Source organism: Nitratireductor aquimarinus (assembly GCF_017255295.1).
Lineage (GTDB): Bacteria > Pseudomonadota > Alphaproteobacteria > Rhizobiales > Rhizobiaceae > Nitratireductor > Nitratireductor aquimarinus.
Map to the genome: position 1 here is coordinate 224,192 of NZ_JAFKDE010000007.1, position 114,142 is coordinate 338,333.

The window sequence follows — 114,142 nt, forward strand, 5'->3', positions numbered from 1 at the left end:
AGATGGTGCCCACGGACACGGGCAGCTTCATGCCGTCGTCGAACCCGGTCACGGTCGATTCGGTGACGCGCGGCAACCGTCTTGCACGGCTTGCACGCCAGCAGCATCCCCGCATTCTGCAGACCTATGGCGGCGAATACTCCGATCCGAAGCTGGAGCGCATGGTCGCCAAGGTGGTGGGATCTCTGACGCTGGATGAGCAGAACACCGGCGCGGCCTACACGGTCACCATTCTGAATTCGCCCAACGTCAACGCATTCGCGCTGCCGGGCGGCTATCTCTATGTCACGCGCGGTCTTCTGGCGCTCGCCAATGATTCGGCTGAGCTTGCAGCGGTCATCGCGCATGAAATGGCGCACGTCACAGCCAATCACGGCATCGAGCGGCAGAAGCTCGAAGCGCAGGAAAAGTTCGCCTCGAAAGTGGTGAGCGAGGTGATCGACGGGCGCGATCAGGCGGCGCAGGCAGCGCTGGTACGCGGCAAGCTGCGGCTCGCGCAGTTCTCGCGCAATCAGGAGCTGGAAGCGGACCGTCTGGGCATCCGCACCACAACCCATGCGGGCTATGATGCATTCGCGGCTGCGCGCTTCCTGCAGGCCATGGACGCCTATCAGGGCTTCCGCAGTGTGAGCGGCGCGACGGACGCCAGCCTCGACTTCCTGGCCAGTCACCCCAACGCACCACGGCGCATCGAACTCGCGCAGCGCCATGCGCGCGAGATGCAGCAGCCGGACGCCGCTGGCAAGCGCGACCGCGATTCCTTCCTCGCCGGCATTGACGGCATGATCTACGGGGATTCGCCGGAAGAGGGCTATGTGCGCGGGCGCGACTTCCTGCATCCGGGTCTGGGCGTCGCCTTCCAGGTGCCCGAAGGCTTCATCATCGACAATTCCACCAAGGCGGTGACGGCTGTCGGGCCGGACGACATCGCGGTGCGCTTCGACGGAGCGACGGTGCCCCAGCGCACTTCGCTGACGGATTATCTGACGAGCGGCTGGGTTGCGGGTCTGGAGCCCGAAACCATCCGCACGTTCACGATCAATGGATATCCGGCAGCCAAGGGACGCGCGAGTGCCGATGGCTGGCAGTTCGACGTGACGGTGATCCGCTCCGGCGGGCAGGTTTACCGCCTGCTGACGGCAGCGCCTGCGACGAGCAACGATCTGGAACGGGTTGCCAATTCCGTCGGGCAGAGCTTCCGCATTCTCAATCAGGCGGAGCGCGCTGCGCTCAAGCCGCTGCGCGTGCGTGTCGTGACGGTTCAGCCGGGAGAAACGCTCGGTTCGCTGGCATCGCAGATGCGCGGTGTGGACCGCAAGGTGGAGCTTTTCCGGCTCCTCAACGCACTTGGCCCCGGCGCAACGCCCTCGGCCGGCAGCAAGGTCAAGATCGTCACTGATCGCTAAATTACGGCTGGCGCAAGGCCAGCCGTTCAGGCCGTGCTGCCGGACAGCGCGGGATGCTCGCGCGTGAGCACCGTGCGCAGTTTTTCCATGGCCCGCGTCTCGATCTGCCGCACACGCTCCTTGGAGATGCCCAGCGCCGAACCGAGCGCTTCAAGCGTTGCGCCATCTTCTGCCAGACGCCGCTCGCGGATGATCTTCAGCTCGCGCCTGTCCAGGACATCCAGCGCGTCGGTCAGCCAGAGCGCCCGCCGTTCCTCATCGATCATGTGTTCGACTGTCTCGTCGACCGGTGCCTCATCGGAGGGCAGGAAATCCATGCGCTCGGCTGAAGCCTCGCCTTCATCCCGCACCGGCGCGTTAAGCGACAGATCCGGGCCGGAAAGCCGCGCGTCCATCATCGCCACATCCGCAGGCGAAACGCCGAGAAGCTTGGCCGCTTCCTGATGAATTTCGCTGGGTGAGCCCATGCTTTTCTGCAATTTGGCCCTCAGCCGGCGGTATTTGAAAAACAGCGACTTCTGCGCCGAACTCGTGCCGCCACGCACGATGGACCAGTTGCGCAGGACATAATCCTGCATCGAGGCGCGTATCCACCAGGTCGCATAGGTGGAGAAGCGCACGCCCCGCTCCGGGTCGAACCGGGCCGCCGCTTCCAGAAGGCCGATATGCCCCTCCTGAATAAGGTCGGCAGCGGGCAATCCGAAATTCCTGAAGCGCGACGCCATGGCAATGACAAGCCGCATGTGCGCCACTGTTAAATGATGAAGCGCCTGCTGGTCCTGCTTCTTGTGCCAGCGCTGTGCGAGGTCCTGCTCTTCCTCCAGCGCCAGATAAGGCGCCTTCATGGCCTTTTCGATGAGTTTGCGTTCCGCCCGGTCTTGCATGATGCTCTCCCGCGTTTCTGGATCGCCATGCGTCCGTCCGGACGCATAAAGGACGATCCAAACCATTGATGGAGCATCGGATGATCCGAAAACCGGTTCCCACTTTTCGGTCCGATGCTCTGGCTTGGCCCCTTTCTTAAGGAGAGGATTCCAAGCCGGTCAGCCCATACGCACAGGCCCAATTGCCGATGCGCGGTTACACGTGTCAGAGCGCCCTGACGCGGCATCTGCTGGTGCAGAAACACGCCAATGACGGACATCCCGGGACCCCGACCAGGCTTTGCAAAAAGCGGTGATCTCGACCGAAGAAACGAGACATCACCTAGAGTAACGAGTCGCAGACGAAAAAAGTTCCAGCCGATTACAGTTTAGTAGCCGGCAATAAAAAACCCGGCTGAAACAGCCGGGTTTTTCAAAACAGATGAGGTGGGAAGCTTATGCAGCTTCTTCCTTCTCTTCGGCTTCCTCATTGTCGGCCTTCGCACCGCGGCGCGGGCCCTTGTTGAGGTTGGTCTCGATCAGGCGGACAGCCTCCGTCTCCGACATGCGGTTGACGGCTGCGATCTCGCGAGCCATGCGGTCGAGCGCGGCTTCATAAAGCTGACGCTCCGAATAGGACTGCTCCGGCTGGTTGTCGGCGCGGTAAAGGTCACGCACGACTTCCGAGATGGAGATCAGGTCGCCCGAGTTGATCTTCGCATCGTATTCCTGCGCGCGGCGCGACCACATGGTGCGCTTCACGCGGGCACGGCCCTGAACGACCTTGAGTGCGCGATCAACATAATCGGTTTCGGAAAGCTTGCGCATGCCGATGGACGTCGCCTTGGCGACCGGCACTTTGAGGCGCATCTTGTCTTTCTCGAAATCGATGACGAACAATTCCAGCTTGTGACCGGCGACTTCCTGCTCTTCGATCGTAACGATCTGGCCGACGCCATGCGCCGGGTAAACGATGTATTCGCCAGTCTTGAAACCCTGGCGCTGCGCCGATTTTTTCTGCTGGGTGGTCATCCGCCTAACACTCCTGTTCTAAAGGGGTATGTGAGCAACGCCTCGCCTCGGCGATGCCCCGTACCCAAAAACGCCTGCCGGCTTGTCGTGTGCATGAAAGAGTTCAAGCTCCGGGAGATGGTGACTGCGCCTGCACCGAAGGCCCGCCACGCAAACCAAAACATCCTGACCCAGATTGCCCTGGCCTGGATTTGGAGCCCCACCTTTCAGTGATTAGTGTGTGTGCGCCATAATTAGACGTGTTGTCACCGGCATGATTTTGTGAAGCTACCACAAAAAGCCGAAAGAATCAAGATTTTGCCGCATGTGCGAATATGTCGCCGCAGTTTCCTGCGCGACCGCCCCATCTATTCGCATTATGTCCCACGTCAATTTGTGGGCTCAGAGCACCGGACCGAAAAGTGGAATTCGGGTTTCGGGCTAATCCGATGCTCCGTCAATCATCAAGATCGTCGTTTGTGCGCCCCGATGGGCGCGCGGCGATCTAGTCTCCCTCACCGGGTTCCGGCGAGAAGTACTGCTCCAGCTTGTTTTCGACGCCGTCGAATTCCTTGGCGTCTGCCGGAGGCTCTTTCTTAGCGGTGATATTGGGCCATTTTTCGGCATACTCGGAATTGAGCTGAAGCCAGTTGTCCAGACCCGGCTCGGTGTCGGGCTTGATGGCTTCGGCCGGGCATTCCGGTTCGCAGACACCGCAATCGATGCACTCATCCGGATGGATGACGAGCATGTTTTCGCCTTCGTAGAAACAGTCCACCGGGCAGACTTCTATACAGTCCATGTACTTGCACTTGATGCAATTGTCGGTGACGATATAGGTCATGGGTGTTCTCGGCTGACAGCTTCTTAAAATGTCGAGTGGTGAGGTAGCCCCTTTAAACGGCGGTTGCAAGGCCCGTTGTTGCGCGGCAATCGTCGCAGGCGGAATCCCATTCCAATCTCAAACGGCGCAAACATCGCCATCACGGGTCGTCACGCCAGCGATCAAGCGCGCGGCGTTCCTTCTTGGTGGGACGCCCTGCCCCGGCGTCGCGCCGCGGCGCCGACGCCTTGACGACGGCATCCCTGGGCGGCGCCGGCGGTGTCAGATCCTCGTAGAGCGTGCGGGCTTCCTCTGCCGGGCCGCGCCGCGCCCCCGGAGCCAGAACCCGATAGACGAGCACCTGCCGCTCCAGAGAAATGGTGAGCACGTCGCCCACCTTGATCTGGTAGGCGGCCTGCTCGATCTTGTTGCGATTGACCCGCACACGGCCCGCCTGAGCGAGCTTTGCGGCAAGCGAGCGGGATTTCACCACCCGTGCGAAGAACAGCCACTTGTCGATACGCTGGCGTTCCAGGACCGTGCCGCTCATCGCATGTCGCTACTTCTTCAGCTGATCCTTGAGGGCAGCGAGCTTGGCGAAGGGCGAATCGGGATCGATGCGCGCCGGACGCTCTTCGCGCGGACGGCCTGCGCCACCCTTGCGCTTGAAGCCCTGCTTGTCGCCATCCTTGCTGCGGTTAGGCTTGCCGCGATGCGGTGCGCCTTCGCGCTCCTGACGGCCACCACGCCCCTGCTGACGCTGATTGTTGCCCTTGCCGCCGCCCTGACGCTTGCGACCGTCGAAACGGGCCTGACGCCAGATCATGACGGGCTTGGGCTCTTCCTCTTCGTCAGCGGCCTTTTCAGCCGGTGCCTCAGCGGCAGCCGGCGTCTCAACTTCCGGCTTGGCATCGGCTTCCGGCTTCGCCTCGGCTTCGGGCTTCGCTTCCTCGGCTGGCGCTTCAGCTTCAGCAGGCTTCTCTGCATCGGCGGGCGCGTCGTCCGTCTTCGAGGCGGCTTCGGCCTCGGCGGGAGCGGCAGCATCGGCAGCCTGGGCCGGTGCAGCAGCCTTCTCGGCAGCAGCGTCGTCCAGCGACTTCAGATGCGTTGCAACCTCTTCGGCCGGCTTCGCCTCGCCGCGGTAGCCCAGCCCCTTGAGGATGGCTTCCATATCATCGGCGGTCGCGCCGAGAATGGACATCATGGCCGGCGTGACCACAAAGGCCGCGCCATCATAACCGCCCTCGGGACGTGCGCCGGAACCCGGCTTCCACGAAAGTGCGGGACGGATCAGGTCGGCAAGGCGCTCGAGAATATCGACACGCACGGCGCGGCGACCCAGATTGCGATAGCCGGCAAGGCCATAGAATGCTTTTTCAAAAGCCGGATCGGACACGATGGAGGTGCGGCCGGCGGCAAGCGCATTGACCACATCGCCATAGCCCGGCTTGTCCTTGGCGTCGTTCTTGAGCGCCCAGAGCAGGGTGAGAAGGCCGGCAGGCGCAGGCTTGATCAGCGCCGGCACGAAAATGTGGTACGCGCCAAAGCGCACGCCGAGGCGGCGCAGCGAAGCGCGGGCGTCCTGATCGAGCGCACGCACATCCTCTGCCACGGTGCGCCGGTTCAGAAGGCCGAAGCTCTCGACAACCTGAAACGCGATCCCGCGCGCCATGCCCGAAAGGCTCTCGGCATCGCGCAGATCGACCAGCGGCTTCAGAAGCGATTCAATCTGATAGTTCACGAAACGCTCGGCGCGGGCGGCGACCTTGTCGCGCGCCGGGCCGGTCAGCTGCTCGTCGGCCAGAAGCACGACGCGCGGGCGCAGCGCTTCCTCACCGGAAACCAGCGTCGCCACCGGTTGGCCGAGCCAGCGCAGAAGGCCCTCGGAATCCAGCGCCAGATCGCCATTGCCGGAAGCGGCAAAGCGGTCTGCCCGCGTTTCGAATTCGGCAGCGAGTGCTTTCTGGGCGGCAGCCTTGACGGCGCGCGCGTCCTCACCTTCCGCAGAGCGGTCGGCGGTGAAACGGAACCCTAGCATCTCACCAACGTGATGCCCCTCGACAAGGACTTCGCCAACGGGGCTGATTTCTGCTTCCGGCATTGCATTCTCTCTCAGGCGCTTCATGAGCACGGATGTCCTGCGGTCCACAAAGCGTTTCGTCAATCGCTCATGCAACGCATCGGACAAACTGTCCTCTATCTCTCGTGTTTTTTCTTGCCAGTGTGTCGCATCGGCCAGCCATCCGGGCCGGTGCGAGACAAATGTCCATGTTCTGATCTGCGCAATACGCTGCGACAGTGTGTCGATGTCCCCCTCGGTGGACGAGGCGCGCTGAACCTGCTCAGCCATGTAGTCTTCATCGACATGGCCCGTTCGCGCCAGATCAGAAAAGACTGCACCAACAATTTCTGCGTGGTGGGCCGGTGCGATGCGCCGGTAATCCGGCAGCGCACAGGCGTCCCACAGGAGGGCCACACGCTCGCGGGCGTCGGCCAGCGCACGCACATCCCCGTCACGCGACAGGAATTCGAGCACCTTGGCGTCGGCAGCGGGCAGAGCGCGGGTAAGGCCTTCCACGGGGGGCGTAACGTCGAGCGAGGCTTTGAGCGCATCGACGCTGGAGAAATCAAACGCGGCGGAGCGCCATTGCAGCACTTTCACCGGGTCGAAATCATGCGCCTCGATGCGGTGAACGAGTTCATCGGAAAGGGGATCGACCTGGCCGGTGACGCCAAACGTGCCGTCACGCAGGTGACGGCCGGCGCGGCCGGCGATCTGCCCGAGCTCCGCAGGGTTGAGGTCGCGATACTGGAAACCGTCGAATTTGCGGTTCTGCGCGAAGGCGACATGATCGACATCGAGGTTCAGGCCCATGCCGATGGCGTCGGTCGCCACGAGATAGTCCACATCACCCGACTGGTAGAGGGCTACCTGCGCGTTGCGCGTGCGCGGGCTGAGCGCGCCAAGCACGACAGCCACCCCGCCGCGCTGGCGGCGGATCAGCTCGCCAATGGCGTAAACCTCGTCCGACGAGAAGGCCACGATGGCCGAGCGGCGCGGCAGGCGCGTGATCTTGCGCGAACCGGCATAGCTGAGCACCGACATGCGCGGACGGGTGATGACGGAGAGGCCCGGCAGCAGCTTTTCAAGAATGCCGCGCATGGTGCCCGCGCCCAGAAGCAGCGTTTCCTGACGGCCGCGCAGATGCAGAATGCGGTCGGTGAAGATGTGGCCGCGCTCCAGATCGGCGGCGAGCTGCACCTCATCGATCGCCACGAAGGCGGCGTCGGTCTCGCGCGGCATGGCCTCGACCGTGCACACCGAATAGCGCGCGCCGGGCGGCGATATCTTTTCTTCGCCGGTGACAAGCGCAACATTTTGCTCGCCGACCTTGGCGACGACGCGGGAATAGACTTCGCGCGCAAGCAGCCGCAGCGGCAGGCCAATCACGCCCGTGCCATGCGCAACCATGCGCTCGATGGCCAGGTGCGTCTTGCCGGTATTGGTCGGCCCGAGGATGGCCGTTACGTCACGACCCGACAACACTCTCGGCTTGGCATTCTGTTTTTGGAAATTCATAGGGCCTGAAAAGCCGTCTACCTCAGCGAAAAAAGGCGAGCACACGGGTTAGCATGCTTTGCATGCGCATTCCAAGGCAAGACTGCCAAAAATGACCCAAACCGTTTCCGGCCATTAAGATTTGGAACGAGTCTGGAACGAATCGGCTACGAATCACTGACCTGCGTTGTTTCCCGTTTTGTTCACCACAAGATAGAGTATGACGCAACGTAAAGACACCCAAATGCTGAATCGGGCATGTTCCGCAAAGCCGGAAAACGCGTGGCGCGCGTTAAGGATTTGCGCGGGAAGCGCGACGGGCCTGCCAGGCAACGGTGCAAGCATAAGATTTTGTTAGGATTTTTTGCGAAGCCGTTAACGGGTTACGGCCCCGCCATGCCGCATGGCGTTAACACTTCGACCAAACCCGGAACGAATCGGCTACGAATCACTGATATCCAGATGTTCCCGCTACGTTCACCGCAATATCTGGTGGTTTCCACCGGTTCCGGGCAGACAGCGCACAGTTTATCCACAAACGCGCCCGCACAGCCTGAATGCCGCGTTAACGAAGCTGTCTCAAATTGATACGCATTTTAACGAAACAGGGCGCTGCGGTTTACCCACAGCGCCCCGAAAAATGAATGCACAGGACGTGCCTTTTCGTCAGATGAAGTACTGACCGCCATTGACAGTGAGCGTGGAGCCCGTGACGAAGCCCGCATCGTCGGAGGCCAGGAACAGCACGGACCGCGCGATTTCAGACGCCTCGCCGAGACGCCCCACCGGGATCTGCGAAATGATCTTCTCGCGCACCACTTCCGGCACCGCCATCACCATGTCGGTGGCGATGTAGCCGGGGCAGACCGCATTGACCGTCACGTTGAAGCGCGCGCCTTCCTGCGCCAGCGCCTTGGTGAAGCCAATCTCTCCCGCCTTGGCGGCGGAATAGTTGGTCTGGCCCATCTGGCCCTTCTGACCATTGATGGACGAAATGCTGATGATGCGGCCGAACTTGCGCGAGCGCATGCCGGCGAAGACCTGATGGGTCATGTTGAAGACGCCATTCAGGTTCACATCCACCACGGCACGCCAGTCTTCTGGCGTCATCTTGTGAAACATCACGTCCCGCGTGATGCCGGCATTGTTGACCAGAACATCGACCGGCCCGAGATCGGCCTCGACCCGGCCCACGCCGTCCGCACAGGCGTCGTAATCGGCAATCGACCATTTGTAGGAGGCTATGCCCGTTTCTTCGGTAAAGCGCGCGGCAGCCTCATCGTTGCCCGCATAATTGGCCGCGACCTGATAGCCCGCCTCTTTCAGAGCCATCGCTATCGCCGCGCCGATGCCGCGTGTTCCACCCGTAACAAGTGCCGTTTTCATGCAGTTCGTCTCCCTCAGGTGAGTGTTCCCCGCCGCCTTCGCCCTGTTGAGACCGGGCGATAATCCGGCTGGCGCACGGCACAAACGCCGCGCGCCAGCTCAAAGCCTACAACGCTTCCACGCACATGGCGACGCCCATGCCGCCACCGATGCAAAGCGTGGCCAGTCCCTTCTTCGCGCCACGGCGGCGCATCTCGAAGGCCAGCGTGTTGAAAATGCGGGTACCCGAAGCGCCAATCGGATGGCCGATCGCGATGGCGCCGCCATTCACGTTCACGATATCCGGGTTCCAGCCCATGTCCCTGTTGACCGCACAGGCCTGTGCGGCGAAGGCTTCGTTGGCCTCGACCAGATCGAGATCCTCGGCCTTCCAGCCGGCTTTCTCCAGCGCGCGGCGCGATGCCGGGATCGGCCCCGTGCCCATGATTGCCGGATCGACGCCAGCCGTCGCCCAGGAAGCGATCCGCACCAGCGGCGTCAGACCACGGCGCTGCGCCTCGCTCTCGCGCATCAGCACCACGGCGGCCGCACCGTCATTGATGCCCGACGCATTGGCGGCCGTGACCGTGCCCTCCTTGTCGAAGGCCGGGCGCAGCTTCTGCATGCCCTCGATGGTCGCGCCATGGCGGATGTACTCATCGTCCGAGACCACGGTTTCGCCCTTGCGGCTCTTCACGGTGACCGGGACGATTTCATCCTTGAAGCGCCCGGCCTTCTGGGCGGCCTCGGCCTTGTTCTGCGAAGCGAGCGCAAAAGCGTCCTGCTCGTCACGGGTGATCTGGAACTTGCGGGCAACGTTTTCTGCGGTGATGCCCATGTGGTAGCCGTTAAAGGCATCCCACAGACCATCGCGGATCATCGTGTCGATCATGGCATAATCGCCCATCTTCACGCCGGCGCGCAGATAGGCGCAATGGGTGGAGAGCGTCATGGATTCCTGACCGCCGGCAACAATGATGTCGGCATCGCCGCAGGCGATCTGCTGCATGCCGATGGCGATGGTGCGCAGGCCCGAACCGCAGACCTGGTTGAGCCCCCAGGCGGTGGCTTCTTCCGGCAGACCGGCGGCGACGGCCGCCTGGCGCGCGGGGTTCTGCCCCTGGCCGGCCGTGAGCACCTGACCGAGAATCACCTCGTTCACCTCTTCCGGCGCGACGCCGGCGCGCGAAAGCGCCTCGCGAATGGCGGTTGCACCAAGCTCATGCGCTGGCACGGTGGCGAAGGAACCGTTGAACGAGCCGACCGGGGTGCGGGCGGCGCTGGCAACGACAATGGCTTCGGCTGACGACATGAAAGGCTCTCCCTTGGAAAATTGCATACACGTGCAAATGTGCAGCCCTTGTGACGGACTGCTCTCATTCACATTTGTTGCGGCTAATCAGGGGCGAGTCAAACGGTTGTGTGCAGCGCAACAAAGCTTGCGCACCGCCGAACAGGAGCGCCGCGCTCTTCGCCACTGCGAAAAGCGCTTTCATTCAATGGGATTTTGCGCATATCCTGACACCGGCAAATGCAGGGGGTGCGCGCCGACGGCCCCGGCAACGGGGCGGTGGAACGGCGCAGTGGCGTCTTGCAAAGCCCTCAGTCCTTGAATCCAAGGCATCGAAAACCGGACGACGCAGGAGACGTCCGGGCGCGATGCCACAGACAACCGTGCTACGGGGAGGTCAGTAATGCCAGCCAAGGACGACCCGATCGTCATCAAGAAATACGCCAATCGCCGCCTCTACAACACGGGCACCAGCACCTATGTGACCCTGGAAGACCTGGCCGAGATGGTAAAGCGCGACGAGAATTTCGTCGTGCAGGACGCCAAATCCGGCGAAGACATCACCCATGCGGTCCTGACCCAGATCATTTTCGAGCTGGAGAACGACCGCAACGGGCAGAACATGCTGCCGATCTCGTTTCTGCGTCAGCTCATCGCCTTTTACGGCGACCAGATGCAGATGGTCGTGCCGAGCTTCCTCGAACAATCCATGATGGCCTTCTCCAAGGAGCAGGAACGCATGCGCGAGCAGATGGACAAAGCGTTCGGCGGATCATCCATGGACATGATGGGCATGTCGGCCCCGATGAAGATGGTCGAGGAGCAGACCCGCCGCAACATCGAGATGTTCCAGAACGCCATGCGCATGTTCGCGCCCACGCCCCCTGCCCCAAATCAGGGCGCAGCGCGCGAAGACAATGCCGGCGAAGAGGCACCGCGCTCCGATGATCTGAAGGAGTTACGTGAGCAGATCGCCGACATGCAGCGCAAGATCAACTCCCTGGGCGGTTCCTGACCGCCCTTCCCCGGAGCGAACACAGACTGAAGCGCCAGAGACATGCCCCGGACCGTTCGTGATACGCAGGCCATGCTGGCAGGAATGACGCCCGTTCTTACGACGGGCGTTTTCGTTTTCTGCTGCGTGGAGCGGGACCGCGCCGCAACGCTTTATGCGGAAGCGGAAGGTGTTTTTCAGGAAGAGGAAGGCACGACGCTCGTGCTGCCGCTGGCGCGCGCAGAAACGCTTGGTTTCGACACGCAGATGCCGATGCGCCGAATCGTTCTTGAAGTCTATTCCGCGCTCGACGGCGTGGGCCTGACCGCCGGTGTGGCGACGGCGCTGGCGGATGAAGCCATCCCCTGCAACGTGGTCGCCGCCTACCATCACGATCACGTCTTCGTGCCGGAAGAGATGGCCGAGAAGGCGCTTTCGATCCTGCAGGCGCTGCAGCGACGGGCAAAAGCCGGAAAAGACATCTGAAACAAAAAAAGACCGGTCAGTGACCGGTCTTTTTTGCATCCAGAGGAGGAAAGGCGCTTATGCGTCCTTCGGCTCCAGAACCTGGCGACCGCGGTACATGCCGGTCTTCAGGTCGATGTGATGGGGACGACGCAGTTCGCCCGAATTCTTGTCTTCGACATAGGTCGGCGCCTTGATGGCGTCGGCCGAGCGGCGCATGCCGCGCTTCGAAGGCGTCGTTTTCCTTTTTGGTACAGCCATGGTCCTGCTCCGCTAATCGGTCAAAGGCCGTTGCGGCCCCTTCAATCCAGAGGCCCAGCATTTCGGCCGGGAATTGGAAGTCGGCGTGCCTATACACGTCCAAAGAGGTTTTGGCCAGTGGGGCGCATCGCTTTTTTCAACGAAAGCGCATGATCAGGGCTTCAAACACCCCACATAACCGCCGGCCTTGCGCGCACGCTGTTCAATCTTCGCGGCAAGCCGGTTCAACCCGCTTGAGGGTTTGGCCGGATTGCGCTCCAGCGGATTGGGCAGCGTGACCGCCAGAAGCGCCGCCTGCCGGCGCGAAAGCTGCGATGCCGGGCGACCGAAATAATGCTGCGCAGCGGCTTCAGCGCCGTAGATGTTCGGCCCCCATTCAACGATGTTGAGATAGATCTCCATGATCCGCCGTTTCGGCAGAACCAGATCCAGATAGATCGCCAGCGGCAGTTCCAGCCCCTTGCGCACGAAGGAGCGGCCCTGCCAGAGATAGAGGTTCTTCACCGTCTGCATGGGGATGGTGGATGCGCCCCGCGTCTTCTCGCCCGAAAGCGCATCGTTGATGACGAGGTTGAGCGCAGCCCAGTCGATGCCATCATGGGCGCAGAACTGACCGTCTTCCGACATCATCACCGAATGCGGGACCAGATCCCCCATTTCTTCGAGAGACTTCCAGTCGCGGTCATAGCCGGTGAAGGTGACCAGATCGCGCATCATCAATGTCGATATGGGGTGTACCACCGGCACACGATAGAGAAGCGTCAGAAGCGCGGGAATGAGCGCCAGCACCACAAGAACGAGCAGAACACGCCGGGCAAACCAACCAAGCCACGCCCGACCGCCTGCGCGCCGCCCGGCCGCCTTGCGACCGCGACGCCCGCCACGCCTGTTCGTCGTCCTTTTCTCCGGGTCGACTGTGGGGCCGCTCAAACCTGTTTTTCCCTCAGTGTGACGTTACGCCTCAAAACCAGCCTTTCGCATAGCCGCCAGGGGCTTTCGGCGCAATGGCGCAAACAAACGGACTTGACCCGGACGCCCTTTGACGGCATCGCTCCCGGCATGGACGAGACGATGACACTGCCGTTTGAAGTGAAACTTGCCGCTGGCGCGGATATGGTGGAAGGCGAACTGCGCCGACTGCTCGACACGCGACCGCTGGAAGGCGAACTTTACCGCCCCGACCGCCTTTTGAAAGCCATGCGCCATGGCGTTCTGAATGGCGGCAAACGGCTGCGGCCGTTCCTCGTGCTCGAGACGGCAGCGCTGTTTGAGGCGACGGACGACACGGCTGCGCTGCGCGTTGCGGCAGCGCTCGAGTGCATCCACTGCTATTCTCTGGTCCATGACGATTTGCCGGCAATGGACGATGACGACCTGCGCCGCGGCAAGCCGACCGTTCACCGCGCGTTTGACGAGGCAGCAGCCATTCTCGCCGGCGACAGTCTCCTGACCTATGCGTTCGACATTGTGAGCGCGCCTGAAACGGCGCTGCCCGCTGAAGCCAAGATCACGCTGGTCAACAGGCTCGCCCGCGCTTCGGGCATGGGCGGCATGGCCGGTGGTCAGGCGCTGGATCTGGCCGCAGAGGGCAGCAGCCTCAGCGAAGACGAAATTCTGCGGCTTCAGGCGATGAAGACGGGCGCGCTGATCCGCTTTGCCTGCGAGGCGGGCGCCGTGATCGGCAGCGCACAGGACGCGGACATCGAACGCCTCGGCGAATTCGGCGCGGCCATCGGGCTCGCCTTCCAGCTTGCCGACGATCTGCTCGACCTGACGGCCAGCAGCGAAGCGATGGGCAAGGCAACCGGCAAGGACGCCGCCGCCGGCAAGGCGACGCTTGCGAGCCTTCACGGGATCGACTGGACACGCCAGCAGCTCAGGGGGCTTGTTGCCCAGGCCGAGGATATTCTGGAGCCTTTCGGCGAACGCGCAGACACGCTGAAACAGGCCGCGCGTTTCGTCGCCGAACGCCAGAGCTAAACCAGGTTCAACCCGTTTTTTCTTTTTTACGCCCGCGCGCTCCGCGCCGGGTTGTGCTCTTTTGCGCGCATTTCTTGGCTCAGGCACATCTTAACCGGAGACAAGAGACCACGCATTGCCGGGCCTGAACTGCATCTTTTCTTTCTAAACACGCTTCTCTTTGCTTGTGTTGAGCATCAGCAGAATGAAAAACACATCTTTTTAGCGTTAATCGGGCATTAATCCAGATGCTCAATTCTTACGGGAATTGGGGGGCGTCTTGGGAAGAGTAATGCCTACAGTAGCTACACAGCAGTATATGCGTGCGCGCCTCATTGTCGTGCTGGTGGGGTTTGTGATGGCAGTCATGGCCGGAACGGGGATCCTGCTATGGCAAACGCAGGCCACGAAGAACCAGGTGCGTTTCAGTGCATTCATCAGCCACATGGCCGATGTGACCAATGACGTGATCCACAATGCGCTGCGCCTCGAACAGGCAGAGCTTCGCCCGCAGAACAGCGCCCAGGCGGACCTCACCCATGACGAACTGGAATACGCGCTCGATCAGCTCAGCGACGCCTATGAGGCGCTGGACTTCGCCATCAGCGGCGAAGTGACTACGATGGAGAGCCAGCGCCTGACCTATCGGCAGGTCGGCGGAACAACAGTGGCGCCGGTGCTGCAGACCGGATCGCTCGCCACCGACATTACCGGCCACGCGGTGCCGGAAACCGTCAGGCGCATCTGGCTTGGCGAAGATGGCGACAAGGCGCTGCGCACACAGATCCGCGATGTCATCTCGCAGGCAAACCGGCTGGAAGTCTTCAACGACTATCAGAACGCCACCGCCCAGCGCGTGTTCAGGGAGCTGCAGGCGCTCGCCAACACACAGGTGCGCCCGGAGCTGAAACGCATCTCCGACATGCTCAACGCGCAGATGATCGAAAGCCACGGGACGCTGCAGCTGGGCCTGATCGGCGTCGCCATCGCGATGATCGCAGCGAGCCTTCTTCTGGCGATGCGCATCTTCGTGCCGATGATGTATCGCATTTCGCGTGCGCATCAGGAGCTGCACAGCGCCAATATCTCGCTGGCGGCGGAGAAGATCAAAGCGCAGTCCGCAGACCGCACCAAGTCTGAATTCCTGGCCAATATGAGCCATGAAATCCGCACGCCGATGAATGGCGTTATGGGCATGGCCGAACTGCTCGCGCGCACCGAACTGGACAAGCGGCAGAGCATGTTCGTCGACGTGATCGTCAAGTCGGGCACGGCGCTGCTGACCATCATCAATGACATTCTCGACTTCTCCAAGATCGACGCCGGCCAGCTCCAGCTCGATGAGTCGTCCTTCCGGTTGGGCGAAGCCATTGAGGACGTGGCGGCGCTCGTGTCCTCGCAGGTATCGGAGAAGGATCTGGAACTGATCGTGCGCGTGGACCCGGAGCTGCCGAGCTCCTTCATGGGCGATGCGGGGCGTTTCCGGCAGGTCGTGACCAATCTCGTCGGCAATGCGGTGAAGTTCACCGAGCGCGGCCATGTTCTGATCGACGTTTCCGGGCGCATCGAGGGCGACATCACGAAAGTGTCCGTGCGCGTCGAGGACACCGGCATCGGCATTCCGCAGGACAAGCTCGATGCGGTTTTTGAGAAATTCGCGCAGGTGGACACCTCCTCCACCCGCCGCCATGAGGGAACAGGCCTCGGACTGGCCATCGCCACGCGCCTTGTCGAACTGATGGGCGGCGCAATGACGGCCACCAGCGAAGTGGGCAAGGGCTCGGTGTTCTCCTTCGTCGTGCCACTGACCGTCGACCGCACGGAAGCCCCGCAGGCGACCGCGCCGGTGGACGTTTCGGGTGCGCGCGTCTTTGTCATCGACGACAACCCGATCAACCGCGAGATCCTGCAGGAACAGCTGAAGAGCTGGGACTTTGAGTGCGCCGCAGCCGAGAGCGGCGCGGTGGGCTTGGCCTTCCTGCAGCATTCCGCCAAGCTCGACGCCCGCGTCGACTGCGTGATCCTCGATTACCAGATGCCCGACATGAACGGCGCGGATGTCGCCAAGATGATCAAGGCGGACCCGGCGCTTGCGGACATTCCGCTGGTGCTTCTGACGTCGGTCGACCAGAACGATACGGCGCGGCTGGTGAATGAGTGCGGGATCGCCGCGCATCTGAACAAACCCACCCGCTCCTCCATGCTGCTGGAAACGCTCGTCTCGGTGATGCAACGCAGCCGTGCGGCAAAGGCGAGCCCGGCGGAACCGGCTGCACCCGAACCGGAAGTCAGGGTTCCGGCCAAGCCGATCCAGATCCACGCCTCCTCGCCCATCGAACGCGGGCTCTCAAGCTCACGCAGCGCGAATGGCGCGCTGGATGTGCTGGTGGCGGAGGACAATGAGGTCAACCAGCTGGTGTTCAGCCAGGTTCTGGACGGGCTCGGCCTAAAGTACCGGATTGCCGGCAATGGCAAGACGGCCGCCGAGATGCACCGCGCGCTGAAGCCTTCCATCATTCTGATGGATGTCTCCATGCCCGAGATGAACGGCTACGAAGCCACGGCCGCGATCCGCGAGCTGGAAGCCATCACCGGCGACCGTACGCCGATCATCGGCATCACGGCACATGCGCTCAAGGGCGACCGGGAGAAGTGCCTCGAAGCCGGCATGGACGATTATCTGCCCAAACCGATCTCCCCGCAGAAACTGGCGGACAAGATCACCCACTGGCGCAGTTGCGAGCAGAAGCTGGCTGCAACGGCCTGAGGGCAGGCCGAAAAGCAAAGGGCGCACCCGGTACGGCGTGCGCCCTCAAGATGTTCTTTGATGGGGTTATTCGGCGTCGTTGCGCGCGCCGAAACGCTGCTCGATATAGGCCCCGACCATCTGCTCGAATTCCTCGGCGATGGCTTCGCCGCGCAGCGTTGCAGCCTTCTTGCCGTCGATGAAGACGGGGGCAGCCGGCGTTTCACCGGTTCCCGGCAGCGAAATGCCGATATCGGCATGTTTGGATTCGCCCGGCCCGTTGACGATGCAGCCCATGACCGCAACCTTGAGCGCTTCCACGCCCGGATATTTCTTGCGCCAGACCGGCATGTTCTTGCGCAGATCGCCCTCGATCTTCTGGGCGAGCTCCTGGAACACGGTCGACGTGGTGCGGCCGCAGCCGGGACATGCGGCAACCACCGGCAGAAACTGGCGGAAGCCCATGGTCTGCAGAAGCTCCTGCGCCACCTGCACCTCGCGGGTGCGGTCGCCGCCGGGCTCCGGCGTGAGCGAAATGCGGATCGTGTCGCCAATGCCCTGCTGAAGCAGAATGCCCATGGCGGCAGACGAGGCGACGATGCCCTTGGTGCCCATGCCCGCCTCGGTGAGGCCGAGATGCAGCGCATGGTTGGAACGGCGGGCCAGCTCCGTGTAGACGGCGATCAGGTCCTGCACCTGGCTGACCTTTGCCGACAGGATGATGCGGTCGCGGCCAAGCCCGATCTCTTCCGCCAGCTCGGCGGAAAGCAGCGCCGACTGCACGATGGCCTCGCGCGTCACCTCCTGCGCCGTCATCGGCGCACCGCGCTCCTGGTTCTCATCCATCAGGCGCGTGAGCAGCTCCTGATCGAGCGAACCCCAGTTGACGCCAATGCGCACCGGTTTGTCGTATTTGATCGCCATTTCGATGATGGCGGCGAACTGCCGGTCCTTCTTGTCCTTGAAGCCGACATTGCCCGGATTGATGCGATATTTCGCAAGCGCTTCCGCGCAGGACGGGTGATCGGCAAGAAGCTTGTGGCCGATGTAATGGAAATCACCGACGATCGGCACGAAAATGCCGACGCGCTCAAGCCGCTCGCGGATGCGCGGAACGGCGGCGGCCGCCTCGTCGCGGTCAACCGTTATGCGCACCATTTCGGAGCCCGCGCGATGAAGCGCGGCCACCTGCGCGACCGTGCGATCCACGTCGGCAGTGTCCGTGTTGGTCATGGACTGCACGACCACCGGCGCATCACCACCGACGATCACATTGCCCACAGCAACGCCAACCGCATCACGCCGCGGAAAGGGCGAAGAAAAATAGCCGCTCATAGATTTGCTGGCCGTGAATGTTCCGGTCATGGGGGAACTGTCCCGTTTTCAGCCGTGTCGCGCTTGAGGTGGCCGACAGCGGCCGGAATGTCAATGGCGCGAACGCCCATTTGCAGCGATCAGCCTGCTTGACAGCACCGGCGCCCATCGCTTTGCTGCGTCGCAACATAACGTCTTGCGATACAAAGGGCCACCTCCATGAACAGCGCATCGAACCAAAAGAACCGGACAGCCGTCATTACGGGCTCCACTTCCGGTATCGGGCTGGGCGTGGCCGAGGCTCTTGCCGCAGACGGCTGCAACATCGTGCTCAACTCTTTTTCCGACACGCCGGAAGACCATGCGGCTGCCGGGAAACTGGCCGCCAAACACGGTGTCGAGGCCGTCTATATCAGCGCCGACATGTCGAAGCCTGAGGCCTGCCGCGCGCTCGTGGAACAGGCGGTAGAGCGTTTCGGCCGCATTGATGTGCTGGTCAACAATGCCGGCATTCAGCACGTGGCGCCGGTCGAGGATTTCCCGATTGAGAAGTGGAACGCCATTCTGGCGATCAATCTTTCGTCATCCTTTCACACCATCGCCGCCGCAACGCCACACATGAAAGCCGCCGGCAAGGGCCGCATCGTCAACATCGCCTCGGCGCACGGCCTGCGCGCCTCACCGTTCAAGTCGGCCTATGTGGCCGCCAAGCACGGCGTTGTCGGCCTGACCAAGACGGTTGCGCTGGAACTGGCCGAGACGGGCATCACCTGTAACGCCATCTGTCCGGGCTATGTGCTGACACCGCTCGTCGAGGCGCAGATCCCCGATCAGATGAAGGTGCACGGCATGGACCGCGATACGGTGGTGCGCGAAGTGATGCTCGCCAAACAGCCGACACGTGAGTTCGTCACCGTTGAGGAGCTGGGCGCGTTCGTGGTGTTTCTTGCGTCCGATAATGCAAGCCAGATGACCGGCTCCGCCCTGCCCATGGATGGCGGCTGGACGGCGCAGTAACCCGAGCTCTTTCGTCAGATGCGCGCTTCCGGGCGCGCTGCCAGAAGGGAAATCTCCATCACCCGTACAAGCCGGCGCGCACCGTCAATCGCCGGCTTGCCGCAGATGCCGCGCACCCGCATGCCGTCAAGGCCATCGAGCAGGATATCGGCCAGCCCGCGCGCAGAAAGGCCAAGCGCCTCCAGATCCGCTTTGGAGCGCTCCGCCTCCTCGGCCACCGCAGCCTCGACAATGCCACTCAGCCTTTCACGCCATTCGGCGATGATGTCTGCGGCAAGCTTGTTCTCGATATCCAGAATTTCCTGACCGTGCGCCGACTGGTCGACCATCTCGATCAGGCCGAAAAGGGCGCGCTCGAGCGACGCCATGATCCGCTCGCCGAAAGTGCCCTCTTCCTTCAGCCCGGCACGCGCGCCCTCAAGCGACTGCTCGAGAATGCAGACGCCGATGGCCCGGAAGATATCCGCCTTGTTGCGGAAGAGAAGATAAAGCGCCGGGCGCGAAACCTCTGCCGAACGGGCGATGTCATCCATGGTCGTCCGCGCAAAACCATAGGCGAGAAAGACCTTCATGGCGCCATTGAGGATGCGCTCTCGCTTGGGGTCTTCCGTGCATCCGGCGATCAGATTCATTGCCTGCGCTCTCTCATTTTTCTTTCACTGTTGACATAATTACGAATTTTGTCAACATGTCCCAATTGGTGCGCACCCAGCTCGCCAGAGCTGTCGTGCGCGCGTGCTTTTCGGCTCCAGACCGACGTTCGTTGATGTCAGGAGCAATAGCCGTTTGGCTTTTGTAAAGCCCGTGCGTGCGATATAGGAGCGTGCTTTTGCCGCAAGGAACTGCCTTTGTGAATTGACCTCTGCGCGGATCGTCTCACTATCGCGCCAGTCCTTCATCGACGGGCCGGCTTACCGCATCGGAAAACAACATGCCGAAGTTCAGGTTGCATAAGATTGCCGCGATTGCCGTTCTGGTCGCGACGACAGCATGGGTCGCCACAGGCAAATTCTCGTCGGTCGGCAGCGCAAGCGAAGAAGCACAGACGGTTGCCGAGAGGCCCGAAAACAAACCGGCGGAAGCCCAGGTTGTTATCGTTGCGTCCGCACCGCAGGTCGATCATTCGCGCACCATCCGCATTTCGGGACGGACTGCGGCGGACAAGCGTTCCGAGCTTGCCCTGAGGGCGAGCGGCATTGTTGCCGAACTGCCGGTTTCCAAGGGTGACCTGCTTTCCACCGGCGACCTGATCCTGCGGCTTGAGAGCGAGGGCAAGGAATCGGCGGTTGAGTCAGCGCGCCAGGTTCTGGCGCAGCGCGAGGCTGAAGCCGAAGCCGCAGACCGGCTCGCCAAATCCGGCAATCTGGCCCGCCTTCAGCTTGATGGCGCACGCTCTGCTCTGGCCACGGCGCGCTCACAGCTTGAAGCGGCAGAAGCCGACCTTGCCCGCATCACCGTAAGCGCCCCCTTTGCCGGCATCATCGACAGGGTCGATGTGGAGCTCGGCGCATCGGTTCAGCAGGGGCAGGAGATTGCAACGCTGATCAAGCTCGATCCGGTGATCGCGGTCGGCGAGGTGAGCGAAAACAATCTGGGTTCGGTGGACGTGGGCGATGCAGCCGATGTGCGGCTGGTCAACGGCTCCACGGTCAAGGGAACGGTTCGTTTTGTCAGCCGCGAGGCATCGCAGCAGACCCGCACCTTCCGCGTGGAAGTGGCGATCCCGAACCCCGACAGGAAAATTCCCGCCGGCATGACGGCCGAGATCAGCATTCACGCCGAGCCGGTGCAGGCTGTTGCGCTGCCGCGTTCGGTGGTGACACTGAACCGGCACGGGGAGCTGGGCGTGCGCGCCGTCGATGGGGACAGCAAGGTCATCTTCTATCCCATCGACCTGCTGGACGACACGCCGCGCGCGCTCTTCCTCGCCGGCATTCCCGCCGACGCCAACATCATCGTGTCCGGACAGGATCTGGTGACGGAAGGCGATATCGTGAAGCCCGAGCCGGCGGACAAGAAGCTTATCGAGCAATGGGCGGACGTCCTCGCTTCCGAGATGACCGGCCGTTAGGGCAGCCCCGATGGCGGAGGCAATCTCCGCCCGAGACTGCAGGAACAACAAGACCGGGGGCACCCACGCCGCAGATTGATGGCTGCGCTCCGACGGGACAAGACAGGACTGCCCGATGGACATCGTCCGCATTGCAATACAAAACGCCAGGCTGACCTTATCGATCCTGCTTTTCTTCGTGATCGCCGGCGCGCTTGCCTATGTCAGCATCCCGAAGGAAGCGGAGCCTGACGTTCCGATCCCGATCATCTATGTCAGCCTCGGCTATCAGGGCATTTCGCCGGAGGATTCCGAGCGCCTGCTGCTGCGCCCCATCGAAACGCGGCTGAAAAGCCTTGAAGGCGTGAAGGAGATGCGCTCCTCCGCCTTCCAGAGCGGCGGCTTCGTGCTGGTCGAGTTTCAGGCGGGCTACGACTTCTCCAACGCCATCGAGGACGTGCGGGCCAAGGTTGCCGATGCGCGGCGCGAGCTGCCGCAGGGCGCTGACGAACCATCCGTCCACGAGGTCAACATTTCGGAATTCCCGATCCTCGTCGTGACGCTGGCCGGCAATGTGCCGGAGCGCGTTCTCTCTACGGCCGCCCGCGAACTGCGTGACCAGATCGAGGAAATTCCAGGCGTTCTGGAAGGCACGCTGCAGGGCTCGCGCGACGAGCTGGTGGAGGTGCTCATCGATCCAATGAAGCTCTCTTCCTACAATCTTCAGCTCGACCAGATGATCGCCGGTGTCGGCGCGTCCAACAGCCTTGTTGCCGCCGGCTCGCTGGAAGGTCAGGCCGGGCGCTACGCCGTGAAAGTGCCTTCGCTGATCGAAACAGTGGAAGACGTGGCCAATCTGCCCATCGTCTCGAGCCCTGACGCGGTGGTGCGCGCCCGTGATCTGGCGGACATTCGCTCCACCTTCAAGGATGCGAGCACCATCACCCGTCTCAATGGCCAGAACGCCATCGCCATCGAGGTCAAGAAGCGCGTCGGCGCAAATCTGGTGGAGACCGTGGACGCGGTGAAGGCCATCGCCACGACGTTCCAGGAAGGCAGCGACGCCAACATCACCGTGTCTTACAGCCAGGACAAATCGGTGATGATCCGCGACATGCTGAAAGACCTGCAGAACCACGTGCTGATCGCCGTGATCCTGGTCTTCATCGTCGTTCTCTACACGCTGTCGGGGCGGGCCTCGCTGCTGATTGGCCTCGCCGTTCCCGCGTCCTTCCTGATGGGCATCTACGCGCTTTCTCTTGGCGGTTTCACCGTCAACATGGTGGTGCTGTTCAGCCTCATTCTGGCCGTGGGCATGCTGGTGGACGACGCTATTATCGTGACCGAATTCGCAGAGCGGCGCATGTCGGAAGGCATGGACAAGGCGCAGGCCTTCGAGCTGGCCGCCAAGCGCATGGCCGGCCCGGTGATCGCCGCCACCATGACCCGCATCGCCGCCTTCTCGCCGCTTCTGTTCTGGCCGGGCATTGTCGGCGAGTTCATGAAATATCTGCCGATCACGCTGATCGTGACGCTGAGCGCTTCGATGATCTATGCGCTGATCTTCACGCCCACGCTCGGCGCGCTCTTCGCCAAGGCGCATGTCGAGGAAGAGGAGAAGCCGGACGGCTGGTATATGGGTCTCGTCAAGCAGGCGGTGCGCTTTCCCAAAACCGTTCTGCTTCTCACCATCGCGCTGCTTGGCGGCATCATTCACTTCTATGGCGAATACGGTGCGGGCATTGAATTCTTCCCCTCCGTCGAACCCGAATACGGCCTGATGTATGTCCACGCGCGGGGCAACATTTCGCTTGAAGAAATGGACCGCCTGACAAGGCCGGCTGAAGAAAAACTGCTCAACTGGCCCGGCATCGAATCCGTCTACACGCGCGTCGGCAAGACACAGGGTGGCGGGCAGGATATCGATGAGGATGTCATCAGTGTCATCCAGTACGAGTTCATCGACTGGCGCGAGCGTGCACCGGCAAGCGAGATTCTCGACGATCTGCGCAAGGAGCTTGCCGGCACGCCGGGCGTCGAGATCGAGGTTCGCGTGCCCGATGCCGGTCCGCCCACCGGACAGCCGATCCAGATCCGCCTTTCGGCTGCCGATCCGGCGCCCCTGAACGATCAGGCTGCGGAAATCGCGCAGGCCATCGCAAAGGTGCCGGGTGTGATCGACATTTCCGACGGCCTGCCCCCGCCCGGCATCGACTGGGCGATCAAGGTGGACCGGGCGAAGGCCGCGCAATATGGCATCAGCCCGGTCTCGGTGGGCACGGTCGTGCAGCTCGTGACCAATGGTCTGAAGCTTTCGGAATACCGCCCTGCCGGCGTCGATGACGCGGTCGACATTCGCCTGCGGCTGCCGGAAGACCGGCGCACGCTTTCGACGCTCGACCAGCTGCGCGTGCAGACGGCGCAGGGGCCGGTGCCGATTTCCAACTTCGTGACCCGCGAGCCGGAGCGCGCCACCGGCACGCTCAACCGCATCGACGGCCAGCGCACCATCGTGATCAGCGCCAATGTGGCGAGCGGCTATCAGGTTGCTGCCGTGCAGGCGGAGGTGATCAACGCCCTGAGCGACATGGATCTGGGCGAGAGCCGCTGGAAGCTTGCCGGTTCAAACGAAGAAAGCGAAGAGGCAAGCGCCTTCCTCATGAAGGCGTTCGGCGCGGCGATCTTCCTGATCTTCGTGGTGCTGCTTGCCCAGTTCAACAAGTTCACCAGTGTTTTCCTGGTGCTGATGACCGTGGTGATGGCGACCATCGGCGTGTTCCTTGGCCTGCTCATCACCGGGCAGCCATTCGGCATCGTCATGTCGGGCATCGGCGTCATCGCGCTGGCCGGCGTCGTGGTGAACAACAACATCGTTCTGATCGACACCTATGACCGGTTGCGGCGCGAGGGCTGGAAGAAGCAGGAAGCCATTCTGCAGACCTGCCGCGAACGTGCGCGCCCGGTGATGCTGACAGCCATCTCCGCCGTTCTGGGCGTTCTGCCCATCGCCTTCGGGCTTGGGCTTGAGCTGTTCCATCAGGAGGTGACCATCGGCGCGCCCTCGACGCAGTGGTGGGTCTCGCTGTCGAGCGCGATTGTCTTCGGCCTGACCTTTGCAACGGCGCTCACGCTGATCGTCACGCCCTCGGCGCTGATGGTGTTCACGCGCGAAACGCTGCCTGCAGGCCATCAGCGCCGGGGCCTCTTTGCACGTCTCTTCCGCCGCCGGAAGAACGAGGAGCACGACCCCGCAAACACCGACATGCCCGAAGAGACATTTACGAAAGCCGCCGAATAGGCAGCATTCAGGGCAGACAAACAGACGGGCCGCCATGCACTGAACCGCATGGCGGCCCGTTTGCATTTTCAGGGAACCAGCACGCGCCAAATGCGTTGAATTGCACGGTTTTCAAGAATGCGAGGAGAACATCATGTCGCTTGGGACAATCCTCATTGTCATCCTGATTCTGATCCTGCTGGGGGCCATCCCGGCCTGGCCCTATTCACGCGGCTGGGGTTATGGCCCATCCGGCATGCTCGGCCTTCTCCTCGTGATCGTGCTCATCCTGATGTTGATGGGCAGTATCTAGGGTCAGGATTTTCAGGTGTGCGCCGCGATGGTGTCTGCCGAGCGAACGAGCCCCGCCATGGAAAGGACAAGGGCCAGCAGAACCGAAAAGGCGAGGAAGATGGGCGCAAAACCGGTGCGCTCGGCGATGAAGCCGACAAGCGATGGCGCAACCAGCATTCCCGAGTAGCCGATCGTGGTGGCCACGCTCATCCCCGCGCCGGGCGAGAGCCCCGGCTGATTGCCGGCGGCGGAAAAGACAATCGGCACCATGTTGGCGATGCCCATGCCGCTCAGCGCGAAGGCGATGATGGCGAGAGACGGCGTGGGCGCAAGCCCCGCCCCCAGCATTCCGATGGTCGCCACGATGCCCGAATAACGCAGCGTGCGCACTGCACCGAAACGGTTGCGCAACCGGTCGCCGGCAAAGCGCATCACCGCCATGGTTCCCGAAAAAGCCGTGAAGGCGAGGCTTGCCTCGGCAATGCCGGCGCCCATTTCCTGCCGCAGATAGAGGGCCGCCCAGTCGAGCACCGCGCCTTCCGGCAGCATGCAGGTGAGCGCCACCAGGCCCGTCACATAGACCATGGGGTTGCGCGGGAAACCTGCCCGCGCGCCACCGGCCTGCCCTGCCACCGGACGCGCCTCGACGATCAGAAACGGCAGCATGGCGAGCGCGATCACGAAGGCAAACGCCACGACCATGCCCGCATGCGCCATGTAGCCATAGCGCTCCAGAAGCACGCCGCCGAGGCCTGCGCCGACGAAGCCGCCAAGGCTCCAGAACCCATGCGAAGACGACATGACCGCGCGGCCGAGCGAGCGCTCCACCGCCACAGCATTGGCGTTCATGGAAATGTCCATCGCCCCCAGAAACGCGCCAAAGAACAAAAGGGCCGCCACCATCTGCCAGATCTGCGTGGCAGCCACGAGGCCCGCAAAGGAAAGCGCGCAGACGACGGCGGCAACGCGCAGCACCCGGCGCGAGCCAAGGCGGCCGATCAGATAGCCGCACAGGGGCATGACCGACACCGCGCCACAGCCGAAAACGAGGATCAAAAGGCCAAGCGCCGTTTCACTCAGCTCGAAGCGGGAGGCGACAACGGGGATCTGCGGCGCCCAGCTGCCGACCATGAACCCATTGACGAAGAAACAGGCCGCCACGGCCCAGCGCCCGAGGGACGCATTCTGGAAAGACATAACGGGCTCCAAAAGGAAACGGCGCGACAGGAATGAATGCCCTGACCGCGCCGCAGTTAAATCGGTTTAAGAGAGCCCGTCAATCCTCAGGCCCATCAATCCTGAGACCCGGGCAATCCATTGGCTCAGTCGCCATCGCCAAACACGACGAGAAGATCCTTCGCGTCGATCTGGTCGCCCGCCTTGACCAGGACTTCGGCAATCGTGCCATCGCGTTCGGCGTGCAGGGCCGTCTCCATCTTCATGGCCTCGATGGACAGGATCACATCGCCGGACTTCACGGTCTGGCCGGGGCTGACCGCCAGCGTGGAAACCACACCCGGCATGGGAGCGCCCATATGCGCCTCGTTTCCGGCCTCGGCCTTGCGCCGGGCGGCGGCAGCGGATGCGCCATGCGCACGGTCCGGCACCTTGACGCGGCGTGGCTGGCCGTTGAGTTCGAAGAACACTGTGACCATGCCCTTCTCGTCCACGTCGCCCACCGCAAGACAGCGGATGACCAGCGTTTTGCCGCGCTCGATATCGACGAAGATCTCGTCCTCCGGCTGCATGCCGTAGAAATAGACCGGCGTGGGCAGGACGCTTACCGGACCGTAGTTTTCCGATGCGGAGGCGAAGTCCGTGAAGACCTTCGGATACATGAGCCAGGAAGAGAATTCGAACTCGCTGACCTCGCGGCCGAGCTTCTCTTCGAGCGCCCTGCGATCCTGCTCCAGATCGGCCGGCTCCAGCAGAGAGCCCGGACGAACGGTGATCGGCTCGCTGTTCTTCAGCACCTTTTTCTGCAACGCCCGGGGCCAGCCCGCCGGCGGCTGACCGAGATCGCCATGCAGCATGGAGACGACCGAATCCGGGAAGGCGATATCCTTGTCCGGGCTCTGGACATCAGCGACCGTCAGATCCTGCGAAACCATCATCAGCGCCATGTCGCCCACCACCTTGGAAGATGGCGTCACCTTCACGATGTCACCGAACATCATGTTGACGTCGTGATAGGCGCGGGCGACTTCGTGCCAGCGGGTCTCAAGGCCGAGCGACCGGGCCTGCTCCTTCAGATTGGTGAACTGGCCACCCGGCATTTCGTGCAGATAGACCTCGGAAGCCGGCCCCTTGAGATCGCTCTCAAAGGCGGCGTACTGGTTGCGCACGGCCTCCCAGTAGAAGGAGATGCGGCGCACCCATTCGCGGTCGAGCCCGGTGTCGCGGGCGTCGCCCTTGAGCGCCTCGACGATGGAGCCAAGGCAGGGCTGCGAGGTGTTGCCGGACAAGGCGTCCATGGCCGCATCGACGGCATCAACGCCGCTTTCCACCGCGGCAAGGACGGTGGCGGCGGAAATGCCCGACGTGTCATGCGTGTGGAAGTGCAGCGGCAGATCCGTCGCCTCGCGCAGCGCCTTGAACAGAACGCGCGCCGCGCCTGGCTTCAGGAGGCCGGCCATGTCCTTGATGGCGATGATGTTCGCGCCGGCAGCCTCAAGCTCGCCTGCAAGACCCACGTAATATTTGAGGTCATACTTGGCGCGGTCGGGATCAAGGAGATCGCCCGTATAGCAGATCGTGGCCTCACACAGCTTGCCTTCGGAACGCACGGCATCCATCGCCACGCGCATGTTTTCGACCCAGTTGAGGCAGTCGAACACGCGGAAGAGATCGATGCCGCCTTCCGCCGCCTGTTTGACGAAATGCTGCACCACATTGTCGGGATAGTTGGTGTAGCCAACACCGTTCGCCCCGCGCAGGAGCATCTGTAAGAGCAGGTTCGGCGCGCCCTCGCGGATGCGCGACAGGCGCTCCCACGGGTCTTCCGTCAGGAAGCGCATGGAGACATCGAAAGTCGCCCCGCCCCAGCACTCCAGCGACAGAAGCTCGGGCAGCGCACGCGCATAGACGCCTGCGATCCGCGCCATGTCGAAGGTGCGCATGCGTGTGGCGAGCAGAGACTGGTGCGCATCGCGCATGGTGGTGTCGGTGACAAGCACCCGCTCCTGTTCGCGCATCCACTTTGCAAAGCCATCCGGCCCCAGCCGGTCGAATGCCTGCCTGGAGCCGTCCGGCACGGGCTGGTCGACATAGGGGACGCTGGGCGCCGCAGCCTCTGCATTGGGCAATGCGCGGCCCCGCGCCTCGGGGTGACCGTTGACGGTGACATCGGCCAGATAGTTCAGGAGCTTTGTCGCGCGGTCCTGCCGCTTCATCTGGGTGAAGAGCTCGGGCGTCTCGTCGATGAAGCGGGTCGTGTAGGAAGCGTCGCGGAATTTCGGGTGGCTGATGATCGCTTCAAGGAAGGTGAGGTTCGTGGCCACGCCACGGATGCGGAACTCACGTAACGCGCGGTCCATGCGCGCAATCGCTTCTTCCGGCGTCGGGGCCCAGGCAGTGACCTTTTCAAGAAGCGGATCGTAGAACCGGGTGATGACCGCGCCCGAATAAGCGGTGCCGCCATCGAGCCGGATGCCGAAGCCGGTCGCGCCGCGATAGGCGGTGATGCGGCCGTAATCGGGAATGAAGTTCTGCTCCGGGTCTTCGGTGGTGATGCGGCACTGCAGGGCGTCGCCATTGAGGCGGATATCAGCCTGTGCCGGCACACCCGACGCCTTGTCGCCGATCTTCTTGCCTTCGAGGATGTGGATCTGCGCCTTGACGATATCGACGCCGGTCACCTCCTCGGTGACCGTGTGCTCGACCTGAATGCGCGGATTGACCTCAATGAAGTAGAACGCGCCGGTGTCGGCATCCATGAGGAACTCGACGGTGCCCGCGCCGATATAGTCGGTCGCCTCGGCGATCTTCAGCGCGTAACCGCACAGCTCGGCGCGCTTCTCATCGTTCAGATAGGGAGCGGGAGCGCGCTCGACGACCTTCTGGTTGCGGCGCTGAATGGAGCAGTCACGCTCGAACAGGTGCACGGCGTTGCCGTGGGTGTCGCCCAGAACCTGCACTTCCACATGGCGGGCGCGCTCGACCAGCTTTTCGAGATAGACCTCGTCCTTGCCGAAGGCGGCGCGGGCCTCGCGCTTTGCCTCGGTGACCTCGTTTTCGAGATCGTCGCGGCTGCGGATGACGCGCATGCCGCGCCCGCCACCGCCCCAGGATGCCTTGAGCATGACCGGGAAGCCGACCTCTTCAGCCATCTCGGCGACTTTGGCCATGTCATCCGGCAGGGGCTCGGTGGCCGGCACAACCGGCACACCGACCTCGATGGCCAGATTGCGCGCGGCGACCTTGTTGCCCAGGCGGCGCATGGTCTCGGGCTTCGGGCCGATGAAAGTGATGCCGTTTTCCGCACAGGCATCGGCGAATTCGGGACTTTCCGACAGAAGGCCGTAGCCCGGGTGGATGGCGTCCGCGCCGGACAGTTTGGCGACGCGGATCACCTCATCGATGGAAAGATAGCTCTCGATGGGGCCGAGATCACGCTCCAGATGCGGGCCGCGCCCGACCTGATAGGATTCATCCGCCTTGAACCGGTGCAGTGAATATTTGTCCTCTTCGGCCCAGATGGCCACCGTTCGGATGTCGAGTTCATTGGCTGCGCGAAAGACGCGGATGGCGATTTCAGAACGGTTTGCGACGAGGATCTTCTTAATCTGCACTGGCAACGGCTCCAGGGTGGGGAGAGGGAGTGCGGGATTGCCTGACGCGAGCCTCCCCTCCCGCGCCAAAAAGACGCGGTATGATTAGCGTGGACAATGCTGCAGTGCAAACTTTCTTGACGCTGGGAGAGCTGTGCAGGTGCGAAAGCACCATATGGCGCGTCCGATCCCGGCCAGCTGCGGGCTTGTCTCATCGCCCCTGAAACGAAAAACGGCCCGGCATTGCTGCCGGACCGCTCAAACCTCTCGTCAAGCCAGAAGCTTACTGCTCGAGGTAATCGTACTTGCCGCCCTTCCACTCGTAGAAGACGTAACCCGGCAGCGTGACATCGCCCTTGTCGTCGAAGGACAGGTCACCCAGAACGGTGGCGAAGTCGCCTTCGTTGAGTGCGGCCACAACCGGATCGTAATCGGTGGAACCGGCTGCCTCTACGGCTGCCTTCCATGCCTGGATCGCGGCATAGGTGTAGAGCGCGTAGCCTTCAGCCGTCTTGCCGGCGGCAAGCAGCTTGTCAACGACCGGCTTGGCGATCTCGTTCTTGCGCGGATCGGGCGAGAAGGTCATCAGCGTGCCCTCGCCGGCATCGCCGGTGATGGCCCAGTACTCGTCGGTGACGAGCGCGTCACCGGAAACGAGAACCGTGTCCATGCCCTGCTCGCGCATCTGGCGGGCCATGAGGCCGGCTTCGGTGTGGTAGCCGCCCACATAGAGAACGCCAACGCCTTCCTGCTTCAGCTTGGAGACGAGCGCCGTGTAGTCCTTTTCACCGGCGGTGTAGGCTTCGTACAGAGCCGGCTTGCCGCCTGCTGCCTCGTAGGCCGCCATGGTGGCGTCTGCGAGACCCTTGCCGTAAGCGGTCTTGTCGTGGACGAAGGCTACCTTCTTGTCGCCGAAGTTCTCTACGAGGAACTTGCCGGCAACATCGCCCTGCTGGTCATCGCGGCCGCAAACGCGGTAGACGCCCGGACCCGGACGGTTGTCGGTGAAGGCCGGGTTGGTGGAGGCCGGCGAAATCTGAATGATGCCTTCCTCGGCATAGACCGACGAAGCCGGGATCGAGGAACCCGAGCAGAAGTGGCCGGCCACGAAGGATACGCCGGAACCGGCGAACTGGTTGGCGACCGCGACAGCCTGCTTGGGATCGCAGGCGTCATCGCCCACTTCCAGCTTCAGCATTTCGCCATTGACGCCACCGGCCTCATTGATGTCGGCCACGGCCTGCTCAGCGCCAGCCTTCATCTGCTCACCGAAGGAGGCGTACTGGCCCGTCATCGGGCCTGCAACGGCGATGGTGATGTCCGCCCATGCGGAACCCGTCATCATCAGGCTGAGTGCTGCGCCAGCCATAAGTGCCTTTTTCATGACTTCTCCCTTTAAAACACCAGAAGTTCCCTTGGCTTTCCGGAAATGGTGTTTGGCTTCCCGGTTTTGCCTATGCGGACCATTGTGCCCGCTTAAACGGCATGAAAACCCAATTCCAAAGAGAAATAAAGGCTTCATGCCGCTTAACCATGAATCCGTCAGCCGGAACGTTCCCAGCCGAGCGGTCCACTACGCCGATACTGAAAACTATACTGTGTCGCCATCTGGCCAGCGCGGGTGATGCGCTTGCCGACGAAGGCGATGATCAGCAGAACGATCAGATCGACGATGTAATAGTGCAGCGACAGAAGCGTGCCGCTGAACAGAGCGAAATGGATGAAGCGCGTGGCTGCCGTCAAAAGCACGATGTAAAACGCCAGATGCGCATCGGCCTGCCAGGTGCGCGCCATGGCGCGTCCCGTCAGATAGGCGGCACTCCCTGCCAGAAGAACCGTGACAAAGAAGAACTCCCAGAAAGAGACTTCCCAGATCAGTCCGTTTGCGTGTTCCATCAGTGCCTCCCGCCTTCCAGATAAGCAGCGCGGACTTCTTCCTTCTTGAGAAGTTCTGCGCCCGTGCCGCTCATGGTCACATTGCCGTTGACCATGACATAGCCGCGATGGGCGAGCTTCAGCGCGTGGAACGCGTTCTGCTCGACCAGGAAGACCGTAAGCCCTTCCTTTTCGTTCAGCTCGCGAATGGCGTCGAAGATCTGCTTCACGATCAACGGCGCAAGGCCAAGCGACGGCTCGTCCAGCAGCAGAAGCTTCGGCCGGCTCATCAGCGCGCGGGCAATGGCAAGCATCTGCTGCTCACCACCCGAGAGCGTGCCGCCACGCTGGCTGATACGCTCCTTCAAACGCGGAAACAGCTTGAAGACCTTGGCGAGATCCTCGTCGAAGAATTCGGGATCGACGAGTGCGGCCCCCATCTGCAGGTTTTCCATCACCGTCATACGCGGAAAGATCCGACGCCCTTCCGGCGATTGCGCGATGCCGAGGCTGACGATCTCGTGCGTCGGCATCTGGGTGATGTCGACGCCATCATAGACGATCTGGCCGTTGCGGGCGCGCGGGTCGCCGCAGATGGTCATCATCAGCGTCGACTTGCCAGCGCCATTGGCTCCGATCATCGTGACGATCTCACCGCGATGCACATCCATGTCGACGCCACGCAGCGCGACGATGTTGCCGTAATAGGTCTCGACGCCACGCACCGAGAGCAAGGGGTTCTTCTGCTCGCTCATGCCTTGCCTCCCTTGCCGGTGGTCTTCTTGCTGGCCGGTTTGGCGCCGCGCTTGCCGGGCACGCTGGAGGGCACAGCGCCCTTGTCAACGCGTTTGGAGAATTCGGTTTCGCCACCCTTGGCGAGAACCCTGGCCTGCTTGACCCACTCCTCCCGTTCGATGCGACCGGGGAAGGCAAGATAGGAACCGACCCACTGCACCTCGGCTTTCTTCCACGCCGCGATCTGGTCGAAGTGCCAGACCCCGAGCGCGTTCAGCTTCTTCTCGCTGGCCGGTCCGATGCCCTTCACGCGGGTGAGGTTGTTGGCCCCGCCCTCGCGCGCCTTCCTGAGACCGTGCGGCTGGCTGCCGGGGTAGTCTCCGGCATTGGCGATCTTCACCTCACTGGCAGCAGGAGCCGGCTTCGCAGCCTTGCTTTTCGCTGCCGCAGGCTTGGCCGCAGCGGAAGCCTTGGGTGAAGACTTGGCCGTGGCCGCCTTTGCGCCGGAAGCGCCTGCGGCAGAGGCTTTCTTTGTCGATCCAGCCTTTGAGGTCGCCTTCTTCGCCGCCGCCTTCTTTTTGGCTGCAGGCGCGGCTGCATCGCCCGCCTGCTCGTCCTTCGAGACCCTGGCGATATCCTCACGCACCTCCGGCATGTCGATCTCGTCCTCGTCATCGACGCCCAGATAGGCGGCAATGACCTTCGGATCGTTCTTCACGAACTCGGCCGGGCCATCGGAGATCTTCACACCGTAATCCAGCACGATGACATGGTCGGAGATTTCCATCACCACGCCCATGTCATGCTCGATCAGGAGAACCGACACTTTGTGCTCGTCGCGAATGTATTTCAGCAGTTCGTTGAGTTCTGCCGATTCACGCGGGTTGAGGCCGGCTGCCGGCTCATCGAGACACAGGAGCTGCGGCCTCGTGCACATGGCGCGGGCGATTTCCAGACGGCGCTGCGCGCCATAGGGAAGATCAGCCGCCGGATCGTCTGCACGATCCACGAGGTTCGTGTGCTCCAGCCAGTAGACCGCCTTGTCGATGGCCTCCTGCTGCGCGTGCTTGTAGCCGGGCAGCCCCAGAATGCCGCCGATCGAGAAACCGGACGCAACCATCAGCGGATTGTGCTGGGCAACGAGCAGGTTTTCCAGAACGGTCATGCCGCCGAACAGGCGGATGTTCTGGAAGGTGCGCGCCACCTTGGCCTTGTGCGAGATCTCGTGATCGGGCATGCGCTCCAGAAGGTAGACCGCGCCGTTGCCGGTGGTCTTCCAGCGCTGGCCGCTATCGGTCAACGCATCCACGTCTTCCTGCTGGCGACCCGGACCGTGACGCATGACGATGCGCCCTTCCGTCGGCTTGTAGAAGCCGGTCACGCAGTTGAAGACCGTGGTCTTGCCCGCTCCGTTCGGGCCGATCAGGGCAGTGATATCACCCCGGCCGACATTGAAGGAGAGGTCTCCGACGGCCACGAGGCCGCCGAAGCGCATGGTTAGATGTTCGACGCTGAGCACCGGGTCCTTGTCCCAGTTGGGCGTCGCCTGAGCGTTGTTGTTCATGTTCGTCGCCGCGTCCATCAGTGTCCCTCACCCTGAGCCACCATATCGGCGCCAATGCGTTTCTTTTCCTTCAGAGCCACGGACGGTTCGCGGGTCGATATGAGACCACGCGGCTTCCACACCATGATGAGAACCATGGCGAGACCGAAGATCAGCATACGATACTGAACCGGGTCGAAACCCGAACCGAAGATCTGCTGGAGGAACCCGAGATTGCGCAGCAGTTCGATGCCGCCAATCATGACGATGGAGGCGATGACAACGCCGATCTGCGAGCCGAGACCGCCCAGAACCACGATGGCGAGGATGATCGCCGATTCCAGGAAGGTGAAGCTCTCCGGCGAAATGAAGCCCTGTCGCGTTGCGAAGAAGGACCCGGCGAAGCCACCGAACATGGCGCCGATGGAGAAAGCTGTCAGCTTCGTGTTGCGGGTGTTGATGCCCAGCGAACGGCAGGCGATTTCATCTTCACGCAGCGCCTCCCAGGCGCGCCCGATGGGCAGCCTGCGCAGACGCATGGTCACGAAATTGGTGATCAGCGCGAGAACGAAGATGATGTAGTAGAGGAAGATGAAGCGCTGGATCGGATCGTAGGCGATGCCGAAGAAGTCGGCAAAGCCGCCCTCGCCCCGCTTCAGTTCCAGACCGAAGAAGGTGGGTTTCGGAATGCCCGAAATGCCATCCGGTCCATTGGTGAACTCGTACCAGTTCAACAGCACCACGCGGATGATCTCACCGAAGGCCAGCGTGACGATGGCCAGATAGTCGCCCCTGAGCCTGAGCACGGGGAAGCCGAGCACGATGCCCCAGCAGGCGGCGAGAATGCCGGCAAGCGGCAGCGCGAACCAGAAGCCGATGTCGAGATACTGTGCGAGCAGCGCGAAGGAATATGCGCCAACCGCATAGAACGCGACATAGCCGAGGTCGAGCAGACCCGCCAGTCCCACCACGATGTTCAGCCCCCAGCCGAGCATGATGTAGGTCATGATCAGGATCGCCAGATCGATGAACTGACGGTCCTTGTTGGGGAAGAAGGTGATGAAGAAGAAGGGCAGGATCAGCGCGAAAGCGAAAAGCGCCCGCATCATCCATTTGCCGGCGCCGGCGAAGCGGCCATTGCCGGGCATGCTGGAAGCGAATTTCTGCGTGATCGGGCTGTTGGTCTTGAAGACGAACAGATTGAGCAGAAGCCGACCGGCGAAGACGACGAGGATCGAGACGATCCACGCGCCCCAGCGCATCTTGAGATCAAGACCACCGGGCGCGATGTCGGTGCGCACGCCGATGAAGAAGAACCCGAGCACCGCGACCAGGAAGCCGGCGGTGGCCGCATCCTTGACCGAGGCCGCGAAGGAATTCGGGTCGGCCGGCTGCGTGCCGACCGCCTTGTTGGAACCGTTCATCGCCATCAGACCTTCTCCACTTCTGGCTGGCCGAGAAGACCGGAGGGCAGGAAGATCAGCACGATTGCGAGGATCGAGAACGCCGCGACGTCCTTGTACTCGACCGAGAAGTAACCGGACCAGAACACCTCGATGAGGCCGATCAGAAGACCGCCCAGCATGGCGCCCGGCAGCGAGCCGATGCCGCCCAGAACGGCTGCGGTGAAGGCCTTAACCCCGGCGAGGAAGCCGATGTAGAAATCGATCACGCCGTAGAGGAGAAGGAACATCAGGCCGGCCACGGCGGCCAGCGCCGCGCCCATCACGAAGGTCAGCGAAATGGTGCGGTCGACATTGATGCCAAGCAGCGCGGCCATCTTGCGGTCCTGCTCGCAGGCGCGCTGCGCGCGGCCAAGCGAGGTGCGGGTGATGAGAAGCGTGAAGCCCGCCATCAGCACAATGGTCGTCAGAATGATGATGATCTGCATGTAGGAGAGCTGCACGGAAATGCTGTTCGCCCCTCCCTCCATCAGCGTAATGCCGCCCTGGATCTGCGGCGGAAGCGGCTTGACGCGCGCGCCCTGCGTGATCTGAACGAAATTCTGCAGCACGATCGACATGCCGATTGCCGTGATCAACGGCGCCAGGCGGAACGAGCCGCGCAGAGGCCGATAGGCAAGACGTTCAACCGTCCACCCCCAGGCGGATGTGAAGATCATCGCCACGATCAGCACAATGAGCAACACCACGGGCAGGAACACGAAGCCGAACACGGTCGTCAGGATCAGGAACATCGCCAGAGCGATGAACGCGCCGATCATGAAGACGTCGCCATGTGCGAAATTGATCATTCCGATGATGCCATAGACCATGGTGTAGCCAATGGCGATCAGCCCATAGATGGAACCCAGCGTCAGCCCGTTAATAAGCTGCTGGACAAAATACTCCATGAGATATGCAACTCCCCTGAAATGTCGCCAGTAAAGCGCATTTCTTATTGTTTCCCCTTAGGTAGTCGTAGTGGAACGACATTCGATTGCAATGTCAAAGTTCCCACGACCGGTTTCAGACCGAGGCCGGTTTTTCCAGCTCTTCTTGACGCGGGAAGCTAGCACTGGACCAATGCAATGTCATCGCATTGAACGGCGCGATTTTGAAAAAATCGGCGGATCGTCCCGGCATTTACCGTTACCGCGCATCATTATTGCAAGTTTGAGACAAAAATGACCGGATAAAATCGTCTGTTTCAAAATGCAAAAACACCCGCACCGGGAACCGATGCGGGTGTCCTCAAAATTGAGCGATAAACGCGAAAAACGGGCTAATTCATCGTCGGAATGACGAATTCTGCGCCTTCTTTGACGCCAGAGGGCCAACGCGAGGTGACCGTTTTCGTCTTCGTGTAGAAGCGGAATGCATCCGGTCCGTGCTGGTTCAAATCGCCGAATGCAGAGGCCTTCCATCCTCCGAAAGTATAATACGCAATCGGCACCGGAATGGGGACATTCACACCCACCATGCCGACATTGACGCGCGCGGCGAAGTCACGGGCGGCATCACCGTCGCGGGTGAAGATGGAAACACCATTGCCGTATTCGTGATCGTTGGGCAGTGCGAGCGCTTCTTCATAAGTATTGGCGCGCACCACGGAGAGGACGGGACCGAAGATCTCTTCCTTGTAGATGCGCATGTCCTTCGTGACATTGTCGAAGAGGCAGCCGCCCATATAGTAGCCGTTTTCATAGCCCTGCATCTTGAAGTCGCGGCCGTCGACGACGAGCTTCGCACCTTCCTCGACGCCGAGATCAACATAGCCCTTCACGCGCTCCAGCGCCTGCTGGGTGACGAGCGGACCGAAGTCTGCGGCAGCGTCTGTCGACGGACCGACCTTCAGGCTTTCGACGCGCGGAATGAGCTTCTCGATCAGCCGGTCGGCGGTTTCCTGGCCCACCGGAACAGCGACGGAAACGGCCATGCAGCGCTCACCGGCGGAACCATAGCCAGCGCCGATCAGCGCGTCGACCGTCTGGTCCATGTCGGCATCGGGCATGATGATGAGATGGTTCTTCGCGCCGCCAAAGCACTGGGCGCGCTTGCCGTTGGCGGTGGCGCGGCCATAGATGTACTGGGCGATGGGCGTGGAGCCGACAAAGCCGACGGCCTTGATGTCCGGATCGTCGAGGATCGCATCGACGGCTTCCTTGTCGCCGTTGACGACATTGAGGATGCCTTCGGGCAGACCGGCCTCAAGGAAGAGCTCCGCAATGCGCATCGGCACACCGGGATCGCGCTCGGAGGGCTTCAGGATGAAGGCATTGCCGCAGGCGATGGCCGGAGCAATCTTCCAGAGCGGGATCATGGCCGGGAAGTTGAACGGCGTGATGCCGGCGACGACACCAAGCGGCTGACGCATGGAATAGACGTCGATGCCGGGGCCTGCGCCTTCGGTGTATTCGCCCTTCATCATATGCGGCGCGCCGATGCAGACCTCGACCACTTCGAGGCCACGCTGGATATCGCCCTTGGCGTCCGGAATGGTCTTGCCATGCTCGCGGGCGAGCAGTTCTGCCAGCTCGTCATACTCGCGGTGGACCAGTTCGAGGAACTTCATCAGCACGCGCACGCGACGCTGCGGATTGGTGTTCGCCCATCCCGGCTGTGCCGCCTTCGCATTCTCGACAGCGGCGCGCACCTCGGCTGCGCTCGCAAGGGCGACCTTGCCACGCACCGAGCCATCCATGGGCTGCATGACGTCCTGGCTGCGCCCGCTCGTGCCGGCGACGCGCTTGCCGCCGATGAAATGACCGAAATCCTCCATGAGGCTTCTCCCTGGTTATGAAGTCGCCGGCATTGTCTTCACTCGACGGCTGTTTGGCAACGCGATGCAAACAGCAACCGTTGTGCAGAAATTAAAGTCGAAATAGGATATACCGTGCAGAAAACGCCTAACCGGGAGGAATGGCATGAACTGGGACGATGTGCGCGTGTTTCTCGCCGTTGCACGGGCCGGCCAGATACTGGGCGCGGCCAAGCGGCTCGGCCTCAATCACGCAACCGTCTCAAGGCGGGTGGCGGCGCTGGAGGATGCGATTGGCGCAAAGCTCTTTCACCGCCTGACGACAGGCACGGAGTTGACGGCGGCGGGCGAGCAATTGCTGGCAACGGCGGAACGCATGGAAGCCGACATGATCGCCGCGCGCGCCGAGATTGCCGGCGAGAGCGAAGACGTGACCGGCACCGTGCGGATCGGCGCCCCGGACGGTTTTGGCGTTGCCTTTCTTGCGCCCCGGCTGGGCGCGCTGACCGCGCGGCATCCGGGGCTTTCAGTGCAGCTCGTGCCCGTTCCACGTTCGCTCTCGCTTTCGCGCCGCGAGGCCGACATTGCAGTGACCGTGGACCGCCCGACGGAAGGCCGGCTGGTGGCCGCAAAGCTGGTGGACTACACGCTCGGTCTCTATGCCTCGAAAGACTATGCGCAGGCACACGACCTGCCGAAGCAGGCCGCCGATCTCTCCGCCCACAGGCTGGTGGGATATGTACCCGATCTGGTTTTCAGCCCGACACTGGATTACGCCGCCGAGGTCTCCGAAAACTGGAGAACGGACTTTGCCGTTTCATCGGCCATGGGCCAGGTGGAAGCGGTGCGCGCCGGCGCGGGCATCGGCATTCTGCACACTTTCATCGCGCGCAGGCACGATGATCTTGTGCCGATTGACTGGGCGGGACCGATCCGCCGCAGCTACTGGACCGTCTACCATGAATCCATGCGCCCCACCCGCCGCATTCAGGTGGCGGCAGCCTTCATCAGCGAGCTGGTAGAAAAAGAGCGGCATCTGTTCAGCTAGAGGCAGGTGCTAAGCCGGCGTTTTTATTTCGTTAAAGACTTGTCGCCACAACTGGCGGCCCAACCCGTTCACACTGGAGATTTCGCCATGGCGTCCCGCATTCTCGCAGCCGCAACCGCGCTGGCCCTGACCGCCGCGCCGGCAGCCGCGCTGGCCAACGATCTGCCGCCACCCGCACAGACTGCGGGCGTCGCCATTCCCGATGGCCAGATCGAGAAGGCCGTCGAGGCGCTCGACGCCCTCATCCAGAACGCCATGAAGGAGACCGGCGTGCCGGGTCTCGCGGTTGCCGTGGTGCGCAAGGACGAGGTCCTGTTCGCCAAGGGCTATGGCGTGCGCAAGGCAGGCGAGGAAGCAGCCGTCGACACCGACACGGCGTTCCAGCTTGCCTCGCTGTCCAAATCCGTTGGCGCGACCGTGGTGGCGCAGCAGGTGGGCGAAGGCGTGGTCGACTGGAACACGCCGATGGCCGACATCCTGCCCTGGTTCAAGCTTTCCAATCCCAACAGCACGGCGCTCCTGACCGTTGGCGATCTTTATGCGCACCGCTCGGGCCTGCCCGACCATGCGGGCGATGATCTCGAAGATCTGGGCTTTCCGCGCCAGGTCATCCTGGAACAGCTCCGGCATCTGAAAGTCGGCGCGTTCCGCCTGCAATACGCCTATACGAATTTCGGCCTGACGGCTGCGGCAGAGGCCGTGGCGGGCGTGGCCGGCAAGGACTGGGCAACGCTCAGCGACGACGCCATCTACAAGCCGCTCGGCATGGAGAGCACCTCCTCCCGGCTGAAGGATTTTCTGGCGCGCGACAACCGCGCCCATGGCCACATGCGCGAGGGCGATGCGTGGGAGGTGCTTTTCCAGCGCGATCCCGATGCGCAGTCGCCGGCGGGCGGTGTGAGCGCCAGCGTGAACGACATGGCGAAATGGCTGCGCATGGTGCTCGGCAATGGCGAATATGACGGTCGCAGCATTGTCGACTCCGAGGCTCTCCTGCCGGCTCTCAGCCCGCAGGTGGTTTCCGGCAAGCCCGCGACACCCGCTGCACGCGCCAGCTTTTACGGTTACGGTTTTGGTGTCGGCGTTTCGCCGGCAGGGCGTGTCATGATCAGCCATTCGGGCGCTTTTGCCCTCGGTGCGGCAACCAATTTCATCATGATCCCTTCCGCCGATATCGGCATCGTGGTCCTGACCAATGCGCAGCCCATCGGCCTGGCTGAAGGCATCTCCATGAGCTTCATGGATCTGGTGCAGTATGGCGAGATGCAGCGCGACTGGCTTGCCATGTATCCCATCGCCTTCGCGCCGATGCTGGCGCCGTTTGGCGAACTTGCGGGACAGAAAGCGCCTGAAGACGCAAAGCCCGCGCGCGAACACGCCGCCTATACCGGCACGTTCGCCAATGACTATTTCGGCAACCTCATTGTCGAGGAAGACAAGGACGGCCTCGTCATGAAGGTGGAAGGCACGTCCAGCACCTTCCCGCTGGAGCACTGGACGGGCGATGCGTTCACTTTCCGCCCGCGCAACGAGAACGCCATGGCGGGCTCCGTCTCGGCCGTCACGTTCAGCATGGACGGCGATCTGGCCAAAGAGGTCCGCGTGGAGTATTTCGACCAGTTGAAGGACGGCACGTTCGTTCGGAAGTAGATCCGACGACGCTGCCGCCGGTTAGAGGAAGCGCCGGGCCCGTGGCCCGGTGCAGAAGAAGGCACGATATGACCGACAGCAATGACGACTATGTATATGACGACGTGACCGGCGAATGGATGCCGGCCTCGGAAATGGCCGCTCTTGAAGCACAGCGCGGCGCGGTCGTCGACGCGGAAGGAAACCCGCTGGCGGACGGCGATTCCGTGACGCTGATCAAGGATCTGAAGGTGAAGGGCGCAGGCCAGACGCTGAAGCGCGGCACCGTGATCAAGACGATCCGCCTGACGGACAACAAGGAAGAGATCGACTGCCGCCACGAAGGCATCAAGGGTCTCGTTCTTCGCACGGAATTCGTGCGCAAGCGCTAACACGCATACCAAGCCTTCCGGGCCTCAGAATGGAGGTCCGGAATGGCTGACATGATGCTTCTGCACCTCGATTGCAGACAGCTGAACATCGCCTGCAGGCGGGTTCGCGACACGGCGCCAGGCATCCAGCGCCGCCTCACTCTCCCACAATTCGAACAGGTTCACCCGGCCCGGATCGAGCGCGTCTTCGCAGATCGCAAAATCGACGCAGCCGGGGTGGCTGCGGGCACGGCGGACCATGTCCGCGTGGGCGGCGACATGGGCATGCCGCTCTGCGGGCGAAACGGTCATATGGCCGGCGATAACGATCATTGTTCGTCTCCCTGAAAGCTCTGTCTGTGCCTCCAGAGGACGTTCGCTACCTTGCCGAACCGACAGGCGGCTACAGAAATGCGCCGCCTGCCTTTTCTCGTCAGACGAAAGGCTTTGCCGGATCGAAGCGGCGCGGCAGGAGGCGCTGCAGATAGGCGAGGCCTTCGTCGGAAAGACGGTTCTCATCCGGCTTGAGATAGCTCTCGGGCATGTGGCGGGTCTTGCCGGCGACGGCGTCGAGATCGACCAGACGACAGACCGTCTTTTCGCCATCGAACTGCAGCGCGACAGAGCCATCGCCCTGTTCCACGGAGCCAACGGCAAATGCACCGGCCTCGAAAGCTTCGCGCGCATCGGTTTCGCTGATCGTGGCGATGTTGCCGCGAGGCAGATAGCCGAACGTGTCGACACGGGCGCGCTGGCCGGCGAGATCCTCGGCAAGAATGCGCTCAATGGCCTGACCGAGATCGCTGCCGGAGAGCTTGAGATTGCCGTGCGCATCGCGCTCCTGCATTTCGGCGGGCACAAGCGTTTCGATGAGCGAGTGGCCATCGGCGTCCGAAACGCCTTCCGACATGGCGACGACACAGCGGCCATGGCGGGCGACCGTGGCCTTGACGTCTTCGATGAAACGACCGCGCTCGAAGGCGCGCTCGGGCACATAGACGAGATGCGGACCGCTCTCCTCATCCAGCGCCCAGGCGGCTGCGGCAGCCGTGAGAAAGCCCGCATGGCGGCCCATGACGATGCCCACATAGACACCCGGCAGGGCGCGGAAATCCAGATCGACGCTCAGGAACGCGCCGGCCACCATTTCACCGGCGGAGATGAAGCCCGGCGTGTGATCGTTTTCCATCAGATCATTGTCGATGGTCTTGGGAGCATGCATGAAGGTCATGCCGCCGCCCGATGCATCGCGCAGGATGGCCTGAGTGCCGGACGTGTCATTGCCGCCAATGTTGATGAAGGCGTCCGCGCTGACGGCTTTCAGCCCCTTCATGATCTCTTCGCAATAGGCCGCATTCGGCTTGTCGCGGGTGGAGCCCAGCGCAGCACTTGGCGTGGCGGCAATGCGCAGAAGTTCGCTCTCGGAGAGATCGGACAGGGTGACAAAGCGTCCATCGCGAATGCCGCGCACGCCGTGCAGCGCACCGAGCACACGACAGCCGGGATAGCGCTTCATGGCTTCCAGCGTTGCGCCAACGACGGTCTGGTTGATGACGGCGGTGGGACCGCCGCCCTGGGCGATGACGAAGGTTTCGGCCATGGCTTGCGCCCTTTCCTTGGAATGAGGTTCTGGCATTCATGACATGACGGGCGCGGCGCTGAAAGAGCTGCCGCGCCCGTCATCTCGTTGATCCGTGCATTTGTGCGTCCGTATGGACGCAAAGCGGTCTAATTCACTGTCTTACGCAATTCCGGACGGGAAACCGGTTCCCGCTTTTCCTGGATTTGCTTTAGCGGAACAGCATGACCGGGATTTTGCAGGAGCGCAGCATCTCGGTCGTGGTCGAGCCGATGATCAGGCTGCGGATGCGCGAATGGCCATAGGCTCCCATCACCAGAAGGCCGAAATTCTCGCTCTCGACGCGCTCGGAGATGACGGTTTCGGGCTGGCCCGCCACGACCTCGCTCTGCACCGCGACACCGGCACCGCGCAGAACGGCCTCGGCTTCTGCAAGACGGTTGCGCGCCTCGGTGTTGTCGGTTCCGACCATCAGAAGCTTGACGGTGAGCTCCGCAAACAGCGGCGAGCGGGAAATGGCGTCGACCGCCTTGATGCTGCTCGCACCGCCATCATAGGCGACGAGCACCTTTTCGATGGGCTTGAAGGCGCGGGCCGCGACGAAGACCGGCTTGTGACTTGCGCGAACGACACGCTCGAGATTTGAGCCCAGATGCAGCTTGGCGAAATCCGCCGCCTCACCGCGCTTGCCGATGACCAGAAGGTCGGAATCGGCCTCAACCTCGGCGACCGTGTCGACCACATCGCCATGGCGCAGACGACCCGATACAGCCTCGACGCCTGCGGCGCGCACGGCGGCCTCACCATCTTCGAGGATGGCGCGGCCACGCTTCATGGCGAGACGCGCGCGCTGCTCATCAAGCTCTGAGAGTTCCTTGAGCAGCGAAGAACGCGCGCCGAGCGCGATGTTGCCCGACAGATCGGACGGCGCGCTGCCGGTTTCGTGCCGGCCCAGCAGGTGAAGAAGCTCCACGGAGGCATCGAGCCGTCCGGCGATCCACGCCGCATGTTCGCACACGCTCTGCGAATAGATGGAGCCGTCGATGAATGCAGTGATCTTTGACATCTCTACCTCCTAATGCCCCATCAGTTTTTCAAGCGCACCCGGCTTGTCGTGGATACCGAGCTTGTCAACGATGGTCTCGCTCGCCCGGTTCATGCCGACAAGTTCGACCTCTGCGCCGTCACGGCGGAATTTGAGCACGATCATGTCGAGCGCGCCAACACTGGAAATGTCCCAGATGTGCGCGTGAGAGACATCGATGACGACCTTGTCCAGCGCTTCCTTGAAATCGAAGGCGGCGTTGAAGTCTTCCACCGAAGCGAAGAAGAGCTGGCCCTCAACCCGATAGGTGCGCTGACGTCCGTCTTCCGACAGGGTGGAGGTGACACGGAATATCTGCGCGATCTTGGCGGCAAAGAAGATGCCGGAGAGCAGGACGCCGACCAGAACGCCGATCGCCAGATTGTGCGTGAAGACCACGCAGACGACGGTGGCGACCATGACCACGGAAGACGACAGCGGATGCTCGCGCAAATTCTTGATCGACGACCAGGAGAACGTGCCGATGGACACCATGATCATGATGGCGACGAGCGCCGGCATGGGGATCTGGCGCACCCAGTCGCCCAGGATCACGATCATGAACAGGAGAAGCACGCCGGCCGCAAAGCAGGAAAGACGCCCGCGACCGCCGGATTTCACATTGATCATGGACTGGCCGATCATGGCGCAGCCAGCCATGCCGCCGATGAAGCCGGTCGCCGTGTTGGCAAGGCCCTGACCGATGCACTCCTGGTTCTTGTCGCTTGGCGTGTCGGTGAGTTCATCCACCAGCGAGGCGGTCATCAGCGATTCCAGCAGGCCCACGGCAGCCACGGCAGCCGAATAGGGCAGGATGATCTGCAGCGTTTCCAGATTGAGCGGGATGTCCGGCAGCAGGAAGACCGGCAGCGTGGAGGGCAGTTCGCCCATGTCGCCAACCGTGCGCACGTCGAGACCGAAGCCGATGGAAAGCGCCGTCAGCACGATGATGCAGATGAGCGGCGACGGCACGGCCTTGGTGATGCGCGGGAACAGATAGATGATGGCAAGACCGGCTGCGACCATCACATAGGTGAGGTTCGGCACGCCGATCAGCTCGGGCAGCTGCGCCATGAAGATGAGAATGGCCAGCGCGTTGACGAAGCCGGTCATGACCGAACGCGACACGAAGCGCATCAGATAACCGAGCTTGAGCAGGCCCGCACCGATCTGCAAAAGGCCGGCCAGAACTGTGGCGGCAAGCAGATATTGCAGGCCATGATCCCTGACCAGCGTGACCATGAGCACGGCGGTTGCAGCCGTGGCGGCCGAGATCATGCCCGGGCGGCCACCGGCAATGGCGGTGATGACGGCGATGGAGAAGGAGGCGTAGAGCCCGACCTTGGGATCGACGCCGGCAATGATGGAGAAAGCGATGGCTTCGGGAATGAGCGCCAGAGCGACGACCAGCCCGGAAAGGAGATCGGCCCGGACATTGCCGAACCACTCTTCGCGGTAATGGGAAAGAGAGAACATTGAACCTTCAGAAAACATGACTTCCCAGCCACCGTCAGTGTTCTGCGGCTGGGCAAGACAGGAACTATCAAGGTTGCGCCGGCGGATCAGCGGCCGGCAGAGCCACCCGGAATTTCACCGGGTCCAGAGCGGATGCGCGGTGTTTAACCCGATTTCTTTCCGCGGCGCAACATTCTTGATTCTCTGAAGGAAGGCCTCGTCAGTCAGGCTTCTTGCGCGGCTTCTTCTTGCCGCCGGCGGGCTTGCCGAATTTCGGCTTGCCGGGTTTGCCGTCCTTCTTGGCCCATGGCTTGGCGTCGTCGCGCCACTCGCCGCCACCGCCCTTGCGATGCGGCTTGCCGGCCGGCCTGCGTTTTGCGCCGAAGGGCTTTGGCCCGTTGCGCGGCGCAAACTCGGGAACGCCATCGAGCTGCACCACGCGGATGCTGCGCTCCAGCAGAGCGTCCGGACCGATGGTCGACAGGAAACGCTGCACGCAGGCAGCGTCGAGTTCCACATAGGTCTCGTCCTGCTGCATCTTGATCGCGCCGATCTCACTCTTGGTGAGTTCGCCGGCACGGCACAGAAGCGGGATGAGCCAGCGCGGCTCGGCATTCTGCTTGCGTCCGACGGACAGCGAGAACCAGGTGCTCTGGTCGAAGTCCTCACGGCGCGGCTTGCGCTCTTCACGCGCGCTGCCGGAATCGAAGATCGTGACTTCCGTTACATCTTCAGGCGCGGAAAGCTTGCCGCGATGAAGGCGCACGAAAGCCGCCGCCACCTGCTCCGCGCCATGTTTGGCGAGCAGCGCCTCGACGAACTCGGTCTCGTTTTCCTGGATCGGCTCATCAAGGTTCGGATCGGCCATGAGACGTTCGTCGTCGCGGCGCAGAACCTCTTCAGCGGAGGGCGGGCTGCCCCATTCGAGGCGCACCTTGGCGTCGCGCAGAAGGCGCTCGGCGCGGCGGCGGCCATTGGGGGCAACGATGAGCGCGCTGACGCCCTTGCGCCCGGCGCGGCCGGTGCGGCCACTGCGGTGCAGAAGCGTTTCGGTGTTGGTGGGCAGGTCGGCGTGAACCACCAGCTCCAGATTGGGCAGATCGATGCCACGGGCGGCAACATCCGTCGCCACGCAGACGCGGGCGCGTCCGTCGCGCATGGCCTGCAGCGCATGGGTGCGCTCGCTCTGGCTCAGCTCACCCGACAGGGCGACGACCGAGAAGCCGCGATTGTTGAAGCGCGCGGTCAGATGATTGACGGTGGCGCGCGTGTTGCAGAACACCAGTGCGTTGCGCGCCTCATAATAGCGCAGCACGTTGATGATGGCGTTCTCGCGCTCCTGCGGCACAGCCAGGAAGCCACGATAATCGATATCGACATGCTGCTTCTGCTCGGCGGCGGTGGTGATGCGCACCGCATCGCGCTGATAGTTCTTCGCCAGATTGGCGATGGTGCGCGAAACCGTGGCCGAGAACATCAGCGTGCGACGCTCGGCGGGGGCTGCGTCGAGAATGAACTCCAGATCTTCGCGGAAGCCGAGATCGAGCATCTCGTCGGCCTCGTCCAGCACGACGGCGCGCAGATCCGACATGTCGAGCGCATTGCGGCGGATATGGTCGCACAGGCGACCCGGCGTACCGACGACGATATGCGCACCGCGCTCAAGCGCGCGGCGCTCGGTGCGGATGTCCATGCCGCCGACACAGGAAGCGATGACGGCGCCGGTCTCGGCGTAAAGCCATTCCAGCTCGCGCTTGACCTGAAGCGCCAGTTCACGCGTCGGCGCGACGGCGAGACCGAGCGGGGCGGCAGCGCGGTCAAAGCGCTCCCCGCCATCGAGCAGGCTGGGCGCCAGCGCGATGCCGAAGGCGACGGTCTTGCCGGAGCCGGTCTGTGCGGAAACGAGCGCATCCGCACCAGCGGGCTCCAGTTCCAGCACAGCCTTCTGCACCTGGGTCAATTCGGTATAGCCGCGTTTATCCAACGCCCGGCCAAGCGCCGGCACAATGCCTTCGAACTCGGTCATTCATCTTCTTTCGGAAATGAGCGCGCTCTAAGAGATCATCTGATGCAGATAGCCTGGCGGGCGCGCAGCGCGGCCATTCTGCCAACGCTTTTGCGCCGTACTACGCGCGTCGAAGACAAATGTACAGCGGTGAAGGGAGGATTTCGCGCGGTTACCGGACCTTCCGCGCTACTTCACCACCTCGCCGTCTTCCTTGGTGAAGGATTTCACCGCGTCTTCCGGCAGGAGTTCCAGCACGGTTTCAGACGGGCGGCAGAGCTTCGTCCCAAGCGGGGTTTCAACGATGGGACGGTTCATCAGGATCGGGTGTTCGACCATGAAATCGATCAGTTCGTCATCGCTCCACTTGTCTTCGCCAAGGCCAAGCTCGTCATAGGGCGTGCCCTTCTGGCGCAGGATCGCGCGCGGCGAAACGCCCATGGCGGCGATCAGGGACACCAGCTTTTCACGGCCGGGCGGCGTCTTGAGATATTCGATCACCACCGGCTCTTCACCGGCTTCGCGAAGCATGGCCAGCACGTTGCGCGAGGTGCCGCATTTGGGGTTGTGATAGATGGTTGCGGTCATTGTTTTCTCGCTCCGCTCTCGGGGGTTTTCTCACTCAGCTTTTGGGGAACCAGTCCTGGGTGCGGTTGGCAAAGGCGACCAGCGACAGCATCACCGGAACCTCGACCAGCACGCCCACCACCGTGGCAAGTGCGGCGCCGGAATTCAAGCCGAACAGGCTGATGGCCACAGCCACCGCAAGTTCGAAGAAGTTCGACGTGCCGATGAGGGCGCAGGGCGCGGCGACATTGAACGGCACTTTCCAGATGCGGGCCGCGAAATAGGTCAGGAAGAAGATGCCATAGGACTGGATCAGAAGCGGCACCGCGATCAGAACGATCAGAATGGGCCGTTCAACGATGACATGGCCCTGAAAGCCGAACAGCAGAACCACGGTGACCAGAAGGCCGATCACGGAAACGGGTTTCAGCGACGCGGTGAAGCTTGAGACCGCCTTTTCAGCCTCAGCGCCAGAGGCGCGGCCGGTCAGCCATTTGCGCGTCAGGGCGCCGGCGACCAGTGGAATGACCACATAGAGGCCTGTGGCCAGAAGCAGCGTCTCCCAGGGCACGACGATGTCCGTCACGCCGAGCAACAGGGCGACGATGGGCGCGAAGGCGAAGATCATCACCACATCGTTGAGCGACACCTGCACCAGCGTGTAGGTGGCGTCGCCGCGGGTGAGCTGGCTCCACACGAAGACCATGGCCGTGCAGGGCGCTGCGCCCAGAAGGATCAGGCCGGCAATGTATTGCTGCGCATCGGCGGGCTCGATCCACGGGGCAAAGACATATTCAAAGAACAGGACGCCGAGCGCGGCCATGGTGAAGGGCTTGACGAGCCAGTTGACGAAGAGCGTCAGAACGAGGCCCTTCGGCCGGTCGCCAATGTGGCTGAGGCTCGCAAAGTCGACATTGACCATCATCGGGAAGACCATGGCCCAGATAAGCACGGCAACGACCAGATTGACCGAGGCGTATTCAAGCCCGGCAAGAAAGCCGAACAGGCCGGGCATCAGATTGCCGAGCGCGATGCCGGCAATGATGCAGAGCGCCACCCAGACGGAAAGATATTTTTCGAAGAAACCGATCCCGCCAGCCGGTTTGCCCGCGCGGTCCAGGGTTTGGTCAGTCATGGTTCGTGGATCCTATTGGGAATGCGCCGGGGTGCGGCCGATATCATCAAGACGGCGCTGCAGGGAAAGCCGGTCGAGCGAGGCGAGCGGCAGCGCCGTGAAAATGGAAATGCGGTTGTTGAGCATGCGATAGGCATCGGCAAAGGCGAGATGCTTCTCGGCCTCGGTGCCGGTGGCTGCCGCCGGATCCGGCAGGCCCCAGTGCGCTGTCATCGGCTGGCCCGGCCAGACCGGACAGGCCTCCTCGGCGGCGCTATCGCACAGGGTGAAGACGAAATCCAGCTTCGGCGCATCGGGCGTTGCGAACTCGTCCCAGTCCTTCGAGCGCGCGAAGGAAACGTCATGGTTCATGTGTTCCAGCAGTTCCAGCGCATAGGGGTGCACCGCACCCCTGGGCTGCGAGCCTGCCGAGTAGGCCTTGAAGCGGCCTGCGCCAACCCGGTTCAGGATTGCCTCGGCGAGGATCGAGCGGGCCGAGTTCCCGGTGCACAGGAAAAGCACGTTGAAGGGCTGATCACGCATGGTCTTGCCTCCTAGCAATGGCAGGTCGCCGCCTCGATGGCAGGGCGGCAGAGATCCGGATTTCCGTTGCAGCAGTCTTCCATGAGGAAGGACAGGAGATCGCGGAAGCCGGTCATGTCCGCCTTGTAGCGAATGACCCGCCCTTCCCGCTCCGCGCGGATCATGCCGGACTGAGCCAAAACCTTGAGATGGGTGGAAGCGGTGTTCTGCACCACGCCCAGCCGCGCTGCGACCTCGCCCGCCGGCAGACCTTCAGGCCCGGTCCGAACAAGCAGACGAAACACGTCGAGACGGGTTTCCTGCCCAAGAGCAGCAAGTGCGTCGATGGCCTCTGACTTTTGCATTATCCAAATATCCGGATTTATCGATATTATGGATTGGCTTTTGTCATGGCTGATGCGTGAGGTCAAGGGGTGACGGGTTGGGGAGCAGGAGGTTTGTTTGTCGGCGATGTGAAGGGCGACCTGCCTGGCAGTCGGCTGGCTTTCTCAACGGACCTGTCCACGAAACATGCGGCTAAAGCAGCGCGAGGCTGTGTAACTGCGCGCGGCGCATATGCCCCCTTCTCCCTGTGCACGGGGAGAAGGTGAGGATGAGGGGCAAGCGCACGGGCTCAAAGAAGAAGAAGCTTCAATGCAGACAGAGGGCCGACTGAAGCCGGCGCACGCCCCTCATCCGCCTGCCGGCACCTTCTCCCCGCACGCGGGGAGAAGGAAGCGTTGCTGTTGTTCGGTGCCAAGCGCCCTCGCCCTTCGACAAGCTCAGGATGAGGGCTGTTGAGTAGATGACGCCCGTAAATAACCGTTCGGAATGAACCACACCGCAAGCCCAGTAGTCCTCATCCTGAGCTTGTCGAAGGACGGGGCGCTTGGCCCAACCCTCGCAACCGCCGCGCTTCTGCAACGTCTCACTGCCGGGTTTGAGCGCCGGCGCACGCCCCTCACCCGCCTGCCGGCACCTTCTCCCCGCATGCGGGGAGAAGGAAGCGTTGCTGTTGTTCGGTGCCAAGCACCCCCGTCCTTCGACAAGCTCAGGATGAGGGCTGTTGAGTAGATGACGCCCGCAAACAACGGTTCGGAATGAACCACACCGCAAACCCGGTAGTCCTCATCCTGAGCCTGTCGAAGGACGGGGGCGCTTGGCTCGACCCTCGCAACCGCCGCGCTTCTGCAACGTCTCACTGCCGGGTTTGAGCGCCGGCGCACACCCCTCAGCCCCCTGCCGGCACCTTCTCCCCGCAGGCCGAGACAAGGAGGATATCAGTCATGCTGGCAGACAAACAGAAGAGGACTTAGCCGACGAAGGCGCGTTCGACGACGAAATCGGCCGGCTCGGCGTTGGAGCCTTCCTTGAGGCCCGCCTTCTCGGTCAGCGCCTTGACGTCCTTCAGCATCTCCATCGAACCGCAGATCATCACGCGATCGTTTTCGCGGTTGAAGGGTTCGGTGCCGAGCGCCTTGAACAGCTCGCCATTCTCGATCAACGTCGTGATGCGGCCCATGACAGGCGAGGTCTCGCGCGTGGTGGAGGTGAAATGCGTCAGACGTCCCTCGACCAGCTCGCCGATCAGCGGATCGTCCTTGAGCGCGGCCACCAGCTCCTTGCCATAATCCAGCTCCGCCACTTCGCGGCAGGTATGGGTCAGGATGATGTTCTCGAACTTGTCATAGGTCTCCGGGTCGCGGATCAGGCTTGCGAAAGGCGCAATGCCCGTGCCGGTGGAGATCATGTAGAGGTTTTTCGCCGGCGTCAGCGCATCGTTGACCAGCGTGCCGGTGGACTTCTGGCGCATCAGCACCGTGTCGCCCGGCTGGATCTTCTGCAGGTGCTGGGTCAGCGGACCATCCGGCACCTTGATGGAGAAGAATTCAATCTCTTCATCCCAGTTGGGGCTGGCGATGGAATAGGCGCGGAACACCGGCTTGGCGGCATTGGGAAGACCGATCATCACGAACTCGCCGGAGCGGAAACGGAAGCTCTGCGGCCGCGTGATGCGGAACGAGAACAGCTTGTCCGTGTAGTGTTTCACCGACGTCACGCGTTCGGCATAACAGCCGGCGGGAATCGGGAATTCGGTTGTCTTTTCGGCCTCGGCCTCGCGGAGCGCAGCGCTGTCCATCGGTACTTTCCTCGTTCGGTCGGAAGTCTCTATGCCTGTTTCGGGTGCGGATGCAAACTCAAATCACGGCATTAATGGCGGCTCTTGCCTGCCGAGATTATTAGTATACAAATGAATTTGACGTCAAGTTTCCAGCGTTCGACACCTATTTCATATCGTCGGGTCAAAAAAGGTTTCGCATTCCGGATTTTCCCAATGGTTGAGAAAAATGGCATCAATTCGGGTTCTGTGGTCGCCGGCATCGATGTGGGCGGCACCTTCACTGACCTGATCCTGATCGACACACGTTCAGGCACCGATATGGGCCCCCGGGTGCGTGTCGCCAAGACCCCGACCACCATCGAGAACCAGGCCTTCGGCGTCGTCAACGCCATTCGGGAGACGGGCGTACCGGCCTCCGAAATCGGCCTGATCGTGCATGGAACGACCACCACGACCAATGCGGTTCTGGAGCGGCAGCTTGCGCGAACCGGCATGATCACCACCGCCGGTTTCCGCGACATCATCGAGCTTGGACGGCGCACGCGGCCGCAAGCCTATGGCATGACGGGCACGTTCAAACCCGTTGTGCCGCGCAATCTGCGGCTGGAGGTGGGCGAGCGCATGGACGCTGCCGGCAATGCGCTCACCCCGCTCGACGAGGAGGGCGTGCGCGAAGCGGTCAAGGCGCTGCTCGATGCGGGCTGCGTTTCGCTGGTGATCCATTTCCTGCATGCCTATGCGAACCCGGCGCATGAGAAGCGCGCAGCCGAAATCGCCGCCGAACTCTGGCCCAACGATTACATCACCACTGGACACGCCCTGCTCTCGGAAGCGCGCGAATTCGAACGCGGCGTGACCGCCGCCGTCAACGCCTCGGTGCAGCCGATCCTCGAACGCTATGTCGCCCGGCTTTCGAATGAGCTGCGAGGCCTCGGCTATGCGCGCGACTTCCTGGTGATGAACGGCAATGGCGGCATGATCTCCGCCGCCCATGTGGCCCGCGAAGCGGCCAAGACGGTGATGTCCGGCCCGGCGTCCGGCGTAATGGCCGCCGCCTTCACCGCGCGGCGGGCGGGCGTTGACAATCTCATCACCTACGACATGGGCGGCACGTCCACAGACGTGGCGCTGGTGCGCGGCGCACGGCCTGCGGTCTCCAACGAGATCGAGGTGGAATACGCCATGCCGATCCACGTGCCCATGGTGGATGTGCACACGGTGGGCGCGGGCGGCGGCTCGATCGCGCGCGTCAGCGATGCGGGGCTTCTGGAAGTGGGGCCGCAGAGCGCGGGCGCAAAGCCCGGCCCGATCTGCTATGGCCGCGGCGGCGTGGAGCCCACCATTTCCGACGCCAATCTTCTTCTGGGCCGGCTGAACCCCCAAAAGCTGCTCTCGGTCGACAACCCGGTTTCCGTCGCCGATGTCGAAGAAATCTTTGCCGAGAAACTCGGTGGCGATCTCGGCCTTTCGGGCGTGGAAGCGGCCGGTGCGGTGCTGAAAATCGCCAACATCAAGATGGCCGGCGCGATCCGCATGGTGTCGCTCGGCAAGGGTCACGACCCGCGTGACTTTGCGCTGTTCGCTTTCGGCGGCGCGGGACCGTTGCACGCGGCAGCGCTTGCCCGTGAACTGGGCATTCCGCGCGTGATGGTGCCGGCGCGCCCCGGCATCACCAATGCGCTTGGCTGCGTGGTGGCCGATCTGCGACACGATTTCGTGCGCACGGTGAACCGCCCTGTCGCAAGCCTCGATGTGGCGCTGGTCAGAAGCGTGCTGGATGAACAGCGCGCCGAGGGCGAAGCGCTGATCGCGCAGGAGACCGTTCAGCCGGAGCGCATCGAATGCGTGCACACGGCGGACATGCAGTTTGTCGGCCAAACGCACCTCATCAACGTGCCACTGCCCGGCCCCGAAATCGACCGCGACACGCTGCAGGCGCTCTTCGAGGACGCCTATTACAAACGCTTCAAGGTGCGGTTGCCCGAAATCCGCGCCAATCTCGTCAATCTCAACACGTCGGTGATCGGTGTGCGCGCGGATATCGATCTCGCCAGCCTGATTGATCCGGCCGGGCGGGTTGAAACCCTCGCCCAAGCGCTGAATGAAAAGCGGCAAGTCTGGTTTGCGGGTGCCTGGCATGACACCCCGGTCTATGCCCGCGAAAAGCTGCCGCTCGATGCGGTGATCGAGGGGCCGGCGATCCTCGAACAGCTCGACACCACCACGGTGATCGAACCCGGAGACCGGGCGGCATCCGATGCGGATGGGAACATCATCATCACGGTGGGAGCGAGCTGATGAACGCCGCGCCTGCCCCTCATCCGCCTGCCGGCACCTTCTCCCCGCCTGCGGGGAGAAGGGCGATGGCTGCAACGCCGATGAAAGCCTCCTTCTCCCCGCAGGCGGGGAGAAGGTCCCGGCAGGGGGATGAGGGGCGTGGCGGCAACGCAAAAGAGAGGCACGGATGACCGACACGAACACCCCCGCCCTCGACGCCATCACGCTTTCCGTTATTCAGGCCGCGCTCCAGCAGGTGTGCGACGAGATGGACCTGACCTTCTCGCGCGCCGCCTTCTCTCCCGTCATCGCCGAGGCAAACGACCGTTCGGATGGCATCTACGCCGCCGAAGACGGCGCGCTGATCGCGCAGGGCTCGGCCGGGCTGCCGGTCTTTGTCGGCGTGATGCAGTATTCCACGTGCACGCTCATCGAGCGCATCGCGGGCGGCGAGACGGCAGCACCCGAACCCGGCGACATCTACATCGTCAACGACCCCTATCTGGGCGGCACGCATCTCATGGATGTGCGCTTCGCCATGCCCGTGTGGCGCGATGGCGAGATCTTCTGCTGGCTCTCCAACACCGGCCACTGGCCGGACATTGGCGGCGCGGTTCCCGGCGGCTTTTCCGCCTCTGCCACGGCGGTGGAGCAGGAAGGTCTGCGCCTGCCGCCTGTGAAGCTTTTCAAGAAGGGCGCGCTCGACCCGGAAATCTACGCGATCATCTGCTCCAACATCCGCGTTGCGGACCAGCGCATCGGCGATATCCGGGCGCAGGGCGCAGCGCTGGAAGTGGGCGCGGAACGGCTTGCCCAGGTGCTCGACCGCTATGGCGACGACACGGTGCGCCAGGCCATTGCGGAGCTGCGCAGGCGTGCGGCCACGCAGATGCGCGCGCTGATTGCGCCGATCCCCGACGGGGTCTATCGCGGCGCGGCTTTCGTGGATTCAGACGGCGTGGTGGACGCCCCGCTGACCATCGCGCTTGCCATCGAAAAGAGGGGCGACACGCTGACCTTCGACTTCGATGGATCGAGCCCGCCCTGCGCGGGACCGATGAACAGTGTGCTCGCCACCACGCTTTCCTCCGTCTATCTGGCGATGCGCCACATTTTCCCGGAAGTGCCGCTCAGCGCGGGCGCGTTCGAGCCGCTGATCATCAACCGGCCGGAAGGCACATTTCTCGACGCGTGCTATCCGCGCCCGGTGTCGGGCTGTGCGGCCGAGGTCTCGCAGCGCATTGCGGAGGCCGTGTTCGCCGCAATGGTGAAGGCGCTGCCGGAAAAGGTCACCGCCGCGCCCGCCGGCTCCAGCGGAAATTTTGCGCTTGGCGGGCACGATCCGGCGCGCGGCCGCGATTTCGTGATGTACCAGATTTCCGGCGGCGGCTATGGCGGCAATGTCGACCATGACGGCCTGACCAATGGCTGCTCCACCATCGGCATCTCCAAATCGCCTCCGGTTGAGGTGATGGAACAGGCTTTCCCCGTGCTTTACCGCCGCTACGCGCTGCGCGAGGGCTCGGGCGGCGCCGGCGAGCATCGCGGCGGGTTCGGCCTTTCCTACGAGGTGGAGCTTCTGCGCGGCAACGCACGCGCCTCCTTCGTGATGGACCATGGCCGCACCGGACCGCAGGGCGTGCTTGGCGGGCGGGACGGCAAGGTGAACGCGGTGACCGTCTGGCAGGATGGTGCGGCCCATGTCCCGCCGCACCTTTCCAAGGAACAGGACATTCCGCTCAAAGCCGGCGACCGTGTTGCGGTTGGAACACCGGGCGGCGGCGGCTATGGCGATCCGCTCCGCCGCGCGCCGGATAGCGTGCTGCAGGATGTGGCGCTGGGGTATTACACGGCGGCGGAAGCCGAAGAGCTGTTTGGCGTTGTTCTAAGCACAGACGGGATGACGGTGGACGAAGCGGCGACGCAGGCGAAGCGCGGCGGTTGAGAGGGCAGCGCCAAGCGCCCTCGCCCTTCGACAGGCTCAGCCCTTCGACAGGCTCAGGATGAGGGCTGTTTTGCTGATGACGCCAGCAAGAAACTACCCGGAATGAACCAATCCGCAGGCTCAGTAGTCCTCATCCTGAGCTTGTCGAAGGACGGGGACGCTCGGTGCCGAACAACAGCAACGCTTCCTTCTCCCCGCATGCGGGGAGAAGGTCCCGGCAGGGGGATGAGGGGCGTGCGCCGGCACTCAAACCCGATAGTGAGACGTTGAAGAAGCGCGGCGGTTGAGAAGGCAGTGCCAAGCGCCCTCGCCCTTCGACAGGCTCAGGATGAGGGCTACTGAGCTTGCGGGTGCTTCATTCCGAACCGTTATTTGCGGGCGTCATCAGCAAAACAGTCCTCATCCTGAGCCTGTCGAAGGGCTGAGCCTGTCGAAGGGCGAGGACGCTTGGCACCGAACAACAGAAACGCCCACTCTCCCCGCATGCGGGGAAGGGGGCGTGAACGTTGGGGCCGGCATCCCGAACGAGGGAGCAACAGCCACCTCTCACTCCCCAAGCAGCCGGAATTCCAGATAGAGATTGCGCTGCAGGAGCGAATGGTTGTCGTCGGACATGAGTGACACCATGGTCGCGCCATCGGCGCGCTGCCAGACATCCAGCGCTTCCATATTGTCGATCTGATAGTCCATGCCGGCGGTGAAGAGCACCGGCCCGTCGGCGACACTGCCCGGCGCGATGGTTGCGCCGTCGATGCGGCGCAGGCGCATGGCAACGCCCTGGGCGAGCGTGAAACGCCGCTCCAGCAAGAGCAGATCGCCATCAGGCAGGAATGCGCCATCCGTGATGTCAAACCCGTCCGAGCGGGCGACGGTGAAGACGCCCTTGTGCGGCCCTTCGAGAATGGCCGCGAAGCAATTGCCGTTCTCGTCGATGCTACGCTCGGCCACGACGACACGCGCACCGCCGAGCCGCCCGGCCGGAGGCGCGTAGGCGATGGTTTCGAAACCGCGATTGTTGCGCAACTCATGGCGCGGCACGAGGAAGTCGAGATCGCGGATCGCGGCCCCCATGGCTCCGCGCTCGATCCCGAATTCCGCAATGCGCTGCACGCGCTCGAAGCTGACCGTCGCCAGATCATCCTTCACCGCAATGCCTTCGGCATCGGTGGTCCATTTCTCGCGCGTGGAACTGCCCGCGCCGTCCACCATGGGCTGCATGCTGAAATCGGCAAAGCCCGCTGGCCGCCCCTCGGCGTCACGGGTCACTGTTCCGAAGAACCAGAAGCCGGTGTCGGAAACGCCGATGACATCAGCGCCTGGCGACATGAAGCGGAAGGAGGAGAATGCGCCGAAATGGTCCACCGGCGAGGTCATGGAAAGACCACCGGCAAATTCCAGCGGCCCAAAACGGGTTTCGTGGGAGCCCACCGCGAAGTGACGGATCGGGGTCGCCTTGACCGGCACGGAGATGGCTGGCTCCTGAGCGGAGGCCGGCGCAGCGAGGGCAAAGACCAGTGCCACAAGGAAGAGGCGCAGGCCGTGCCACAGCCCTTCACCCCGCCCCCGTGGTTCGACAGGCTCACCATGAGGGCTATGTGGGCGCTCACCATGAGGGCTGTGTGGGCGCGCGCCATGAGGGCCGTCTGGGCGCACGCCCTGCACCGTCAAACCGAAAGATCGCAGCCAGGCAGGAAGCAGGCGGCTAGAAGCAGACGGATTGGATGGCCGTGCGCCAATCCGGGCGCACAAAGGATGATCTACGCGCGTGATGGAGCATCGGAATGACCGAAAACCGGGTTCCGCTTTTCGGTCAGACGCTCTAGCCCGCACGCCGCATCGCACCGCCGCTACGGCGCGCGCCCTCTTCCTCGAAGAGCGAGGCGAGCTGCTCGGTCATCGCACCGGCCAGTTCTTCCGCATCGACGATAGTGACGGCGCGACGATAGTAGCGCGTGACGTCGTGGCCGATGCCGATGGCCAGAAGCTCGACCGGCGAGCGGGTCTCGATCAGGTCGATGACCCCGCGCAGATGCCGTTCCAGATAATTGCCGGGATTGACCGACAGGGTGGAATCGTCGACCGGCGCACCATCGGAGATCATCATCATGATCTTGCGCTGCTCGGGCCGCGCCATCAGGCGCTGGTGCGCCCACAGAAGCGCCTCGCCGTCGATGTTTTCCTTCAGAAGCCCCTCGCGCATCATCAGGCCGAGATTGCGGCGGGCGCGACGCCAGGGGGCATCGGCGCTCTTGTAGATGATGTGGCGCAGATCGTTCAGGCGGCCGGGATTGGCGGGTTTGCCTTCCTTGAGCCATTTCTCGCGCGCCTGCCCGCCCTTCCACGCACGTGTGGTGAAGCCGAGGATCTCGACGCGCACGCCGCAACGCTCCAGCGTGCGGGCCAGAATGTCGGCGCAGGTGGCGGCCACCGTGATCGGCCGGCCGCGCATGGAGCCCGAATTGTCGAGCACCAGCGTCACCACCGTGTCGCGGAAATTGGTGTCGCGCTCCTGCTTGAAGGAGAGCGGCTGCATGGGGTCGATGACCAGACGCACGAGCCGCGCCGTATCGAGCACCCCCTCTTCCAGATCGAAATCCCAGGAGCGGTTCTGCTGCGCCATCAGGCGGCGCTGCAGACGGTTGGCGAGACGCCCGACCACACCCTGCAGATTGGCAAGCTGCTTGTCGAGGAACGCGCGCAGACGGTCGAGCTCTTCCTCGTCGCAAAGCTCTTCGGCGCCGACCGTTTCGTCGAACTCGGTGGTGAAGACCTTGTAGTCGATATCGCGGGCGGCCTGATCGAACGGGCTGTCGGGACGACGCGCCTCGCCGGGCGTCTCCGAATCCAGTTCGTCATCCTCGGAAACATCGTCGGCGGTCGTGTCGCCGGCCTCGCTCTCGCCGGTCTCGGTGTCCTCGCTCTCGCCCGTGGACTCCTCGCCTTCGCTTTCCTCACCGCCGGACTCGTCGTCCTCGCTCTGCTCCGCCTGCTCCTGGGCCTCGGGAGCGTCGCTGTCTTCCTCGCTCTCCTCGGTCTGCTCTTCCTCGGCAAGCTCCTCGCCGAGATCGATGGAAGAAAGGAGGTCCCGCACGGCGCGGGCGAAGCCGTTCTGATCCTCAATTTGTGCGGCAAGCGCGTCGATGTCGGCCCCGGCCTTGCCCTCAACCCAGTCGCGCCAGAGCGAAACGAGCTTTTCGCCGCTCTTCGGCACGGGCCGGCCGGTCAGCTTCTCGCGCACCATCAGCGCAATGGCTTCCTCAAGCGGCGCATCGGCCTTTTCGGAAACCCCGGCCAGATTGGCGCGTTCGTATTTGTCCTCGAGCATGGCGGCGATGTTGTCGCCCATGCCCGGCATGGCAATCGAACCGATGGCCTCGACACGGGCCTGCTCGACGGCGTCGTAAATGGCGCGCGCCTCATTGCCTTCCGGTGCGAGGCGGCGGTGCAGATCGATATCGTGGCAGGCGCGGCGCAGCGCCATGGAATCGCCGATGCCGCGCGTGACGGTCAGCGCTTCGACCGTCGCCCGCTTGGGCAGGTCCGGCAGGCGCGCGCGACTGCCCGTGAGCGATGGCTTGTCCTTGGAGAAGGACACCTCAAGCTCGTGATCGCCGGCAACGGCGCGCATGCATGCTGTGGTCGCCCGCTTGAAAGGATCAAGCGGTGCGTCTGCGGGTTGTCCGGGCTTGCGGTTGGTCTGGCTCACGGGTCCGTCTTTTCTCGGCCGGCTCAGCGCGCCCGGCCGTCATATTCCTGCGGATCGAGCCCCGCCAGGTCGACACCGTCGAGGCAGCGCACATTCACGGCCACCATCTTCGTGCCATCCGGCATCGCGCCGCGCGCGAAGGATTCCATCCCACAGGTCGAGCAAAAAAGATGCTCAATCGTGTTGGTGTTGAAACGATACGCCGTCAGGGTTTCACCGCCCTTCTCGAGAGAGAAGTTGTCCAGGGGCGCAAAAGCGAGAATGCTGCCTCGCTTGCTGCAATAGGAGCAATTGCAGGTGATCGGATTTTCGAGATCGACATCGACGCTGTAGCGCACGCTGCCGCAATGACATCCACCTTGATAATGCATCATCCCTCCTAGACCGCCGTGCATCCATCCGGACGCATAAAAGACAATCCAAACTGTTGATGGAGCATCGGAACAACCCGAAAACCGGTTCCCACTTTTCGGTCCGATGCTCTGGAGCGGCTCATCGTTTCATGGAAACGCTGTTCCGCTCCAACTACCTGTCTTCCGCATTTCTGCGGGCATCAGCTGTTTTCACCTGACGGCAAAACGCCTTAGCTCAGCGCGACGTTGGCAGCGCTCTCCGGCAGTTCCTCGCCAAAGGCGCGCTGGTAGAACTCGGCGACCAGCGCACGCTCCAGCTCATCGCATTTGTTCAGGAAGGTGAGACGGAAGGCGAAGCCGACATCGCCGAAGATCTCGGCGTTTTCGGCCCACATGATCACCGTACGCGGGCTCATGACGGTCGACAGGTCGCCATTCATGAAGGCCGAACGCGTGAGGTCGGCAACGCGCACCATGCGCGAGATCGTCTCGCGGCCCTTCTCGTTCTGGAAATGCTTGTTCTTTGCCTGAACGATGGCGACTTCGTCGTCATGCGGCAGATAGTTGAGCGTGGTAACGATGGACCAGCGGTCCATCTGCGCCTGGTTGATCTGCTGCGTGCCGTGATAGAGGCCGGTCGTGTCGCCAAGACCGACGGTGTTGGCCGTGGCAAAGATGCGGAAGGCGGGATGCGGACGAATGACGCGGCTCTGGTCGAGCAGGGTCAGGCGGCCGGACGATTCCAGAACACGCTGGATGACGAACATCACATCCGGGCGGCCGGCGTCATACTCGTCGAAAACGAGCGCGACATTGTGCTGATAAGCCCAGGGCAGGATACCGTCCTTGAACTCGGTGACCTGCTTGCCGTCCTTGACCACGATGGCGTCCTTGCCGACGAGGTCGATACGGCTGACATGGCTGTCGAGATTGATGCGGACACAGGGCCAGTTGAGACGCGCGGCGACCTGCTCGATATGGGTCGACTTGCCGGTGCCGTGATAGCCGGAAACCATCACGCGGCGATTGTGCGCAAAGCCCGCCAGAATGGCGAGCGTCGTCTGCTTGTCGAACAGATAGTCGGGATCGACGTCCGGCACGTGGGAATCGGCCACGGAATAGGCTGGCACAACCATGTCGGACTCAAAGCCGAACGTGTCTTTCACCGAAACGGTCGTATCGGGCAAATTGGCGATATCGCGGTCAATCTTGTTCATCATGCCTCCAGCGGCCAGGCCCTTGCCTGCATCGCTTGAACTGTTCGTTTTTCCGGAGCGTCTCATCAGACTTTGTTCAACGCGTCTTATCAGACGCCCGCTTTAACAGAAACCCGCCTGTTTCAACAGACGGTATGCTTCAAGCACGCTTCTGAGCCGGTCTTCAGAACCCCGGTCGCCACCATTCGCATCGGGATGGTGCTGCTTCACCAGGTTCTTATACCGCGACTTGATCTGTTCGCCAGTCGCTTGTGCGCCCAGGCCCAGTGTTTCGAGCGCCTTGGCCTCAAGCGGCTTCAACCGCTTTTCGCGCGGCTTGCGCGCGGCCTGCTGCTCGCCAAACATGTTGAACGGGTCGCCCACCCGGTTGTGATAGGCCGCGCGGCCCGACCGATAGGTGGAGAAATCAGCCGCAGCCCGTGTCTCTCCGCTGCCACCCATTTTCCAGGTCGGACGGTGGCCGGTCAGCGCTTCCTTCTGATAGCGCGCGACCTCGGAATCGCTGAGACCGGAGAAATAGTTGTAGCCCTTGTTGTATTGCCGGGCGTGATCGACGCAGAAGCGGAAATACTGCCCCTCCGCGTGACGCCCGACAGGCGCGCGATGCATGCCCGGCTCATCACAGCCATCCCACTGGCAGCGTGGCGCGCGAGATTTCGCCTCCGCCTGCGGGTCGGGTCGAATGCGAATTTTCTCGAAATATTTCGAGTAGGGTTTCATATCGGACTGCGTGTCACCAAATCAGTGTGGAAGTATGGCCGCTCAGCGCCGGGATACAAGAATTGACTTTTGGCCAAAGTTCGACCTAGCGCTTGAATCGAACGTGAATTTGGGGATAGCCCCCATATGGTGTGAGGAGACGTCATTGTCCATCCAGTCGACGATAGAAAGCAAGCTCACGGATGCATTTTCGCCGGAGCGGCTTGCCGTGATCAATGAGAGCCACCTGCATGCGGGCCATCAGGAACATTTCGACGGCACGGGCGAAACGCATTTCCGCGTGCGCATCGTCGCCGATGCGTTTGCGAAGATGAACCGCGTCGAGCGCCACCGCGCCGTCAACGAACTGCTCGCCGAAGAGCTGAAAGACAGCGTGCACGCACTCGCCATCGAACCGGCAGCGCCGGGCGAACCGACGCGCTGGTAAGGCTCGCTGTCACCAGATTGTGGTGAGATGCGGGTATCGCCTGATTTTCTCATCGGCTGTAACCAGAGGCACCGCAAGCTTCTGGCATGTCGCCACGATAAAACGGTCTGCGGGATCGCGGTGGAAGCCATACCCGAGGCGGGTGCTCAAAACCGCGATCTCATTGTCGACGGGCACAAACTCGACGGCGGGGACCTCCGCAACCACATCCAGCCAGCGGCGGACATCTTCCGATAGAAGGAGCCTGCCACGGGCGGCCAGCATGACGATTTCCCATGCCGTGATGGACGACATGAAGATTTTTCCGCCCGACAGAGCAGCATCAAGCGCATCAAGCGCCGCCGGGCTTAGTCTGTCGGTGTCGCCATTGGCCCACCAGACAAGCACATGCGTGTCGATCCCGATCAATTCAACGCATCCCAGTCAGCCTCATCGACGGGCTCGAAAGGGCGCTCGTAGGATTTCACCGATCCCCTGAGGCGCTCGAGCGCGTCGCGCGCACCTGTCTTTTTCTCAAGCGCGCGGATTTCCAGTGTCGGCCTGCCGTGATCCGTAATGGTTATCGGCTGACCGGTTCTTTCCACCTCGCGGAAATACTCAAGTGCACGCGCCTTGAAACGGGATTTGGATATCTCAACAGTCATATCGATACTCCAGCGTCTGCTGTCGAAAGATAGAAACGAAAATGACCATAGGCAATGACTATGGTCATTTTAGGAGCAGCGATCACTGACAGATCCAATCGCCCGGATCAGGCGAGCGGCCTGATCCGAAGTCTCGTGATGCGGTTCTTGTCGCGCTTCATGACGATGAAGCGCTTGCCGAAGAAGGTGAAGGCCTGCTTCTCGTCGGGAATGGTCTGCGTCTCGTGGATGACGAGACCGGCAATCGTGGTTGCCTCCTCGTCCGGCAGGTTCCAGTCGAGCGCGCGGTTCAGGTCGCGGATCGGCACGGAACCTTCCACCACGATGGAGCCATCGGCCTCCTGCTTGACGCCCTGAACCTCCACATCGTGCTCATCGGCAATATCGCCGACGATTTCTTCGATGATGTCCTCAAGCGTGACCAGGCCTTCCACTTCGCCATATTCGTCGACGACGATGGCGATGTGCGCCTTGCGCCGCAGGAAGGCGTTGAGCTGGTCCTGCAGGGTTGTCGTGTCGGGCACGAACCACGGCTTTGAAGCGACCTTGGCAATGTCGATCCTGGAATAATCGTTCTGCACATCGCCCAGCGCGCGCAGGAGATCCTTGGCGTGGACGACGCCGACGATGTTTTCCGTGGAGCCCTTCCAGATGGGAATGCGCGTATAGGGGCTGCGCAGGATTTCACGCACCACCACTTCCGGCGCTTCGTCGGCATTGACGGAGCGCATGTTGGTGCGGTGGATCATCACGTCGGAAAGTTCCAGCTCGTGCAGGTCGAGCAGACCGCCAACGCGGTCGCGATCCTGCTTCACCACCGCGCCCTCGCGGTGCAGAACCTCGACGGTTCCGCGCAGCTCCTCATGGGCGGAAAGCATGGATTCGCGGCTTTGCAGATCGACCCCGAAGATGGACAGGAGCAGCCGTACAATGCCGTTGGCGAGCGACGACAGGAGGCCGAACATCATCACCACGACGCGCGCGAAGGGCGACACGGTGAGCGCGAACTGCTCCGGCTTCGCAAGCGCCCAGGACTTGGGCAGGATTTCCGCGAAGATCACCAGAAGCACGGTCATGATGATGGTGGCATAGACCACGCCGGCATCGCCGAAGAGCTTCAGGAACAGGCTGGTGGTGAGCGCTGAGGCAAGGATGTTGACCAGATTGTTGCCGATCAGCAATGCGCCGACAAGCCGGTCGCGACGCTGGATCAGGCGGTCGACAAGACCGGCGCGCGCGTCGCCATTGGCCTCCATAGTGTGCAGCCTGGCCCGCGAAACAGCGGTCATGCCGGTTTCGGTTCCTGAAAACAGGAAAGAGAGCGCGATCAGGCCCAGAATGATGCCGCCGGTGATCCACATCTCTGGTGTCATTGGGGAAGAGACTCCTCAAGGAAGGAAAGAACCTGGCTGGTCGGCACGTCTTTCGCCACGAAAGACTGGCCGATGCCGCGAGTGAGAATGAAGGTGAGCGCCCCGCGCGACACCTTCTTGTCCTGCGCGATATAGGTCAAAAGCTGCTCCGCGCCAGGGAGGCCGCCGGGAACATCGGAAAGCCGGGTCGGCAGGCCAACGGCTGAAAGATGCGCCTCGACGCGCCCGGCATCGTCGGGGCTCGCCAGATTGAGCCTGGCCGAGAAGCGGTGCGCCAGCGCCATGCCGATGGCCACGCCTTCGCCATGCACCAGACGCGCGCTGTCATAGCCCGTGGCCGCTTCCAGCGCGTGACCGAAAGTGTGTCCGAGATTGAGCAGCGCGCGGTCGCCCATCTCCAGCTCGTCGCGCGCCACCACATCGGCCTTTGCCTGACAGGACTGCGCAATGGCTTCCACGCGCTCAGGCCCGCCATCGAACACCGCCTGCCAGTTCTTCTCCAGCCAGGCGAAGAAATCCGGCCGGTCGATCAGCCCGTATTTGGCGACTTCGGCATAGCCGGCGCGAAATTCGCGTGGTGGCAGCGTGTCGAGCACCGCCGTGTCGGCGATGACCAGCTGCGGCTGATGGAAGACGCCCACAAGGTTCTTGCCATGCGCCGTGTTGATGCCGGTCTTGCCGCCGACCGAGGAATCCACCTGTGCGAGAAGCGATGTCGGGGCCTGGACGAAGTGCATGCCGCGCCGTACGATGCCTGCGGCAAAGCCCGCGAGATCGCCGACAACGCCACCGCCCAGCGGAATGACGATATCGCCGCGCTCCAGACGGGCGTCGAGAATGCCGGACACCACCTCTTCAAGCGTGGCGAAACGCTTCGAACGCTCGCCGGGCGCAACGGTGATGGCGGTCGCCTCGATGCCGGCGGCTTCAAGCCCCGCCTGCAGCGTGGCGAGATGACCTTCCGCGACATTGCTGTCCGTCACAATGGCGGCGCGCACGCCCGGAAGGCGGCGTGCAATTTCCTCACCCGCGCTCTGCAGGAGGCCAGGCCCGATCAGGATGTCATAGGCGCGCGCACCAAGCGAAACATTGACGGTGGCAAGCGCCTTCGTGGCATCGTTCATGACCGGCTTTCCTTCTGCTTTTCTTCTTCCCGTCGCCTTGCCTGCTCGCGCAGATGCTCATCGAGCGCGACGATGACCTCGCTGACGATGACATCCTTGGCCTCATCGCGCGAGTGCACGGTGATGTCGGATTCCTCGTAGAGTGGATAGCGCTCTTCCATGAGACGCCGCATCACGCCTTCGGGATCGCTGTTGTTCAGGAGCGGCCGGTGGGAACGGCGGCTGACCCGCTCCATCAAAGTGGGCAGATCGGCCTTGAGCCAGACGGAAACGCCCCGGCGCGCAACGGCACGGCGCGTCAGCGGGTTCATGAACGCGCCGCCGCCGGTGGAGACCACGCGCGGGCCGCTCTTCAGAAGCCGGGCGATCACGCGCCGCTCCAGCGAGCGGAACTCGGCCTCGCCATAGGTGGCGAACAGATCCGGCACCGTCATGCGGGAGACCGTTTCGATCTCGTGATCGCTGTCTATGAACGGAAGTTTCAGCGCATCGGCGACGCGGCGGCCGATCACCGTCTTGCCGGCGCCCATGAGACCGACGAAGACAAGCGACCGCCTGCCCAGCCGGCGGGCCAGTTTCTCGGGATCGGGAACGGAAGGGTATTCGGTGACTGTCATACTCGCGCCTCTGTGCGCCGGTTTCGACACAAAAGCCGTGATCCGTCAAGCGATTGACAGGCTGGCGGTCCAGATACTTTCCCACATGCTTGCAATGAATGGGCCGGCACCCCATAAAACGCGCAGGGGCAGAAGAAACAGATCGGGTCTTGATGCATGCCGACACTTTTTCGGCTTTTGGTTATCGTGGCGATCCTGGTTGGCCTTGTTTACGGCGCCATGATTGCACTTGCGACATTCGTTGAACCGGAGACCGGCGAGATGAGCGTACGCGTTCCCGTGGACAGGCTAAACCCCACGCAATGACAATGAAGATCGGCAGCGGCGCGCGCATCGAAGCCTTTCTGGAAATGATGGCGGCCGAACGCGGTGCGAGCGACAACACGCTGGCCTCCTATCGCCGCGATCTGGAAGACGCCGCCCTGCACATCGCCGCCGGTGGAAACGCCCTTCAGGATGCGGGCGCGGAGGAACTGCGCGATTTTCTGGGCGCGCTTTCGGCACAGGGGTTTGCCGCCACGACGCAGACGCGAAAGCTCTCCGCGCTCAGGCAGTTCTTTCAGTTCCTCTATGCGGAAGGTCTGCGCGGCGACGACCCGACGGGCGTTCTGGACAGCCCTAAAAAGGGGCGCGGCCTGCCAAAGACGCTGAGCGAGGAAGAGACCGGCCGCCTGCTCGAACAGGCCGAGACCGAAGCGCGCGAAGCCGCGAAAGGCGCGCCGGAGCATCTTGCCGCCGTCAGGCTGCATGCGCTTCTGGAAGTGCTCTATGCCTCGGGTCTGCGTGTCTCGGAGCTGGTGAGCCTGCCGGTAACCGTTGCGCTGCGCGACGAGCGTTTCTTCGCCGTGCGCGGCAAGGGCGGCAAGGAGCGCATCGTGCCCCTTTCGGGAAAGGCCCGCACCGCAATGCAGGCCTGGCTTTCCGTTAGGGCTGAAAAACCGGCCTGTGCGGAAAGCACCTGGCTGTTTCCGGCAAGCTCGGAAAGCGGGTATCTGCCGCGCCAGGTCTTTGCGCGGGAGTTGAAGAAAGTCGCCGCGCGCGCAGGCATAGAGACCTCCAAAATCTCTCCGCATGTGTTGCGTCACGCCTTTGCAAGCCATCTCCTGCAGAATGGCGCAGATCTGCGCGCAGTACAGGAATTGCTCGGCCATTCGGACATATCAACGACGCAAATCTATACGCATGTGCTTGAAAAACGCCTTGCCGAGCTGGTTCAAAAGCACCATCCGCTTGCCGATTAGCTTCATCAACGTTATGTGGAGCGTCACATTACCGGCGGCAGGCCGTGTTCAACCTAGAGATGCCTTTATCGCAGTGTCTCGTGTTCGATTTGGCGAGTGAATGTACAACTATCTCGATTTTGAAAAGCCCGTTGCCGATCTCGAAGGACAGATCCTCGAACTGAAAAAGCTCGCCGAAAGCGGTGAAGCGGTGGACGTTGCCGACGAGATCGCACGCCTTGAGAAGCGCTCCAAGGATGCGCTCATAGAAATCTACCGCTCCCTGACGCCGTGGCAGAAGGCCCAGGTGGCGCGCCATCCCGACCGGCCGCATTGCCTTGACTATGTGCGCGGCCTGTTCACCGATTTCACGCCGCTGGCCGGTGACCGCGCCTATGGCGAAGACAATGCCGTCATCGCCGGCTTTGCCCGGTTCAACGGCGAGTCCGTTGCGGTGCTCGGTCAGGAAAAGGGCAATGACACGCAGAGCCGCCTTAAGCACAATTTCGGCATGGCCCGTCCCGAAGGCTACCGCAAGGCGGTGCGCGTGATGGACCTGGCCGACCGCTTCGGCATTCCGCTGATCAGCATCGTGGACACGACCGGCGCTTATCCCGGCATTGGCGCGGAAGAGCGCGGCCAGGCCGAAGCCATCGCCCAGTCGACCTCCAGGTCCCTTGGCCTCAAGGTTCCGAACATTGCCGTCGTCATCGGCGAAGGCGGCTCGGGTGGCGCGATTGCCATCGCCACCGCCAACCAGGTCTACATGCTTGAGCATTCGATCTATTCGGTGATCTCGCCCGAGGGCGCGGCCTCGATCCTGTGGCGCGATGCATCGCGCGCCAAGGATGCGGCGACCAACATGAAGATCACTGCGCAGGATCTCATGAACCTGAAGGTGATCGACGGGATCATCCCCGAGCCCATCGGCGGCGCGCATCGCGGACCGGAGAAGGTGCTCGAGGCGACGGCTGCCCAGATCGAGAAGGGCTTCGCCGAGCTTTCGGGCAAAGAGATGGACTACCGCGAGCACCGCCGCGAGAAGTTCCTCGCCATCGGCCGCACGCTCTAAGACACCCGGCGGTCAGGCGACCTCACCTGCCGCCCCCCCGTGAATACGAAAATGACAGAACGGGCCGCGTTTCATGGAAACGCGGCCCGTTCTGGTTTCGGGGTCGAGGCTATCGCAAAACCTTGCGCAGGAATGCGCGGGTGCGTTGGTCTTTCGGGTTGCTGAAGATCGCCTCGGGCGGCCCCTGCTCGACGATCCGCCCGCCATCCATGAACAGAATGCGGTCTGCAATGTCGCGGGCAAACTGCATCTCATGCGTGACGATCAGCATGGTCTGGCGCGCATCCGCGACGCGTTTCAGAAGCTGAAGAACTTCGTCCACCCACTCCGGATCAAGCGCCGATGTGGGCTCATCGATCAGCATGATCTCGGCTTCCGCCGCCATGGCGCGGCCGATGCCGACGCGCTGCTGCTGGCCGCCTGACAGGGAGGCCGGATAGCTCTGCGCCTTGTCGGCAAGACCGATGGTCGCGAGGATTTCTTCGGCGCGGGCATAGGCACGCGTCTTTTCCCAGCCGCGAACCGTGATCAGCCCTTCGGCGATGTTGTCGCGCGCGGTCTTGTTGGCAAACAGCGCGTAGTTCTGGAACACGAAGGATGTCTGCCGCCTGAGGGCGAGCCTGTCGGCAGGTTTTGCGCTGGCCGCATCCACCGTGACCGGCCCCACCGTGATCGTTCCCGCATCGGGCGTTTCAAGAAAATTCAGCGAGCGCAGCAGGGTGGACTTGCCGGTGCCGGACGGGCCGATGATGGCAACCCGTTCACCCGCCTGGATATCGAGATCGATGCCATCGAGAACGGTGTTCTCGCCGAAACGCTTGGTGAGCCCCTTGACCGAAATCATCGCGCCACCGCCTTTCCGAGCCGCGCCTCAAGCTGCCGCTGAACGATCGTCAGAGCCTCGACAATCACCCAGTAGATGAGCGCCACCAGGATGAAGGCCTCGAAATAGAGAAAGCTGCCGGCGGCCTCTTTCTGCGCCGCGCCCATCAGCTCCGTCACGCCCAGCGTGAAGGCAAGCGATGTGCTCTTGATGATATCGACGAAGTAATTGACCAGCGTGGGCGCGGCGATGCGCGCGGCCTGCGGCAACACGATGCGGCGCATCATCTGCGGCGTGGTCATGCCCACGGACAGAGAGGCTTCCCACTGGGAGCGGTCGACGCCGAGAATGGCGGCGCGGATACTCTCGGCCATGTAGGCGGCGAAATGCAGCGTGATGCCCATGATCGCAGCCGTGACGCCATTGATCGCGGTCAGCGACGAGAAGACCTGCGGCAGGCCGTAATAAAACAGGAACAGCTGCACCAGTAACGGCGTGCCGCGAAAGAAGCTGATGAAGAACTGCACGAAACCATCGAGCAGCGGCACACGCATGACGCGGACAACGGCCATGAGCGAGGCAAGCACCAGCGCGAGGATCATGGCCACCGACGCCATGGCAAGCGTCAGCGGCACATATTTGAGAAGCACGGGGACGAGCCCCAGCATATATTCGAGATCAAGCGGCCTCATGGTCCCCGCCTCTCATGCTCTATAGACAGGCTTGATCGCCTATCGGGTGATGTCGGCGGCAAACCACTTTTGCGAAATCTCGGTGAGCTTGCCGTTCTCCTTCAGCGTGGCGATGGCCGCATTCACGCGGTCGCGCAGGGCCTTGCCCTCATCGTCATTGCGGAAAGGAAGCGCGTTGCGCAGTTCGGAGAAGGGCTTGCCGGCGAGCGCCAGCGGCAGCGGCGTTTCCTTGATCACCTGGGTGGCGCTGACCCGGTCCATGACGAAAGCGTCGACACGGCCAAGCGCCGTCTCCTGCTCGAGATTGCTCTCATAGGTCTTGATGTCGATCTCGTCGGCATAGGGCAGTTCACGCAGAAGCGCCTCGAAATTGGAGCCCAGATTGACGGCCACGGTGCGCCCCTTCAGGCTTTCCGGTCCGGTGATCTCGGTCTCGTTGCCCTTCTTCACCACCACTTGCGCACCGTCGATCACATAGGGCTGCGAGAAGGCAAACCTGGCCTCGCGCTCCGGCGTGATGGTGATCTGATTGGCGATGGTGTCGATCCGGTTGGATTCGAGCGCGCCGATCAGACCCGAAAAGCTCATCGTGACGAATTCAACTTCATCGCCCGTTTCCTCGGCGACGGCGTTCAGGACATCGACCTCGAAGCCCTGCAGCTTGTCCTGCTTGACGAAGGTGAAGGGGAAATAGCCGCCGGACATGCCGACGCGGATCGTCTCGGCATGAGACGCCGAAACGGTGGCGGCGAGGACGGCTGCTGCAAATGCCAGTTTACGCATTGAGTTCTCCAGGGCGCGTTGCGCGCCAATCCGATTGATGAGTGCCGGGAAAATAGGGATTGGAGAAGATTTTTCTATGGCTCGCCGATACAGCGAAATCAGAAAGCAAAAATTTTGTCGAAAGCTTCAAAATGGAGAAAAATACACCCAACCATGCGCGGAGCGGCGAGCATATTTTCAACGTCAGAATAGCGACGCAAACCCGCAGACAACCGGGCTTCCGCACAACCGTCGGCTAACGACAAGGCTTGCACGGAGGCCTTTCCTCGCCTAAAAGCCGCGAAAAGGCCATAAATACAGACAAAATGCCGCGAAATGGTCACAGCATGGCTTCATTGCATGGTGCGATCGGTAATCTTTTAGAAAGCATAAGGCTTCATTTTCTATAAGCAGAATGCCAATCTAAGTTCTCCGCGCGGGGGCCAATAGGCGGGACACGAAATACCCATGACACGCCTGATCAAATATGCCTTTCTCATGTCGGCAGCGATTGCGCTGACCGCCTGCAACGAAACGCTTGAAGACATCGCGCCCAAGGCCGAGCGGCAGCTGCCGTCTCGCGTCGTTCAGACGATGAAGGCCAAGGGGATGAGCAAGACCTCTCCCGTGATGATGCGCATCTTCAAGGAAGAGGGAAAGCTGGAAGTCTGGAAGGCCAAGCAGAATGGCCGCTACGACGTCATCGCCAGCTATGACATCTGCAAATGGTCGGGCCAGCTCGGGCCGAAATTCACCGAGGGCGACCGCCAGGCGCCGGAAGGTTTCTACACCGTCCGTCCGGGGCAGATGAATCCGAAGTCCAGCTATTACCTCGCCTTCAACATCGGCTTCCCGAACGCCTATGACCAGGCGAACGGCCGCACCGGCAAGCATCTGATGGTGCATGGCGCCTGCTCTTCGGCCGGCTGCTATTCGATGACCGACGAACAGATTTCCGAGATCTACGCGTTTGCCCGCGATTCCTTCAAGGGCGGGCAGCGGGAGTTTCAGGTTCAGGCGTTTCCCTTCCGCATGACGGCGGAAAACATGGCGCGCTACCGCAACGACCCGAATTACGATTTCTGGAAGATGCTCAAGGTCGGCTACGACCATTTCGAGCTGACCAAGGTTCCGCCAAAGGTGGATGTCTGCGGCAAGCGCTACGTGTTCAACAGCGAGCCCGCAAATGGCGGCAAGTTCTCGCCGGCGGCATCCTGCCCGCCGATGAGCCAGCCGGAATCGCTTCTGACCGCCTACAAGCAGCATCAGGCAAAATACGACTTCGCCTTCAATGCAGCGCTCAAGAAGCAGTCCTCGTCCAAGCAGTCGGAGACGATTGCCGGACACAGCGAGGCGCGCCTCGTGGCTGACTGGAGCAAGCGCCGCGCGCGCGGCGAGAAGGTTTCGCGCCTGCCGCCGAACATTCCTTCGCCAACCGCCGTTGCCGAAGCACCGGAAGCAGCGCCCACGCCAGCCGTTGCCGCAACGGCCTCTGCCTACACGGCCGAGCCCGCCTCGCGGCTTCAGACGGCTCTGGAAGCCGTGGCAGGCGAGCAGCAGGAAGAGACGACGACCGCTGCGACCGAGACGCCGGCTGCAGGCACGGTTCCAAGCCCCGCACCACGGCCGAACACCAGCCCCGAACGCACGGCCTCCGTCCCGGCTCCCGAAGCGGGCAGCCAGGGCACCTCGCTGCGCCGTCGCATCCAGAACCTGTTCAGCCGCTGAGCGTGACGGTCATCGCCGAAACATACGACCTCAAGGGGCTGAATTGCCCCTTGCCGGTGCTCCGCGCCAGGAAGCGCCTTGCCGGCATGGCGACGGGCGAGCAACTGTGGCTTGAAACCACCGACCCGCTGGCCGTGATCGACATTCCCGCCTTTTGCAATGAGAGCGGGCACCTGCTGGTGGAGAGCGAAGCGACGCCGGACGGGCATCGCTTTCTCGTCGAGCGGGGCTAGAGCGTTTCCGCTTTTGCTGGAATTGCGAAAACGCTCTGATTTGTTGTTTTTGCGCAATTCTGGACGGAAAACCGGTTCCCACTTTTTCTGAAATTGCTCTAGATCGCCGTGCGTGGTTCGACAGGCTCACCATGAGGGATGGAGAGCCTGACAGAGCGTCTCAACCAGAGGCGTCGCCGCAGGTTTCACAACCAGCGCCATCCCTCATCCAATGCCATCCCTCATGGTGAGCCTGTCGAACCACGCACGACATCACTGTATCAGCTGTCGCGCACCGTCTCCCCCACGGGGGACGATCAGCGCTTAATCGGGCATCGAAGGCGAGAGCGCGTCTGTCAGCGCCGGAAACCGGCGATGGCGAGAGGGTTGTCTTCCAGCGCGGCCCTGTCGGGAGTATCCACCCTTGCCTCGCCCACAAAGGCTGAGAACAGCCCGCGTATATAGCGCTCGTCCAGTCCGGCTCCGATGATCACCAGGCGCACGCCGCGTGTCTCGTCGGGCCAGGCAGGCAGCCAACGCGGCTCGTGCAGCACCTGACGAACGCCCTGCACCACGAGCGGCCTTTCCGGATTTTCAACCAGCTCGACAAGTCCTTTCAGCCGCAGGATCTGCGCCCCGCACTGGCTGCGCAGGAGGTCGAGAAAACCTTCAAGCGCCGCGCCGCCGATAGGCCGGTCATGCGTGAGCAGGATCGTGTCGAACGCCGCGCTGTGCGCGTGATCATGGTCGTGGTCGTGGTCGTGGTCGTGATGATCATGGCCATGGTGATGGTGCTCATGGGTATGATGATGTTGCATCGCCTCGGCGGCGCGCGCACCGATATCCAGCGCGCTGCAATCGATGACCGCCACCGGCTCCAGCTCGGCGGCAATGAGCGGTTCGAGCCCGGGCGCAAGCGTGGCGAGCTGCGCCTTCAGGCGAGACAGGGTCGCGGCATCGGCCATATCCACCTTTGTCAGGAGCAGCCTGTCAGCCACCGCCACCTGATGACGGGCCTCTTCATGCGCTTTCAGGGTTTCCAGCCCATGCACCGCATCAACCAGCGTCACGACGCCATCCAGCCGGAAGCGCGCGGCCAACGCCGGATGCGCCGCCAGCGCCTGCAGCACAGGCACCGGATCGGCAAGGCCGGTGGTCTCGATCACCACGCGCTTCAACGCATCCGCGCGCCCGTCCGACAGGCGCTCATCAAGCCCGAGAAGCGTGTCCACCAGCGCCCCGCGCACGGTGCAGCACAGACATCCATCGGAGAGTTCGATGACACCGTCGGACGCTTCTTCCACCAGCAGGTGATCGATGCCGACTGCGCCGAATTCATTGACGATGACGGCGGTATCGGAAAGAGCCGGATCGCGCAGCAACCGGTTGATCAGGGTCGTCTTGCCTGCCCCGAGAAAGCCGGTGACCAGCGTGAGCGCTATTTTTGCGGCCATCGCCTCAGCCACCCTGCCCCGTTTCGGCCGTTGCGCTCTTGAACGGGTAATCGGGCCGTGGCGTGGGGATGGGCACATCTGCAAAACGCGGCACCGAAGGCGCAGGGCCGGTCGCTCCGCCCAGGCCGATCGTCACGGCGCGCGGCTCATGATCCATCGCCGTGAGATAGGGCGAACGCTGCACAAGCATGCCATCATCATCACCGCGCTCATAACGGGCCTTCACCGCAGCTTCCGAACAGATCTGCGGACGCAGGTCGACAGCGACGTTCCGGCCATTGCCATAGGGTGCGAAATTCTGAAGCGAGGGCGCAACCGCGCCCTGAATCTGGAACCCTTCAGCCAGAAGGCGTGCAGCCTCCTCGCCGCGCTCCACCTGGGAGGGCGCGCCAAGAACGATGGTCGCCAGTGTGCGCCCGTTGCGCGTGGCCGTGGCTGCCAGATTGAACCCGGACGAGCAGATATAGCCCGTCTTCATGCCGTCAGCGCCGGGGAAACGGCCAACCAGCCAGTTGTAGTTCGGCAGAATCTTGTCGCCAGCGCGCACGGCTTCCATCGAGAAATAATGCGCATGCTGCGGAAACTCGGTGCGAATGGCGCGCACCAGAAGGGCGAGATCACGCGCCGTCGTGTATTGCTCGGTGGAGAACAGGCCGTGCGGGTTCACATAATTCGTGCCGGTCATGCCCAGCTTGCGGGCGGCGGCGTTCATGCGCTCGGCAAACGCGCCCACCGATCCGCCGACATTCTCGGCAATCGCCGTCGATACGTCGTTGGCGGACTTCACCATGATCAGCTTGATGGCGTTATCGAGGGTCAGAACAGAGCCCGCCGGATAGCCCATCTTGCTCGGCGGCTCGCGGGTGGCTTTCTTGCTTATGGTGATCGGCGAGTTGAACTGCAGCTCGCCCTTCTGCACTGCCTCGAAGGCCACATAGGCCGTCATCAGCTTGGTAATGGAAGCCGGGTACCAGCGCTGGAACGCATCTTCATGCGACAGAACCCTGCCACTGTTGACGTCGATCACGATCGTCGGCCCGGCGGATGCCGGTGCGACTGCCGCCACCATCCCCATCACTGCCCCGGCCACAGTCCCGGCCACGATCGGCGTGACCACCCTTGAGAAACACATGCGCTTTATCCGAATTTCATATCCGCCTGCATCGTCAGGCGCTCTCGTTGTCCTACGTGTCGATGACACTTTTTCGACGGGCGGCGTCAATCCTGTCCGGCCTGTCCAGATCAGCCCGGCCATTTAACGCGAAGCTGAAGCTTATAGCAAAAAACCGTGCATCCCGTCGCCCGAAATGCCGATGCCTGCGATACCCGCCCGTGGTACCCGAATACGCAAAGCCCCGTCTGGTCCAAACGGATCGGCTTGCAATCAGGCATCGCCACATCTTACCTATTCCCGATCTCGGAAAGACGTCCCGGCAGGGCGCGCCGCCATCCGACAACCACGCCACCGCAAAGCCCGCCATGCGGCATTCCAACGGAACGACCACAATCGGCCGACAAAGAAATCCGAATGCAGGCAAAATTTTGAAGGGAACCGCAAGTCATGCCCATTTTGAACCGTTCTGCCGAATTGCAGCCGGAAATCGCCGAATGGCGACGCGATCTCCATCGCAATCCCGAACTTCTCTTCGATGTGCATCGCACCGCCGCCTTCGTGGCGGAGAAGCTTGCGGAATTCGGCTGCGATGAAGTGGTGACCGGGCTTGGCCAGACGGGCGTGGTCGGCATCATTCAGGGCAATCTCGGCGAAGGCCCCACCATCGGCATGCGCGCCGACATGGATGCCCTGCCGATGACCGAGATGACGGGCAAGCCCTGGGCTTCCACCGTGCCCGGCAAGATGCATGCCTGCGGCCATGACGGGCACACGGCCATGCTTCTGGGCGCAGCAAAATATCTGAGCGAGACGCGCAATTTCAAAGGCCGCGTGGCGGTGATCTTCCAGCCCGCCGAAGAAGGCGGCGGCGGCGGCAACGAGATGGTGAAGGACGGGATGATGGACCGTTTCGCCATTGAGCGCGTGTTCGGCATGCACAATCTGCCGGGACTGCCGGTCGGCGAGTTCGCCATCTGCGCCGGCCCGATCATGGCGGCGACGGCCGAGTTCGTGATCACGGTGAAAGGGCGCGGCGGACATGCCGCCATGCCGCACATGGTCGTCGACCCGATCCTGGCGGCCAGCCAGATCGTGACGGCGCTGCAGAGCATCGCATCGCGCAATGTGCATCCGCTTGATTCGGTCGTCGTGTCGGTGACGAAGTTCCATGCCGGCGATGCGCTGAACGTCATCCCCGACACGGTGGAGCTTGCCGGCACCGTACGCACCCTCAAGAAAGAGGTGAACGCGGACGCCGAAAAGCGCATGCGCACCATCTGCGAAGGCGTTGCCGCCGCCCATGGCGCGGAGGTGGATGTGTATTATGATTCCAACTATCCCGTGACCTTCAACCATGCCGAGGAAACGGTTTTCGCCAGCGGCGTCGCCAGCGACGTGGCGGGTGCGGCGCAGGTCGACACCAATGTCACCCCGACCATGGGCGGCGAGGATTTTTCCTACATGCTGGAGGCGCGCCCCGGCGCATTCATCTTCATCGGAAACGGCGACAGCGCAGCGCTTCACAACACGCGCTACGACTTCAACGACGAAGTGATCCCCCATGGCGTGAGCTATTGGGTGCGCCTGGCCGAAAAGGCGCTCGCGGCCTGAAGCTCCTGAAAAGCGCATGACCATAAAGGCTGTGGCAGGCAATGCCTGCCACAGGGGGATCATGCCATTTCATTCTTGGCGAAGCGGCCTCATCGCGTTATGAGAGGCGTCAGCGGTCCCGTAGCTCAGCAGGATAGAGCATCAGATTCCTAATCTGAGGGTCACAGGTTCGAATCCTGTCGGGATCGCCAGCTCTCCCTTGCACAGCCCCGCATTTTCCGGTGAACCCCTTTTAGCGGCCCAGCCCGTCGCGCAACCGCGCCCAGGCAACGGCCGCCGCGACCGCGTAGCGGCGCATGAAGTAGAAGGGGATGGGCTTTACCTTCGTCACGGGGAAATCAAGCTCCGCCTCCGGCACGCCGCGCGCGGCGTCCGCGATCACCTTGCCCAGCGCCGTAGCCATGGCCACACCGCGCCCATTGAAGCCGCAGGCCGCCCAGACATTGTCGTCCATGCGCAGAAGCTGCGGGTAATGGCTCACGGTCATGGCGACATAGCCACCCCAGTGATGCACCCAGCGCGCCTCCGCCAGCTGGGGGTAGAGCCTGACGCTCGCCTTGCGCAGCACCTCGAACTGATGCTCCGTTCCGCCCTGCGAATAGTCGCCGCGTCCGCCCATCACGAAGCAGTCGCCCGGACCTTTGCGGAAATAATGAAGGAGCCGCCGCGTGTCGGAAGCCGAATGCCCCTGCGGGAAGATCGAACCGGCGATTTCCGCCGGCAGCGGCTCTGTCGCCACCTGGATGGAGCGGATCGGCACCACCGTCCGGCCAATCGCGCCGGAAAACCCATCGGCATAGCCATTGGTGCAGACGAGAATTTTGCCGGCGCGCACCTGCCCCTTTGCGGTGTGAATGCGCACACCGCCACCTTCATGCTCCCAGCGCTCCGCGCGGCTGTGACCGTGGATGCGTGCACCGGCGCGCGCCGCAGCCTCTGCAAGACCAAGCGCATAATTCAGCGGGTGCAGATTGCCGCCGCGCTGATCCAGCATACCGCCAAGATAGGCGTCGGTTCCAAGAAGTGCGGCGGTTTCCTCACGGTCGAGCATGCGCATGGCGGCATCGCGCCGCCGCCACTGGTCGAAGCGCTTGCGCACGGTGGTGCGTGCTGCCTCGCTGTGGATCGGCTGGATCCAGCCGGCGCGCGATGCACCGCAATCAATGCCCAGACGCTCGATCAGGTCGAAGACGAAATATCCTGCATTGCCAGACAGCCGCACCATGCGCCCGCCGAGTTCGGAACCGAAGCGCCGCTCGATCTCATCGGGGTCTTCCTTGAGGCCCGGAACAACCTGTCCGCCATTGCGGCCCGATGCGCCCCAACCAGGCGTCTCGGCCTCCAGAAGACAGACGCTCACCCCCGCCTCCGCCAGATGGAGCGCTGCGGAAAGCCCGGCAAACCCGCCGCCGATCACAGCCACATCGCATTCCTGCTCGCCGACAAGCGCCGGATAGTCTTGCGACGGATTTGCCGTCGCATTCCAGAGCGAGCGTGAAATGAAACCCTGTTCGTTGGCGATCACGGCTTCGGTCATGAACTTCCCCTCCTCAACCTTTCCGCAGCATCTCGCGAAAACCGCCGCTGCATCATTAATCTGGATTACCCATGTGCATCCGGACGGACGCCTGGCGATCCAGAGCGTGTTTGCGCAATTCCGGACGGAAAACCGGTTTCCACTTTTCCTGGAATTGCTCTAGTAAACCGCTGGCGTGACGATCCAGAACGCTTCGGTTTCCTCCTGCCCCTCACACCAGAACCGGATCAATGCGCTTGCCGGAAAGGCGAAGCTGTCGCCCGGCTTCAGAAGCACGGTGCGGCCGTCAATCTCCAGTCCCAGCGTTCCGTTCAGCACCGTTCCGCATTTGGCGCCCGTCTCGTGGCAATAGGGCGTGTCCCCCGTCGAGCCTCCCGGCTGGATGATCAGCCGCATCATCTGGATGCCGGTGATGTCGTCCGGCGTCATCAATTCCTTGCGCATGCCCTTTGCGCCAAGATCAAGCACACGGCGCTGGTGCGCGCGCACGACATACCGCTCCTGCGGATTGCCACCCGGATCGAACAGCCAGCTGACGGGCATTTCGAGCGCATTGCAGATCGCGCTCAGGGAATGCACCGAGGGCATGGTGAGGCCGCGCTCGATCTGGCTGAGAAGCCCGATGGAGACATCGGCGCGTCCGGCAACGACCTGCAGGGAGAGACCACGCACCTTGCGCCTTTGCCGCAAACGAGCGCCGATCGCATCGCTGCTCCATTCGGTCGTTTCCGCTCCGCCCACGGGCTTCTCCCCTGTTTGCTTATCGTCTGAAACTCTCGACTGAGCCGCCGCGCGATCTCCGACTTTATCGATCATGCCGTTGACAAGCCTCCGTTTCTTCAAGCATCATGAAATAATGATCCAAAAATTTCAATCCGAGAGTAAAAAAATAACGACTGCCCTCGGATTGGCGCTTCAGGAGAGGAGAGTAGCATGAGCTTGAATGGCTTTTTCACCAACCGTCGCGGCCTTATCGGTCTGGGCGCGGCCGCCCTTATCGCGGCATCGGCAGCATGGACGCCGGCCAGCGCAGAAACCCCGACCTACAAGGTGGGCTCGACCCCGACGGGCGTTCCCTTCACCTTTCTCGACGTGAAATCCAACAAGATCTCGGGCGTGATGGTCGACATCATCACCGCCATCGGTGAGGAGGAAGGTTTCACGCCGGATGTGAAGGCAACCCAGTGGTCGGCGCTGATCCCGTCGCTGACCAGCGACAAGATCGACATCATCGCCGCCGCGATGTACGCGACCGAGGAACGCGCCAAGGTCGTCGATTTCACCGACACGGTCTATTCCTACGGCGAGGGCCTGTTCGTCTCCAAGGATGACGAAACCGAATACAAGACCCCGCAGGATCTTGAAGGCAAGACGGTCGGCGTGCAGGTCGGCACCGCCTATATCGAGCCGATGAAGGCGCTGGGCGTTTTCAAGGAAGTGAAGATCTACGACAGCATCCCCGACATCATGCGCGACGTGCAGCTCGGCCGCATCGATGCGGGCTTCGGCGACCGGCCCATCGTCGCCTACCAGCTCTCGCAGGGGGCTGCGAATGTGCGGCTGGTGAAGAGCTACGACTCCACCATCACCGGCGATGTGGCGATGTCGGTGAAACCGGGCAATGACGAACTGCGCGCCTCGCTCAATGAGGGGCTCAAGAAGATCAAGGCTTCGGGCAAGCTCGACGAGATCCTCACCAAATGGGGCCTGAACTGATTTCAGGGCAATTGATCTGAACGGCGCGGGAGCCCGTCTCCCGCGCCATCCGTTTCTTCGAACATTACGCAGGAAATACCATGTCCGAGGCTCTCTCACGTGCCGCTGACTATCTGCCAGTCCTGATGGAAGGTGTCTGGGTCACCATTGCGGTCACCGTTCTGTCCCTGCTCGTCAGCACGGTTCTGGGGCTCTTCTGGGCCATTCTGGGCTGGACCAAGGTGCGCGCATTCCAGATGATCAGCCGGACCTTCATCACGGTCATTCGCGGCATTCCGATCATCGTCCAGCTTTTCTACATCTATTTCGTGATGCCCGATATCGGCATCAACCTGACGGCCTTTCAGGCCGGTGTGATCGGCATGGGCATCGCCTATTCCGCCTATCAGGCAGAGAATTTCCGGGCCGGCATCGAGGCTATCGACCGGGGGCAGATCGAGGCCGCCCAGTCCATCGGTATGAGCGACAATCTGATCATGCGCCGCGTGATCCTTCCGCAGGCCTTCCGCATCGCCCTGCCGCCCTATGGCAACACGATGATCATGATGCTGAAGGACAGCTCGCTGGTGTCGACGATCACCGTGGCCGAACTGACCCGCCAGGGCCAGCTCATCGCCTCGTCCACCTTCGACAACATGACTGTCTTTACGCTGGTTGCGCTCATGTATCTGGTGATGGCGCTGCCCCTCACCTACCTCGCCCGCCAGCTTGAGAAGAGGTACAAAAACGCATGATTGAGGTCAGGGACATCCACAAGAGCTACGGCCCGGTCGAGGTCATCCGCGGCATCAGCTTCGATGTCGAGCCGGGTGAAGTCGTCTGCATCATCGGTCCGTCGGGTTCTGGCAAATCCACCATCCTGCGCTGCCTCAACGGGCTGGAGACCTACCAGAAAGGCGAAATCCGGATCGACGGGCAACGCGTCGACCCCGAGGACAAATCCATCAAGGCGATCCGCCAGCGGGTCTCCATGGTGTTTCAGCGCTTCAATCTCTTCCCCCACCGCACGGCCATCGAGAACGTGATGGAAGGGCCGGTCTACGTGAAGGGCATGTCCCGCGCGGAAGCCCGCGAGATGGCCGCCGGCTATCTGAAGAAGGTCGGCCTCGAAGACAAGATGGAGAGCTATCCCGGCAATCTTTCGGGCGGACAGCAGCAGCGCGTGGCCATTGCCCGGGCGCTCGCCATGCAGCCCGAGGCGATCCTGTTCGATGAACCGACATCGGCGCTCGACCCCGAACTGGTGGGCGACGTGCTCAGCGTGATGCGCCAGGTGGCCGAGGAAGGCATGACGATGGTTGTCGTCACCCATGAGATGGGCTTCGCCCGCGAGGTGGCGGACCGGGTGCTGTTCCTCGAGGGCGGCGTGATCGTCGAACAGGGCTCTGCGGAAGAGGTGCTGCGCAATCCGCAGGAGCCGCGCACCCAGAGCTTCCTCAAGCGGGTGCTCAATCCGCTGATCTGACGACAGCTATCCTGAGCGGATGGGAGACATTTTTCCCATCCGCGCCACGATCCGATCCATTTGCGTTGCTATCGAGATCTCGTTTTGAGACCTTCCCTGACAAAATCAGGCAGCGTGGAGACGGACCGTGACATCGAAGAAACCCCAGAATGTGACCCGCGAGATCGCACGCGCCGCCCTGTTCGGCGCGTGTTTCGCCTTTGCATCAGCCGCTCAGCCGGCCTTTGCCGAGGTGGCTGACAGCGGGCGAATCGAAGCGATCACGCTCTCCTCCGGCGGTCTGGCCGAGATCCGGCGCACAGCCCGGATTGATGGCAACGGCACGCTGCGCATCGAAATCCCGCTCGACCAGGTGGACGATTTTCTGAAAAGTCTCGTGGTCCGTGACCCGTCGGGCACAATCGATGCGGTGACGCTGGACGGTCTCTCCCCCGTCGAGGAAACATTCCGTCGCCTGCCCTTCAACGCAAGCGAAATGGGCTCCGTGCCGGCGCTGGCAGCCGCGCTTCAGGGCGTTGCCGTGCGCGCCACATCCGGCGGGCGCACGGTGGAAGGCATGATCCTGGGCGTCGACACGCAACAGGCCGGCAGCGAAACAGCACCACGCACCGAGCGCGTTCTCTCTGTCATGACCGAAGCCGGTACGGTGGAGATGCTGAAGCTTGGCACAGACACCGAGCTCGACATTCGCGACGAGGCGATGCGCGAGAAGCTGCGCCAGGCCGCAAAGGTGAGCGGGCGCGGCCGCACCGACACGATCCGCTCCGTGGCAATCGACCTGACAGGAACCGGTGCGCGCGACATCACGCTTTCCTATGTGGTGCCCGCACCGGTCTGGAAATCCGCCTATCGGCTTGTTTCAGGCGAAGGTGAAAGGGCGCGCCTGCAGGCCTGGGCGGTTATCGAAAACGCCACTGGCGAGGACTGGAGAGGCATCGGCCTGACACTCTCGTCCGGCGCACCCGTGACGCTCGCGCAGCGCCTGCACCAGCGTTACTGGAACGAGCGACCGGAGATCCCCGTCGCCGTGGGCAACGCCGCGCCACCCCGTCCGGACGACAGCAGCGCCATCGAAATGTCCGAGATGGACGCAATGCCGCTGCGCAAGCGCGCCTTTGGCGCAGCACCCGCGCCGGCCATGATGGCCGACATGGCAATGCCCATGCCTTCGGAACCGACCGACCGCAGCCTGCCGCGCGAGGGCGAAACCAGCGCCACCTATCGCCTGCCGAACGCCATCGATCTTGCCGCGGGGAAAAGCCTCTCCGTGCCCTTCGTGGATGCGGAAATCCGCGCTGAGCGCGTCTCGCTCTTCCAGCCGGAGGGCCGCAGCATCCACCCCGTTGCAGCCGTGTTCCTGAGCAACGATACGGAAGCGAGCCTGCCGCCCGGCATTGTCACCGTCTACGACACGGCGAGCGGCTATGTGGGCGATGCGCAGCTCACGGGCATTCCTGCCGGTGAAAGCCGCATGGCGAGCTTTGCCAGCGACCGCAAGGTCGAGATCGCAACGGAGACCAATCCGGACGAACGCGTGAGCGAGGTCTCCATCGTCGATGGCACGCTGCACACGACCACCGTATCGCGGATCACCACCAGCTATGCGATCAAGGGCGCACCGGACGCGCCGCGCACGATCCTGATCGAGCATCCGCGCCGCGACGGCTGGAAGATGGCCTCGACCGCCCTCGACAGCGCCACGCCGTCGCATTATCGCCTGCGCGCCAAGGTGGACGCCGGCGGCAAGGCCAGCGTGAAAGCCGTGATGGAACGCAGCCGCACGGAGAGTTTTGCCCTGTTCGACGCCAGCGCAGACGCCGTCTATGTCTGGGCGGGAACGGCAGCCGACACGACGACGACAGAGCGGCTGAGAACGCTTGCAGCCATGAAGCGCGAGGCAGCAACGGCGGAGCGCAAGGTGGAGAACATCCAGCGCGAGCTGGAGCGCACGACCGGCGACCAGGCCCGCATCCGCGACAATCTCGGCTCGGTCCCCGGAGAAAGCGCGCTCGGCCAGCGCTACATGCGCATGCTGGAAGAGCAGGAAAACCGTATCGCCGGACTTTCCGACAGGAGAAGCGACGCGGAAGCAGAGCTCCAGCGCCTTGAAAAAGACATGCGGGATTTCATCGCCAAGCTTTAGAGCACCTTAGGGTCAGGGCCTGGGATGAGGGGCCGTGCAGGATCGCGCTATTTGCGATCCACCGCCCCGACATCCAGCAGCGGCGCGGCATCCAGCGCGCCGGCGTTGAGCATTGCGCCGACCCGTTCCAGCGCGGCAACGATCATGCCCTGCTCCCAGTCGGGCAGGGCCTGAAACTGCTCGGAAAAAGTCTTCTGGAGCGGGTCGGGCGCGGCTGAAAGAAGAGCCTTGCCCTCCTCCGTCGGCGCAACCCAAACGACGCGCTTGTCGCGCTCGCTGCGCGTGCGCGTCACCAGCTTGCGGGCCTCCAGCTTGTCCACCAGCGATGTCGCGGTGGCCTGCCCGACACCGGCCTTGCCGGCAATGTCCTTGGGCGTGGCGCGACCGGCGGCCACGACGATTTCAAGAACGATGAGCTGCGGCGTGGTCAGCCCCGTGGCGCGCGCCAGCGTGCGCGCATTCAGCTCGGTTGCGCGCAGGATGCGCCGCAGCGCGATCAGGCTTGTTTCCGTACGGTCTTCCATGCCGCCATTCCCCAAAAAACGCGGTGGCCACTCGGCGATTCTCTGTCGCCCTCCCCATCGGCACATGGATAGCAGAGAAAATATAATTTGATTAGCGAATAAAACTTCGCTGCAAATTCCCATGTAATTCAATTATTTGCAGATTACACGGAACCATTTTTGATTCCGGCGGTTGAAATATCCTTCGATAGTCATAATATCCGGCGCGCTATGAGGAGACCAATGGCCATCACTGACATCAAGCTTGTACGCAAGCGATCGCCCGAAATTGTCTATCGTCCGCCTGCCAAGGAAGACGGCGCGGATGTGTGGCGGCTCATCCAGTCCTGCGAGCCGCTCGACGAGAATTCCCTCTACTGCAACCTTTTGCAGTGCGACCATTTCGGCGACACATGCATCGCCGCCGAAAGAACCAGCGACGGAGCGCTGGTTGGCTGGGTATCCGGCTATCTGCTGCCTGACGAAGACAACACTCTGTTCGTCTGGCAGGTCGCCGTGGACCAGAGCGTCCAGGGTCAGGGCGTCGGCAAGAAGCTGCTCGCCGCGCTGCTCCAGCGCGATGCCTGCGAGAATGTGCGGGCGCTGAAAACCACGATCACCTCCGACAACAAGGCGAGCTGGGGACTTTTCAACTCGCTTGCGCGTTCCCGGGGCGGCGAACTCAGCCATGAGCCCTACTTCCGCAAGGATGCGCATTTCGACGGCAAACACGCCACCGAACATATGGTGACGATTGCATTCGCAGACGACGCGTCTGCGGGCATGCGCGGAAACTGGGTTTCCCTGCGCAACGCCGACGAGGCCCGGAGCGACGATGCCGCCTGATGGCGGCATCACAATCTGCCTCCCCCGATTCGCCCCTTGCTAATTCGCACGACCGAACAAAAATCCGAAGGAAAACAGATGACGACCGTTACGACGGACGACAAGCAGATTTTCACGCGACGCGAATCCGAAGCGCGCAGCTATTGCCGCAGCTTCCCCAGCGTGTTCGCCAAGGCCCAGGGCGCGACCCTGACCGACGCCGAAGGGCGCGACTATATCGATTTTCTGGCCGGCTGTTCGACCCTGAACTACGGCCACAACGACCCGGACATGAAGGCCGCGCTGATCGAGCATATCGAGCGCGACGGCGTGACCCACGGGCTCGACATGCACACCGACGCCAAGGCCGACTTCCTGAAGGCCTTCGAGCGCATCATCCTGCGTCCGCGCGACATGGACCACCGCGTCATGTTCACCGGCCCGACGGGCGCAAACGCCATTGAGGCGGCGCTGAAGATCGCCCGCAAGGCGACCGGTCGCCAGAACGTGATCTCTTTCACCAACGGCTTCCATGGCGTCACGCTCGGCGCGCTGGCAGCAACCGGCAATGGCTACCATCGCGGTGGTGCCGGCGTGCCGCTGAACCACGTCACGCGCATCCCCTATGATGGCGCGATGGGCGGCGACATCGACACGGCGGATCTTCTGAACCGCATGCTCTCGGAGCCCTCCAGCGGCGTCGACAAGCCGGCGGCCATCATGTTCGAGACCGTGCAGGGCGAAGGCGGGCTGAACGCCGCGTCGCGCGAATGGGTGCGTCGCGTCAGCGAGATCGCCAGGGCGCATGGCGCGCTGCTCATCATCGATGACATTCAGGCGGGCTGCGGCCGCACCGGCCACTTCTTCTCCTTCGAGGAGATGGGCATCTCGCCGGACATCGTCACCATGGCGAAGTCGCTGTCGGGTTATGGCCTGCCCTTCGCAGCGCTGCTCGTGAAGCCGAAATACGACGTGTTCGGCCCGGCCGAGCACAACGGCACGTTCCGCGGCAACAACCACGCCTTCGTCACCGCGCGCGTTGCGCTGGAGAAGTTCTGGGCAGACGACGCGTTCCGCGCCACCATCGCCGAGCGCAGCGCCTATCTGGAAAAGCGCCTCAACGAGATCGCAGCGCTCCTGCCGGACGCCCGCGTGAAGGGCCGCGGCATGATGATGGGCGTCGATGTGGGCTCGGGCGAAACGGCAAGCGACATCTGCAAGCGCTGTTTCCGTGACGGCCTCATCATCGAGACCTCCGGCGCCTATGACGAGGTCGTGAAGATCCTCTGCCCGCTCACCATCGAGCAGGACACATTTGCGCGCGGACTGGACATCCTCCAGTCTGCCGTCGCTGAGACAACTCAGAATACGAAAATTGCAGCGGAGTAACGAACATGATCGTGCGCGACCTTAACGAAGCGAAGAACACCGAACGTCACGTCCATTCGGAAGGCTGGGACAGTGTCCGCCTTCTCCTGAAGTCGGATGAGATGGGTTTCTCCTTCCACATCACGACCATCCATGCCGGCGCAGACCTGACCATGCATTACAAGAACCACCTTGAGTGCGTCTATTGCGTCGACGGCACCGGTTCGATCAAGGATCTGGCCACCGGCGAAACGCACCAGATCAAGCCCGGCGTCATGTATGCACTCGACAAGCACGACAAGCACATTCTGCGCGCCGACGCCGACAAGCCGATGATCATGGCCTGCGTCTTCAATCCGCCGGTCACCGGCAATGAAGTGCACCAGGCTGACGGCTCTTACGCGCTGGAGGACGCCTGATCCAATACGGACGAAGCGCCGCGCCCGCTCATGAGGCGCGGCGCTTCGGACGCTGCATCCGCCGGCGAAAACCCTGAAAACAGAAGGAGACCGACCATGACAGCGATGTCAAAGGAACGTGACCCGAAGGGCGAGCGACGACAGGATCCCTATCCAAGCAGGCTGCCGAAAGAGCATTGGCTGCCGCGCCAGGACAGAACCGTGTGGAGCCAGTGGCGACCCGACGCGCCGCTCACCGCACAGCAGGCCGACCAGTTCGACCGCGACGGCTTTCTTGTTCTGAAGGACCTCTTCACGCCGCAGGAAGTGGAGGCGCTGAAAGCCGAATCCGCAGCCCTGCGCGGTGGCGAGCGCGCGCTGATGGATGACAGCGTCATTACCGAGCCCGGCTCCAGCGAAGTGCGCACCATCTTCAAGCTTCCGGAGCAGAGCCCTCTTTTTCACCGTCTCGCCAGCGACCGCCGCATTGCCGGCATCGCGCGCTTTCTTCTCGGTGACGAGGTCTACATTCACCAGTCGCGCCTGAACTACAAACCGGGTTTCACCGGCAAGGAATTCTACTGGCATTCGGATTTCGAGACCTGGCATGCGGAAGACGGCATGCCGCGCATGCGCGCCGTGTCCGCCTCGCTTCTCCTGACCGACAACGACGCCCTCAACGGCCCGCTCATGCTGATGCCGGGCTCGCACAGACATTTCATCGCCTGCGCCGGCGAAACGCCCGAAGACAACCACAAATCCTCGCTGAAAAAGCAGGAAGTGGGCGTCCCCTCGCATGAGGCGCTGACCAGCCTCGCCAAAGAGCACGGCGTAACCGCAGCCACCGGCAAGGCCGGCACGCTGGTTCTGTTCGATTGCAACACGATGCATGGCTCCAACGGCAACATCACGCCGTTTGCCCGTTCCAACGCGTTCTTCGTGTTCAACGCCATGTCGAACCGGCTGCAACGGCCCTTCGGAGCCGGTAAGGCGCGACCAGACTTCCTCGCCGACCGTGGCGAACCCAACCCCGTGGCCATTCAGACCGGGAAACTGGCGTAAGCCAAAGAAACATTGGACATCATGACTGACCGACAAAACGAGGGTGCGGCCGATAACGGCCGTACCAACCAGCAACCGCTTGGCGACCACACCGTAGAGAAGATCGGCGGCACCTCCATGAGCCGTGCCCGCGAACTGCTCGACACGATCCTCATCGGCAAACGCCGCGAGGACGCGCTCTACAACCGCGTGTTCGTGGTGTCCGCCTTCGGCGGCATCACCGACAAGCTGCTGGAACACAAGAAGTCGGGCGAGCCCGGCGTCTATGCGCTGTTCTCCCATGCCGACAATGAGCATGGCTGGATGGAGGCGCTGAGCGCGGTGAGCCGCGCCATGTACGCCATCAACGAGAAGATGTTCGACGAGGCCGCCGACCGCCACGCCTCCGACGACTTCGTGCGCGAGCGCATCGAAGGCGCACGCGGCTGCCTGATCGACCTGCAGCGTCTCTGCTCCTACGGGCACTTCCAGCTCGGCGAGCACATGCAGACGATCCGCGAGCTTCTGTCCGCTCTCGGCGAGGCGCACTCGGCCAACAATCTGGCCCTGCTTCTGCGCCGCGAGGGCGTCAATGCGCGCTTCATCGACCTGACCGGCTGGCGCGACGAAACACAGCCAAGCCTCAATGAGCGCATCAAGCAGGCTTTCGACGAAATCGACCTGACGCGCGAACTGCCCATCGTCACCGGCTACGCCCAGTGCCGCGAGGGCCTGATGCGCGAGTTCGACCGGGGCTATTCGGAAGTGACATTCGCCACAATCGCCGCGCTGACCAGCGCGCGTGAGGCGATCATTCACAAGGAATTCCACCTTTCGAGCGCCGACCCGCGCCTTGTCGGCACGGAGAATGTGCGCAAGATCGGCCGCACCAATTATGACGTCGCCGACCAGCTCTCCAATATGGGCATGGAAGCGATCCACCCGAAGGCCGCGAAGAAGCTGCGCCAGGCCGGCGTGCCGCTGCGCGTCGCAAACGCCTTCGAGCCGGAGGATCCCGGCACGCTGATCGACGCGGAACCGGCCACCGCCGCCGGCGTCGAGATGGTCACCGGCCTGCCCGTCACCTCGCTCGAACTGTTCGAGCAGGACATGGTGGGCGTGAAGGGATACGACGCGGCGATCCTCGAATCGCTGACGCGCCACAAGGTGCGCATCGTGTCGAAAAGCTCGAACGCCAATTCCATCGTGCACCATCTGGAAGCGACGCTGAAATCGGTTCGTCGCGTCGAGCGCGATCTTGCAGAGCGTTATCCGGCCGCCCGCATCACGGCGCGCCGCGCCGGCATGGTGTCCGTGATCGGCCGCGACCTGACCGGGCTTGGCGTTATGCTGGAGGGCCTCAAGGCGCTGGATGAAACGGGCGTCGAACCACTCGCCTCGCAGGAGACGGGACGCGGTGTGGATGTGCAGTTCCTCGTGCGCAGTGAAGACCTGGAAAAAGCCGTCAAGACGCTGCACCGGGCCTTCATCGAAGAGGGGGAGGAGACGTTGAAGGCAGCGGCCTGAGCGTCGCTTCCTTCAACGTCACCCAAGCACGCCTCACCCATCCACTTCAGCGGGCCAGAACGTCGCTCCATTCGGGATGCCGGCGAAACTGGGCCGCGGCAAAGGGGCAGAGCGGTCTCACCTTCACGCCATTGCGGCGCGCGTCCTCAACGGCGCGCGTCACCAGCGCGAGCCCCACACCCTGCCCGCGAAAAGCGTCGGGAACGCCGGTGTGATCGATGATGATCTGGCTCGTTCCGACCTTCGAAAAGGTCATCTCGGCTTCATGGCCTTTCGCACGATAGACATAGCGTCCCTTGCTGCCTTCTTCCTCCAGCATGATCGGTCCTATGTCGCTCATGCCTCATCCTTTCCACGCGCGAGGAACGGCGCAAGAAACCGGCCTGCCGCTGTGACTTCGCCGGGCCGCAGCTCGTGCCCGCCCGTGTGCCATTCGATCTGCGTATCAGCGCCAGCCGCCTCCAGATAGCTCAACAGGCGCGCCGTGAGCTTTTCCGGGCAGATGGGATCATGCCGCCCGGCGGTAACGAGAAAACGCGTCATCACCGCGCCCTCGCCCCAGTCGGGCTCGAAGGGGATGAGCGGATGCATGAGCACCGCCGCATCGAAAAGCTGCGGTGCAGCGAAAGCGACCGACGCCAGAATGTTTGCGCCATTGGAATAACCGAGCCCCAGAACGGCGCTCGGCTTTTCGCGCTCCACATGGGCCGCCACGAAATCCCGCATGCGTCCGGTGGCGCGGGCGAGGTCGTCCATGTCGTAGACGCCCTCGCCGGTGCGGCGAAAGAAGCGCGCCGCGCCCTGTTCGTTCACATCGCCACGCGGCGACACCAGACCGGCGCCGGGCGCCAGCTCCGCACCCAGCTGCAGGAGCTGACGCTCGTCGCCGCCTGTTCCATGAAACAGGAACAGGAGCGGCTTGCCCGGCCCCACAGAGGCCAGGTGATGCACATAATTGTCGACTGCCATCGATCAGCCTCCGATTTCCGGCAATGCCTTTTCGAGCTGTGCGCGCAGATGCGCATGCTGTTTCGGCAGCTTCAGCGCTTCGCCCAGATGCGCCATGTCCTCGTCATTGTCGAAGCCCGGCACATTGGTCGCGATCTCGAACAGGACGCCGCCCGGCGCACGGAAATAGATCGAATGAAAATAGTCGCGGTCGATCACCGGCGTGACCCGGAAGCCCTCGGCCTCCAGCGCCGCGCGCACGGCAAGCTCGGCCGGATCGTCTGCGACGGCAAAGGCGATGTGATGCACGGAGCCCGCGCCCTGTCGCGCCACCGGCGCATCGGGGCTGGTTTCCAGATCGATCAGATCCGCACCATTGCCGCCCTCGCGCTTCATGCGCAGGACGCCGCCATCTTCGGCAACCGGCGTGTAGCCCATCAGCGACAGAAGCGCCTTCGAGCCGCCGTTATCGCGCAGGACGAGCGATGCCGAGTGAAAACCGCGGATCGCGACATCCGCGTCAATGCCCGCACCGTCCCATGGCGCGCGCGCATCATCCTTCGTCTCCACCAGCGCGAAGCCATCGCCATCGATGCCGTCGAAGCGCAGGCGCGTTTCGCCGAAGCGGGTTTCGCGCGCGACGCCGGTGACATTGTGCTCATCGAAACGTTTCGTCCAGTAATCGAGACTGCCCTCGGGCACGGCGTAGACGGTTGTTCCCACCTCGCCAGCGCCGCGGCTGCCCGCCACGATGTTGGGGAACGGGAAATAGGTCATCACGGTGCCCGGCGCGCCAACGCCATTGGCGTAATAGAGATGATAGACATCCGGCGCGTCGAAATTGACCGTCTTCTTGACGCGGCGCAGGCCGAGCGTTCCGGTGATGAAGCGGTCGGTTGCCTGCGCATCCCGCGCCATGGATGTGATGTGGTGAATGCCTTCGATCTGGGTAAGCATGACAAATCCCTTTTTGAGTTTGCCGCAACGTCTCCACGGCTGAGTGTAGCACCAAGATGGCGATGCGTGAGCGTCCATGAAAGCGATGACGGGAAGACGCATTGTCAACGCTGCATAAACAAAGAGCCCCGCGCTTGGCGCTGGGCTCCTTTATCGATGCGGTACGCGCAGATTACTGAACCTGCATCCGCATATCGTCACGCTGCTCGCCATAGACCGCCTCGTCATAGGCCGGCTGCTGCTCGAGCTCTTCCTGCGTGAACTCGGTGTAGAGATAGAACGAGCCGCTGCCGTCGGTCATGAAGGCGAGATTGTCCATGCCAATGGCAACCTCTTTCTCGCCAATGCCCAGGAAGCCGCCGACATCGACGATGATGGCGTCGACCTGACCATCCTGCGTGACGATCACGTCACCGATCTCGCCAATGTTCTCCTCATTCGCGCCGTAGACTGTGGTGCCGGTCAGCTGCTCCGTGCTGATCTGGTCGGTCGGCATCTCGTCAAGGCTCGAACGGTCGATGGCCGAGGTCATCGTGTCATCGGTCATCGGCGCTTCAGCGTCCGGAGCCTGTGCGGTCTCGTCCATACCGGCGGCCGGGGCTTCCGTGCCTGCCATCTGGTCGTCAGAGCCGGAAGCATCCGGGGCGGGGGCAGCGGCCATGCCGTCGCCGCTCGCCGCATCGCCCATGGCATCTGTAGTCGTGTCGGACGCCGGAGCCATGGCGGTTTCGCCAGCGCCTTCCTCGCTCTCGACCGGCGCATTGGCCAGATCATCCTTGGAGGCAGGCTTGGTCATCGACACATCGGCGTCTGCCGGCATCGGACGATAGGCCGAACGGTCAAACTCTTCCTGAGCCTTCAGAGCGTCGGCGCTGGTTTCGATCACCAGCCAGCGGTCGCCATCCTGCTCGGCCCACTCGGCCATCTCATATTCGAGCGCAACTTCCTTCTGGCCAATGCCCAGGAAGCCGCCAACGCCGACAACCAGCGTGGTGACGTCGCCATTCTCATCGAGAACCAGATCGGTCACCTTGCCGATGTTCTCGGCATCTTCGCCGGCGCCATTGTAGACCGACTTGCCGATCAGATCGGTGGCCAGATGGCCATCGGCGCGCACCACCATTTCAGTGGGCTGCTCGGTGGGGGCCGCAGCCGGTGCGCCGGTTGCGGGGGCCGTGGATGTCTGAGCGACCGCACCGGTCGCGACAAGCGTTGCAATTGCAGTGGTCGCCAAAAGGTTGCGGAACATGATAAGCTCTCCGTGTGCAGTGTTTCTGTACAGGCCGCGCTCCGAACCGAACTTGCCAGGGAGGATCGGTGCGTGGCCGTTTGCACCCTTAAAACGCGCCGCCCTCATTCTTGTTCCGCGTTTTTCCGAACGCATTGCCAAACTTTGCCCGGGAACCTTTCGACCAGCCGCTCCTTAACGGTCGAGCACAACACAATCGCGCAGCAAAACCTCAGGGAACCCTCCAATGCATGTTCTGGCTGTCCTAAACTGCAATGGGGGAACCCTGCGCAGCCTTGATACCGAAGCGCTGGCGCGCGAGATGAAGGGCATCTTCGAGGCGGCTGGCCATACCATGGACATCAGCCTTTGCAGGGGTGACGAACTCGTCGCAACCATGGAAGATGCCGCGCGCGACGAGACGGCAGACATCATTCTGGCCGGCGGCGGTGATGGCACCATCTCGCTGGCGGCGGGTCTGCTTGCCCATTCCGACAAGGCGCTCGCCATTCTTCCCGCAGGCACGATGAACCTCTTTGCACGCAGCCTCGCCATACCGCAGGATCTGCGCATGGCGATGGAAGCACTCGCCCATGGCGACATCAAAAATGTCGACATTGCCGATGCCGACGGACACTATTTCGTGCATCAGCTTTCCATCGGCATGCATCCGAAACTGATCCGGCTGCGCGAACGGATGACCTTTCGCTCGCGGATCGGCAAGATATTTGCCTCGGTGCGCGCCGCGATGGCGACAATGATCCGCCCGCCCAAACTGGACGTGGAGCTGGAGCTCTCGGAAACGAAAGTCCGCACCACCACGTCGAACCTGGCGATCACCAACAATCTCTATGCAGAAGGCCAGCGCCTTCCCTTCACCGACCAGCCCGATGGCGGGCAGCTGGGCGTCTACATCACGCATGCCCGCACCCGCAGCGAACTGATCCTCTGGCTTCTGAACATGGGGATTGGTCGCTGGCGGCAGAACGAACAGATGGAAATTCACGAGGCGACGGAGGTGACCGTGCGCATCTGCTCGCGAAGGCGACGCTTCAAATGCGCCATCGATGGCGAGTTGCGGCCTTTGCAGCGCGAGACCCGCATCAGGCTGCATCCGGGCGCGCTCCGCGTGGTGATGCCCCGGCCGGCCGACCAGAGCCTTTGGCCCTTCTAGGCGCAATTCCAGAAACACACAGGCGCAGAACGACAAAAGCCCCGGCTAATCTGGCCGGGGCTTTTTTTGATGCCGCACGTTTCTCACACGTTAGTCGGCGATGATCGAGCGCAGCATCCACAGCGCCTTCTCGTGGAAGGTCAGGCGCTCGGTCAGCATGTCGGCGGTGACCATGTCACCCTTTTCATCTGCGGCAGCGCCGATGTCGCGCATCTTGCGAACGGCTTCCTCATGGTCCTCAACCAGATCCTGCACCATCTCAAGGGCCGAGCGGCCCGAGGCGCGAAGCTCGATGGACGTGTCGACACCCTTGCCCGCCAGAATGGGCGCGTGATGGCCCAGCGCACGAACCCGCTCGGCGATGATGTCCGTCGCTTCAAACAGGGCGTTGTACTGCTCCTCGGTCAGAACATGGATCGAATGGAACAGCGGGCCGACGACATTCCAGTGATAGATGTGGGTCTTGATCAGGAGCCTGTAGGTATCGACGAGGATCTCCGAAAGCCCAGCGGCAATTTCCCTGCGGTCCGCATCGGAAATGCCAATGTCCATCTTGTCGGCATGGGTCTTGGGTTTGAGAACTTCAGCTGCATCGCTCATTGGTCTCTCCTTTCATTGAGTATCTTGAATACGGGAATCTCATGAAGCTGATGAAACAAGCTGGTGAAACAATTGCGCGGTAAGCCGCGTCATCCAGTCGGCCCGTCCTCGGCGGCGGGCAGCTCTATGGCCTGTTCTTCATCGAGCATCAGGCCATAGACCTCGACACCCCACCAGACGACAGCCGCCAGCAGAAGACCGAACACCAGAACCATGAGAACCGGGAAGCCGCGCCGTCCCTGGCGCGCCTCCTGAGAAGTCGTCTTGTTTTCAGGCATGATCACTGCTCCTGTCTTCTTCCCTCGACCAATGCCGTGGCCGAGGGAGAGTTCCATTGCAGTGCAAAAAAGTGAGCCGGATTGGCCGGCTCATACCCGGCTGGAGCGGATTATCGTTTCGTGGAAACGCTGCTCCACGCCAACCGCTTTTGGTCCGCATTCATGCGGACGTCAGGTGTTCCCACCCGACTAACCGGCGTCGCCATCCGGATCTCCACCGCTGTTCTCGCGGTAGATTGCGTAGCCAACGGCCACGAGCACGGGAAGGGCGAGCGCACCGAACTTGCCGGTGCGCGAGAGGAGCGAGGGAAGCAGCGTCAGTGCCGCCGTTCCAGCCAGAACGCCCGCATCGGAAACGCGGCGCTCACGCGCGCGGCGCTGTTCGGCACGGGTCCAGATCCTGAGGCTGACAAGGACGACAAGCGCCATGGCCACGAAACCAAGGCCGAAGCCAAGCGCGGCCTCGAGCGTGCCCCATTCGTCCGCAGCGGCAATGAACCCCGCCAGAACGAGAAAGCCAATGCCGAACAGACCCAGAAACGCGGCGAGCGCATAGAACATGGATGCGACCCGCGCGCGCTTGAGCGAGGCCGACACTTCTCCGGTCGCAACGGAGGCAAGCAGTCTTGCCAGCATCACAGCGACCTAGCGGCGCGTGGCGAGAGCCAGCAGGAAGCCGGCTCCAACGGCCAGCGCCAGCGAGGTGAACGGGCGCTCGCGAACGGTGCGGGCCAGCTCTTTCTCCAGTTCCTGCGAGCTGTCCTTCACGCTGTTGAAGGCTGCCTCGCCCTGGCCGCGCAGCTGCTCGATGCGCTCACCGGCCGCCTTGCGCGCCGCTTCGCCGGACTGGCCACCCATGTCCTTGAGATGGCTAATAAGTTGAGCCATGTCGGAGCGCAGCTGCTGGATGTCCTTTTCCAGATCGCCGGTGGTCACTTCGTCGTTTTTCTCGGTGCGTGCGGATTTCGCTGCCGTGGTTGCCATCTCAGCATTCTCCAATGTTTCAGTTCCAAGCCAACGCCAAACAATATGTGAAGTTCCATTTAGCACGGAACCAATTACCCGGCGGTCTATTTTCTAATGAAACATTTCTGGAAAAGTTGCATGGATCAATCACAAAGCAGCCCGGGGGGCAAACGCTCCCACATCATGACACTGGAAACCGCACTCACCGCGAGCGCGCAGACTTCGGTCATCCTTCTGGGGCTCATCGCCTTTGTCGTGATGCTGCATTACGGGCGCTTTCTGCTTGCTCCCATGACCCTTGCCATCTTCATCGGCCTGATGCTCGGCCCCATCGCAACGCGGCTTGAGCGCATGGGCGTCTGGCCTTCGATTTCGGCTGTCGCGGTGGTGCTGATCTTCATTGCGCTGGTGGGGGGCTTTCTCGTCGCCATCGCCACACCCCTGACCGCATGGGCCGACCGGCTGCCGCAGATCTGGAGCCAGTTGCAGCTTCAGCTCTCCAGCCTCCGGCAGCCGCTCGACACGATCAAGGGGCTGCAGGAGCAGATCCGTTCAGTGACCGGCGGTTCCAGCGTGACGGTGTCGGTGGAAGAAGGCTCCACGGTCGAAAGCGTTGCCGTGCTTGCGCCATCGCTTCTGGCGCAGCTGCTCATCTTCTTCGCCAGCCTCTATTTTTTCGTGGCGACGCGCCATGAAACCCGCGCGACGATCCTGCGCCTGTGCTTTGGCCGGCGCCTGCGCTGGCGCGTGGCGCACATCTTCCGCGACGTGGAGAATGCGGTGTCCGACTATCTCCTGTCGATCACCATCATCAATATCGGGCTGGGCGTCGCCGTCACCGTGGCGATGTGGCTTCTGGGCGTTCCCTCCCCCGCGCTCTGGGGCGCAATGGCGACCCTGCTCAACTTCGTGATCTATATCGGCCCGGCAGTGATGGCCATCATTCTGCTGGGCGTCGGCCTTGCGACCTTCGACACGCTGACGGCAAGTTTCCTGCCGCCGCTCATCTATCTGGCCGTCAACGCCACGGAAGCCCAGTTCGTGACGCCGACCGTCATCGGCCGGCGAATGACGCTCAACCCGTTCATCGTGTTTCTGTCGATCGCATTCTGGCTGTGGATGTGGGGGCCGATCGGAGGCTTCATCGCCATTCCCGTACTCCTGACGATTTACGCCATGGCCGGCAACATCATCCCCGGCATCGAACCGCCGACACCCGCCAAAGCCCATCGCCACAGGGCGAAGGCGATACCGCCAACGCCTATAGAAAAGGCCGCTTCCCCCCTGAGCCGGGAGTCCAGCCCGCCAGTTCGGCCAAGGCCTCCTGATTGAGGATCTTGCAGCCGCCATCCTCCCATTTCAGGTGATTGCGGCTGGCAAGGCGGGCGATCGTCTTGTTGGTGTGCACCAGAGAAATGCCCAGCGTGTCGGCCACGTGCTGCTGGGTCAGTGCAAGCGTCCCGTTCCTCGAGAGCCCGCTTTGCCGCGCGCGGTCCAGAATGAAGACAAGCAGATAGGCGACTTTCTCCAGCGCCGTTCGCCGGCCAACGGTCAGGAGATGGTCGTCGAGCATGCATTCCTCACGCGAAGCGATCCAGGTGATGTCGTAGGCGAGTTCGGGAAACTTCTTGTAGAGCGAAAACAGCTCGGCCTTCTCGAACACGCATAAGGACATCTGCGAGAGCGCCTCGACCGAGTGCTTCATCTCGCCCATCAGACTGCCCTGCAGCCCGACGAGATCGCCCGGCATCACATAATTGACGATCTGGCGACGTCCGTCTTCCAGGAGCTTGTAGCGAAAGCCCCAGCCGGAAAGTACCGTATAGAGATGCGGATTGTGCGCGCCTTCCACCAGAACGGTCGCCCCCTTCTTCACCGCCAGATCGCCCTTCTTGAAACGACCGACGAACTCCAGTTCATCCCCCTCGAAATCGCGAAAGACCTCGCGCTTTCTCAAGGGACATTGCTGGCAGGGCAGACTCTTGTGGGTGAATTCCTGTTCTTTTGTCACTGACTGGCCCCCGGTTCATTGCTGAATAGGAAAGCCGCATCCAGTGCGAGCGGTTCCCGCAAATCGTACAGACACGTCTTTTTTTAATGACAATCTACACGGGTAATGAGATGGCAAAGAGGAACGAATTCTCTGGCGTCGGAAGGATGTCTGCTTGAAGAAACCTCTGGAGGGCGCCCGCGTCCTGCTCGTCGAAGACGAAGCCATGATCGCCATGAGCATCGAAGAACTGTGCAAGGAGCACGGCGCAACGGACGTGTTCACTGTCGGCACCTTCGATGATCTGGGACCGGACGTTCTGGAAAGCCGGGGAATTTCGACAGCGATCCTCGACATCAAGCTGTCCGACAACTGGACAGACGAGTTCGCCCGCCTGCTTCAGGCGCGGCGCATCCCCTTCATCTTCGCCACCGGCTACGCCTCAAGCCACCAGGTGTTCGAGGCGTTCGGTGGTATCAGGATCGTTGAAAAGCCTTACAGGGACAGCGACCTTATCGACGCGCTGTCCCAGGCGATTGTCGGCTCAAGCGCCGGGAAGGACTGAGAGCGGTCAGACCAGATTGCCCTATGTGCGCCCTAAGGGACGCACGGCAATCCTGGCTCAGGACCTAGGCGATGAAGGCCGTATTGGTGATCTGGGTCGAGATGGCGTCCGGCCCGAAATCGCCCTCACCTGAAATCTCGAGGATTTCCTGCAGGCGCGTTCTGGCGCGGCTCACGCGGCTCTTGATCGTGCCGACCGCGCAATCGCAGATCTCCGCCGCTTCCTCATAGGAAAAGCCGGACGCGCCGATCAGGATGATCGCTTCACGCTGGTCTTCGGGCAATTGCTCGAGAGCGCGCCGGAAGTCCTTCAGATCGACCGAACCCTCCTGCGCCGGGTGCACCGACAGACGTCCGGTAATCGCACCGTCCGCGTCTTCGACCTCGCGCTTGCGCTTGCGCATCTGCGAGTAGAACTCGTTGCGAAGGATGGTGAAGAGCCAGGCTTTCAGATTGGTGCCCGGCTGATAGCTGTTCTGTTTGTCCCACGCCTTGACCAGCGATTCCTGCACGAGATCGTCCGCCCGGTCCGCACTTTTTGAAAGCGAAACGGCGAAGGCGCGCAGACTTGGCACAGCGGCCAGTAGATCGTCACGAAAGCCCGGATAAACACTCATATATATCAGTCCTTGTTTCCGGCCGTTTCAGCGCCGCTTTTCTGCTCAAGCTGGTTGAGAAGGTCGCTGAACCGATCCGGAATATCTTCCGTTACCAGGTCGTCGTAATATTGCCTGAGCTTGCGTCCGATCTCTGAGTTTGCGCCGAGCGGGTCTTCATCCTTGCCGCGCCGGGTCAAGCTTCCTCGGGTGTTTGGTTTGCCGTAATTCATGCCCTGTCTTTTTCCATCAAATCTGGTCTCCCAATGACCCGAAACCGTCCGCACCGCCCGGGCCACAACTGTCTCGTCTGCTTTCAAACGCCATTGAGCGGAATTCGTTCCCTCCGACGGGAACATTTTCGCATATGGGGCGTTTCACCCGTCACAAATGCACTAATTCTCATTGCCATGTCTTGAGGGAGACTTGAAATCCATGACCCTGTCAGCGCGTATCGCTCCGCACCTTCCTTACCTGCGGCGCTTTTCCCGGGCCGTTTCCGGCTCCCAGTCCAGCGGTGACGCACTGGTGGCTGCAACGCTTGAAGCGTTGATCGCAGATACGAGCATCTTTCCCGAGGCATCGACCGACAAGATCGCCCTTTTCAGGCTCTTCACATCGCTGTTCGAAACGCTGGACGTTCCGGTCCCCGAAGGCACGCCGAGCTCGGCATGGGAAAAGCGGGCCATGAGCAACCTTTCTTCGCTCGCGCCCCGTCCGCGTCAGGCCTTCCTGCTGGTGGCCGTAGAGAATTTCCGGCCGGAAGAGGCTGCGGAAATTCTCGAGACGGATATGAAAGGCATCAACACGATGCTGCGCGAAGCCAGCGAGGAGATTTCCCGTCAGGTGGCGACAGACATCCTCATCATCGAGGACGAGCCCCTGATCGCCATGGACATCGAGGAAATGGTCGAAAGCCTCGGGCATCGCGTGGTCGGCACGGCCCGCACCCACAAGCAGGCGGTCGAAATGTTTGACAAGACGCAGCCGAAAATGGTGCTGGCCGACATTCAGCTTGCCGATGGCAGTTCAGGCCTTGATGCGGTGAACGAGATCCTCGACACGGCCACCGTGCCGGTCATCTTCATCACCGCCTTCCCCGAGCGGCTTCTGACGGGCGAGCGCCCGGAACCGACTTTCCTTGTGACCAAGCCGTTCAGCCCGGAAATGGTCAAGGCGCTCATCAGCCAGGCGCTCTTCTTCGATCAGCAGGCGCACGCGGCGGCCTGACAGGCCCCCGCTTCTTCACGCGTTTCTCAAAAAAGCCGCCTCCGGGCGGCTTTTCTTTTACCCAAAATCTCTCCGGCGGAACCAAATCCGAATGCCAGACGTTTAACCGGCATAACTAAACGGAGAGACAGAATGCTATACTGGGCCCTGATATTCCTTGTCGTCGCGATCATCGCCGGCGCACTCGGTTTCGGCGGAATTGCCGGCGCTTCGGCAGGCATTGCGCAGATCCTCTTCTACATCTTCCTCGCCCTGCTCGCGATCTCGCTGATCATGGGCCTTCTGAAACGCGGTCGCTAAACGGCGATGCACACATAAACGAATGCGGCATAAGCGAACCGGACCATCCATGGCTTCCGTTTCGTGAAGACAATGAAAGGAGAAAGCCATGGAACACATTGCTGCACTTCTTTTGATTGTCGGCTGCTCAGGCAATGTGGGGGCCGGCGACACGCGCGAATGCCAGGAACTGCCCGCCCCCACCCCGGTCTACGAGACGTTTGAGGAGTGCGAGGCGGAGAAGCCGGTTGCAATGCGCGAACTGGAAACCGAAGCGCCGCAGGTTCTCGCCACCTGCGTCTATGTGGATCCTGCACTTGTCTATGACGATGCGATCCTGGAGTGGGACATCACCAGCAATGGCGAGCTGACCGCCTCCATCGAGCCGGTGACGAGCTTTGCCGTGGCTCAGAACGAGCATGCCCGCCCCGGACACGCCGCCACGAAATAACGGGCCACGAAATAACGGGCGAAGAGCTTCAACGAAAAAGCCCCGGTCGAACCGGGGCTTTTTTTAATGGCTGTATCGCGTCTGTCAGGCTTCGCGGATCGCATAGCCCGCGCCGCGAATGGTGCGGATCACATCGGGCAGACGCCCGTGGTTCACGGCCTTGCGCAGCCGGCCCACATGCACGTCCACGGTGCGCTCGTCGATATAGATCGTCTCGCCCCAGACATTGTCGAGCAGCTGGCTTCGCGAGAAGACGCGGCCGGGATGCTGCATCATGAATTCCAGGAGGCGGAACTCTGTCGGCCCAAGACGGATCTCGTTCTTGCGGCGATAGACACGGTGCGATTCACGGTCGAGCACGATGTCCCCGACCGAAAGAACCGTCGAGAGCACTTCCGGCTTCGCGCGCCGCAGAAGCGCGCGAACACGCGCCACGAATTCCGGCGTCGAGAAAGGCTTCACCAGATAGTCGTCCGCGCCGGTTGAAAGGCCGCGCACGCGGTCGCTTTCCTCGCCACGGGCGGTGAGCATGATGATCGGCAGGCGCTCCGTTTCGGGGCGCATGCGCAGCCGGCGGCACAGCTCGATGCCGGAAACGGCCGGAACCATCCAGTCCAGAACGAGCAGATCGGGTACGTTTTCCTGCAGGCGCACTTCGGCTTCATCGCCGCGAGAGATCATCTCGACCTGATAGCCTTCGGCTTCCAGATTGTACTTGAGCAAGACGCAAAGCGGTTCGTCGTCTTCAACGACCATGACCTTGGGGGCAATCATGGCAGGCATTCTCCTCGGGCAGTCTACGGCCGGTTAGACATCGGATTCGACCGTCATCTGTGTTTCGTCAAGCTTCGGCCGCTGGACCGGAAGCTGGGACCCCGTCACCACATAATAGGCATTTTCGGCGATATTGGTCACATGGTCGCCGATACGCTCAAGATTTTTCGCACAGAACAGGAGGTGCGTGCAGGCCGTGATGTTGCGCGGGTCTTCCATCATGTAGGTGAGGAGTTCACGGAAAACCGACGTGTACTGAATGTCGATTTCCTCATCCTCGTCGCGCAGCCGGATTAATGCCTCGGCATTGCGCGCCACATAGTGCTCGACCACCGAATTGACCTGTTTCAGCACGAGGCCGGCCATCGCGTCGATGGAATGCGCAAGCGTGCGCGGCGTGGCGCTTTCGCCCACGGCGCCGACGCGCTTGGCAATGTTCTTGGCCAGATCGCCGATGCGCTCGAGATCAGCCGCCATGCGGATGGCGCCCACGACGCTGCGCAGATCCTGCGCCATCGGCTGGCGCTTTGCGATGAGCGTGATGGCGCGCTCATCAAGGTCGCGCTGCTTGGCGTCCATGATCGTGTCATCGGAGATGATGCGCTGTGCAAGCGCCGTATCGGAGTGCAGCAGCGCCCTGGTGGAAGCGCGCGTCATCTCGCCGGAGAGATCGCCCATGTCGCGGATGAGGCGGTCGATTTCACCGAGTTCCTCATCGAAGGAGCTGACTGTGTGCTCGCCCATGGTCTGGTTCCTTATCTGTGCGTTTGCCGCGCCGTCAGCCGAAGCGTCCGGTGATGTAATCCTGGGTGCGCTTGTCATCCGGATTGGTGAACATCTTGTCCGTCGGGCCTTCCTCGACCAGATTGCCGAGATGGAACATGGCCGTGCGCTGCGAGACGCGGGCCGCCTGCTGCATGGAGTGCGTGACGATCACGATCGTGTAGTTCTCGCGCAGCTCGTCAATCAGCTCTTCCACCTTGGCGGTGGCGATGGGATCGAGCGCCGAGCAGGGCTCGTCCATCAGGATCACTTCAGGCGACACGGCAATGGCGCGCGCGATGCATAAGCGCTGCTGCTGACCACCGGAAAGACCGGTGCCGGGCTCATGCAGGCGATCCTTCACCTCATTGAAGAGGCCAGCCTTCTGGAGGCTCGCTTCCACGACCTCGTCGAATTCCGACTTCTTCGTCGCCAGACCGTGAATGCGGGGACCGTAGGCGATGTTCTCGTAGATCGACTTGGGGAACGGATTGGGCTTCTGGAAGACCATGCCGACCCGGGCGCGCAGCTCCACCACATCGATGCGGGGATCGTAGATATCCTCGCCATCGAGCGTGATCTTGCCGGTGATCCGGGCAATGTCGATCGTGTCGTTCATGCGGTTCAGGCAGCGCAGGAACGTGGATTTGCCACAGCCCGAGGGGCCGATCAGCGCGGTCACCTGGTTTTCGCGCACGTCGAGATTGACGCCGAACAGCGCCTGTTTCTCGCCGTAGAAGACGCAGACGTCTTCACCGCGCATCTTGAGGGTGTCCGAGTTCTGGCTCGCATCCAGTGCTTCTTCAACAGCAGCATCAGTGAGCATGTTCATGTCCTTCCACTCCGTTACCAGCGACGCTCGACGCGCCGCCGCAGAATAATGGCGGTAATGTTCATCACGGCAAGGAACAGCAACAACACCATGATAGCGCCCGAGGTGCGCTCGACAAACGCGCGTTCGGCCTCGTTCGCCCACATGTAGATCTGAACCGGCAGCGCCGTAGCGGGATCGAGCGGCGTGGTCGGGTAATCAGCCACGAAGGCCACCATGCCGATCAGAAGCAGCGGTGCGGTTTCGCCAAGCGCCTGCGCCAGACCGATGATCGTGCCCGTGAGAATGCCGGGCGCGGCCAGCGGCAGCACATGGTGAAACACCGTCTGGGTGCGCGAAGCGCCAAGGCCGAGAGCTGCCGCACGGATGGAGGGCGGCACGGCCCGCAGCGCTGCGCGCGTTGCGATGATGATCGTCGGCAGGGTCATCAGCGTCAGCACGAGGCCGCCCACCAGAGAGGCGGAGCGCGGCAGATGCATGAAGTTGATGAACACGGCCAGGCCCAGAAGACCGAAGACGATGGACGGCACGGCCGCCAGATTGTTGATGTTGACCTCGATAAGATCGGTCAGCTTGTTCTGTGGTGCGAACTCTTCAAGATAGATCGAAGCGGCAACGCCAATGGGCAGCGCCAGAAGTAGCACGATCATCATCATGTAGAGCGAACCGACGATGGCCACGCCCATGCCGGCCGTTTCAGGACGGCTTGATGCGCCACGGGTGAAGAGACCGGTGTTGAAGCGCTGCTCCAGAACCCCGTCCGCTTCCATCGTGCGGATCCATGTGAGCTGCTGGTCGGAAACCTTGCGGCGGCTTTCGTCCACCTCGAGATTGACCTGCCCCTTCACGGCGGAATCGACATCGCCGCTCGCCAGCACCCACACATTCCGTGTCGTGCCGATGATCGCGGGATCGGACACCACCATGTCGCGCAGCTGCGTGCGCACGCCATTGGAGATGAGCCCGCCCACTTCGCGAACCAGCTTGCGGTTTTCGGGATCAACCCCGAGTTTCGCCACAAGCGCTTCGGTCGCAAGCTTGGGATAATTGGCCGTCAGGAGCTTGTTCGGATCGGTCGCGCGCTCGCCATTCGGGTCGATCACGCTCTCGGCGAAGGTGACGTCCAGATTGATCGAGGTCTGCCAGAAGGCGGTGTAGCCATTGGAAACCACCGACCACAGGAGCGCAGCCAGGAAGAAGAGGCCGACGGCAATGGCCGCCACGCCATACATCCGGAAGCGCTGCTCTGCCGCATAACGCTTCTTGATGCCGATGTCGCGCCGCGCGGCGGCTGCGCGGGGGGCATTGCCCCCTTTGTAGACAGCGTCGCTCATTCGTATTGCTCCCGGTATTTGCGCACGATGTAGAGCGCGAAGACATTCATGCCGAGCGTGAGCACGAACAGGGTCATGCCCAGTGCGAAGGCCACCAGCGTCTGCGGAGAGGTGAACTCCAGGTCGCCGGTAAGCTGGTTGACGATCTTGACGGTGATCGTCGTCATCGCTTCGAACGGGTTGAGCGTGAGATTTGCGGCAACGCCGGCGGCCAGAACCACGATCATGGTCTCACCGATGGCGCGTGACGCCGTAAGCAGAAGCGCACCGACAATACCCGGCAGAGCCGCCGGCAGGATGACGCGCTTGATCGTCTCGGACCGCGTTGCGCCAAGGCCGAGCGAACCGTCGCGCATGGCGCGCGGAACGGCGGTGATGATGTCATCGGACAGCGAGGACACGAACGGGATGAGCATGATGCCCATCACGAGGCCGGCCGTCAGAACGCTCTGCGCCTGAATGAAGCCCGGACCGCCGGCAATCGCCGCGCTGATGTCGCGCAGGAACGGGCCGACCGTGACCATGGCGAAGAAGCCGTAGACGATGGTCGGGATGCCGGCCAGAACCTCAAGCAGCGGCTTGACCACCGAACGCACCCGCTTGGACGCATATTCGGCCATGTAAATCGCCGCCATGAGACCGACGGGCACGGCAAACAGCATGGCCACGAAGGCGATGTAGACCGTGCCGGCAAGAAGCGGGATGAGGCCGAACTGGCCTTCCTGCGCCTCTGCGCCTGCGGCCGCAAAGCGCGGATCCCAGACCGTTCCGAGGAAGAAGTTGCTCAGCGAAACCGAGCGGAAGAAATGGATCGTCTCGAACAGCATCGAGAACACGATGCCCACCGTCGTCAGAATGGCGATGGTGGATGCGGCCAGAAGGCCCCAGGTGATGACGCGCTCGACATTGTTGCGGGCGCGGCTGCGCGGGCGAACGCTTCTCAGGCCAAGATAGGCGCCACCCAGTGCGATGAGGATCGCCAGCACGGTGCCGATCATCGCCGCATTGTCCTGCATCGCATTCAGATCGAGCGCGATGGGGATCATGTAGTCCTGCGTGTCGGAGGCAAGCGCCACGCCGCGTTCGGCAAGGATCGGACGCAGCTCTTCAAAGCTCTGCGGCACCTGGGCGAAAGCGGGGTCGCCTTCAATCCGGCGCAGGCCTTCGGCAAGATTGTGCACCATGCCCAGCGCCAGCGAACGGCTCGCAATCGCGCTGTCTTCGGTCTGCGCAGGCAGTTGTTCGCTTACCGCGCGGTCCACATAGGCATAGCTGCCAGCCGACCAGGCCGCCATGAAGAACAGCGCCGGCAGAACCGCAAGAAGAAACACCCACCAGCCATGGTAGTGCGCCCGCGAATGCGGCTTTTCAGTCGCGGTTGCGATCTGGTTCTTCGCGCGCGCATTGCCGAGCACATAACCGACAACGCCAATGAACACGATGATCGTAAGGAGAAGTCCCCAGGACACAAAGCCTCCTCGCCGGCAGGAACCGGCAGCGTCATTCAGACCAATTTCGCAGAGACGAAAACGCAGGCGGCCAATGAGCCGCCTGCGTCGTCATGCGAAAACCGGATTACATGGTCTCGCCAGCGGAGAAAGCTTCGCGCTGTGCGTCGCGCTCTGCATCCGGAGCCGGAACCAGGCCGTAATCGGCAAGCGGGCTCTCCGGGCCGACCATCTGGTCGTCGAGGAAGAACTCAACATATTCCTTGAGGCCCGGAACAACGCCGATGTGCGCCTTCTTCACGTAGAACTGAAGCGGACGCGACACCGGATACTCACCGGTCGAGATGGTCTCGACGGTCGGCGTGACACCATTGATCGTTGCGACCTTCAGCTTGTCGGCATTGTTCTCGTAGAAGGAGAGGCCGAACACGCCAACGCCGGTCTTGTTGGCGTCGATGCGAGCGAGGGTCTCGGTGTAGTCGCCGTCGATGTCGACCGCGCCGCCATCCTTGCGGACCGCGATGCAGGCGTCTTCAGCGGCGTCTTCGTCCAGGCCAGCCTCTTCAGCAGCCTTCAGACCGCCAGCAGCTTCACAGCCAGCAGCGAGAACCTTCTCTTCGAAGACTTCGCGGGTGCCGTGCTTCTCACCCGGGATGTAGGCAGCAATGTCCCACTCCGGCAGGTCCGGATTGACTTCGTTCCACTTCTTGTAGGGGTTGTCGACGAGCTTGCCGTCAACAGCAACCTTGGCAGCCAGCGCCTTGTAGACGTCGATCGGCTCGAGCGCCCAGTCCTGGCCCTGGATGTCGGTGGCGAAGACGATGCCGTCATAGCCGAACTGGACTTCCTGGATTTCCTTCACGCCGTTTTCGGCGCAGGCAGCAACTTCCTTTTCGCGGATTTTGCGCGAAGCGTTGGCGATGTCGATCGTGTCTTCACCGACGCCCTTGCAGAACTCCTTCAGGCCAGCGGAGGAACCGCCGGACTCGACGACAGGCGTCTTGAAGCTCGGGAAGGTCTCGCCGAAGTTCTCGGCAACGATCTTCGCGTAGGGGAGAACGGTCGACGAACCGGCAATCTGGACCTGATCGCGGGCCGCAGCCGCACCGACCGCACCGACAAGGGCGATCGTGGCCGCCGAAGCGGTGAGGAGGAATTTGTTCATTGGAGACAGCTCCCTGTTCGGAATTCGGTCAGACGCCCTCTCGGCGTCGGGGAGCGGAATAACAACTCTGTGTAACAGTTCCATGACACTTACATGTCAGCCCGATTACGTATGAGAAAACCGTTGTTTCTCAGACTATTCGCCCATCAGGACGACAGAAGGCGCAGATCGGACAAGACAGACGCCGTCGCATGGAAACTGTCATATGAAGGGAAGAAACGGGTTCTGGCCGAGGGGCAAGGAGCCTGGTCCGGACCTGGCCGAAAGCCTGTTGGACCCACTTAAAAAGCCGGGCGGGGGAAAGCCTGAGAAAGGCAAATCACACTTGGCTGGGTTAAAAACCCGGATAGATCCTGTTGGGGCTCGTTTGGACCACCCATGGCCCTGTGGATCTCCGCCCGCCCGGAAGCCTGATAGGTCAACCAGCGACCAATCATTTCAACTTTAATGAGAGGTTTAAGTTTATTATATGGCGCGATCACGCCAGTCGGCGTCGCTTTCAGAAAATTTGAATAAAAATGTTACCCTACAGGCAGTTAGCAATCAAAGCCGGCTCATTTCAAGATTGAATTTCTGCGCGGATGTTTCACCCAGGAGTTGATCTTATCCATCAGCGCGCGCGGACTGATCGGCTTGGAAAGATAATCGTCCATCCCGGATTCCAGGCACAGATCACGATCACCTTTCAGGGCGTGCGCAGTCACACCGATAATGGGAACGCGCGTTCGCGCGACCTTCTCAAGCCGGCGGATCTCCCGCGTTGCCTCCAGCCCGTTCATCTCCGGCATTGAGACATCCATCAAAACCAGGTGCGGCTGGCTGTGCTCCCACGCCTCAACCGCCAGCCGGCCATTGTCGACAATCTCGAAGGAAAGCCCCGCTTCGCTCAGGATCTGGCGGAAGACAAGCTGGTTCACCTCATTGTCTTCAGCAACGAGCACATCGATGCCGCCCATTGCGGTAACCGGCGGCTCCGGCTCGGAGATGACGGTTGCGGGCTCCACTTCCTCGGACCGGACTTCCGGCTCCGCAGCGACTTCCACGCCGTCATCCCCCTCTTCTTCTCGACCGCCATGGATGGCCTTGACCACGGCATCCAGAAGCGCCGAGGCGCGCGCTGGCTTGATGAGATGCGAGGCGATGGACAGGTCGCGCGCGCCAAATCCCGACAGAGACTGATCAACGGAGGTGAGCAGCACCACCGGCGTGTGCGCAATTTCGGGTTCGGCGCGGATGGCCTCCACCATGTCGAGCCCGTTCATGCCCGGCATCTGGTAATCCACGACCACACAGTCGACCCGCAGCCCGAGCTCCGTGGACACTCTCAGAACGTTCAGCGCCTCCACTGCCCCTTCGGCAACGCAGGCATCGAAGCCCCAATGGGCCATTTGCTCGCCGAGGATCATACGGTTGACGGCGTTGTCATCGACCACGAGGACACGGGCGTGGGAAACGTCGCCGGGGGCCGAGGGCTGGGGCGCCGCATCCGTGGCCTTCGGCAGCGTCAGGGTGAACCAGAAGGTCGAGCCGCGCCCTTCGACGCTCTCGACGCCGATTTCGCCGCCCATGAGATCCACAAGCCGCGAGGTGATCGCGAGCCCCAGCCCCGTGCCTTCGTGACGGCGGGTGGAAGAGGCATCAACCTGGCTGAATTTCTCGAACACCAGTGCGAGCTTTTCCCTCGGAATGCCAATGCCCGTATCCGTCACCGAGAATTGCAGATCGACCCTGCCGTCCTCCGTCTCCTGACCGCTGACATTGACGAGAACATGCCCCTTCTCGGTGAATTTCACGGCATTGCCGACGAGATTGGTCAGGATCTGCCGGATGCGACCGACATCGCCCACGACCGCGCGCGACAGCCCCGGCGCCACACGCACGATCAGCTCCAGATCCTTTTCCTTGGCCCGTGACGACATCAGGGTCACCACATCGCCGACGGCCTCCCCCAGATGGAACGGACCTGCATCCAGAACGATGTGCCCGGCATCGATCTTCGAGAAGTCGAGAATGTCATTGATGATGTTGAGCAGCGCATTGCCCGACTTCAGGATAATGTCGGCGAATGTCTTCTGCTTCGCCGAAAGGTCCGTCTTGGCAAGCAGTTCGGCCATGCCGAGAACGCCATTCATGGGCGTGCGGATTTCATGGCTCATATTGGCCAGGAACTCAGACTTCGCCCGGTCCGCGATGATCGCTTCCTCACGGGCGCTGCGGAGTTCTTCCTCGCGCTGCTTGAGTTCGCTGATATCAACGCGCACGCCGACAAATGTGCCGTCTTCGGTCCGGGTATCGATCGCCTTGAACCAGCGGCCATTGGCATGGCTGCGCTCAAACACCCGGTGACGAACCTGATAGGACCGGAGATAGCCTTCGATCCAGGCTTCGGGATCGACATCATAAAGCGCATCGAGGTCCGGATCGCCGCTCTGGCGGAAATATCCCGCCTCATGTGCAAGCAGCACCGCATCGCGCAGGGTCTTGCCGGGCTGCATGGCCGGGATCATCGCCGGCAGGGCCTCGTGCAGCTTGCGATTGGCCAGCACATAATGATCATCACGGTCATAAATGACGACGCCTGCCGGCAGGGATTCAAGCACTTCTGCAAGCTGCCGCCGCGCGTCTTCAGCGTCATTCTCGCGTTTGCGGATGTCAGAGATGTCGAACAGCGCGCCGACCACATAGGGCTTGCCGCTCTGCGTTTCGACACGATGCTTCCGCACGATGCGGTAATTGCCGATGCCCGGCTGCTCGAAATCCTCTTCGATCTCGTAATCTTCGCTCGTGTCGAGAACGCGCTGCTCGCTTTCCTCGAACGCACTTGCCAGTTCCGGGGAGACGAAATCGATCGCCCGTTTGCCCAGAATGTCCGGCACATCATCGCCGAGCGTGCGCTTGAACGCGCGGTTCACCAGAACGAAACGCAGGTCCTGATCCTTGGCGAAAACCGGATTGGGCAACTCGTTGAGAATGGCCTCGGCGAGTTTCGCCTTCTCAAGGGCGTCGGCGAGGGCATCTTCATGCCGCTTGAGCCTTGTGATGTCTGTGCAGATGCCGATCCTGCCACCATCCACCAGCCGCTTCTCGCGGTGCATGATCCAGCGGCCGTCATGAAAGCGGAGCACGCTTTCGAAGGCCTCTTCGCTCTGCCGCAGGTCAAGAACCTGCCGTATCCAGGCATCCGCCCCCAGCCCTTCGGTTGACCAGATCTCCCGCGTGACGCCGGCCCACAAAAGCGCCTCGAACGAGGTTCCGGGCCGGATCACATCTTCCAGCCCGGCATACATCTCGATCATCGCCCGGTTGCTGAGCACCAGACAGTCATCGGCATCGTAATAGCAGAAGGCGTCATGAGTAACGTCAAGCGCCGCCATCAGCCGGGTCAGATGCCCATCCGCGCCGCTGAAGCGAAATGGCAGCGACGCCCCGTCGCCCTCATCATCATTCGCCCCGTTTCGCAGGCAATCCATGGTCGACGTCACATTGTGCGCGACGCCCCGGTAACCCAGAAATTCTCCCCGCTCATCGAAGCGCGGAAAACCGGAAACGGAGATCCAGCGGCACTGCTCCGCGCCCCCCACGAGATCGTAGATGAACTGGCTGAAGGGTTTACGCGCGGCCAGCAGGGCTTCATGCGCCTCAACATCGCTGACCGGATGGAAGGCATTGCGGGCAAGCGTGATGCGCGAGCGGCCGAGAAAGCGCTCCGGTTTCAGCCCCGTGACGCTTTCGAATTCCCCGGAGATCCAGACAAGCCGGTGCTGCTGGTCGGTTTCCCAAACCCAGCCGGCAGCCGACCGAAGCAGTTCGGTCAGCTCATCACCGGAAAATCTCTGCGCGAAACCTGCGCCTTCGCCGGTCTCCAAACTCAGTTGCTCCCTTCAGAGGCACATAGCGATAGATATGCGCATGCACCACGTATGCTCAGCCTGACGGTCAAGCCCTGACGATATGCTAACCATAAAGTCGATTCGCACCAATATGACAGGCGGAGCTTGCCTCTCGCTGGAGTGTGCGCCCACCAGATCATGCCTTGAGCTGGATCTGAACCGGGAGTGAATAGCGATTACAGTACAGGTTCAGGTGAATTCGGCTTTTCTACCTGCAGGGGCATAAAACTTCTGGAGGACTTCATGAAAAGCGTAATGCAAAAACTCGCTATGGCGCTGGTCGCCATCGGCGCAATGGCCACCACCGCACAGGCTGCCACCGGCACCAAGCATTATGGAAAATGCTACGTGAAGGAAATGTATGGCGGGCGTGAAGTAACCAATGCCTATAGCTGTCAGGCTGCAAATGTCAGTTGCCCGAACCCCGAATGGGGCGGCGAATGTACCGTCGACGGCAAGCTGGGCACGTTCAGCGATGGCGAACGCGCGCGCCGCAACGACAAGGCACTATAGAGCTTGCACCGGCGCAATACGTCTCCGCTTCCTGAGGAGCGGAGACGACACGCCAGATTGCCCCTGCGTTTCGCTCACCCAGCCGAGCCGCATTCGGCAGAGACAGCTTCCCTTCCGGGCCTTACGCCCAGATCGCAAGCAGTAGAGACACCGCTACACCAATGCCCAGATTGAAGATCCAGAACATCTTGCTGGAGACTGCCTCGCGAAAGGGCGTCCCCCTGGTCATTCGCCAGCCGATCCAGCCACCGGCCAGAAAAGCCTGCAGCATCAGATAAACGACCAGCACAAAGGCTCGAAGATCCAGCCAGCCTCTGGAAGGAACCAGTTCGGTCAGCAGCGGAAAACTCACGAGCATGGTGGCGAACGACCAGCCCGCGCCCATCAACAGCACGATCAAAAGCGCCTTGACCCAGCCAAGCACCGCCACCCCGTATTGCCCCGCACTCATCCGCCCACCTGTTCAATGCTGCATGCTCGCCTGCAAACGCAATCGCGCATCCGCCGGCGATTCGCCCTGAGGGGCAAGATGTATTGATGGTTTTCAGGCAATTGTGCTGGAAATGCGGTGTGATGTTCTTCCGCCCGCAACACAAAATACGGACCGGAAAGGATCAAAGCCGACACGCGCGCCGGGAAACTCTGACGTTGCTTCGGTCAGCCCGGGATCTGCGCCCTCAGCGCCCGATCATAACCTCCGACTTCCTCAGCCCCGGGCGAAGCACCCGCATTTCCGGCACGGTTCTTTTCGCTGAGTTGCGCGGGCGATTGATCGTCTTTCACCGTCTGATCATCTCCGGACGCCACCTGATTGTGGGCACAGCCCGCAAGAAGAGCGAGAACAGGCAAGGCGACGCATAAGCGGATCATGGAAATGTCCTTCGGCTTTCACCCAATGACGCAGCGTAAGACGAACGCACGGTTTGGGTAAATGGCTGAAGCATCAGACGGACAACTGCCCGGCCGCACCGTTAATGAAAGGTTATGCTGAAAAAGAGAAGTGGCACTCCCAAGGGTTTTGAGAGAACCCCTTTATTTCAACGCGATACTTACCCTCACCCCGAATATATGATCTATTGTATCTATTGTGGAATTTCGGACACGCCCCGCACTTTCTCAGCGCCGGCTACATCTGTATTAGATCTTCCCGAGGGCACTCCCGCAATCGAGATGTATCCGGAGATTAGCCGTTAGGTTGACGAGCTTTTGCAGTTCCAAGCATTTGCAATTTCATAGATCCGCGGCACGCACCGGAACCTGATAAATCATCGAAACCGCAAGCCTACAGCCCCTAGGGACGTTTCACAAAACATCATAAGTGCCAGATAATTCTAAATGCGGGTCTGCCATGAACGCGCGCACCGCACTAGGTTGACGAAGCTCACTCTCTTTGAGCAGGCTCCGAAACATGCCCAATGCCGTAATTGGCGAGTGACTTCTGGTCATCCTTGGGCGAGCCTGCGCCCTTGGATTGTTCGCCGTGCGATTGCTTCGATCCAAAATTGCCGCAACCCGGCTTGACGCCAGTGATACGCGAACAGTTCAGACCGGGGACATCATAGCCAAGTCCGGAACCGGACCGGTGCCCCCTATTATTCTCAAACCACTCCTTGAACTTGTCTTCTACGGCGAGTCGGTCTCCCTTCTTCCGACCGCGCACCACCGTTATCAAATGCCCCCCTTTTGCCGCGGTAATCGCTGCAGTCGCTTCTTCGCGCCAGAACCGGTCACCACAACCACGACAAGCCAGCACACCTCCCGAAGTCCCACACGGGGTTAACTTGTACCCACAACCCGGGCACAAGTTTCGCGCAGCAAAAGACGAGACTGTAAGATGGGGTTGCCCGCCCTGAATTGGAGCGTGCCCGAGCATACTGACCCTGTAGGCAACTCTTTTTTCTAGGGCCGTATACTGCGATCGCTGCAATACGCGACGACGCCACGACTGATGTGGGCTCCCCTTAACCCTCATCAATCCGGACACGTCTTCAAAAACCACCCTAGCACTAAACTGACGCGCAATGTCAGCAAGCATATTTGCGGCTTTGTGGGTCTCTTCCTGAGCTACTGCTGAACGGGCTCTGGAGCGGTACCGCCGCCCCTTCCGCTGTGAGGCCTTCTGATGAGACTCCTCCTTCTTTTGGAGAGAGAGCAATTTATGGCCGTCCACACGCCCGCTTGCCAACGGTCTCCCGTGCTGATCAGTCACTGTCCACGCAACGAGTGGATCGATACCTCGATGAACCCCCAAGAAATTAGGTGTATCGACAGCTGGCACTTCAAATTTGAAGGTAGCCGCGATATAAAAATCATCTCCATTCTGAATCAGACGCATCATCTGGAGCATGCCGCCGCGAAGAAACTTGTCTCTTTGCCAGGCCCCAAACTCCAACGGCAGAAGAATTCCAGTGCGAAAAGAACCGCGCACCTCGACACCGGTCCTAATATCGATCAACCCATCCAGCGTAACAGCCCGGCCGCGACGCGCACCACGCGGAAGCAGATTTATAAAGACAAACAAGCGTCCCTTGTCATCTGAGAGCATGAGCCCTCCGTCGGTCGCTCGGTTTCTATAAACCGATAATGGCCGCAAAGACCCTGCCCGCTGTTGGCGCAGCAGGGCATTTCGCGCCTGAACCTCTTCCTGCAAATCGGGAGCATCAACCAGCGCATCTAACGCCGCATCATGATCCACAGAGCTCTCACGAATACGCCGTGCGCGAGGATACACCCCAGCAACACCCTCATGATGGGCAGCCAGATATCCATCGACCTGAGCAATCGCCTCAAGCACCACCGAATGTTTCGCGCCAGACCCAAGGGGCATTGGCTTAACGTACTGTGACATCCGTTGCTGCAGTTCCCGCAACGCCTTACGTCGCTCAGAAGCTGGCAGCTGCACAGCCGCTTCAGCGTCATCCGAGAACTTGTTTAGCAACTTATCGAAAGCCAGATGAGAACGACGCATGGAATCGATCAGTACCTGTCGCTTTCGCAGCGACGGGGCCTTCACCTTCAGCTTAGTCGTCAAGTATGTCACGACAGTACGCTCGTTAGACGCGGGGGGCTGAGAAGAGACGATCTCTTGAAAAGCTGCTGACATTCGAACCCATCATAGCGGGACACCGCTCAACCCGAACGCGCCGCCCAGCCAGGAGCTCCGCAGGAAATGGAACCGTTGACTGGGGGCGCATCTCGACTGGAGGTCGAGATACCCAATAAAACAGAACCGTACG

The 114,142-nt window shown here is 62.1% G+C and carries 105 protein-coding genes, 1 tRNA gene and 1 other annotated feature (1 of these 107 only partly in view); of the genes, 38 read left to right on the forward strand and 68 right to left on the reverse strand.

Annotation, left to right across the window (positions count from 1 at the left end; translation table 11 throughout):
- A protein-coding gene (locus JYP46_RS13875) for a M48 family metalloprotease (RefSeq protein WP_206548415.1) crosses the window boundary here: on the forward strand, nucleotides 1-1,406 show its 3' portion. It extends 82 nt beyond the left edge of the window; 1,406 of the gene's 1,488 nt are visible here — the last part of the coding sequence; its start codon lies beyond the left edge, outside the window; its stop codon occupies nucleotides 1,404-1,406.
- A gap of 26 nt (nucleotides 1,407-1,432) precedes the next feature.
- Here JYP46_RS13875 and JYP46_RS13880 read toward each other — a convergent pair whose 3' ends face one another.
- The 7 genes from JYP46_RS13880 to JYP46_RS13910 form a co-directional block, all read right to left on the reverse strand.
- Nucleotides 1,433-2,290, reverse strand: coding sequence for an RNA polymerase factor sigma-32 (locus tag JYP46_RS13880; protein ID WP_113156050.1), 858 nt, complete (start codon nucleotides 2,288-2,290; stop codon nucleotides 1,433-1,435).
- 435 nt (nucleotides 2,291-2,725) lie between these two features.
- On the reverse strand, nucleotides 2,726-3,301 hold the full coding sequence (locus JYP46_RS13885; RefSeq protein ID WP_113153289.1) for a CarD family transcriptional regulator: 576 nt from the start codon (nucleotides 3,299-3,301) through the stop codon (nucleotides 2,726-2,728).
- A 484-nt stretch (nucleotides 3,302-3,785) separates the two neighbouring features.
- On the reverse strand, nucleotides 3,786-4,124 hold the full coding sequence (gene fdxA / locus JYP46_RS13890) for a ferredoxin FdxA (RefSeq protein WP_113153290.1): 339 nt from the start codon (nucleotides 4,122-4,124) through the stop codon (nucleotides 3,786-3,788).
- Between the two features lie 139 nt (nucleotides 4,125-4,263).
- The gene (locus JYP46_RS13895) at nucleotides 4,264-4,653 is read right to left on the reverse strand and encodes an RNA-binding S4 domain-containing protein (RefSeq protein ID WP_113153291.1); all 390 of its coding nucleotides are present in this window, start codon (nucleotides 4,651-4,653) and stop codon (nucleotides 4,264-4,266) included.
- 9 nt (nucleotides 4,654-4,662) lie between these two features.
- Nucleotides 4,663-7,683 (reverse strand): helicase-related protein, encoded by a 3,021-nt coding sequence (locus JYP46_RS13900; RefSeq protein ID WP_206548416.1) that lies wholly within the window; start codon nucleotides 7,681-7,683, stop codon nucleotides 4,663-4,665.
- Between the two features lie 645 nt (nucleotides 7,684-8,328).
- Nucleotides 8,329-9,048, reverse strand: a complete 720-nt coding sequence (gene phbB / locus JYP46_RS13905; protein ID WP_113153293.1) for an acetoacetyl-CoA reductase — start codon at nucleotides 9,046-9,048, stop codon at nucleotides 8,329-8,331.
- A gap of 106 nt (nucleotides 9,049-9,154) precedes the next feature.
- Nucleotides 9,155-10,339, reverse strand: a complete 1,185-nt coding sequence (locus JYP46_RS13910) for an acetyl-CoA C-acetyltransferase (RefSeq protein ID WP_113153294.1) — start codon at nucleotides 10,337-10,339, stop codon at nucleotides 9,155-9,157.
- 382 nt (nucleotides 10,340-10,721) lie between these two features.
- Between JYP46_RS13910 and phaR the strand changes: the two genes are divergently transcribed.
- Both phaR and JYP46_RS13920 read left to right on the forward strand, forming a co-directional pair.
- Nucleotides 10,722-11,333 carry a polyhydroxyalkanoate synthesis repressor PhaR gene (phaR, locus tag JYP46_RS13915; RefSeq protein ID WP_113153295.1) on the forward strand — a complete coding sequence of 204 codons (612 nt, stop codon included), beginning with the start codon at nucleotides 10,722-10,724 and terminating at the stop codon, nucleotides 11,331-11,333.
- A 42-nt stretch (nucleotides 11,334-11,375) separates the two neighbouring features.
- Nucleotides 11,376-11,798: an ACT domain-containing protein gene (locus tag JYP46_RS13920; protein ID WP_206546102.1), complete on the forward strand. Its 423-nt coding sequence runs from the start codon at nucleotides 11,376-11,378 to the stop codon at nucleotides 11,796-11,798.
- 57 nt (nucleotides 11,799-11,855) lie between these two features.
- On the opposite strand, the gene rpmF is transcribed toward JYP46_RS13920, so the two are convergent.
- Complete coding sequence (rpmF, locus tag JYP46_RS13925) at nucleotides 11,856-12,038, reverse strand: 50S ribosomal protein L32 (RefSeq protein WP_007007560.1); 183 nt, start codon at nucleotides 12,036-12,038, stop codon at nucleotides 11,856-11,858.
- 153 nt (nucleotides 12,039-12,191) lie between these two features.
- Entirely contained in the window at nucleotides 12,192-12,968 is a 777-nt protein-coding gene (gene mtgA / locus JYP46_RS13930) for a monofunctional biosynthetic peptidoglycan transglycosylase (protein WP_206548417.1), read from the reverse strand.
- Between the two features lie 129 nt (nucleotides 12,969-13,097).
- On the opposite strand from mtgA, the gene JYP46_RS13935 reads away from it, so the two are divergent.
- On the forward strand, nucleotides 13,098-14,018 hold the full coding sequence (locus tag JYP46_RS13935; RefSeq protein WP_390906827.1) for a polyprenyl synthetase family protein: 921 nt from the start codon (nucleotides 13,098-13,100) through the stop codon (nucleotides 14,016-14,018).
- Between the two features lie 271 nt (nucleotides 14,019-14,289).
- A complete protein-coding gene (locus JYP46_RS13940; protein WP_222474123.1) occupies nucleotides 14,290-16,764 on the forward strand; it encodes a hybrid sensor histidine kinase/response regulator in 2,475 nt (824 codons plus the stop codon).
- 66 nt (nucleotides 16,765-16,830) lie between these two features.
- On the opposite strand, the gene ispG is transcribed toward JYP46_RS13940, so the two are convergent.
- Nucleotides 16,831-18,078: a flavodoxin-dependent (E)-4-hydroxy-3-methylbut-2-enyl-diphosphate synthase gene (ispG, locus tag JYP46_RS13945; protein ID WP_206546234.1), complete on the reverse strand. Its 1,248-nt coding sequence runs from the start codon at nucleotides 18,076-18,078 to the stop codon at nucleotides 16,831-16,833.
- A gap of 198 nt (nucleotides 18,079-18,276) precedes the next feature.
- Between ispG and JYP46_RS13950 the strand changes: the two genes are divergently transcribed.
- Complete coding sequence (locus JYP46_RS13950; protein ID WP_206548418.1) at nucleotides 18,277-19,074, forward strand: 3-hydroxybutyrate dehydrogenase; 798 nt, start codon at nucleotides 18,277-18,279, stop codon at nucleotides 19,072-19,074.
- 14 nt (nucleotides 19,075-19,088) lie between these two features.
- On the opposite strand, the gene JYP46_RS13955 is transcribed toward JYP46_RS13950, so the two are convergent.
- Nucleotides 19,089-19,706: a TetR/AcrR family transcriptional regulator gene (locus JYP46_RS13955; RefSeq protein WP_113153300.1), complete on the reverse strand. Its 618-nt coding sequence runs from the start codon at nucleotides 19,704-19,706 to the stop codon at nucleotides 19,089-19,091.
- A 299-nt stretch (nucleotides 19,707-20,005) separates the two neighbouring features.
- On the opposite strand from JYP46_RS13955, the gene JYP46_RS13960 reads away from it, so the two are divergent.
- The 3 genes from JYP46_RS13960 (at nucleotide 20,006) to JYP46_RS13970 (ending at nucleotide 24,714) form a co-directional block, all read left to right on the forward strand.
- Nucleotides 20,006-21,145 carry an efflux RND transporter periplasmic adaptor subunit gene (locus JYP46_RS13960; protein ID WP_206548419.1) on the forward strand — a complete coding sequence of 380 codons (1,140 nt, stop codon included), beginning with the start codon at nucleotides 20,006-20,008 and terminating at the stop codon, nucleotides 21,143-21,145.
- 115 nt (nucleotides 21,146-21,260) lie between these two features.
- Nucleotides 21,261-24,422 carry an efflux RND transporter permease subunit gene (locus JYP46_RS13965; protein ID WP_206548420.1) on the forward strand — a complete coding sequence of 1,054 codons (3,162 nt, stop codon included), beginning with the start codon at nucleotides 21,261-21,263 and terminating at the stop codon, nucleotides 24,420-24,422.
- A gap of 133 nt (nucleotides 24,423-24,555) precedes the next feature.
- Complete coding sequence (locus JYP46_RS13970; protein ID WP_206548421.1) at nucleotides 24,556-24,714, forward strand: DUF3309 family protein; 159 nt, start codon at nucleotides 24,556-24,558, stop codon at nucleotides 24,712-24,714.
- A gap of 11 nt (nucleotides 24,715-24,725) precedes the next feature.
- Here the strand turns inward: JYP46_RS13970 and JYP46_RS13975 are convergent, their stop codons facing one another.
- The 9 genes from JYP46_RS13975 to JYP46_RS14015 form a co-directional block, all read right to left on the reverse strand.
- Nucleotides 24,726-25,892: an MFS transporter gene (locus tag JYP46_RS13975; protein WP_206548422.1), complete on the reverse strand. Its 1,167-nt coding sequence runs from the start codon at nucleotides 25,890-25,892 to the stop codon at nucleotides 24,726-24,728.
- A gap of 125 nt (nucleotides 25,893-26,017) precedes the next feature.
- Complete coding sequence (pyc, locus tag JYP46_RS13980; protein ID WP_206548423.1) at nucleotides 26,018-29,485, reverse strand: pyruvate carboxylase; 3,468 nt, start codon at nucleotides 29,483-29,485, stop codon at nucleotides 26,018-26,020.
- A gap of 262 nt (nucleotides 29,486-29,747) precedes the next feature.
- On the reverse strand, nucleotides 29,748-30,848 hold the full coding sequence (locus JYP46_RS13985) for a branched-chain amino acid ABC transporter substrate-binding protein (protein ID WP_113153306.1): 1,101 nt from the start codon (nucleotides 30,846-30,848) through the stop codon (nucleotides 29,748-29,750).
- A gap of 158 nt (nucleotides 30,849-31,006) precedes the next feature.
- Entirely contained in the window at nucleotides 31,007-31,360 is a 354-nt protein-coding gene (locus JYP46_RS13990) for a DUF6867 family protein (RefSeq protein ID WP_206546094.1), read from the reverse strand.
- Nucleotides 31,360-32,094, reverse strand: coding sequence for an ABC transporter ATP-binding protein (locus tag JYP46_RS13995; RefSeq protein ID WP_113153308.1), 735 nt, complete (start codon nucleotides 32,092-32,094; stop codon nucleotides 31,360-31,362). The genes JYP46_RS13990 and JYP46_RS13995 overlap by 1 nt, the downstream gene beginning before the upstream one ends.
- Nucleotides 32,091-33,656, reverse strand: a complete 1,566-nt coding sequence (locus tag JYP46_RS14000; protein ID WP_206548424.1) for an ATP-binding cassette domain-containing protein — start codon at nucleotides 33,654-33,656, stop codon at nucleotides 32,091-32,093. Before JYP46_RS14000 ends, JYP46_RS13995 begins: the two co-directional genes overlap by 4 nt.
- Nucleotides 33,656-35,047, reverse strand: coding sequence for a high-affinity branched-chain amino acid ABC transporter permease LivM (gene livM / locus JYP46_RS14005; RefSeq protein WP_113153310.1), 1,392 nt, complete (start codon nucleotides 35,045-35,047; stop codon nucleotides 33,656-33,658). The genes JYP46_RS14000 and livM overlap by 1 nt, the downstream gene beginning before the upstream one ends.
- A complete protein-coding gene (locus JYP46_RS14010; RefSeq protein ID WP_113153311.1) occupies nucleotides 35,047-35,970 on the reverse strand; it encodes an ABC transporter permease subunit in 924 nt (307 codons plus the stop codon). Before JYP46_RS14010 ends, livM begins: the two co-directional genes overlap by 1 nt.
- Nucleotides 35,971-36,341: 371 nt before the next feature.
- Nucleotides 36,342-37,838, reverse strand: a complete 1,497-nt coding sequence (locus JYP46_RS14015) for a CoA-acylating methylmalonate-semialdehyde dehydrogenase (protein WP_113153312.1) — start codon at nucleotides 37,836-37,838, stop codon at nucleotides 36,342-36,344.
- A 145-nt stretch (nucleotides 37,839-37,983) separates the two neighbouring features.
- Between JYP46_RS14015 and JYP46_RS14020 the strand changes: the two genes are divergently transcribed.
- The 3 genes from JYP46_RS14020 (at nucleotide 37,984) to JYP46_RS14030 (ending at nucleotide 40,886) form a co-directional block, all read left to right on the forward strand.
- Entirely contained in the window at nucleotides 37,984-38,865 is an 882-nt protein-coding gene (locus JYP46_RS14020) for a LysR family transcriptional regulator (RefSeq protein ID WP_113153313.1), read from the forward strand.
- A gap of 87 nt (nucleotides 38,866-38,952) precedes the next feature.
- On the forward strand, nucleotides 38,953-40,515 hold the full coding sequence (locus JYP46_RS14025; protein WP_206548425.1) for a serine hydrolase: 1,563 nt from the start codon (nucleotides 38,953-38,955) through the stop codon (nucleotides 40,513-40,515).
- 68 nt (nucleotides 40,516-40,583) lie between these two features.
- Nucleotides 40,584-40,886 carry an alkylphosphonate utilization protein gene (locus JYP46_RS14030; protein ID WP_113153315.1) on the forward strand — a complete coding sequence of 101 codons (303 nt, stop codon included), beginning with the start codon at nucleotides 40,584-40,586 and terminating at the stop codon, nucleotides 40,884-40,886.
- 24 nt (nucleotides 40,887-40,910) lie between these two features.
- On the opposite strand, the gene JYP46_RS14035 is transcribed toward JYP46_RS14030, so the two are convergent.
- From JYP46_RS14035 to JYP46_RS14080, 10 genes are all read right to left on the reverse strand, one after another.
- A complete protein-coding gene (locus JYP46_RS14035; RefSeq protein ID WP_206548426.1) occupies nucleotides 40,911-41,198 on the reverse strand; it encodes a putative quinol monooxygenase in 288 nt (95 codons plus the stop codon).
- 100 nt (nucleotides 41,199-41,298) lie between these two features.
- Nucleotides 41,299-42,465, reverse strand: a complete 1,167-nt coding sequence (locus JYP46_RS14040; RefSeq protein ID WP_206548427.1) for a diphosphate--fructose-6-phosphate 1-phosphotransferase — start codon at nucleotides 42,463-42,465, stop codon at nucleotides 41,299-41,301.
- Between the two features lie 190 nt (nucleotides 42,466-42,655).
- A complete protein-coding gene (locus JYP46_RS14045; protein WP_206548428.1) occupies nucleotides 42,656-43,510 on the reverse strand; it encodes a universal stress protein in 855 nt (284 codons plus the stop codon).
- Nucleotides 43,511-43,519: 9 nt separating this feature from the next.
- Nucleotides 43,520-45,004, reverse strand: coding sequence for a SulP family inorganic anion transporter (locus JYP46_RS14050; RefSeq protein WP_206546088.1), 1,485 nt, complete (start codon nucleotides 45,002-45,004; stop codon nucleotides 43,520-43,522).
- Between the two features lie 72 nt (nucleotides 45,005-45,076).
- Nucleotides 45,077-45,132 (reverse strand) — a sequence feature (sul1 is cis-regulatory element that is thought to sense ions involved in sulfur or methionine metabolism; They are found in Alphaproteobacteria).
- A 71-nt stretch (nucleotides 45,133-45,203) separates the two neighbouring features.
- A complete protein-coding gene (locus tag JYP46_RS14055) occupies nucleotides 45,204-47,009 on the reverse strand; it encodes a DEAD/DEAH box helicase (protein ID WP_206548429.1) in 1,806 nt (601 codons plus the stop codon).
- A gap of 168 nt (nucleotides 47,010-47,177) precedes the next feature.
- Nucleotides 47,178-47,576, reverse strand: coding sequence for an arsenate reductase (glutaredoxin) (gene arsC / locus JYP46_RS14060; RefSeq protein ID WP_113153320.1), 399 nt, complete (start codon nucleotides 47,574-47,576; stop codon nucleotides 47,178-47,180).
- Nucleotides 47,577-47,610: 34 nt separating this feature from the next.
- Nucleotides 47,611-48,690 carry an ACR3 family arsenite efflux transporter gene (arsB, locus tag JYP46_RS14065; protein ID WP_206546086.1) on the reverse strand — a complete coding sequence of 360 codons (1,080 nt, stop codon included), beginning with the start codon at nucleotides 48,688-48,690 and terminating at the stop codon, nucleotides 47,611-47,613.
- A 12-nt stretch (nucleotides 48,691-48,702) separates the two neighbouring features.
- Nucleotides 48,703-49,212: an arsenate reductase ArsC gene (locus tag JYP46_RS14070; protein WP_206548430.1), complete on the reverse strand. Its 510-nt coding sequence runs from the start codon at nucleotides 49,210-49,212 to the stop codon at nucleotides 48,703-48,705.
- 11 nt (nucleotides 49,213-49,223) lie between these two features.
- A complete protein-coding gene (locus tag JYP46_RS14075) occupies nucleotides 49,224-49,556 on the reverse strand; it encodes an ArsR/SmtB family transcription factor (RefSeq protein ID WP_206548431.1) in 333 nt (110 codons plus the stop codon).
- Between the two features lie 947 nt (nucleotides 49,557-50,503).
- Entirely contained in the window at nucleotides 50,504-51,331 is an 828-nt protein-coding gene (locus tag JYP46_RS14080; protein WP_206548432.1) for a ferredoxin--NADP reductase, read from the reverse strand.
- A 195-nt stretch (nucleotides 51,332-51,526) separates the two neighbouring features.
- Between JYP46_RS14080 and JYP46_RS14085 the strand changes: the two genes are divergently transcribed.
- Nucleotides 51,527-53,611: a hydantoinase/oxoprolinase family protein gene (locus JYP46_RS14085; protein ID WP_206548433.1), complete on the forward strand. Its 2,085-nt coding sequence runs from the start codon at nucleotides 51,527-51,529 to the stop codon at nucleotides 53,609-53,611.
- A 166-nt stretch (nucleotides 53,612-53,777) separates the two neighbouring features.
- Nucleotides 53,778-55,535, forward strand: coding sequence for a hydantoinase B/oxoprolinase family protein (locus tag JYP46_RS14090; protein ID WP_206548434.1), 1,758 nt, complete (start codon nucleotides 53,778-53,780; stop codon nucleotides 55,533-55,535).
- A gap of 546 nt (nucleotides 55,536-56,081) precedes the next feature.
- On the opposite strand, the gene JYP46_RS14095 is transcribed toward JYP46_RS14090, so the two are convergent.
- From JYP46_RS14095 to JYP46_RS14115, 5 genes are all read right to left on the reverse strand, one after another.
- Nucleotides 56,082-56,999 (reverse strand): esterase-like activity of phytase family protein, encoded by a 918-nt coding sequence (locus tag JYP46_RS14095; RefSeq protein ID WP_222474125.1) that lies wholly within the window; start codon nucleotides 56,997-56,999, stop codon nucleotides 56,082-56,084.
- Nucleotides 57,000-57,354: 355 nt separating this feature from the next.
- Nucleotides 57,355-59,268: a cobaltochelatase subunit CobT gene (gene cobT / locus JYP46_RS14100; RefSeq protein ID WP_210346621.1), complete on the reverse strand. Its 1,914-nt coding sequence runs from the start codon at nucleotides 59,266-59,268 to the stop codon at nucleotides 57,355-57,357.
- On the reverse strand, nucleotides 59,265-59,612 hold the full coding sequence (locus tag JYP46_RS14105; protein WP_206548436.1) for a GFA family protein: 348 nt from the start codon (nucleotides 59,610-59,612) through the stop codon (nucleotides 59,265-59,267). Before JYP46_RS14105 ends, cobT begins: the two co-directional genes overlap by 4 nt.
- A gap of 212 nt (nucleotides 59,613-59,824) precedes the next feature.
- Nucleotides 59,825-60,811, reverse strand: a complete 987-nt coding sequence (gene cobS, locus JYP46_RS14110; protein ID WP_206546232.1) for a cobaltochelatase subunit CobS — start codon at nucleotides 60,809-60,811, stop codon at nucleotides 59,825-59,827.
- A 102-nt stretch (nucleotides 60,812-60,913) separates the two neighbouring features.
- Nucleotides 60,914-61,531 (reverse strand): J domain-containing protein, encoded by a 618-nt coding sequence (locus tag JYP46_RS14115; protein ID WP_206546079.1) that lies wholly within the window; start codon nucleotides 61,529-61,531, stop codon nucleotides 60,914-60,916.
- 145 nt (nucleotides 61,532-61,676) lie between these two features.
- On the opposite strand from JYP46_RS14115, the gene JYP46_RS14120 reads away from it, so the two are divergent.
- A complete protein-coding gene (locus JYP46_RS14120) occupies nucleotides 61,677-61,958 on the forward strand; it encodes a BolA family protein (RefSeq protein WP_113153329.1) in 282 nt (93 codons plus the stop codon).
- Between the two features lie 9 nt (nucleotides 61,959-61,967).
- Here JYP46_RS14120 and JYP46_RS14125 read toward each other — a convergent pair whose 3' ends face one another.
- The 5 genes from JYP46_RS14125 to JYP46_RS14145 form a co-directional block, all read right to left on the reverse strand.
- The gene (locus tag JYP46_RS14125; RefSeq protein WP_206548437.1) at nucleotides 61,968-62,366 is read right to left on the reverse strand and encodes a type II toxin-antitoxin system VapC family toxin; all 399 of its coding nucleotides are present in this window, start codon (nucleotides 62,364-62,366) and stop codon (nucleotides 61,968-61,970) included.
- Nucleotides 62,363-62,602: a type II toxin-antitoxin system Phd/YefM family antitoxin gene (locus JYP46_RS14130; RefSeq protein WP_113153331.1), complete on the reverse strand. Its 240-nt coding sequence runs from the start codon at nucleotides 62,600-62,602 to the stop codon at nucleotides 62,363-62,365. The genes JYP46_RS14125 and JYP46_RS14130 overlap by 4 nt, the downstream gene beginning before the upstream one ends.
- Nucleotides 62,603-62,709: 107 nt before the next feature.
- Entirely contained in the window at nucleotides 62,710-63,975 is a 1,266-nt protein-coding gene (locus JYP46_RS14135) for an HlyC/CorC family transporter (protein ID WP_113153332.1), read from the reverse strand.
- On the reverse strand, nucleotides 63,972-65,099 hold the full coding sequence (aroB, locus tag JYP46_RS14140) for a 3-dehydroquinate synthase (protein WP_113153333.1): 1,128 nt from the start codon (nucleotides 65,097-65,099) through the stop codon (nucleotides 63,972-63,974). Before aroB ends, JYP46_RS14135 begins: the two co-directional genes overlap by 4 nt.
- Entirely contained in the window at nucleotides 65,096-65,716 is a 621-nt protein-coding gene (locus tag JYP46_RS14145) for a shikimate kinase (protein WP_113153334.1), read from the reverse strand. Before JYP46_RS14145 ends, aroB begins: the two co-directional genes overlap by 4 nt.
- A 314-nt stretch (nucleotides 65,717-66,030) precedes the next feature.
- Between JYP46_RS14145 and JYP46_RS14150 the strand changes: the two genes are divergently transcribed.
- Nucleotides 66,031-66,957: a tyrosine recombinase gene (locus tag JYP46_RS14150; protein WP_206548473.1), complete on the forward strand. Its 927-nt coding sequence runs from the start codon at nucleotides 66,031-66,033 to the stop codon at nucleotides 66,955-66,957.
- A gap of 100 nt (nucleotides 66,958-67,057) precedes the next feature.
- Nucleotides 67,058-68,008: an acetyl-CoA carboxylase carboxyltransferase subunit alpha gene (locus JYP46_RS14155; protein ID WP_113153337.1), complete on the forward strand. Its 951-nt coding sequence runs from the start codon at nucleotides 67,058-67,060 to the stop codon at nucleotides 68,006-68,008.
- Between the two features lie 109 nt (nucleotides 68,009-68,117).
- On the opposite strand, the gene JYP46_RS14160 is transcribed toward JYP46_RS14155, so the two are convergent.
- Genes JYP46_RS14160 through JYP46_RS14170 form a run of 3 tightly spaced genes read right to left on the reverse strand, consistent with a single transcriptional unit; the run spans nucleotide 68,118 to nucleotide 70,306 of the window.
- The gene (locus tag JYP46_RS14160; protein ID WP_206548438.1) at nucleotides 68,118-68,852 is read right to left on the reverse strand and encodes an amino acid ABC transporter ATP-binding protein; all 735 of its coding nucleotides are present in this window, start codon (nucleotides 68,850-68,852) and stop codon (nucleotides 68,118-68,120) included.
- Nucleotides 68,849-69,523, reverse strand: coding sequence for an amino acid ABC transporter permease (locus JYP46_RS14165; protein WP_113153339.1), 675 nt, complete (start codon nucleotides 69,521-69,523; stop codon nucleotides 68,849-68,851). The genes JYP46_RS14160 and JYP46_RS14165 overlap by 4 nt, the downstream gene beginning before the upstream one ends.
- A gap of 39 nt (nucleotides 69,524-69,562) precedes the next feature.
- The gene (locus JYP46_RS14170; RefSeq protein WP_113153340.1) at nucleotides 69,563-70,306 is read right to left on the reverse strand and encodes an amino acid ABC transporter substrate-binding protein; all 744 of its coding nucleotides are present in this window, start codon (nucleotides 70,304-70,306) and stop codon (nucleotides 69,563-69,565) included.
- 59 nt (nucleotides 70,307-70,365) lie between these two features.
- On the opposite strand from JYP46_RS14170, the gene JYP46_RS14175 reads away from it, so the two are divergent.
- From JYP46_RS14175 to JYP46_RS14185, 3 genes are all read left to right on the forward strand, one after another.
- Entirely contained in the window at nucleotides 70,366-70,545 is a 180-nt protein-coding gene (locus tag JYP46_RS14175) for a hypothetical protein (protein ID WP_206548439.1), read from the forward strand.
- 208 nt (nucleotides 70,546-70,753) lie between these two features.
- Nucleotides 70,754-72,013 (forward strand): L,D-transpeptidase family protein, encoded by a 1,260-nt coding sequence (locus JYP46_RS14180; protein ID WP_206548440.1) that lies wholly within the window; start codon nucleotides 70,754-70,756, stop codon nucleotides 72,011-72,013.
- 2 nt (nucleotides 72,014-72,015) lie between these two features.
- Entirely contained in the window at nucleotides 72,016-72,246 is a 231-nt protein-coding gene (locus JYP46_RS14185) for a sulfurtransferase TusA family protein (RefSeq protein WP_162742209.1), read from the forward strand.
- Between the two features lie 335 nt (nucleotides 72,247-72,581).
- Here the strand turns inward: JYP46_RS14185 and JYP46_RS14190 are convergent, their stop codons facing one another.
- A complete protein-coding gene (locus JYP46_RS14190) occupies nucleotides 72,582-73,679 on the reverse strand; it encodes a CobW family GTP-binding protein (RefSeq protein WP_113156056.1) in 1,098 nt (365 codons plus the stop codon).
- Nucleotides 73,680-73,683: 4 nt separating this feature from the next.
- A complete protein-coding gene (locus JYP46_RS14195; RefSeq protein WP_206546071.1) occupies nucleotides 73,684-74,811 on the reverse strand; it encodes a D-alanyl-D-alanine carboxypeptidase family protein in 1,128 nt (375 codons plus the stop codon).
- 429 nt (nucleotides 74,812-75,240) lie between these two features.
- Here JYP46_RS14195 and JYP46_RS14200 point away from each other — a divergent pair, with 429 nt between their 5' ends.
- A complete protein-coding gene (locus tag JYP46_RS14200; RefSeq protein WP_206548441.1) occupies nucleotides 75,241-76,404 on the forward strand; it encodes a M20 aminoacylase family protein in 1,164 nt (387 codons plus the stop codon).
- Between the two features lie 114 nt (nucleotides 76,405-76,518).
- A tRNA-Arg gene (locus tag JYP46_RS14205) sits at nucleotides 76,519-76,595 on the forward strand.
- A 41-nt stretch (nucleotides 76,596-76,636) separates the two neighbouring features.
- On the opposite strand, the gene JYP46_RS14210 is transcribed toward JYP46_RS14205, so the two are convergent.
- Both JYP46_RS14210 and JYP46_RS14215 read right to left on the reverse strand, forming a co-directional pair.
- On the reverse strand, nucleotides 76,637-77,941 hold the full coding sequence (locus tag JYP46_RS14210; RefSeq protein ID WP_206548442.1) for an NAD(P)/FAD-dependent oxidoreductase: 1,305 nt from the start codon (nucleotides 77,939-77,941) through the stop codon (nucleotides 76,637-76,639).
- 159 nt (nucleotides 77,942-78,100) lie between these two features.
- Nucleotides 78,101-78,682, reverse strand: a complete 582-nt coding sequence (locus tag JYP46_RS14215) for a helix-turn-helix domain-containing protein (protein ID WP_224873555.1) — start codon at nucleotides 78,680-78,682, stop codon at nucleotides 78,101-78,103.
- A gap of 192 nt (nucleotides 78,683-78,874) precedes the next feature.
- On the opposite strand from JYP46_RS14215, the gene JYP46_RS14220 reads away from it, so the two are divergent.
- The 4 genes from JYP46_RS14220 (at nucleotide 78,875) to JYP46_RS14235 (ending at nucleotide 83,265) form a co-directional block, all read left to right on the forward strand.
- Nucleotides 78,875-79,657: an ABC transporter substrate-binding protein gene (locus JYP46_RS14220; protein WP_206548443.1), complete on the forward strand. Its 783-nt coding sequence runs from the start codon at nucleotides 78,875-78,877 to the stop codon at nucleotides 79,655-79,657.
- Between the two features lie 80 nt (nucleotides 79,658-79,737).
- Nucleotides 79,738-80,391, forward strand: coding sequence for an amino acid ABC transporter permease (locus tag JYP46_RS14225; protein WP_206546067.1), 654 nt, complete (start codon nucleotides 79,738-79,740; stop codon nucleotides 80,389-80,391).
- Entirely contained in the window at nucleotides 80,388-81,122 is a 735-nt protein-coding gene (locus tag JYP46_RS14230; protein WP_206546066.1) for an amino acid ABC transporter ATP-binding protein, read from the forward strand. Before JYP46_RS14225 ends, JYP46_RS14230 begins: the two co-directional genes overlap by 4 nt.
- A 127-nt stretch (nucleotides 81,123-81,249) precedes the next feature.
- Nucleotides 81,250-83,265 carry a DUF4139 domain-containing protein gene (locus JYP46_RS14235; RefSeq protein ID WP_222474128.1) on the forward strand — a complete coding sequence of 672 codons (2,016 nt, stop codon included), beginning with the start codon at nucleotides 81,250-81,252 and terminating at the stop codon, nucleotides 83,263-83,265.
- A 47-nt stretch (nucleotides 83,266-83,312) separates the two neighbouring features.
- Here the strand turns inward: JYP46_RS14235 and JYP46_RS14240 are convergent, their stop codons facing one another.
- The gene (locus tag JYP46_RS14240; protein WP_113153351.1) at nucleotides 83,313-83,789 is read right to left on the reverse strand and encodes a MarR family winged helix-turn-helix transcriptional regulator; all 477 of its coding nucleotides are present in this window, start codon (nucleotides 83,787-83,789) and stop codon (nucleotides 83,313-83,315) included.
- A 222-nt stretch (nucleotides 83,790-84,011) separates the two neighbouring features.
- On the opposite strand from JYP46_RS14240, the gene ectA reads away from it, so the two are divergent.
- The 5 genes from ectA (at nucleotide 84,012) to JYP46_RS14265 (ending at nucleotide 88,927) form a co-directional block, all read left to right on the forward strand.
- Nucleotides 84,012-84,614, forward strand: coding sequence for a diaminobutyrate acetyltransferase (ectA, locus tag JYP46_RS14245; protein ID WP_113153352.1), 603 nt, complete (start codon nucleotides 84,012-84,014; stop codon nucleotides 84,612-84,614).
- A 78-nt stretch (nucleotides 84,615-84,692) separates the two neighbouring features.
- A complete protein-coding gene (ectB, locus tag JYP46_RS14250; protein WP_206548444.1) occupies nucleotides 84,693-85,982 on the forward strand; it encodes a diaminobutyrate--2-oxoglutarate transaminase in 1,290 nt (429 codons plus the stop codon).
- 5 nt (nucleotides 85,983-85,987) lie between these two features.
- On the forward strand, nucleotides 85,988-86,380 hold the full coding sequence (locus tag JYP46_RS14255) for an ectoine synthase (protein WP_113153354.1): 393 nt from the start codon (nucleotides 85,988-85,990) through the stop codon (nucleotides 86,378-86,380).
- Between the two features lie 96 nt (nucleotides 86,381-86,476).
- Nucleotides 86,477-87,421 carry an ectoine hydroxylase gene (thpD, locus tag JYP46_RS14260; protein ID WP_206548445.1) on the forward strand — a complete coding sequence of 315 codons (945 nt, stop codon included), beginning with the start codon at nucleotides 86,477-86,479 and terminating at the stop codon, nucleotides 87,419-87,421.
- A 21-nt stretch (nucleotides 87,422-87,442) separates the two neighbouring features.
- Nucleotides 87,443-88,927: an aspartate kinase gene (locus JYP46_RS14265; RefSeq protein ID WP_206548446.1), complete on the forward strand. Its 1,485-nt coding sequence runs from the start codon at nucleotides 87,443-87,445 to the stop codon at nucleotides 88,925-88,927.
- A 46-nt stretch (nucleotides 88,928-88,973) separates the two neighbouring features.
- On the opposite strand, the gene JYP46_RS14270 is transcribed toward JYP46_RS14265, so the two are convergent.
- The 4 genes from JYP46_RS14270 to JYP46_RS14285 form a co-directional block, all read right to left on the reverse strand.
- Nucleotides 88,974-89,267, reverse strand: coding sequence for a GNAT family N-acetyltransferase (locus tag JYP46_RS14270; RefSeq protein WP_206548447.1), 294 nt, complete (start codon nucleotides 89,265-89,267; stop codon nucleotides 88,974-88,976).
- A complete protein-coding gene (locus JYP46_RS14275; RefSeq protein WP_206548448.1) occupies nucleotides 89,264-89,896 on the reverse strand; it encodes an alpha/beta hydrolase in 633 nt (210 codons plus the stop codon). Before JYP46_RS14275 ends, JYP46_RS14270 begins: the two co-directional genes overlap by 4 nt.
- 3 nt (nucleotides 89,897-89,899) lie before the next feature.
- Nucleotides 89,900-90,832, reverse strand: coding sequence for a VOC family protein (locus JYP46_RS14280; protein ID WP_113153358.1), 933 nt, complete (start codon nucleotides 90,830-90,832; stop codon nucleotides 89,900-89,902).
- Nucleotides 90,833-91,004: 172 nt separating this feature from the next.
- A complete protein-coding gene (locus JYP46_RS14285; RefSeq protein ID WP_206548449.1) occupies nucleotides 91,005-92,081 on the reverse strand; it encodes a PRC-barrel domain-containing protein in 1,077 nt (358 codons plus the stop codon).
- A gap of 226 nt (nucleotides 92,082-92,307) precedes the next feature.
- On the opposite strand from JYP46_RS14285, the gene JYP46_RS14290 reads away from it, so the two are divergent.
- The gene (locus JYP46_RS14290) at nucleotides 92,308-93,234 is read left to right on the forward strand and encodes a diacylglycerol/lipid kinase family protein (protein WP_206548450.1); all 927 of its coding nucleotides are present in this window, start codon (nucleotides 92,308-92,310) and stop codon (nucleotides 93,232-93,234) included.
- 90 nt (nucleotides 93,235-93,324) lie between these two features.
- Here JYP46_RS14290 and JYP46_RS14295 read toward each other — a convergent pair whose 3' ends face one another.
- The 4 genes from JYP46_RS14295 to JYP46_RS14310 form a co-directional block, all read right to left on the reverse strand.
- Nucleotides 93,325-93,834, reverse strand: a complete 510-nt coding sequence (locus JYP46_RS14295) for a Dps family protein (RefSeq protein WP_113153361.1) — start codon at nucleotides 93,832-93,834, stop codon at nucleotides 93,325-93,327.
- Nucleotides 93,835-93,923: 89 nt separating this feature from the next.
- Nucleotides 93,924-94,112, reverse strand: a complete 189-nt coding sequence (locus JYP46_RS14300; protein WP_206546057.1) for a hypothetical protein — start codon at nucleotides 94,110-94,112, stop codon at nucleotides 93,924-93,926.
- A gap of 189 nt (nucleotides 94,113-94,301) precedes the next feature.
- Nucleotides 94,302-94,748 carry a hypothetical protein gene (locus JYP46_RS14305; protein WP_113153362.1) on the reverse strand — a complete coding sequence of 149 codons (447 nt, stop codon included), beginning with the start codon at nucleotides 94,746-94,748 and terminating at the stop codon, nucleotides 94,302-94,304.
- 9 nt (nucleotides 94,749-94,757) lie between these two features.
- Nucleotides 94,758-95,096: an ElaB/YgaM/YqjD family protein gene (locus JYP46_RS14310; protein ID WP_206546056.1), complete on the reverse strand. Its 339-nt coding sequence runs from the start codon at nucleotides 95,094-95,096 to the stop codon at nucleotides 94,758-94,760.
- Between the two features lie 120 nt (nucleotides 95,097-95,216).
- Between JYP46_RS14310 and JYP46_RS14315 the strand changes: the two genes are divergently transcribed.
- Nucleotides 95,217-96,410, forward strand: a complete 1,194-nt coding sequence (locus tag JYP46_RS14315; RefSeq protein ID WP_113153364.1) for an AI-2E family transporter — start codon at nucleotides 95,217-95,219, stop codon at nucleotides 96,408-96,410.
- Here JYP46_RS14315 and JYP46_RS14320 read toward each other — a convergent pair.
- Complete coding sequence (locus JYP46_RS14320) at nucleotides 96,340-97,089, reverse strand: Crp/Fnr family transcriptional regulator (protein WP_113153365.1); 750 nt, start codon at nucleotides 97,087-97,089, stop codon at nucleotides 96,340-96,342. The two genes, JYP46_RS14315 and JYP46_RS14320, sit on opposite strands and share 71 nt — an antisense overlap.
- 154 nt (nucleotides 97,090-97,243) lie before the next feature.
- On the opposite strand from JYP46_RS14320, the gene JYP46_RS14325 reads away from it, so the two are divergent.
- Nucleotides 97,244-97,633: a response regulator gene (locus JYP46_RS14325; protein WP_113153366.1), complete on the forward strand. Its 390-nt coding sequence runs from the start codon at nucleotides 97,244-97,246 to the stop codon at nucleotides 97,631-97,633.
- A gap of 64 nt (nucleotides 97,634-97,697) precedes the next feature.
- Here JYP46_RS14325 and JYP46_RS14330 read toward each other — a convergent pair whose 3' ends face one another.
- On the reverse strand, nucleotides 97,698-98,249 hold the full coding sequence (locus JYP46_RS14330; RefSeq protein ID WP_113153367.1) for a sigma-70 family RNA polymerase sigma factor: 552 nt from the start codon (nucleotides 98,247-98,249) through the stop codon (nucleotides 97,698-97,700).
- Nucleotides 98,250-98,254: 5 nt separating this feature from the next.
- A complete protein-coding gene (locus tag JYP46_RS14335; RefSeq protein WP_113153368.1) occupies nucleotides 98,255-98,461 on the reverse strand; it encodes a NepR family anti-sigma factor in 207 nt (68 codons plus the stop codon).
- A gap of 202 nt (nucleotides 98,462-98,663) precedes the next feature.
- Here JYP46_RS14335 and JYP46_RS14340 point away from each other — a divergent pair, with 202 nt between their 5' ends.
- The 3 genes from JYP46_RS14340 to JYP46_RS14350 all read left to right on the forward strand — a co-directional run bounded on the left by JYP46_RS14340 (nucleotide 98,664) and on the right by JYP46_RS14350 (nucleotide 100,188).
- Entirely contained in the window at nucleotides 98,664-99,458 is a 795-nt protein-coding gene (locus JYP46_RS14340) for a response regulator (protein WP_206548451.1), read from the forward strand.
- A gap of 132 nt (nucleotides 99,459-99,590) precedes the next feature.
- On the forward strand, nucleotides 99,591-99,758 hold the full coding sequence (locus JYP46_RS14345; protein ID WP_113153370.1) for a DUF1328 domain-containing protein: 168 nt from the start codon (nucleotides 99,591-99,593) through the stop codon (nucleotides 99,756-99,758).
- Nucleotides 99,759-99,846: 88 nt separating this feature from the next.
- A complete protein-coding gene (locus JYP46_RS14350) occupies nucleotides 99,847-100,188 on the forward strand; it encodes a hypothetical protein (RefSeq protein ID WP_113153371.1) in 342 nt (113 codons plus the stop codon).
- Between the two features lie 84 nt (nucleotides 100,189-100,272).
- On the opposite strand, the gene phoB is transcribed toward JYP46_RS14350, so the two are convergent.
- From phoB to JYP46_RS14385, 7 genes are all read right to left on the reverse strand, one after another.
- On the reverse strand, nucleotides 100,273-100,959 hold the full coding sequence (gene phoB / locus JYP46_RS14355) for a phosphate regulon transcriptional regulator PhoB (protein WP_204360881.1): 687 nt from the start codon (nucleotides 100,957-100,959) through the stop codon (nucleotides 100,273-100,275).
- Between the two features lie 36 nt (nucleotides 100,960-100,995).
- The gene (phoU, locus tag JYP46_RS14360) at nucleotides 100,996-101,706 is read right to left on the reverse strand and encodes a phosphate signaling complex protein PhoU (RefSeq protein ID WP_113153373.1); all 711 of its coding nucleotides are present in this window, start codon (nucleotides 101,704-101,706) and stop codon (nucleotides 100,996-100,998) included.
- Nucleotides 101,707-101,740: 34 nt separating this feature from the next.
- Complete coding sequence (gene pstB, locus JYP46_RS14365; RefSeq protein WP_113153374.1) at nucleotides 101,741-102,556, reverse strand: phosphate ABC transporter ATP-binding protein PstB; 816 nt, start codon at nucleotides 102,554-102,556, stop codon at nucleotides 101,741-101,743.
- A gap of 14 nt (nucleotides 102,557-102,570) precedes the next feature.
- On the reverse strand, nucleotides 102,571-103,890 hold the full coding sequence (gene pstA, locus JYP46_RS14370) for a phosphate ABC transporter permease PstA (protein WP_206546053.1): 1,320 nt from the start codon (nucleotides 103,888-103,890) through the stop codon (nucleotides 102,571-102,573).
- Nucleotides 103,887-105,359 carry a phosphate ABC transporter permease subunit PstC gene (gene pstC / locus JYP46_RS14375; RefSeq protein WP_206548452.1) on the reverse strand — a complete coding sequence of 491 codons (1,473 nt, stop codon included), beginning with the start codon at nucleotides 105,357-105,359 and terminating at the stop codon, nucleotides 103,887-103,889. Before pstC ends, pstA begins: the two co-directional genes overlap by 4 nt.
- Nucleotides 105,360-105,465: 106 nt before the next feature.
- A complete protein-coding gene (locus JYP46_RS14380) occupies nucleotides 105,466-106,503 on the reverse strand; it encodes a substrate-binding domain-containing protein (protein WP_113153377.1) in 1,038 nt (345 codons plus the stop codon).
- Nucleotides 106,504-107,057: 554 nt separating this feature from the next.
- A complete protein-coding gene (locus tag JYP46_RS14385) occupies nucleotides 107,058-110,369 on the reverse strand; it encodes a response regulator (RefSeq protein ID WP_206548453.1) in 3,312 nt (1,103 codons plus the stop codon).
- Nucleotides 110,370-110,636: 267 nt separating this feature from the next.
- Between JYP46_RS14385 and JYP46_RS14390 the strand changes: the two genes are divergently transcribed.
- Complete coding sequence (locus JYP46_RS14390; RefSeq protein ID WP_162742210.1) at nucleotides 110,637-110,906, forward strand: hypothetical protein; 270 nt, start codon at nucleotides 110,637-110,639, stop codon at nucleotides 110,904-110,906.
- Nucleotides 110,907-111,027: 121 nt separating this feature from the next.
- Here JYP46_RS14390 and JYP46_RS14395 read toward each other — a convergent pair whose 3' ends face one another.
- A complete protein-coding gene (locus tag JYP46_RS14395; RefSeq protein WP_162742211.1) occupies nucleotides 111,028-111,357 on the reverse strand; it encodes a hypothetical protein in 330 nt (109 codons plus the stop codon).
- Between the two features lie 930 nt (nucleotides 111,358-112,287).
- Nucleotides 112,288-113,937, reverse strand: a complete 1,650-nt coding sequence (locus tag JYP46_RS14400; protein WP_206548454.1) for a hypothetical protein — start codon at nucleotides 113,935-113,937, stop codon at nucleotides 112,288-112,290.
- Nucleotides 113,938-114,142: the final 205 nt, after the last annotated feature.

Bases quoted from the DNA above. Each gene is read 5' to 3' on its own strand.
- JYP46_RS13880 (WP_113156050.1), bottom strand. From the start codon at position 2,290: ATGCAAGACCGGGCGGAACGCAAACTCATCGAAAAGGCCATGAAGGCG.
- JYP46_RS13885 (WP_113153289.1), bottom strand. From the start codon at position 3,301: ATGACCACCCAGCAGAAAAAATCGGCGCAGCGCCAGGGTTTCAAGACT.
- fdxA (WP_113153290.1), bottom strand. From the start codon at position 4,124: ATGACCTATATCGTCACCGACAATTGCATCAAGTGCAAGTACATGGAC.
- JYP46_RS13895 (WP_113153291.1), bottom strand. From the start codon at position 4,653: ATGAGCGGCACGGTCCTGGAACGCCAGCGTATCGACAAGTGGCTGTTC.
- JYP46_RS13900 (WP_206548416.1), bottom strand. From the start codon at position 7,683: ATGAATTTCCAAAAACAGAATGCCAAGCCGAGAGTGTTGTCGGGTCGT.
- phbB (WP_113153293.1), bottom strand. From the start codon at position 9,048: ATGAAAACGGCACTTGTTACGGGTGGAACACGCGGCATCGGCGCGGCG.
- JYP46_RS13910 (WP_113153294.1), bottom strand. From the start codon at position 10,339: ATGTCGTCAGCCGAAGCCATTGTCGTTGCCAGCGCCGCCCGCACCCCG.
- phaR (WP_113153295.1), top strand. From the start codon at position 10,722: ATGCCAGCCAAGGACGACCCGATCGTCATCAAGAAATACGCCAATCGC.
- JYP46_RS13920 (WP_206546102.1), top strand. From the start codon at position 11,376: ATGCCCCGGACCGTTCGTGATACGCAGGCCATGCTGGCAGGAATGACG.
- rpmF (WP_007007560.1), bottom strand. From the start codon at position 12,038: ATGGCTGTACCAAAAAGGAAAACGACGCCTTCGAAGCGCGGCATGCGC.
- JYP46_RS13935 (WP_390906827.1), top strand. From the start codon at position 13,098: ATGGACGAGACGATGACACTGCCGTTTGAAGTGAAACTTGCCGCTGGC.
- JYP46_RS13940 (WP_222474123.1), top strand. From the start codon at position 14,290: ATGCCTACAGTAGCTACACAGCAGTATATGCGTGCGCGCCTCATTGTC.
- ispG (WP_206546234.1), bottom strand. From the start codon at position 18,078: ATGAGCGGCTATTTTTCTTCGCCCTTTCCGCGGCGTGATGCGGTTGGC.
- JYP46_RS13950 (WP_206548418.1), top strand. From the start codon at position 18,277: ATGAACAGCGCATCGAACCAAAAGAACCGGACAGCCGTCATTACGGGC.
- JYP46_RS13955 (WP_113153300.1), bottom strand. From the start codon at position 19,706: ATGAATCTGATCGCCGGATGCACGGAAGACCCCAAGCGAGAGCGCATC.
- JYP46_RS13960 (WP_206548419.1), top strand. From the start codon at position 20,006: ATGCCGAAGTTCAGGTTGCATAAGATTGCCGCGATTGCCGTTCTGGTC.
- JYP46_RS13965 (WP_206548420.1), top strand. From the start codon at position 21,261: ATGGACATCGTCCGCATTGCAATACAAAACGCCAGGCTGACCTTATCG.
- JYP46_RS13970 (WP_206548421.1), top strand. From the start codon at position 24,556: ATGTCGCTTGGGACAATCCTCATTGTCATCCTGATTCTGATCCTGCTG.
- JYP46_RS13975 (WP_206548422.1), bottom strand. From the start codon at position 25,892: ATGTCTTTCCAGAATGCGTCCCTCGGGCGCTGGGCCGTGGCGGCCTGT.
- JYP46_RS13985 (WP_113153306.1), bottom strand. From the start codon at position 30,848: ATGAAAAAGGCACTTATGGCTGGCGCAGCACTCAGCCTGATGATGACG.
- JYP46_RS13990 (WP_206546094.1), bottom strand. From the start codon at position 31,360: ATGGAACACGCAAACGGACTGATCTGGGAAGTCTCTTTCTGGGAGTTC.
- JYP46_RS13995 (WP_113153308.1), bottom strand. From the start codon at position 32,094: ATGAGCGAGCAGAAGAACCCCTTGCTCTCGGTGCGTGGCGTCGAGACC.
- JYP46_RS14000 (WP_206548424.1), bottom strand. From the start codon at position 33,656: ATGGACGCGGCGACGAACATGAACAACAACGCTCAGGCGACGCCCAAC.
- livM (WP_113153310.1), bottom strand. From the start codon at position 35,047: ATGGCGATGAACGGTTCCAACAAGGCGGTCGGCACGCAGCCGGCCGAC.
- JYP46_RS14010 (WP_113153311.1), bottom strand. From the start codon at position 35,970: ATGGAGTATTTTGTCCAGCAGCTTATTAACGGGCTGACGCTGGGTTCC.
- JYP46_RS14015 (WP_113153312.1), bottom strand. From the start codon at position 37,838: ATGGAGGATTTCGGTCATTTCATCGGCGGCAAGCGCGTCGCCGGCACG.
- JYP46_RS14020 (WP_113153313.1), top strand. From the start codon at position 37,984: ATGAACTGGGACGATGTGCGCGTGTTTCTCGCCGTTGCACGGGCCGGC.
- JYP46_RS14025 (WP_206548425.1), top strand. From the start codon at position 38,953: ATGGCGTCCCGCATTCTCGCAGCCGCAACCGCGCTGGCCCTGACCGCC.
- JYP46_RS14030 (WP_113153315.1), top strand. From the start codon at position 40,584: ATGACCGACAGCAATGACGACTATGTATATGACGACGTGACCGGCGAA.
- JYP46_RS14035 (WP_206548426.1), bottom strand. From the start codon at position 41,198: ATGATCGTTATCGCCGGCCATATGACCGTTTCGCCCGCAGAGCGGCAT.
- JYP46_RS14040 (WP_206548427.1), bottom strand. From the start codon at position 42,465: ATGGCCGAAACCTTCGTCATCGCCCAGGGCGGCGGTCCCACCGCCGTC.
- JYP46_RS14045 (WP_206548428.1), bottom strand. From the start codon at position 43,510: ATGTCAAAGATCACTGCATTCATCGACGGCTCCATCTATTCGCAGAGC.
- JYP46_RS14050 (WP_206546088.1), bottom strand. From the start codon at position 45,004: ATGTTCTCTCTTTCCCATTACCGCGAAGAGTGGTTCGGCAATGTCCGG.
- JYP46_RS14055 (WP_206548429.1), bottom strand. From the start codon at position 47,009: ATGACCGAGTTCGAAGGCATTGTGCCGGCGCTTGGCCGGGCGTTGGAT.
- arsC (WP_113153320.1), bottom strand. From the start codon at position 47,576: ATGACCGCAACCATCTATCACAACCCCAAATGCGGCACCTCGCGCAAC.
- arsB (WP_206546086.1), bottom strand. From the start codon at position 48,690: ATGACTGACCAAACCCTGGACCGCGCGGGCAAACCGGCTGGCGGGATC.
- JYP46_RS14070 (WP_206548430.1), bottom strand. From the start codon at position 49,212: ATGCGTGATCAGCCCTTCAACGTGCTTTTCCTGTGCACCGGGAACTCG.
- JYP46_RS14075 (WP_206548431.1), bottom strand. From the start codon at position 49,556: ATGCAAAAGTCAGAGGCCATCGACGCACTTGCTGCTCTTGGGCAGGAA.
- JYP46_RS14080 (WP_206548432.1), bottom strand. From the start codon at position 51,331: ATGGACAGCGCTGCGCTCCGCGAGGCCGAGGCCGAAAAGACAACCGAA.
- JYP46_RS14085 (WP_206548433.1), top strand. From the start codon at position 51,527: ATGGTTGAGAAAAATGGCATCAATTCGGGTTCTGTGGTCGCCGGCATC.
- JYP46_RS14090 (WP_206548434.1), top strand. From the start codon at position 53,778: ATGACCGACACGAACACCCCCGCCCTCGACGCCATCACGCTTTCCGTT.
- JYP46_RS14105 (WP_206548436.1), bottom strand. From the start codon at position 59,612: ATGCATTATCAAGGTGGATGTCATTGCGGCAGCGTGCGCTACAGCGTC.
- cobS (WP_206546232.1), bottom strand. From the start codon at position 60,811: ATGAACAAGATTGACCGCGATATCGCCAATTTGCCCGATACGACCGTT.
- JYP46_RS14115 (WP_206546079.1), bottom strand. From the start codon at position 61,531: ATGAAACCCTACTCGAAATATTTCGAGAAAATTCGCATTCGACCCGAC.
- JYP46_RS14130 (WP_113153331.1), bottom strand. From the start codon at position 62,602: ATGACTGTTGAGATATCCAAATCCCGTTTCAAGGCGCGTGCACTTGAG.
- JYP46_RS14135 (WP_113153332.1), bottom strand. From the start codon at position 63,975: ATGACACCAGAGATGTGGATCACCGGCGGCATCATTCTGGGCCTGATC.
- aroB (WP_113153333.1), bottom strand. From the start codon at position 65,099: ATGAACGATGCCACGAAGGCGCTTGCCACCGTCAATGTTTCGCTTGGT.
- JYP46_RS14145 (WP_113153334.1), bottom strand. From the start codon at position 65,716: ATGACAGTCACCGAATACCCTTCCGTTCCCGATCCCGAGAAACTGGCC.
- JYP46_RS14155 (WP_113153337.1), top strand. From the start codon at position 67,058: ATGTACAACTATCTCGATTTTGAAAAGCCCGTTGCCGATCTCGAAGGA.
- JYP46_RS14160 (WP_206548438.1), bottom strand. From the start codon at position 68,852: ATGATTTCGGTCAAGGGGCTCACCAAGCGTTTCGGCGAGAACACCGTT.
- JYP46_RS14165 (WP_113153339.1), bottom strand. From the start codon at position 69,523: ATGAGGCCGCTTGATCTCGAATATATGCTGGGGCTCGTCCCCGTGCTT.
- JYP46_RS14170 (WP_113153340.1), bottom strand. From the start codon at position 70,306: ATGCGTAAACTGGCATTTGCAGCAGCCGTCCTCGCCGCCACCGTTTCG.
- JYP46_RS14180 (WP_206548440.1), top strand. From the start codon at position 70,754: ATGACACGCCTGATCAAATATGCCTTTCTCATGTCGGCAGCGATTGCG.
- JYP46_RS14190 (WP_113156056.1), bottom strand. From the start codon at position 73,679: ATGGCCGCAAAAATAGCGCTCACGCTGGTCACCGGCTTTCTCGGGGCA.
- JYP46_RS14195 (WP_206546071.1), bottom strand. From the start codon at position 74,811: ATGTGTTTCTCAAGGGTGGTCACGCCGATCGTGGCCGGGACTGTGGCC.
- JYP46_RS14200 (WP_206548441.1), top strand. From the start codon at position 75,241: ATGCCCATTTTGAACCGTTCTGCCGAATTGCAGCCGGAAATCGCCGAA.
- JYP46_RS14210 (WP_206548442.1), bottom strand. From the start codon at position 77,941: ATGACCGAAGCCGTGATCGCCAACGAACAGGGTTTCATTTCACGCTCG.
- JYP46_RS14220 (WP_206548443.1), top strand. From the start codon at position 78,875: ATGAGCTTGAATGGCTTTTTCACCAACCGTCGCGGCCTTATCGGTCTG.
- JYP46_RS14225 (WP_206546067.1), top strand. From the start codon at position 79,738: ATGTCCGAGGCTCTCTCACGTGCCGCTGACTATCTGCCAGTCCTGATG.
- JYP46_RS14230 (WP_206546066.1), top strand. From the start codon at position 80,388: ATGATTGAGGTCAGGGACATCCACAAGAGCTACGGCCCGGTCGAGGTC.
- JYP46_RS14240 (WP_113153351.1), bottom strand. From the start codon at position 83,789: ATGGAAGACCGTACGGAAACAAGCCTGATCGCGCTGCGGCGCATCCTG.
- ectA (WP_113153352.1), top strand. From the start codon at position 84,012: ATGGCCATCACTGACATCAAGCTTGTACGCAAGCGATCGCCCGAAATT.
- ectB (WP_206548444.1), top strand. From the start codon at position 84,693: ATGACGACCGTTACGACGGACGACAAGCAGATTTTCACGCGACGCGAA.
- JYP46_RS14255 (WP_113153354.1), top strand. From the start codon at position 85,988: ATGATCGTGCGCGACCTTAACGAAGCGAAGAACACCGAACGTCACGTC.
- thpD (WP_206548445.1), top strand. From the start codon at position 86,477: ATGACAGCGATGTCAAAGGAACGTGACCCGAAGGGCGAGCGACGACAG.
- JYP46_RS14265 (WP_206548446.1), top strand. From the start codon at position 87,443: ATGACTGACCGACAAAACGAGGGTGCGGCCGATAACGGCCGTACCAAC.
- JYP46_RS14270 (WP_206548447.1), bottom strand. From the start codon at position 89,267: ATGAGCGACATAGGACCGATCATGCTGGAGGAAGAAGGCAGCAAGGGA.
- JYP46_RS14275 (WP_206548448.1), bottom strand. From the start codon at position 89,896: ATGGCAGTCGACAATTATGTGCATCACCTGGCCTCTGTGGGGCCGGGC.
- JYP46_RS14280 (WP_113153358.1), bottom strand. From the start codon at position 90,832: ATGCTTACCCAGATCGAAGGCATTCACCACATCACATCCATGGCGCGG.
- JYP46_RS14285 (WP_206548449.1), bottom strand. From the start codon at position 92,081: ATGTTCCGCAACCTTTTGGCGACCACTGCAATTGCAACGCTTGTCGCG.
- JYP46_RS14290 (WP_206548450.1), top strand. From the start codon at position 92,308: ATGCATGTTCTGGCTGTCCTAAACTGCAATGGGGGAACCCTGCGCAGC.
- JYP46_RS14295 (WP_113153361.1), bottom strand. From the start codon at position 93,834: ATGAGCGATGCAGCTGAAGTTCTCAAACCCAAGACCCATGCCGACAAG.
- JYP46_RS14300 (WP_206546057.1), bottom strand. From the start codon at position 94,112: ATGCCTGAAAACAAGACGACTTCTCAGGAGGCGCGCCAGGGACGGCGC.
- JYP46_RS14305 (WP_113153362.1), bottom strand. From the start codon at position 94,748: ATGCTGGCAAGACTGCTTGCCTCCGTTGCGACCGGAGAAGTGTCGGCC.
- JYP46_RS14310 (WP_206546056.1), bottom strand. From the start codon at position 95,096: ATGGCAACCACGGCAGCGAAATCCGCACGCACCGAGAAAAACGACGAA.
- JYP46_RS14315 (WP_113153364.1), top strand. From the start codon at position 95,217: ATGGATCAATCACAAAGCAGCCCGGGGGGCAAACGCTCCCACATCATG.
- JYP46_RS14330 (WP_113153367.1), bottom strand. From the start codon at position 98,249: ATGAGTGTTTATCCGGGCTTTCGTGACGATCTACTGGCCGCTGTGCCA.
- JYP46_RS14335 (WP_113153368.1), bottom strand. From the start codon at position 98,461: ATGAATTACGGCAAACCAAACACCCGAGGAAGCTTGACCCGGCGCGGC.
- JYP46_RS14340 (WP_206548451.1), top strand. From the start codon at position 98,664: ATGACCCTGTCAGCGCGTATCGCTCCGCACCTTCCTTACCTGCGGCGC.
- JYP46_RS14345 (WP_113153370.1), top strand. From the start codon at position 99,591: ATGCTATACTGGGCCCTGATATTCCTTGTCGTCGCGATCATCGCCGGC.
- JYP46_RS14350 (WP_113153371.1), top strand. From the start codon at position 99,847: ATGGAACACATTGCTGCACTTCTTTTGATTGTCGGCTGCTCAGGCAAT.
- phoU (WP_113153373.1), bottom strand. From the start codon at position 101,706: ATGGGCGAGCACACAGTCAGCTCCTTCGATGAGGAACTCGGTGAAATC.
- pstB (WP_113153374.1), bottom strand. From the start codon at position 102,556: ATGAACATGCTCACTGATGCTGCTGTTGAAGAAGCACTGGATGCGAGC.
- pstA (WP_206546053.1), bottom strand. From the start codon at position 103,890: ATGAGCGACGCTGTCTACAAAGGGGGCAATGCCCCCCGCGCAGCCGCC.
- JYP46_RS14380 (WP_113153377.1), bottom strand. From the start codon at position 106,503: ATGAACAAATTCCTCCTCACCGCTTCGGCGGCCACGATCGCCCTTGTC.
- JYP46_RS14390 (WP_162742210.1), top strand. From the start codon at position 110,637: ATGAAAAGCGTAATGCAAAAACTCGCTATGGCGCTGGTCGCCATCGGC.
- JYP46_RS14395 (WP_162742211.1), bottom strand. From the start codon at position 111,357: ATGAGTGCGGGGCAATACGGGGTGGCGGTGCTTGGCTGGGTCAAGGCG.